The sequence below is a fragment of the Bradyrhizobium sp. 192 genome, assembly GCF_023100965.1.
In the GTDB taxonomy this organism is placed as follows: Bacteria; Pseudomonadota; Alphaproteobacteria; order Rhizobiales; family Xanthobacteraceae; genus Bradyrhizobium; species Bradyrhizobium symbiodeficiens.
In genome coordinates, this window is sequence record NZ_CP064690.1 from 6,827,731 (window position 1) to 6,941,572 (window position 113,842).

At 65.2% G+C, this 113,842-nt stretch carries 100 protein-coding genes, 2 other RNA genes and 3 pseudogenes (2 of these 105 running past the window's edge); 45 read left to right on the top strand and 60 right to left on the bottom strand.

Annotated elements, in window-relative coordinates:
- From IVB24_RS31970 to IVB24_RS31985, 4 genes are all read right to left on the bottom strand, one after another.
- A protein-coding gene (locus tag IVB24_RS31970) for a tripartite tricarboxylate transporter permease (RefSeq protein WP_094977417.1) crosses the window boundary here: on the bottom strand, positions 1–189 show its start. It extends 1,326 nt beyond the left edge of the window; only the first 189 of its 1,515 coding nucleotides appear in the window; the start codon lies at positions 187–189; its stop codon lies beyond the left edge, outside the window.
- A 7-nt stretch (positions 190–196) separates the two neighbouring features.
- Positions 197–958 carry a tripartite tricarboxylate transporter TctB family protein gene (locus IVB24_RS31975; protein ID WP_094977416.1) on the bottom strand — a complete coding sequence of 254 codons (762 nt, stop codon included), beginning with the start codon at positions 956–958 and terminating at the stop codon, positions 197–199.
- Between the two features lie 96 nt (positions 959–1,054).
- Positions 1,055–1,585, bottom strand: a complete 531-nt coding sequence (locus IVB24_RS31980) for a chromate transporter (protein ID WP_094977415.1) — start codon at positions 1,583–1,585, stop codon at positions 1,055–1,057.
- Positions 1,582–2,178: a chromate transporter gene (locus tag IVB24_RS31985; protein WP_247770390.1), complete on the bottom strand. Its 597-nt coding sequence runs from the start codon at positions 2,176–2,178 to the stop codon at positions 1,582–1,584. The genes IVB24_RS31980 and IVB24_RS31985 overlap by 4 nt, the downstream gene beginning before the upstream one ends.
- Before the next feature lie 95 nt (positions 2,179–2,273).
- Here IVB24_RS31985 and ssrA point away from each other — a divergent pair.
- From ssrA to IVB24_RS32020, 7 genes are all read left to right on the top strand, one after another.
- Positions 2,274–2,649, top strand: a transfer-messenger RNA (tmRNA) gene (gene ssrA, locus IVB24_RS31990).
- A 114-nt stretch (positions 2,650–2,763) separates the two neighbouring features.
- Entirely contained in the window at positions 2,764–3,282 is a 519-nt protein-coding gene (locus IVB24_RS31995) for a ClpXP protease specificity-enhancing factor SspB (RefSeq protein WP_094977413.1), read from the top strand.
- Between the two features lie 89 nt (positions 3,283–3,371).
- Entirely contained in the window at positions 3,372–4,805 is a 1,434-nt protein-coding gene (fumC, locus tag IVB24_RS32000; protein ID WP_094977847.1) for a class II fumarate hydratase, read from the top strand.
- A 282-nt stretch (positions 4,806–5,087) separates the two neighbouring features.
- A complete protein-coding gene (locus IVB24_RS32005) occupies positions 5,088–5,291 on the top strand; it encodes a DUF4169 family protein (protein ID WP_094977412.1) in 204 nt (67 codons plus the stop codon).
- Positions 5,288–5,539, top strand: coding sequence for a ribbon-helix-helix domain-containing protein (locus tag IVB24_RS32010; protein WP_063202285.1), 252 nt, complete (start codon positions 5,288–5,290; stop codon positions 5,537–5,539). The genes IVB24_RS32005 and IVB24_RS32010 overlap by 4 nt, the downstream gene beginning before the upstream one ends.
- Positions 5,540–5,653: 114 nt before the next feature.
- Entirely contained in the window at positions 5,654–5,929 is a 276-nt protein-coding gene (locus tag IVB24_RS32015) for a FeoA family protein (RefSeq protein WP_094977411.1), read from the top strand.
- Positions 5,930–5,966: 37 nt separating this feature from the next.
- Positions 5,967–7,835 (top strand): ferrous iron transporter B, encoded by a 1,869-nt coding sequence (locus IVB24_RS32020; protein WP_247770391.1) that lies wholly within the window; start codon positions 5,967–5,969, stop codon positions 7,833–7,835.
- A 173-nt stretch (positions 7,836–8,008) separates the two neighbouring features.
- Here the strand turns inward: IVB24_RS32020 and IVB24_RS32025 are convergent.
- Positions 8,009–8,176: pseudogene (locus IVB24_RS32025) on the bottom strand (DUF3551 domain-containing protein); the annotation flags it as partial.
- A gap of 30 nt (positions 8,177–8,206) precedes the next feature.
- Positions 8,207–8,521: a hypothetical protein gene (locus IVB24_RS32030; RefSeq protein WP_247770392.1), complete on the bottom strand. Its 315-nt coding sequence runs from the start codon at positions 8,519–8,521 to the stop codon at positions 8,207–8,209.
- Between the two features lie 174 nt (positions 8,522–8,695).
- On the opposite strand from IVB24_RS32030, the pseudogene IVB24_RS32035 reads away from it, so the two are divergent.
- Positions 8,696–9,318: pseudogene (locus IVB24_RS32035) on the top strand (helix-turn-helix domain-containing protein).
- A 91-nt stretch (positions 9,319–9,409) separates the two neighbouring features.
- Here IVB24_RS32035 and IVB24_RS32040 read toward each other — a convergent pair.
- The 6 genes from IVB24_RS32040 to soxC all read right to left on the bottom strand — a co-directional run bounded on the left by IVB24_RS32040 (position 9,410) and on the right by soxC (position 13,442).
- Positions 9,410–10,168 carry an outer membrane beta-barrel protein gene (locus IVB24_RS32040; RefSeq protein ID WP_140483562.1) on the bottom strand — a complete coding sequence of 253 codons (759 nt, stop codon included), beginning with the start codon at positions 10,166–10,168 and terminating at the stop codon, positions 9,410–9,412.
- Between the two features lie 161 nt (positions 10,169–10,329).
- The gene (locus tag IVB24_RS32045; protein WP_094977406.1) at positions 10,330–10,596 is read right to left on the bottom strand and encodes a hypothetical protein; all 267 of its coding nucleotides are present in this window, start codon (positions 10,594–10,596) and stop codon (positions 10,330–10,332) included.
- A gap of 212 nt (positions 10,597–10,808) precedes the next feature.
- On the bottom strand, positions 10,809–11,126 hold the full coding sequence (locus tag IVB24_RS32050) for a hypothetical protein (protein WP_140480823.1): 318 nt from the start codon (positions 11,124–11,126) through the stop codon (positions 10,809–10,811).
- 31 nt (positions 11,127–11,157) lie between these two features.
- A complete protein-coding gene (locus IVB24_RS32055; protein WP_247770393.1) occupies positions 11,158–11,628 on the bottom strand; it encodes a DUF302 domain-containing protein in 471 nt (156 codons plus the stop codon).
- A gap of 7 nt (positions 11,629–11,635) precedes the next feature.
- Positions 11,636–12,184, bottom strand: a complete 549-nt coding sequence (locus IVB24_RS32060) for a cytochrome c (protein ID WP_247770394.1) — start codon at positions 12,182–12,184, stop codon at positions 11,636–11,638.
- Positions 12,171–13,442 (bottom strand): sulfite dehydrogenase, encoded by a 1,272-nt coding sequence (gene soxC, locus IVB24_RS32065; protein ID WP_247770395.1) that lies wholly within the window; start codon positions 13,440–13,442, stop codon positions 12,171–12,173. Before soxC ends, IVB24_RS32060 begins: the two co-directional genes overlap by 14 nt.
- Positions 13,443–13,644: 202 nt before the next feature.
- Between soxC and IVB24_RS32070 the strand changes: the two genes are divergently transcribed.
- From IVB24_RS32070 to IVB24_RS32080, 3 genes are all read left to right on the top strand, one after another.
- A complete protein-coding gene (locus tag IVB24_RS32070; RefSeq protein WP_247770396.1) occupies positions 13,645–14,142 on the top strand; it encodes a GNAT family N-acetyltransferase in 498 nt (165 codons plus the stop codon).
- 180 nt (positions 14,143–14,322) lie between these two features.
- Positions 14,323–16,356, top strand: a complete 2,034-nt coding sequence (locus IVB24_RS32075; protein WP_247770397.1) for a GAF domain-containing protein — start codon at positions 14,323–14,325, stop codon at positions 16,354–16,356.
- An 82-nt stretch (positions 16,357–16,438) separates the two neighbouring features.
- The gene (locus IVB24_RS32080) at positions 16,439–16,750 is read left to right on the top strand and encodes a response regulator (RefSeq protein WP_247770398.1); all 312 of its coding nucleotides are present in this window, start codon (positions 16,439–16,441) and stop codon (positions 16,748–16,750) included.
- A 100-nt stretch (positions 16,751–16,850) separates the two neighbouring features.
- Here IVB24_RS32080 and IVB24_RS32085 read toward each other — a convergent pair whose 3' ends face one another.
- The 4 genes from IVB24_RS32085 to IVB24_RS32100 form a co-directional block, all read right to left on the bottom strand.
- Complete coding sequence (locus IVB24_RS32085) at positions 16,851–17,084, bottom strand: hypothetical protein (protein ID WP_247770399.1); 234 nt, start codon at positions 17,082–17,084, stop codon at positions 16,851–16,853.
- Positions 17,085–17,131: 47 nt separating this feature from the next.
- A complete protein-coding gene (locus IVB24_RS32090; protein ID WP_247770400.1) occupies positions 17,132–18,253 on the bottom strand; it encodes a DUF2336 domain-containing protein in 1,122 nt (373 codons plus the stop codon).
- A gap of 350 nt (positions 18,254–18,603) precedes the next feature.
- Positions 18,604–22,218, bottom strand: coding sequence for an AsmA-like C-terminal region-containing protein (locus IVB24_RS32095; RefSeq protein ID WP_247770401.1), 3,615 nt, complete (start codon positions 22,216–22,218; stop codon positions 18,604–18,606).
- A gap of 142 nt (positions 22,219–22,360) precedes the next feature.
- The gene (locus IVB24_RS32100; protein WP_247770402.1) at positions 22,361–23,593 is read right to left on the bottom strand and encodes a cytochrome P450; all 1,233 of its coding nucleotides are present in this window, start codon (positions 23,591–23,593) and stop codon (positions 22,361–22,363) included.
- A 131-nt stretch (positions 23,594–23,724) separates the two neighbouring features.
- Here IVB24_RS32100 and IVB24_RS32105 point away from each other — a divergent pair, with 131 nt between their 5' ends.
- Positions 23,725–24,351: a TetR/AcrR family transcriptional regulator gene (locus IVB24_RS32105; protein ID WP_094977394.1), complete on the top strand. Its 627-nt coding sequence runs from the start codon at positions 23,725–23,727 to the stop codon at positions 24,349–24,351.
- Between the two features lie 282 nt (positions 24,352–24,633).
- Positions 24,634–25,410, top strand: coding sequence for a catalase (locus IVB24_RS32110; protein WP_346771384.1), 777 nt, complete (start codon positions 24,634–24,636; stop codon positions 25,408–25,410).
- A 72-nt stretch (positions 25,411–25,482) separates the two neighbouring features.
- On the opposite strand, the gene IVB24_RS32115 is transcribed toward IVB24_RS32110, so the two are convergent.
- Entirely contained in the window at positions 25,483–26,415 is a 933-nt protein-coding gene (locus IVB24_RS32115; RefSeq protein WP_247770403.1) for an AraC family transcriptional regulator, read from the bottom strand.
- Positions 26,416–26,839: 424 nt separating this feature from the next.
- Here IVB24_RS32115 and IVB24_RS32120 point away from each other — a divergent pair, with 424 nt between their 5' ends.
- The 5 genes and pseudogenes from IVB24_RS32120 (at position 26,840) to IVB24_RS32140 (ending at position 30,797) form a co-directional block, all read left to right on the top strand.
- Positions 26,840–27,778 (top strand): AraC family transcriptional regulator, encoded by a 939-nt coding sequence (locus IVB24_RS32120; RefSeq protein ID WP_162308928.1) that lies wholly within the window; start codon positions 26,840–26,842, stop codon positions 27,776–27,778.
- A 13-nt stretch (positions 27,779–27,791) separates the two neighbouring features.
- A pseudogene (locus IVB24_RS32125) lies at positions 27,792–28,022 on the top strand (helix-turn-helix transcriptional regulator); the annotation flags it as partial.
- Between the two features lie 105 nt (positions 28,023–28,127).
- Positions 28,128–28,448 (top strand): hypothetical protein, encoded by a 321-nt coding sequence (locus IVB24_RS32130; RefSeq protein ID WP_244607459.1) that lies wholly within the window; start codon positions 28,128–28,130, stop codon positions 28,446–28,448.
- 110 nt (positions 28,449–28,558) lie between these two features.
- A complete protein-coding gene (locus IVB24_RS32135; protein ID WP_247770404.1) occupies positions 28,559–29,764 on the top strand; it encodes an FAD-dependent oxidoreductase in 1,206 nt (401 codons plus the stop codon).
- A gap of 79 nt (positions 29,765–29,843) precedes the next feature.
- Positions 29,844–30,797 (top strand): MBL fold metallo-hydrolase, encoded by a 954-nt coding sequence (locus IVB24_RS32140; protein WP_247770405.1) that lies wholly within the window; start codon positions 29,844–29,846, stop codon positions 30,795–30,797.
- 77 nt (positions 30,798–30,874) lie between these two features.
- Here IVB24_RS32140 and IVB24_RS32145 read toward each other — a convergent pair whose 3' ends face one another.
- From IVB24_RS32145 to IVB24_RS32155, 3 genes are all read right to left on the bottom strand, one after another.
- Complete coding sequence (locus IVB24_RS32145) at positions 30,875–33,457, bottom strand: EAL domain-containing protein (RefSeq protein ID WP_247770406.1); 2,583 nt, start codon at positions 33,455–33,457, stop codon at positions 30,875–30,877.
- A gap of 160 nt (positions 33,458–33,617) precedes the next feature.
- Complete coding sequence (locus IVB24_RS32150; RefSeq protein WP_247774220.1) at positions 33,618–34,919, bottom strand: MFS transporter; 1,302 nt, start codon at positions 34,917–34,919, stop codon at positions 33,618–33,620.
- Between the two features lie 102 nt (positions 34,920–35,021).
- The gene (locus IVB24_RS32155; protein ID WP_247770407.1) at positions 35,022–37,412 is read right to left on the bottom strand and encodes an EAL domain-containing protein; all 2,391 of its coding nucleotides are present in this window, start codon (positions 37,410–37,412) and stop codon (positions 35,022–35,024) included.
- 325 nt (positions 37,413–37,737) lie between these two features.
- Between IVB24_RS32155 and IVB24_RS32160 the strand changes: the two genes are divergently transcribed.
- A complete protein-coding gene (locus IVB24_RS32160) occupies positions 37,738–38,904 on the top strand; it encodes an ABC transporter substrate-binding protein (protein WP_094977386.1) in 1,167 nt (388 codons plus the stop codon).
- Between the two features lie 7 nt (positions 38,905–38,911).
- On the opposite strand, the gene IVB24_RS32165 is transcribed toward IVB24_RS32160, so the two are convergent.
- The 3 genes from IVB24_RS32165 to IVB24_RS32175 are packed head-to-tail and all read right to left on the bottom strand — an operon-like array spanning position 38,912 to position 42,794.
- The gene (locus IVB24_RS32165) at positions 38,912–39,889 is read right to left on the bottom strand and encodes an NAD(P)-dependent oxidoreductase (protein ID WP_247770408.1); all 978 of its coding nucleotides are present in this window, start codon (positions 39,887–39,889) and stop codon (positions 38,912–38,914) included.
- A gap of 12 nt (positions 39,890–39,901) precedes the next feature.
- Positions 39,902–41,755, bottom strand: a complete 1,854-nt coding sequence (locus tag IVB24_RS32170; protein ID WP_162308689.1) for a TRAP transporter large permease subunit — start codon at positions 41,753–41,755, stop codon at positions 39,902–39,904.
- 7 nt (positions 41,756–41,762) lie between these two features.
- Positions 41,763–42,794 carry a TRAP transporter substrate-binding protein gene (locus IVB24_RS32175; protein WP_094977383.1) on the bottom strand — a complete coding sequence of 344 codons (1,032 nt, stop codon included), beginning with the start codon at positions 42,792–42,794 and terminating at the stop codon, positions 41,763–41,765.
- Between the two features lie 423 nt (positions 42,795–43,217).
- Here IVB24_RS32175 and IVB24_RS32180 point away from each other — a divergent pair, with 423 nt between their 5' ends.
- Positions 43,218–44,696, top strand: coding sequence for a caspase family protein (locus tag IVB24_RS32180; protein ID WP_247770409.1), 1,479 nt, complete (start codon positions 43,218–43,220; stop codon positions 44,694–44,696).
- Positions 44,697–44,906: 210 nt separating this feature from the next.
- Entirely contained in the window at positions 44,907–46,562 is a 1,656-nt protein-coding gene (locus IVB24_RS32185; protein WP_247770410.1) for a SulP family inorganic anion transporter, read from the top strand.
- 6 nt (positions 46,563–46,568) lie between these two features.
- Here IVB24_RS32185 and IVB24_RS32190 read toward each other — a convergent pair whose 3' ends face one another.
- Both IVB24_RS32190 and IVB24_RS32195 read right to left on the bottom strand, forming a co-directional pair.
- Positions 46,569–46,931, bottom strand: a complete 363-nt coding sequence (locus IVB24_RS32190) for a hypothetical protein (protein ID WP_247770411.1) — start codon at positions 46,929–46,931, stop codon at positions 46,569–46,571.
- A gap of 51 nt (positions 46,932–46,982) precedes the next feature.
- Positions 46,983–48,407 carry an FAD-linked oxidase C-terminal domain-containing protein gene (locus tag IVB24_RS32195; protein ID WP_247770412.1) on the bottom strand — a complete coding sequence of 475 codons (1,425 nt, stop codon included), beginning with the start codon at positions 48,405–48,407 and terminating at the stop codon, positions 46,983–46,985.
- A gap of 83 nt (positions 48,408–48,490) precedes the next feature.
- Between IVB24_RS32195 and IVB24_RS32200 the strand changes: the two genes are divergently transcribed.
- Positions 48,491–48,997 (top strand): thioesterase family protein, encoded by a 507-nt coding sequence (locus IVB24_RS32200; RefSeq protein ID WP_247770413.1) that lies wholly within the window; start codon positions 48,491–48,493, stop codon positions 48,995–48,997.
- Positions 48,998–49,000: 3 nt separating this feature from the next.
- Here the strand turns inward: IVB24_RS32200 and IVB24_RS32205 are convergent, their stop codons facing one another.
- A complete protein-coding gene (locus tag IVB24_RS32205; RefSeq protein ID WP_018319670.1) occupies positions 49,001–49,174 on the bottom strand; it encodes a DUF1328 domain-containing protein in 174 nt (57 codons plus the stop codon).
- 237 nt (positions 49,175–49,411) lie between these two features.
- On the opposite strand from IVB24_RS32205, the gene IVB24_RS32210 reads away from it, so the two are divergent.
- The 9 genes from IVB24_RS32210 to IVB24_RS32250 all read left to right on the top strand — a co-directional run bounded on the left by IVB24_RS32210 (position 49,412) and on the right by IVB24_RS32250 (position 57,772).
- Positions 49,412–52,006, top strand: coding sequence for a UvrD-helicase domain-containing protein (locus IVB24_RS32210; protein ID WP_247770414.1), 2,595 nt, complete (start codon positions 49,412–49,414; stop codon positions 52,004–52,006).
- 8 nt (positions 52,007–52,014) lie between these two features.
- A complete protein-coding gene (locus IVB24_RS32215) occupies positions 52,015–52,302 on the top strand; it encodes a type II toxin-antitoxin system HicB family antitoxin (RefSeq protein ID WP_140480847.1) in 288 nt (95 codons plus the stop codon).
- A gap of 88 nt (positions 52,303–52,390) precedes the next feature.
- The gene (locus IVB24_RS32220; protein ID WP_247770415.1) at positions 52,391–52,807 is read left to right on the top strand and encodes a hypothetical protein; all 417 of its coding nucleotides are present in this window, start codon (positions 52,391–52,393) and stop codon (positions 52,805–52,807) included.
- Positions 52,807–53,472: an OmpA family protein gene (locus tag IVB24_RS32225; RefSeq protein WP_247770416.1), complete on the top strand. Its 666-nt coding sequence runs from the start codon at positions 52,807–52,809 to the stop codon at positions 53,470–53,472. The genes IVB24_RS32220 and IVB24_RS32225 overlap by 1 nt, the downstream gene beginning before the upstream one ends.
- A gap of 172 nt (positions 53,473–53,644) precedes the next feature.
- Positions 53,645–54,163 carry an Mpo1-like protein gene (locus IVB24_RS32230; protein WP_162308693.1) on the top strand — a complete coding sequence of 173 codons (519 nt, stop codon included), beginning with the start codon at positions 53,645–53,647 and terminating at the stop codon, positions 54,161–54,163.
- A 28-nt stretch (positions 54,164–54,191) separates the two neighbouring features.
- Positions 54,192–55,214, top strand: a complete 1,023-nt coding sequence (locus IVB24_RS32235; protein WP_247770417.1) for an NAD-dependent epimerase/dehydratase family protein — start codon at positions 54,192–54,194, stop codon at positions 55,212–55,214.
- 27 nt (positions 55,215–55,241) lie between these two features.
- Positions 55,242–55,868 (top strand): isoprenylcysteine carboxylmethyltransferase family protein, encoded by a 627-nt coding sequence (locus tag IVB24_RS32240; RefSeq protein ID WP_094977373.1) that lies wholly within the window; start codon positions 55,242–55,244, stop codon positions 55,866–55,868.
- Between the two features lie 246 nt (positions 55,869–56,114).
- Complete coding sequence (locus tag IVB24_RS32245) at positions 56,115–56,324, top strand: hypothetical protein (RefSeq protein ID WP_247770418.1); 210 nt, start codon at positions 56,115–56,117, stop codon at positions 56,322–56,324.
- 143 nt (positions 56,325–56,467) lie between these two features.
- The gene (locus IVB24_RS32250) at positions 56,468–57,772 is read left to right on the top strand and encodes a sorbosone dehydrogenase family protein (RefSeq protein WP_247770419.1); all 1,305 of its coding nucleotides are present in this window, start codon (positions 56,468–56,470) and stop codon (positions 57,770–57,772) included.
- Positions 57,773–57,776: 4 nt separating this feature from the next.
- On the opposite strand, the gene IVB24_RS32255 is transcribed toward IVB24_RS32250, so the two are convergent.
- Complete coding sequence (locus IVB24_RS32255; protein ID WP_247770420.1) at positions 57,777–58,601, bottom strand: aspartate dehydrogenase; 825 nt, start codon at positions 58,599–58,601, stop codon at positions 57,777–57,779.
- 125 nt (positions 58,602–58,726) lie between these two features.
- Here IVB24_RS32255 and IVB24_RS32260 point away from each other — a divergent pair, with 125 nt between their 5' ends.
- Positions 58,727–59,800, top strand: coding sequence for a tartrate dehydrogenase (locus tag IVB24_RS32260; RefSeq protein WP_247770421.1), 1,074 nt, complete (start codon positions 58,727–58,729; stop codon positions 59,798–59,800).
- 36 nt (positions 59,801–59,836) lie between these two features.
- Here IVB24_RS32260 and IVB24_RS32265 read toward each other — a convergent pair whose 3' ends face one another.
- Complete coding sequence (locus tag IVB24_RS32265) at positions 59,837–60,778, bottom strand: LysM peptidoglycan-binding domain-containing protein (protein ID WP_247770422.1); 942 nt, start codon at positions 60,776–60,778, stop codon at positions 59,837–59,839.
- 139 nt (positions 60,779–60,917) lie between these two features.
- Positions 60,918–61,535 (bottom strand): ABATE domain-containing protein, encoded by a 618-nt coding sequence (locus tag IVB24_RS32270; RefSeq protein ID WP_247770423.1) that lies wholly within the window; start codon positions 61,533–61,535, stop codon positions 60,918–60,920.
- A gap of 128 nt (positions 61,536–61,663) precedes the next feature.
- On the opposite strand from IVB24_RS32270, the gene IVB24_RS32275 reads away from it, so the two are divergent.
- A complete protein-coding gene (locus tag IVB24_RS32275; RefSeq protein ID WP_247770424.1) occupies positions 61,664–62,533 on the top strand; it encodes an alpha/beta hydrolase in 870 nt (289 codons plus the stop codon).
- Positions 62,534–62,597: 64 nt separating this feature from the next.
- Here the strand turns inward: IVB24_RS32275 and IVB24_RS32280 are convergent, their stop codons facing one another.
- Positions 62,598–63,317, bottom strand: a complete 720-nt coding sequence (locus IVB24_RS32280; protein ID WP_247770425.1) for a hypothetical protein — start codon at positions 63,315–63,317, stop codon at positions 62,598–62,600.
- Positions 63,318–63,607: 290 nt separating this feature from the next.
- On the opposite strand from IVB24_RS32280, the gene IVB24_RS32285 reads away from it, so the two are divergent.
- Both IVB24_RS32285 and IVB24_RS32290 read left to right on the top strand, forming a co-directional pair.
- The gene (locus IVB24_RS32285) at positions 63,608–64,531 is read left to right on the top strand and encodes an ABC transporter ATP-binding protein (protein ID WP_094977365.1); all 924 of its coding nucleotides are present in this window, start codon (positions 63,608–63,610) and stop codon (positions 64,529–64,531) included.
- Positions 64,528–65,289 carry an ABC transporter permease gene (locus tag IVB24_RS32290; RefSeq protein ID WP_094977364.1) on the top strand — a complete coding sequence of 254 codons (762 nt, stop codon included), beginning with the start codon at positions 64,528–64,530 and terminating at the stop codon, positions 65,287–65,289. Before IVB24_RS32285 ends, IVB24_RS32290 begins: the two co-directional genes overlap by 4 nt.
- A 16-nt stretch (positions 65,290–65,305) precedes the next feature.
- Here IVB24_RS32290 and IVB24_RS32295 read toward each other — a convergent pair whose 3' ends face one another.
- Entirely contained in the window at positions 65,306–65,632 is a 327-nt protein-coding gene (locus IVB24_RS32295) for a hypothetical protein (protein WP_247770426.1), read from the bottom strand.
- Between the two features lie 316 nt (positions 65,633–65,948).
- Here IVB24_RS32295 and IVB24_RS32300 point away from each other — a divergent pair, with 316 nt between their 5' ends.
- The gene (locus IVB24_RS32300) at positions 65,949–66,734 is read left to right on the top strand and encodes a L,D-transpeptidase (protein WP_247770427.1); all 786 of its coding nucleotides are present in this window, start codon (positions 65,949–65,951) and stop codon (positions 66,732–66,734) included.
- 25 nt (positions 66,735–66,759) lie between these two features.
- Here IVB24_RS32300 and IVB24_RS32305 read toward each other — a convergent pair whose 3' ends face one another.
- The gene (locus IVB24_RS32305) at positions 66,760–69,945 is read right to left on the bottom strand and encodes a CHAT domain-containing tetratricopeptide repeat protein (protein ID WP_247770428.1); all 3,186 of its coding nucleotides are present in this window, start codon (positions 69,943–69,945) and stop codon (positions 66,760–66,762) included.
- Positions 69,946–70,204: 259 nt separating this feature from the next.
- Between IVB24_RS32305 and IVB24_RS32310 the strand changes: the two genes are divergently transcribed.
- Positions 70,205–71,140: a glycerophosphodiester phosphodiesterase gene (locus IVB24_RS32310; protein WP_247770429.1), complete on the top strand. Its 936-nt coding sequence runs from the start codon at positions 70,205–70,207 to the stop codon at positions 71,138–71,140.
- 18 nt (positions 71,141–71,158) lie between these two features.
- Here IVB24_RS32310 and IVB24_RS32315 read toward each other — a convergent pair whose 3' ends face one another.
- On the bottom strand, positions 71,159–73,438 hold the full coding sequence (locus IVB24_RS32315) for a fused MFS/spermidine synthase (protein ID WP_247770430.1): 2,280 nt from the start codon (positions 73,436–73,438) through the stop codon (positions 71,159–71,161).
- Positions 73,439–73,653: 215 nt separating this feature from the next.
- On the opposite strand from IVB24_RS32315, the gene IVB24_RS32320 reads away from it, so the two are divergent.
- On the top strand, positions 73,654–75,264 hold the full coding sequence (locus IVB24_RS32320; RefSeq protein ID WP_247770431.1) for an NAD(P)/FAD-dependent oxidoreductase: 1,611 nt from the start codon (positions 73,654–73,656) through the stop codon (positions 75,262–75,264).
- 286 nt (positions 75,265–75,550) lie between these two features.
- On the opposite strand, the gene IVB24_RS32325 is transcribed toward IVB24_RS32320, so the two are convergent.
- The gene (locus tag IVB24_RS32325) at positions 75,551–75,715 is read right to left on the bottom strand and encodes a Flp family type IVb pilin (protein ID WP_162307686.1); all 165 of its coding nucleotides are present in this window, start codon (positions 75,713–75,715) and stop codon (positions 75,551–75,553) included.
- 154 nt (positions 75,716–75,869) lie between these two features.
- Here IVB24_RS32325 and IVB24_RS32330 point away from each other — a divergent pair, with 154 nt between their 5' ends.
- Entirely contained in the window at positions 75,870–76,757 is an 888-nt protein-coding gene (locus IVB24_RS32330) for a 50S ribosomal protein L11 methyltransferase (protein WP_140480863.1), read from the top strand.
- Positions 76,758–76,875: 118 nt separating this feature from the next.
- Here IVB24_RS32330 and IVB24_RS32335 read toward each other — a convergent pair whose 3' ends face one another.
- Positions 76,876–77,055 carry a hypothetical protein gene (locus tag IVB24_RS32335; protein ID WP_094977355.1) on the bottom strand — a complete coding sequence of 60 codons (180 nt, stop codon included), beginning with the start codon at positions 77,053–77,055 and terminating at the stop codon, positions 76,876–76,878.
- Positions 77,056–77,243: 188 nt separating this feature from the next.
- On the opposite strand from IVB24_RS32335, the gene IVB24_RS32340 reads away from it, so the two are divergent.
- Both IVB24_RS32340 and IVB24_RS32345 read left to right on the top strand, forming a co-directional pair.
- Positions 77,244–79,073 (top strand): aminopeptidase P family protein, encoded by a 1,830-nt coding sequence (locus tag IVB24_RS32340; RefSeq protein ID WP_247770432.1) that lies wholly within the window; start codon positions 77,244–77,246, stop codon positions 79,071–79,073.
- A 183-nt stretch (positions 79,074–79,256) separates the two neighbouring features.
- On the top strand, positions 79,257–80,531 hold the full coding sequence (locus tag IVB24_RS32345) for a multidrug effflux MFS transporter (RefSeq protein WP_247770433.1): 1,275 nt from the start codon (positions 79,257–79,259) through the stop codon (positions 80,529–80,531).
- A gap of 167 nt (positions 80,532–80,698) precedes the next feature.
- Here the strand turns inward: IVB24_RS32345 and ligA are convergent, their stop codons facing one another.
- From ligA to rsmH, 20 genes are all read right to left on the bottom strand, one after another.
- Positions 80,699–82,852 (bottom strand): NAD-dependent DNA ligase LigA, encoded by a 2,154-nt coding sequence (gene ligA, locus IVB24_RS32350; protein ID WP_247770434.1) that lies wholly within the window; start codon positions 82,850–82,852, stop codon positions 80,699–80,701.
- 127 nt (positions 82,853–82,979) lie between these two features.
- Complete coding sequence (gene recN / locus IVB24_RS32355) at positions 82,980–84,665, bottom strand: DNA repair protein RecN (RefSeq protein ID WP_247770435.1); 1,686 nt, start codon at positions 84,663–84,665, stop codon at positions 82,980–82,982.
- Positions 84,666–84,678: 13 nt separating this feature from the next.
- Positions 84,679–85,569 carry an outer membrane protein assembly factor BamD gene (locus tag IVB24_RS32360; RefSeq protein ID WP_094977351.1) on the bottom strand — a complete coding sequence of 297 codons (891 nt, stop codon included), beginning with the start codon at positions 85,567–85,569 and terminating at the stop codon, positions 84,679–84,681.
- A gap of 244 nt (positions 85,570–85,813) precedes the next feature.
- Positions 85,814–86,776 carry a UDP-3-O-acyl-N-acetylglucosamine deacetylase gene (gene lpxC / locus IVB24_RS32365; protein ID WP_247770436.1) on the bottom strand — a complete coding sequence of 321 codons (963 nt, stop codon included), beginning with the start codon at positions 86,774–86,776 and terminating at the stop codon, positions 85,814–85,816.
- A 361-nt stretch (positions 86,777–87,137) separates the two neighbouring features.
- Positions 87,138–88,931 carry a cell division protein FtsZ gene (gene ftsZ, locus IVB24_RS32370; RefSeq protein ID WP_094977349.1) on the bottom strand — a complete coding sequence of 598 codons (1,794 nt, stop codon included), beginning with the start codon at positions 88,929–88,931 and terminating at the stop codon, positions 87,138–87,140.
- Between the two features lie 87 nt (positions 88,932–89,018).
- The gene (gene ftsA / locus IVB24_RS32375; RefSeq protein WP_094977348.1) at positions 89,019–90,341 is read right to left on the bottom strand and encodes a cell division protein FtsA; all 1,323 of its coding nucleotides are present in this window, start codon (positions 90,339–90,341) and stop codon (positions 89,019–89,021) included.
- Complete coding sequence (locus tag IVB24_RS32380) at positions 90,338–91,354, bottom strand: cell division protein FtsQ/DivIB (RefSeq protein ID WP_247770437.1); 1,017 nt, start codon at positions 91,352–91,354, stop codon at positions 90,338–90,340. Before IVB24_RS32380 ends, ftsA begins: the two co-directional genes overlap by 4 nt.
- A 351-nt stretch (positions 91,355–91,705) precedes the next feature.
- Positions 91,706–92,692, bottom strand: coding sequence for a D-alanine--D-alanine ligase (locus IVB24_RS32385; RefSeq protein ID WP_166468385.1), 987 nt, complete (start codon positions 92,690–92,692; stop codon positions 91,706–91,708).
- A gap of 22 nt (positions 92,693–92,714) precedes the next feature.
- Positions 92,715–93,635: a UDP-N-acetylmuramate dehydrogenase gene (murB, locus tag IVB24_RS32390; RefSeq protein ID WP_247770438.1), complete on the bottom strand. Its 921-nt coding sequence runs from the start codon at positions 93,633–93,635 to the stop codon at positions 92,715–92,717.
- A 4-nt stretch (positions 93,636–93,639) separates the two neighbouring features.
- Entirely contained in the window at positions 93,640–95,043 is a 1,404-nt protein-coding gene (gene murC, locus IVB24_RS32395; protein ID WP_247770439.1) for a UDP-N-acetylmuramate--L-alanine ligase, read from the bottom strand.
- Between the two features lie 136 nt (positions 95,044–95,179).
- A complete protein-coding gene (gene murG / locus IVB24_RS32400) occupies positions 95,180–96,283 on the bottom strand; it encodes an undecaprenyldiphospho-muramoylpentapeptide beta-N-acetylglucosaminyltransferase (RefSeq protein ID WP_247774221.1) in 1,104 nt (367 codons plus the stop codon).
- Between the two features lie 181 nt (positions 96,284–96,464).
- On the bottom strand, positions 96,465–97,616 hold the full coding sequence (gene ftsW, locus IVB24_RS32405; protein WP_140480873.1) for a putative lipid II flippase FtsW: 1,152 nt from the start codon (positions 97,614–97,616) through the stop codon (positions 96,465–96,467).
- 206 nt (positions 97,617–97,822) lie between these two features.
- Positions 97,823–98,221, bottom strand: a complete 399-nt coding sequence (locus IVB24_RS32410) for a hypothetical protein (protein ID WP_247770440.1) — start codon at positions 98,219–98,221, stop codon at positions 97,823–97,825.
- Between the two features lie 2 nt (positions 98,222–98,223).
- Complete coding sequence (gene murD / locus IVB24_RS32415; protein WP_247770441.1) at positions 98,224–99,621, bottom strand: UDP-N-acetylmuramoyl-L-alanine--D-glutamate ligase; 1,398 nt, start codon at positions 99,619–99,621, stop codon at positions 98,224–98,226.
- Positions 99,622–99,628: 7 nt separating this feature from the next.
- Entirely contained in the window at positions 99,629–100,732 is a 1,104-nt protein-coding gene (gene mraY, locus IVB24_RS32420) for a phospho-N-acetylmuramoyl-pentapeptide-transferase (protein ID WP_094893878.1), read from the bottom strand.
- 89 nt (positions 100,733–100,821) lie between these two features.
- Positions 100,822–102,201 (bottom strand): UDP-N-acetylmuramoyl-tripeptide--D-alanyl-D-alanine ligase, encoded by a 1,380-nt coding sequence (gene murF, locus IVB24_RS32425; protein ID WP_247770442.1) that lies wholly within the window; start codon positions 102,199–102,201, stop codon positions 100,822–100,824.
- On the bottom strand, positions 102,198–103,655 hold the full coding sequence (locus IVB24_RS32430; protein ID WP_247770443.1) for a UDP-N-acetylmuramoyl-L-alanyl-D-glutamate--2,6-diaminopimelate ligase: 1,458 nt from the start codon (positions 103,653–103,655) through the stop codon (positions 102,198–102,200). Before IVB24_RS32430 ends, murF begins: the two co-directional genes overlap by 4 nt.
- Positions 103,656–103,735: 80 nt before the next feature.
- Positions 103,736–105,478, bottom strand: a complete 1,743-nt coding sequence (locus IVB24_RS32435) for a penicillin-binding protein 2 (protein WP_247770444.1) — start codon at positions 105,476–105,478, stop codon at positions 103,736–103,738.
- A complete protein-coding gene (locus IVB24_RS32440) occupies positions 105,475–105,867 on the bottom strand; it encodes a hypothetical protein (RefSeq protein WP_247770445.1) in 393 nt (130 codons plus the stop codon). The genes IVB24_RS32435 and IVB24_RS32440 overlap by 4 nt, the downstream gene beginning before the upstream one ends.
- A 3-nt stretch (positions 105,868–105,870) precedes the next feature.
- Positions 105,871–106,860 carry a 16S rRNA (cytosine(1402)-N(4))-methyltransferase RsmH gene (gene rsmH, locus IVB24_RS32445; protein WP_247770446.1) on the bottom strand — a complete coding sequence of 330 codons (990 nt, stop codon included), beginning with the start codon at positions 106,858–106,860 and terminating at the stop codon, positions 105,871–105,873.
- Between the two features lie 523 nt (positions 106,861–107,383).
- Here rsmH and IVB24_RS32450 point away from each other — a divergent pair.
- Positions 107,384–108,166, top strand: coding sequence for an N-acetylmuramoyl-L-alanine amidase (locus IVB24_RS32450; protein ID WP_247770447.1), 783 nt, complete (start codon positions 107,384–107,386; stop codon positions 108,164–108,166).
- Positions 108,167–108,206: 40 nt separating this feature from the next.
- Here IVB24_RS32450 and IVB24_RS32455 read toward each other — a convergent pair whose 3' ends face one another.
- Together IVB24_RS32455 and IVB24_RS32460 are read right to left on the bottom strand one after the other, a co-directional pair.
- Positions 108,207–109,439 (bottom strand): RNA polymerase sigma factor, encoded by a 1,233-nt coding sequence (locus tag IVB24_RS32455; RefSeq protein ID WP_247770448.1) that lies wholly within the window; start codon positions 109,437–109,439, stop codon positions 108,207–108,209.
- Between the two features lie 22 nt (positions 109,440–109,461).
- Complete coding sequence (locus IVB24_RS32460; RefSeq protein ID WP_094977842.1) at positions 109,462–109,815, bottom strand: YciI family protein; 354 nt, start codon at positions 109,813–109,815, stop codon at positions 109,462–109,464.
- Positions 109,816–109,965: 150 nt separating this feature from the next.
- Here IVB24_RS32460 and rnpB point away from each other — a divergent pair.
- Positions 109,966–110,392, top strand: an RNA gene (rnpB, locus tag IVB24_RS32465) — RNase P RNA component class A.
- Positions 110,393–110,466: 74 nt separating this feature from the next.
- On the opposite strand, the gene IVB24_RS32470 is transcribed toward rnpB, so the two are convergent.
- On the bottom strand, positions 110,467–110,901 hold the full coding sequence (locus IVB24_RS32470) for a DUF983 domain-containing protein (RefSeq protein ID WP_247770449.1): 435 nt from the start codon (positions 110,899–110,901) through the stop codon (positions 110,467–110,469).
- 77 nt (positions 110,902–110,978) lie between these two features.
- On the opposite strand from IVB24_RS32470, the gene IVB24_RS32475 reads away from it, so the two are divergent.
- A complete protein-coding gene (locus IVB24_RS32475; protein WP_162308699.1) occupies positions 110,979–112,349 on the top strand; it encodes a PLP-dependent aminotransferase family protein in 1,371 nt (456 codons plus the stop codon).
- Between the two features lie 10 nt (positions 112,350–112,359).
- Here IVB24_RS32475 and IVB24_RS32480 read toward each other — a convergent pair whose 3' ends face one another.
- Entirely contained in the window at positions 112,360–112,617 is a 258-nt protein-coding gene (locus IVB24_RS32480) for a hypothetical protein (protein WP_247770450.1), read from the bottom strand.
- A 234-nt stretch (positions 112,618–112,851) separates the two neighbouring features.
- On the opposite strand from IVB24_RS32480, the gene IVB24_RS32485 reads away from it, so the two are divergent.
- Positions 112,852–113,595, top strand: coding sequence for a sulfite exporter TauE/SafE family protein (locus IVB24_RS32485; protein WP_166468373.1), 744 nt, complete (start codon positions 112,852–112,854; stop codon positions 113,593–113,595).
- A 200-nt stretch (positions 113,596–113,795) separates the two neighbouring features.
- On the opposite strand, the gene IVB24_RS32490 is transcribed toward IVB24_RS32485, so the two are convergent.
- Positions 113,796–113,842, bottom strand: the 3' portion of a protein-coding gene (locus tag IVB24_RS32490; RefSeq protein ID WP_247770451.1) for an MATE family efflux transporter. It continues 1,360 nt past the right edge of the window; the window shows 47 of its 1,407 coding nt (coding positions 1,361–1,407); its start codon lies beyond the right edge, outside the window; its stop codon occupies positions 113,796–113,798.

Here is a 113,842-nt window from a genome sequence, read left to right on the forward strand (position 1 = left end):
CATGATCAGCGCGCCGACCGGCGGCAATCCGAACGTGATCGGAAGCAGCATTGCGACCGTGGCGATGGTGCCGATGCCCGGGAGCACGCCGACCAGCGTACCGACGAGGGCGCCGATCAGGCACATCAGGAGGTTGATCGGGGAAAACGCGACGGCGAAGCCGTGAGCGAGGTTGGCAAAGAGATCCATTACGCCCTCACTGGATCAGGAAACGCGGGAACATCGGCATCGGCAACCCGAGCACATATGGGAAAAGCACAGCACAACCGACCGTCAGGCAGGCGCCGACGATGGCCGCCTCCACCCAGCGCGTCTCATGCGATCCTGCCGCCGCAATCATGAAGCTGACGAAGGCTGAGACCACGACGCCGAGCGGTCGGATCGCCAGCGCGAAGAACAGGATCGCGGCCATCACGAACAGCGGCCCGCGCCATGAATAATGGGACATCCCCGGCCCATCGGTCAGAAGACCGGTCAGGGCAATAGCGGCGGACAAGACTACCAGCAACCCGCCGAACATCCGCGGTGCCGTGCCGGCACCAAAGGAGAAGCCGCGCATGCCCTGCAGATCGCTCGAAGCCCACAGCGCGAACAGCCCCAGCGCCATCAGGATGACCCCGCCGACATAGTCCTGAGCCGACCTGATGGTCATGAACAGCGTGACGATCGCCACCGCCAAGATCGGATAGGTGTAGATCAGCGCCAGAAGCACCTCGGATGACGCCTTCTTGCCGTCGCCGCTGGCCGCTCCGATCAACGCACCGGGCGCACCGGCAAGAAGCGCGGTGGCGTGGCTGATCACGACCGTGGCCGGGCCGCGGCCCGCGCCCCAACCGAAAATCGTTCCTATCGACCAGATGAATTCGAAAATCTGCGGCGCAATCGCCAGCAGACAGAAGCCGAGCGCCATCGATGTGTTTCGGGTGGCTGTCGCCGAGTGGCCCATCGTATCGGCCATGCATGTCTCCTCCGCGACCCTTAAGTCACGAGCACTGTTGTTCTAATCGGCTTGGAAGTTGTTCCCCTCGCCCGCTCCACTGCCTAGCCATTTTCATCACACAATGCCAGCAAAACCCAACACTCCGCCGGCGAGCAGGAGCCACAGTGGATTGATGCGCGAGACGGAGGCGACCACCGCAACCACTGCGGTCAGAAGCACTGCAGCAATCGTGCGATCGGTCGACTGGGCCAGGATCAGGGCACTCGCCGCCATCAATCCGATCGAGAGCGGAACCAGTGCAGCCTGAATCAGGCCGGGCCAGCGCGATTGGCTCGGCCGGTTCAGGAGCCGGCTGACGTAATAGGCAAGCAGCGCCGTCGGCAGGCACATCGCCAGCGTCGCCGCCAATGCGCCGGGGATGCCGGCGACGGCATAGCCGATTAACGTCACGATAAGCACGTTTGGACCTGGCGAGAGCTGCGCGATCGCATAGGCGTCGGTGAACTGTTTGTCGGTCATCCAGTGATGCACCTCGACCGCTATGCGGTGCATCTCGGGCACCGCCGCCGCGGCGCCGCCGACCGCGAACAGCGACATCAGTCCAAAGGTGGAGATCAGCGCCCAGATCGGATTCTCAGGCTTCATGCTGCTACTTTCCGCCGCAGGAAAAAAGTGGCGCCGATGCTGAGGGGAATCGCAACCAGCAGCACCGCCGGAAGCGGCAGGCGGAGCATGCCGATGGCGAGGAACACGCCGGCCATCAAGATCAGCGCGAGGGGATCCGTCCGCTTCAGCAGCGGCGTCGTCATGCGGAACACCACCGCAATCAAGAGCCCGACCGCGGCGCAAGAGATGCCGGCGAGGCTGCGGCGCAGCACGTCGAGGTCGCCGAAACGGGCGTAGGCCATCGCGAGCACCGTCATGATCAGGGTCGGCGGCAGCAACAGCCCGGCAAAGGCGGCAACCCCGCCGGCGATGCCGCGCAGGCGCGACCCGAACACCATCGACAGATTGACGATGTTGGGCCCGGGCAGGAAATGGCAGAGCGCAAAGGTCTCGTTGAACTCGTCCGCCGTCATCCAGCGATGCTGCTCGACGATGGCCCGCCGGGCAAACACCAGAACCCCGCCGAAACCGGCCAGCGACATTCTGGCAAAGGCCAGAAACAGCGCGAGCAGGCCGGGTGGAGCGGGGGCGAAATCCGGCTCTTGCACGGCCGGTGCTGAATCCGAGGACATGTCAGGAGCTTAGAACGAGGCTTGCACCGCGGCCAAGGTCAGGCTCGCGTCGGTTCGGAACCTATCCAAAGGGAACCGCACCGTGTGACTCGAAACCCCTGTTTTTCGAAACGTTTGCCCCCTATATTGGGAGTGCCGGTTCGCCGGCTATGGAAATAAACGGTCGTCGCAATAAACCATTCGGACCCGGGGGCGGTACCCGGCGCCTCCACCAAAGCCCACCGGTTTTCGGGCTTCAGCCTGCCGAAAGGCGGGTTTTGGCGGGGGCGAAATAGGATCGACGAGGGCGTAAAGGGCGAACTTTTTCCCGGTATTGTTCCGCCGTTATCGGGCTATGCAATAGTTGCCAACGACAACTTTGCTCCGGTTGCTCAGGCTGCGTAACGCAGTTTGAAAGACCATTCTGAAGTCCTAACGGGTTAAGCTCCGTTAGGCGGGGTTCGGAGGCACCTGGCAACAGAAGCCTCCACTTTACTCTTGATTTCTTCCTCGGCGGGGACTCCTGCTGACCCGTCAGGCGCGGTACTATCGCGGCTTGGCGAGTCGGATCGGCACGGTCCGGCTTCGGGATGCAACAGGACCACCATGGCGACCGATCATATCCGTTACGATGTGCTTGCCCGCGACGCGCTGCGCGGCGTGCTGCGGAAGGTGCTGACCGATGCCGCTGCCCAAGGCCTGCCGGGCGAGCATCATTTCTTCATCACCTTCGTGTCGAAGGCCGAGGGCGTGAAGCTGTCGTCTCGGCTGCTGGCGCAATATCCGGAAGAGATGACGATCATCCTGCAGCATCAATTCTGGGATCTGACCGTGCTTGAGGACCGCTTCGAGGTCGGGCTGTCCTTCGGCGGCATTCCGGAGCGGCTGATCGTGCCGTTCAGCGCCATCAAGAGCTTCCTCGATCCGTCCGTGAAGTTCGGCCTCCAGTTCGACACCTCCGATGTCGCCGAGGTCGCGCCGGAGAACTTGCCGGCCGCCCCTGCCCCTTCGGCCGTAGCTGTGCCCGCCGCCGCCACGGAAAAGGCCGAGACCCCGGAAGAGCCGACCCCGCCGAACCAGGGCGGCGCGGAAGTTGTGCGGCTCGATCGTTTCCGCAAGAAATGATCTAGGTTGGGCTTGAGCCCGTCGCACGCGGCCGAACTCCCTATATAGAGAAGCACATGAAAGAGCCGCGCGGCGTTTCGCGCGGCAGAATGGATGTGCTCATGGCCAAAGCCGCCCGCGCGAAGACCGCCCGCCCCGCCACCCGCATCGAGACCGACAGTTTCGGTCCCATCGAGGTCCCTGCCGACCGCTATTGGGGCGCGCAGACCGAACGCTCGCGCCAGAATTTCCGCATCGGCACCGATCGCATGCCGATCTCGCTCGTGCACGCGCTCGGCATCGTCAAGCTCGCGGCCGCGCAGTCCAACCTCGAGCTCGGCCTGCTCGACCAGCGACGCGCCAATGCCATCATCCGCGCCGCGCGCGAGGTGATCGACGGCAAACTCGACGACCATTTTCCGCTCGTGGTGTGGCAGACCGGCTCCGGCACGCAGAGCAACATGAACCTCAACGAGGTGATCGCCAACCGCGCCAACGAACTGCTCGGCGGCGAGCTCGGCGCCAAGAAGCCGGTGCATCCCAACGATCACGTCAACATGAGCCAGTCGTCAAACGATTCGTTTCCGACCGCGATGCACATCGCGGCCGCCAGCCGCATCACTGCCGATCTCGTACCGGCCCTCACCGAGCTCCTCCGCGCACTGCGAAAGAAGGAGAAGGCGTTTTCCAGGATCGTGAAGATCGGCCGCACCCATACCCAGGATGCGACGCCGCTGACGCTCGGCCAGGAATTCTCCGGCTATGCGGCGCAGGTCGAGAGCGGCATCGCCCGGCTCAAGGTTGCCGTGAAGGATCTTCACCCGCTGGCGCAGGGCGGCACCGCCGTCGGCACCGGCCTCAACTCCAAGCCGCGCTTTGCCAAGCTGTTCGCAAAGCACGTTGCCGCAATCACGAAGCTTCCCTTCACCAGCGCCGCCAACAAATTCGAGGCGCTGGCCTCGAACGATGCCTATGTGCTGGTGCACGGTGCCATCAATTCGGTCGCGACCGGCCTGTTCAAGATCGCCAACGACATTCGCCTCTTGGGATCAGGCCCGCGCTCAGGGCTGGGCGAGCTGATCCTGCCGGAGAACGAGCCGGGCTCCTCGATCATGCCGGGCAAGGTCAATCCGACCCAGTGCGAGGCGATGACCATGGTGTGCTGCCAGGTGTTCGGCAATCACACTGCGATCACGGTGGCCGGCAGCCAGGGCCATTTCGAGCTCAACGTCTACAAGCCCGTGCTCGCCTACAACATGCTGCACTCGATCCGCCTGATGGCGGATGCCGCGCGGTCCTTCACCGAGCATTGCGTCAGCGGCATCCGCGCCGACGAGAAGCGAATAAACGAGCTGATGCAGCGCTCGCTGATGCTGGTGACGGCGCTCGCCCCGAAGATCGGTTACGACAACGCCGCCAAGGTGGCCAAGACCGCCCATGCCAACGGCACCACGTTGAAGGAGGAGGCGCTGCGGCTCGGCTTCGTCTCGGCCGACGAGTTCGACCGCCTGGTGCGTCCCGAGAAGATGACCAGCCCGGGGTAAAACTCCGAATTCCGATAGCCCTCCGTAATGATACGGATCCTGGGCGCCCCAGAAATGTGCGGCTTTGGAGGCGGGATTTGATTACCGTCAATGTTCCGGCGGAACGGCGTGCTACGCAGGCCTTTCCGCCCCTCGACGAGGGTGAAATTCATCGTTTGATGGCCCGAGCGGCCGATTGACGAGGACAAGCGAATGGCGATCAAGTCCTGTGGGGCGCAACGCGGCACCCTGTTTCTGAATGTTTCATCCTGCCTGGAAAGGATCGGATGATGGAGACGCGGCATGGGGAACGTCATCAACCTGAATCGCTTCAGGAAGCGCGCCGAGCGGGAAGCCTCGGCGAAGCAGGCGGACGTCAACCGGACGAAGTTCGGCCGCACGAAGGCGGAACGGTCGTCGGAGGAGGCGCGCGCGGACAAGGCGAAGGCGCACCTGGACCAGCATCAGTTGGACCAGCATCAGATCGATCGCGAGGAGCAGCCATGAAGTCGCCCGTCGTGAAACGGTCGATCGTCGTCGCCGGGCACAAAACCAGCGTCAGCTTGGAAGAAGCGTTCTGGAACGGCATGAAAGAGATCTCCGGCCTGCGCAACATGACGTTGTCCGAGCTGGTCGGCGAGATCGACAACAACCGCCAACAGGGAAATCTGTCGTCGGCGATCCGTCTGTTCGTCCTGGACTACTTCAAGAGCCGGGCCATGGCCCCCCAGCCGGACAAGGTCCCGGCCCAGTAGCCGCCGGAGCGCCTTCGACGGCGCTCCGCCACCCGCACTTTATAATCGCTCTAAGGTGCGGTTTCATTGAGCACGCGCGCTTGACCTCAATGCCTTGCGTTGAAAATACAGGGCATGACCGACACCAATGACACGCGCCCGCATATGCCGCTGGGTCTGGCCCATCGCGGCTATACCGGCGTCATCCAGCATCTTTCAGCTCGCGATGCGGGCTCGGCGCTCTCCGACATCGAGCTCGAAAGCCGTCTGATCGAGCTCGGCTTCGTCGAGGGCGCCCGGGTCGAGATCCTGCACGAGGGACTGGTCGGGCGCGACCCGATCGCCGTGCGGGTCGACAGCATCACGATTGCGGTCCGCCGCCGCGAAGCCATGGCCATCATCGTCGCCTAGACAGCGACCGGACCTCTGATCCCGGACCAGTGATTCCATGGAATTACCCCTGCTGCATCTCGCCCTGGTGGGCACGCCGAACAGCGGCAAGACCTCGCTGTTCAATGCCCTGACCGGCAGCCGGCAGAAGGTCGCGAACTATCCCGGCGTCACCGTCGAGCGCAAGGAAGGCTTCTTCGTCACTCCCTTGGGACGCCAGGTCTCGCTGGTCGACCTGCCCGGCACTTATTCGCTGCGCGGCCGCAGCCCGGACGAGGAGATCACCCGCGACTTCGTGCTCGGCAAGGCCTCAGGCGAGAACGTGCCCGATCTCGTGCTGTGCGTGGCCGATTCGACCAATTTGCGCCTGACCATCCGCCTGCTGCTGGAGCTCAAGCGCACCGGGCGGCCGATGGTGCTCGTGCTCAACATGTTCGACATCGCCGCCCGCCGCGGCATCAGTGTCGACGTCGAGCGGCTCGCCAAGGAGCTCGGACTGCCCGTGGTCACCTCGATCGCGGTGCGCAAGGGCGGCACCGCCGACCTCCTGAAGCTGACCGACGATATCTCGGCTAAGCTCGGCGAGGCGGAGGCGAACAGCTGGCGCGCGCTCAGTGTCGCCGAGCTGCGCGCGACCCAGCGCGAGGCCGATCGCATCATCGCCGACTGCGTCAGCCTGCCGAGCCGTCCGGACACCTGGACCGCGCGGATCGACGGGATCGTGCTGCATCCGGTCGGGGGCCTCATCGTGCTCATGCTGATCCTGTTCGTGATGTTCCAGGCGGTGTTCGCCTGGGCGCAGCCGCTGATGGATCTGCTCAATTCGGGCTTCGATGCGCTCGGCGAGCTCGTTCACGCCACCCTGCCCGCCGGCCTGCTGCAGAGCTTCCTCCAGAACGGCGTGATCTCGGGCGTCGGCAGCGTCATCGTGTTCCTGCCGCAGATCATCATCATCTTCCTGTTCATCCTGCTGTTGGAAGATTTCGGCTACATGGCGCGCGCCGCGTTCCTGATGGACCGCATCATGGGCGGCGCCGGCCTGCACGGCCGCGCCTTCATTCCGCTGCTGTCGAGCTTTGCCTGCGCCATTCCCGGCATCATGGCGACGCGCGTGATCGACAACAAGCGCGACCGGCTGACGACGATCCTGATCGCGCCGCTGATGACCTGCTCGGCGCGCATTCCGGTCTACACGCTGATCATCTCCGCCTTCATTCCCGCAAAGGAAGTCTGGGGCTTCATCAATCTCCAGGGCCTCGTGATGTTCGGCCTCTACGCCACCGGCATCGCCAGCGCGCTCGCCGTCTCGTTTCTGATCAAGTTCTTCATGCTGCGCGACTATGCGCCGGCGCCGTTCATGCTGGAGCTGCCGGACTACAAGATGCCGCGGCTGAAATCGATCGCGATCGGCATCTATACCCGCGCCAAGATGTTCCTGGTGCGCGCCGGCACCACGATCTTCTCGATGATGGTGCTGATCTGGTTCCTCGCCTCGTTCCCGCAGCCGCCGGCGGGCGCCACCGAGCCGGCGATCGACTTCAGCCTCGCCGCGATCATCGGCAAGGCGCTCGAGCCGCTGCTCGCCCCGGTCGGCTTCAACTGGCAGATCGCGGTCGCGCTGATCCCGGGCATGGCGGCGCGCGAGGTCGCGGTCGCAGCACTCGGCACCGTCTATGCGATCGAAGGCGGCAAGGAAGCGGCCGAGCAGATCGGCCAGGTGCTGGCGACGAAATGGTCGCTCGCCACCGCGCTCTCGATGCTGGCCTGGTACATCTTCGCCCCGCAATGCGCCTCGACGCTGGCCGTGATCCGACGCGAGACCGGAAGCTGGACCTGGATGGCGGTGACGTTCACCTACATGCTGGTGCTGGCGTATGCGGCAAGTCTCGTGACGTATAACGTCGCGGTCGCGCTCGGCGCCGGCTAGCAGCTAACCAAAAAATGCGAAAACAACCCCATGCACAGTAGACGGGGTTTGTGAAATCAATGGCTTGCGCGGGAGAAAGTCAGCCGATTTACGGCTGCGTGCCAGTTGCACCGTCGGGCAAAACATTGGCACAATGCTATCCTCGAAGAACTGTCGGTGTTCGGCCAGACTCCCTAGCGCGGATAATACTGTCCCCGGCGGTCACGCTGATGAGCGAAGGCGGAGGTCGGATTGACGCCGCAATAGGCGTCGGTACCTGAGGCAGTTGCCCTGCACTGCTCCTAGGTCGCGAACTGGCAATTGCCGGGATCCCCCCAAATCCGACCCTGCAAGCAGTAACGAAGCAGCAGCGACCATAAGCCGTTTTGCATTCATATTGGCCTCCATAGGCTGGTGAGATCCGGCAGGCGGAGCATGGAAAGGCGCCGCGTCTCTGTGTTGCGCCAGATCAAGCCGCAGCCGCTGATCTCGCCATTCGCCATTCCATTTCCAATAACGTTGCGATGCGTCAGCCATGTTGAGCCAATCGAACCCGCATGAAGACTCGCAATGAACATCATGCGCGAAAGGCTGCGCTGAAACCTCTCTGACGGTTGTGCTGATTTTAATCTTGTTCGCCTTGCCCTCCCGACAATCAACCTGCTTTTTCCGTCGGTTGAGACAATGAACCTCAGGACGATGGCCATCGGCTTCCCTTTCGAATAGGCTCGATGCCGATGGAAGTGAAAAGGCGCGGCCTGATCTTCTCTCGAGGCGCGGCTTCGACAACTCGATCGCGACTGGATTGAGGAGTAATTCCAATGCTGACGCACTTGACCCCGACATCCCTGCCCCGCCCGCATTCCTTCAGCGAGTTCGGAATGACCGCTGAATCGAACCCATCGATCAATTTGAACGAATTCACCTACAGACGAGGCAGCGAGATCTACGGCGAGAAAGAGCCCGCCCAATACGTTTACCAGGTCCTGTCAGGCACGGTTCGAAGCTACAAGCTATTGTCCGACGGACGCCGGCAGATCGGCGCCTTTCATGTTCCCCGCGATATCTTCGGACTGGAGAACGGCGGCTTTCACCGCTTCACGACAGAAGCGGTGGTGGACACTGCTGTAAGATTGATCAAGCGCGAAAGCCTCGAGGCCATTGCGGAGAACGACGGCGCTTTGATCAAGAATCTGCTGTTCATGACCGCGACGAATCTCCAGCACGCGGAGGACCACATGCTTCTGCTCGGGCGCAAGACGTCGATGGAGCGGGTTGCCGCCTTCCTGTCGAAATGGACAGGCGGCTCACCGCCGCAGGCATTCTCGCGCTGCCGATGACCCGGCGCGACATTGCGGATTATCTCGGCTTGACGCTCGAGACAATCTCGCGATCGCTGTCGTATTTGCGCGAGCTGGGCGTCCTGCGCTTCATCGACAACAATCAGCGCCATGTCGTCATCATGGACAGAAGGCAACTCGTCGAGTTCGACCGGCAGACCTGACGTTGAACGCGCCGGACCTCCTCGCGTTCATTCGCCGATGAAAAAGGCCCCGGTCGATGCCGGGGCCTAAGTTCACCGGGAAGAGTCGAGGTCAGTAGCGAGCCGCGACCGGCGCCCCGTATCCGCCGAAACGGTAGTTCAACCGAAGCGTGACCAGGTCCACATCCTGGCTGACCCCGCTGCCGGTGAGGGTGACCCCTCCGGGCGTGACTACGCCTGCGTAGCCGAAATTGTCACGACCCATCCAGAGATGGTCATACTCGATGCCGAACGACCAGTTCGGCGTGAAGCTGTATTCCCAGCCGACACCCAGAGCACCGCCCCAGCGCGTGTGGCCTGCCGACGCCAGACCGACCCCGGTGACGTTGTTGAATACATCGAAGCGATTGCGCGTCACGGCAGCGCCGCCCTTCACGTAGAACAGCGAGGCGTTCCACGCCCAACCGAGTTGGGCCGTGAACAGCCCGATGCCGTCGATCTTGCCTGTGGTCGAGATCAATGGATCGATCAGGCTGACGCGCGTATTCTTGATTTCAGCCCAATCGCCCTGCGCTTCCAGGCCAAGCACAAACTGATTGGTCTGCCAGCGATAGCCGATCTGCCCGCCCACGAGGCCTCCGGAGCGATCGGCGCAACCGCCTGCGACTGTTCCGGCGGGGGTTACGAAATCGACGCAGCCATGGCTCTGCCCCCAGCCGCCGTTGGCGCCAATGTAGAAGCCGCTCCAGTTGTAGACCGCCGCGACCGGCGCCGGCGGCGGCATCGCTTTGACGGCCATGTCGGCCGCCATGGCCGGAGCCGTCATGCTCAGCGCCGCGAAGCCGATTGCAGCTATTGAAAACCTCTTCATCGTCTCATCCCCTCTTGCTTGTATATCGTCCGTCAGATGAGCGCTTATGCAGGCTGGCGTGCACAAGTTCCGCGAACATCCTGAAGTTTAGGCGCGAGGGGGCTTTCGGCCCGTAACAGAATGGCAACACTCAAGGGTGATCGCTGCGCACGGTAACGTGCTTAATCGCCATCCGGGGTTCCAGGCAATCCGGTGCCGTCCTGTCCCTCGGCAAGCCAATCGGCAATGCAGGATGCTGGAATGACCCGCCGGGGAAGGCGAGGATTGATCGTGCCAGCGAAGACAGCGAGGCCCTCATCGAGCTTTGCGCGCGCGAACAGCTTGGCCTCGGCCTCTGTCGCGAACGTCTTCGTCTCACGCGGGCTCCGCTGTTTCAAGAGCAGGCCGCGTTGTCGGACTTCAAAGGTGACGTACCAAGTCGAATTCATTACGCACACCAGGATGGCACCAGCCCTTACTGTGGCGTTGTGGTGCGACTGTCGTCCGTGTGCTTGACATAAATCAAGGCTGCTGCTTGAGCATATTTTGCGAACAGCTGACACGCAAATACCCGTAGTTCGGACCGACAAGCGGCCGGCCCGGCTGGCAAAACAGAAGCATGATGGGCTGGTCGATCTCCGTTGGCTGACCGCATGGCCTGCTAGCGCGCCTGGTCGCTTCCGTTTTCCGGATCGTGCTCCGGCTCCTGTATCAGCACCGCGGGTTCGTCGTAGCCCTTGCGGCTGCTGTAGAACACCAGCGCCATCAGGCCGACCCCGACCACCAGCGAGAACACGACACCCAGCACCAGCGCGGCATAGCCCGACGCAGGAACGCTGGTGTCGGTGCTGGTCCAGCCGAGATAGCCGAGGACGCACGCGGCGACGAGCATCGCGCACAACACCGCGATGACCAGCCATCTGGCGAGGTTGCTACCTTGCGACAAGGATGATGCCGGTTGTTCGTCAGTGCTGTTCATGAAGCCCTCCTCACGCAGCCGCCGCTCACGCTTACGGTGCGGTGGCCTTGGCCGCGATCGCATGCAGAGCGCCCGTCATCGCCGTGACGGCAGCCTTCGCCGGCTCGCCGACGCCATGACGCCCGGCGAGATAGGCGGGGTCGTTGTAAGACAGCCAGGTCACGCCTTGCTCGTCCTGCCAGACCAGCGCCTTTAGCGGCAGGTCGATGCCGACGGTTTGCGCCTGCTGCATCAAGGGCGTGCCGCCCTTGGCGTTGCCGAAGATGATGAGATCGGTCGGCCGCAGCGGCAGGCCGACCGCGGCGGCACCGGCCGCATGATCGACATGGGCGAACACGGTGAGGCCCTTGGCCTTCACTTCCGCCTCCAACCGTTTCATCGTGTCTTCGGGCCCGAAACTGCTCTTGATGGTGATGAGTCCGTCTGCGGCCATTGCCTGTGCCTCCCATGAACATGTCGCTGCGATCAGAACGAGGATCCTGATCAATATCGAAAGCTTCATCGCCCGCTCACTTCCTGCGGAACAGCTTGGCGGGATCGAATTCCGGTTGTGGAACGAAGCCGTCGCGATTGGGCATCCTGATTTTCGGCAGACTTTCCTTGTCCACCTTGCCGTCGGCTGGAACGATGCCGTTGAGGCTCAGGATGTAGGCGGTTACGGCATAGGTCTCGTCGGTGGTGAGCGAGCCCGGGGTCGGATAGGGCATCGCGCGATGGATGTAGTCGAACAAGGTTGTCGCATAGGGCCAGAAGCTGCCGACGGTCTTGACGGGCATGTTGGATGCGAGTGTGCCCTGCCCTCCGACGAGACGATCCTTGATGCCGCCCTGGCCGTTGTCGCCATGACAGGCCGCGCAATTGTCAGCGAAGACCTGCTTGCCCTGCACTGCCGTGCCGCTGCCGTCGGGCAGGCCCTTGCCGTCCGGGCCGACGTCGATGTCCCACAGCTTGATCTCGGCAGGCGTTGCCGGACGGCCGAAGTCGCGCGCCAACGCAGGTGCGGCGAGCAGGCCGAATGTGAGGATGCCTGCGAGAAACAGCTTGTCATGCGAGGACATTGCGAACCCTCCCGGCGTCATCGATGCTCCAGGTCTGCTGGGCGTTGTAGTGGAACAGGGCATTGGTCCCCATCGCTGCGATGAAGGTCTGCCGGTCCGGCTGGGTGTTGCCTTGCTCGTCGGTCGAGCGGCTGACAATCCTGGTCGGCTTGCCGTCCCAGTCCCAATCCATCTGGAAACGCACCTGCGCCTTGGACAATACCGGCTGAGCCAATTGCGCCTGCTTCCACGTCCGGGCGCCGTCGGTCGAGATCTCGACCTTGGCGATCTTCCCATGGCCGCTCCAGGCAAGGCCCGAGATGCGGTTATACCCTGGCTGTATCTGCATCGTGCCGGACGGTTGCGTGATGACCGAATTGGTCTCCATCCTCAGCTGGAATTGCCGTGCCTCGCCGTTCGCGAGCAGTTGCGTGTAGCGCGCCGTCTCCCAACGCGTCATCCAGGGCGCGTTGCCGAATTTGAGGCGGCGCAGCCACTTGATATTGAGGTTGCCCTCGAAGCCCGGCATCACCAGCCGCATCGGAAAGCCGTGCGCGGGTCGCAGCGGCTCGCCGTTCTGTCCATAGGCGACGAAGGCCTCATTCAAGATTTCGTCGGTGAGCGGAATGCTGCGATCGACGCCCGCGCCGTCGCCCCCTTCCGCCAGCATCCAGTTCGAGCCCTTGTCCTTGCTCACGAGGTCGATCAGGAATTTGAGCGGCACCCCGGTCCATTCGTTGGTGCTGACCAGTCCATGCGTGTTCTGCACAGTGAGGTCGGGATCCGCCTTTTTCCAGTTCTCCCATCCGTTGCCGGTGCATTCGATGAACACGATACGTGTGACCGTGGGCATCCGCTTCAGGTCTTCGAGGCTGAAGACCAGCGGCTTCTGCACCATGCCATGAACGAGCAGCCGGTGCTGCGCGGGATCGATGTCGGGCACGCCGGAATGGCTGCGCTCGTAATGCAGATCGGTCGGCGTGATATTGCCGACCAGCTTCTGGTGCGGCGTCTTGGAGTTGATGGCATCGCCGGGGTCGACGTTGCGCTTGCCCGGTGTGGCCTCGGGAATGCGGTCGATCTTGACGAAGCGGGATCGTTCGCTGTGCGCACTCAGATCAGCGCCGGGCGCGCGATCGGGAACGTCGGCCAGCGTTTCGGCTCCCGCAGCCTCGGTCGCAACCGCGCCAAGAATGCCCGCCGAGAGGCCTCCCACAAAGCCGCGGCGCGAAAGATTTGCAGCCCGCGGCAACACTTCGATTGGCGTTTTGGACGTCATGCAGTCTCCGTCGATGATCGTGTGCTTTTGAAATAACGGCCGCTTTCATGCTCTGACATTTACAGAACGCTGCGGAACTTGCTCGTTAGGTTGTGTTAGAAAGCATGAGGAGCATCGAGCGCACGACTGCGCGCTCGTTGATCCTTGGACAAAGCGCTGGCACGATGGCATCGTCAGCCGACCAAAAGCGACCGCCCCGTCCATGGATCACTTCACCACGAAGAGACTGACGGCCGAGAGGCTGAACGACAGCCACCTCGCCGATCTCGTCGCGCTACATCTCGATTCAGAGGTATCCCGCTATCTCGGCGGCGTGCGCACTCCAGAGGTCACGACGACCTATCTCGCGACCAACATGGCGCATTGGGATCAGCATGGTTTTGGGCTGTGGGTGCTGCGAACGAAAGACGGCGCCTTCGCCGGACGGGCCGGCATCCGGCATATCCTCGTGGACGGCATCGACGAGATCGAGGTTGCCTATGCCTTCAGGCGAGAGTTCTGGGGCCAGGGATTCGCGAGCGAGATCGCAATCGCGCTGACGGACATTGGGCTGTCGCACCACGAAGTGCCGTCCCTCATCGGCCTCGTCTACATCGCTAACGGCGCATCCCGCCGCGTGCTGGAGAAGGCGAACTACACCCTCGAGAAGAGCACCACGCGACACGGCAAGGACCTGGTGATCTACCGCATCAGACGGTGAAGATCGCAAAAGGCGCCCAGTTTTCAGCGATCGCCCTCACTGCAGATATTCATTCATGTTAATATCGACTTGGCAGCCAACAGGGCTGCAATATGGCATACAGGATTGCGCAGCCCATTCGTTCCAATGGAACTCCCCGCGCGGGCGCTGTTTGAGGCCTCCAGTGTCAGGAACGATAGTATGAACGTGAGTCCAGCCCGATCCCAGTCGGGGCAGGCAGATTGGGACGAGCGGGATCGGCTCGCTGCGCTCGATCGCTATGGAATTCTCGATACCCCGAGGGAAAGCGAGTTCGACGATATCGTCCGGTTGGCCGCGGATACTTTCGGCGCGCCGATCGCGGTGGTGAACCTGATCGCCAGCGGCCGGCAATGGTTCAAGGCAGAGGTTGGCATCGGCGCACGGGAACTTCCGCTCGATGTGTCGATCTGTGCGCATGCGATCCTGCAAAACGATACCATGGTGATTCCGGACACCCGGCTCGACGAGCGATTTATCCGCAATCCCCTCGTGACCTCCACGAATGGCCTTCGCTTCTATGCGGGCGCGCTGCTCAAGACCGAGCAAGGCCTGCCTCTCGGCACGCTTTGCGTGCTCGACCGGGAACCGCGCCCGCAAGGGATTACGGATCACCAAAGATTGACGTTGGAGGTGCTCGCACGCCTGGTGATGACCCAACTTGAAATGCGCCGCGTCATCGGCCTGCAGCATGCCCACGGGACACAACTCGAGGCCGAAATGCGGCAACGGCACAACGCCGAAACCGCGCGCCGCCTGGCTGACGACAGGTATCGCTCGTTGTTCAACTCTCTCGATGCCGGGTTCTGCATCGTCGAGGTCGCGTTCGATACATCGGGCGCCGCCACCGACTACCGGTTCCTCGAGATCAATCCGGCTTTCGTAAGACAGACGGGCCTGATCGACGCCGAAGGCAAATGGATGCGCGAGCTTGCGCCGAACCACGAGCAGCATTGGTTCGATGTCTACGGGCAGGTCGCGATTACCGGAGAAGCAGTTCGTTTCGAGAACCCCGCCAAGGCACTGAATGATCGCTGGTACGACGTCCACGCCTTCAGGGTAGGAGATGTGGATGCACATCTTGTCGCGATCCTGTTCAATGATATCACCGAGCGGCGCCGGAGCGAATTGCGGCGCAATGCGCTTCTGAGCCTCGGCGATCGGCTGCGGTCACGCGCCACCATCCCCGAGATCACAGGCGCCGCGGCCGAGATCGTCGGCCGGACGCTCGGTGCCATACGGGTCGGATTCTGCCGTGTCGATCCCGCGGGCGAATACGTCACCATCGAGAACGACTGGTGCGCCGAAGGTTACGACAGCCTCGCCGGGCGACATCGCGTATCTGACTATGGCGATCTGACCGCGGTCCTCACCGGCAACCAGCCGATCATCATCGGGGACGTGCTCGCGAGTTCCCTGCCGGGGCCGCGGCGAGATTGGCTGCTTCGTCTTGGCGTCAGGTCGCTGGCTATCATACCGAGGCGGGACCACGATGGCTCGACCGTGCTGTTCTTCGCACACGGCGCCGAGCCGCGAGACTGGGGTACCGAGGATCTCACATTCCTTCGCAACGCCGGCGATCGCATCGCGGCAAGCGTCGCACGCCTGGAAGCGGAAGCACTTCAAGCCGTCCTCAATCTCGAACTCAGTCATCGGATGAAGAATACACTGGCCATGGTCATGGCGATCGCGCGGCAAACCCTGCGATCGATCCCGGACCAGGCGCCGGTCGAGGCATTCAACGCAAGACTTCAGGCACTCTCGACGGCCCATATGACGCTGATGCAGCAACGTTGGTCCGAAGCCAAGATCTTCGACGTCGTAAAGAGCGTCCTCGGCACCATGGAGGGCATCGAGCGTTTCGACCTGGACGGGCCCGCCGTCAATCTGGGCGCGCGGGCGACCCTATCGATGTCTCTGCTGCTTCATGAGCTGTCGACCAACGCCATCAAGTATGGAGCACTTTCCGAGCCTGCGGGGCGCGTCGCCGTTTCCTGGACCGTCCTGGACGATCAATTGACCCTGAGCTGGCGCGAAATTGGCGGGCCCGCCGCGATCCCGCCGACGCGCAAAGGCTTCGGATCACGGCTCATCAATATGGGCCTCATCGGAACGGGAGGCGTCGAGCTTCGTTACCTGCCCACTGGGTTCGAAGCTGATTTCTCAGCCCCTCTGTCTCAGGTGCAACAACCATGAGACAGGAAGCCAACGCATGACATGCACCAATTCGAGGCCCCGGCCTCTTGTCCTGATCGTCGAAGACGAGCCGATCCTGCGAATGAACGCCGTCGACATGGTCGAAGAAGCAGGTTTTGGGGCGCTGGAAGCCGCCGATGCCACGGAAGCCGTCCAGATGTTGGAGGCGCATCTCGACATCACCATCGTCTTCTCCGACATCCAGATGCCTCGCGGCGTCGATGGCATGAAGCTCGCGGCTCTGATCCGCGACCGGTGGCCTCCGATCAATATCATTCTGACGTCAGGTCATTTCGACGTGGCCCATGTCGATCTGCCGGCACGCGGCATGTTCTTCGCCAAGCCCTACGACGAGAGACAGGTCGTTGCTGCAATGAGGAGGTTCGCCGCCTGAAGCGGCCAAGCGACCGGTCCGCCGCGCTTGGCCTGCGAGTCGCAAGGAATGCAGATCGGTGGTGAGCACGGCGCAGGAGCGCCCCGCCACCCACGAGTTCCTATCTGAAATAGCTCAGCACGAGATCGGTATCAGAACTGCCGGCCACCGTGCCGTTCAGCTCGGCGTCGATGACGCGACGGCAGGCGTCGATCGCGGCGTGGTCGCCGAGGTCGTTGGCGGCTTCCAGCACGAGCCAGGCGGCATCGACCGTGGCCCGCTCCGGAGCCGACCCGCTGGTCTCGGCGGTCAGGCTCTTGGTCTTGCGAACCGCGGTGCCGAATTGAGGCAACATTGCAAATACTCCCCTTTGAATTCCGGGACGATGCTCAGTGCACCTGTTCAGTGGACCTGAAGCTCGGGCTGACGGCCGCCTGAGGTGGAATCGGCGGCGGTCTTGCGCGACTGGTAGAACTTCAAGACGCTGCGCGAGGTCTCGATCTTGAGCCGGCCGAAATCGCGCTCGTTGTCGTGGAGCTCGCGCGCCGTGATCAGATGATCCTTGGCGCCGAGGAACAGCAGCGACATGGTCGTGTCCCAGGAGAAGTCGAGCGCCTTGCACAGCACCAGGATCATCTCGCGGTTGCGGTCCATCATCGCGCGCTCGATCACGTCGACCGGCAGCGCAGACAGCAGCGACAGGCCGATCTGTACCTCGTCGAAGCGGTGCTGGCGCGCATAGTTCGAAATCGAATCCTGGTTGAGATTGCCCTGGCGATATTGCGTCGTCACCACGCGCTTGGCGACGAAATAGCTGCGCGAGGACGGGCCGAACTTGGACTGAAGATCGCCGGTGACCTCGGTCACCGAGCTCTGGATCTGCGCCATCATTTCGGGCCGCTCGGTCTCGAGCCGGCGTCGGACGTCTTCCGACGCCTTCGAGATCAACTGCTGGAAGATGTGGCGCGGCACGTCCTTGCGCAGACCGAGCTGCTCGGCAAGGATCGAATCGCCCTCGGCGCGGCGGACCATGTGCAACAGGCCCGAACCGGAGAAGCGCGCGCCCTCGTTCCTGGCAACCGACGTCACGACCTCCTGATCGCCGCGCTTGACCAGCACGTCGGTGACGGCCTCGCCGATCGATTTGCGCTGGGCGATCGCGAGCAGATGCGACTGGCCCTTGGTCATGGCGCTCTCGACCAGCATCTTCTCGTCGAGACGATTGGAGTCGCGCAGCACGGGACCGGCGACCGCGATCTCGTCGTCGAACGCCAGCTTTTCGATGACGTTGAGCGGAGCTTGATCGCACCCCGACATCAACTCCGAAAGCTGCACCCGCGCGGCCACCTCGATCTCGTCGGCAAGCCGGCCGATCACCTCGCCGAACGTGCTGATTTCGTCGTCGCTGTAGCGGCCGGTGATCAGGATGTCGGTCGCATGCCACAACGCCTTCGCCCGGCTTTCGTCGCTGCCGCGCGCGATCGCGTCGTCCAGATCCTGTAGAAGCGTCTTCGCCCCGTTCATTTCGATAACCCCAGTTCTTGGCAGTTCTCTTGGCCAGCCGTCCCGCCGCTCGTGGCGCGACGCCGAATTCCTCTGGAAACCGAGACTAGGGAACAAACGCGAGAATCCAGTAAAGTCGGCAGATCAGTTTTGCCGGGCAAGATTCATTCAAATGCGAGGGAATGGGTTTACCGCGAGAGAAGAAGACGGTGCGCTCCCTCGCCCGCTTGCGGGAGAGGGCTGGGGAGAGGGTGTCTCCGCAACGGGCCCCCCTGGAGGAGAAAGCCCTCACCCGGCGCTTCGCGCCGACCTCTCCCGCAAGCGGGAGAGGTGAGCCAGCCTGCGGCTCGGTCCGAGCAAACCAATCAGCCCTACGGATTCTGCGGCGTCAGGACCAGCGGCGGCTTCGGCTTTGGCCTGGCGGGCGCAGGACCCGGAGCCGGTTTCACGTCGATGGCGGGCGGCAGCGGCGCAAGCTGTTGACTGGCAAGCGGCGGGCTTGGCGCTGCGGGCGCGGCTTGTGGGGCCTTCGGCGTCGGCGCGGCTTTCGGCTTCGGCGGCGCGCGGCGCGGATCCTGGCCGGGCAGCGGCACATTGACCGGCGCCTGCTCCGGAGCGGCATCAGGAGACACCAGCATCGGCAGCGCCGCGGTCGCCGGCGGCGGTTCGCCACGCTCGATGGCGTCGAGCCGGCGCGTCTCGCGGTCGATGGTGCGCACCGCCAGCCATGACGACAGCGGCGCGAGGTCGATGGTGCGATTGAGCCTGTCGGGAGGACCCGCCGCGAACAGCTGGATCTCCGGCGGGGCGCCGGAGAGCCCGGTCATGATCGGCGTCAGGCTGGCGCGGATGTCGGCCTGGTCGGCGGGAATGTCGTAGCCGCCGGAGACGATGGCGCGGGCGTTCTTCGCTTCCAGCGGCGTCGCGCCGACGCGCAAGCGTCCGTCGCGGATCGTGAACGGGATCTGCGCCGAGGCAACCGCGATCGGTGCGGCGGCGAGCGCGGGCTCGACGAGCTGGCGCAGGCGATTGTCGTCGGCGACCTGACCGCCGTCGCTGGCGCGGATGGCGATCTCGAAGGCGCGCGGATTGAGGCCGCCGATTTCCGCGGAGTCCAGCGTCACCGTACCGTTGCCGGCGAGCGCGCCGGTGAGCGCCGCGACGCTGCGGCCCTGGCTCGTCAGCGCCATCTGCACCGAGGCGCGCCCCTTAGGCAGCGCGAGAGCGCGATAGCGCAGCGCCGCCGCATCGACATTGTTCAGCTCGATGCGCGAGTTCAAGGTCAGGCCGTTGGCGCCGTTGCGTGCGTCGAAGCTCGCCGACATCTCGCCGCCACCGAGGCCGCCCTTCAGCGCGTCGAGCGCGAGCGACTGGCCGTCGCTCCGGATCGTGCCGCCGAACGGGCGCAGCTCGATGCCGCCGGGCAACATCCCGCGCAGCGCCTGGAAGGCGATGCGGCCGCGCCAACCGCTCAACAACCCAGCGCTCAGCGGCTCTCCGGACTCATGCCCGGCGGCGCCGATCGCCACCGCGAGCGCCGGCGCGAGATCGAGCGTATCGAGGCCGACTTCACCGTCGACGCTCTTCTCCGGATCCAGCATCACCGCCAGATGACCGCGCAAATGCGAGCCGGCCGCATTGCCGTCGAGATCGTCGAAAGTCAGGCGGTTGCCCGATAGCCCCACGCGGGAGGACAGGCTGACGACCTGCATCGATTTGTCGGCCGGGCTGGTCCCGAACAGCGGCGCCAGATTGGCGTTGCGCACGCGCAGGTTCACGCTGGCTTTCGGCCCCGACAATTCGACGCTGCCTTGCGCATCGGCATCCAGCCCGCCGCCGTTGAGCTTTGCATTCAATTGCAACGGTCGCCGCCATGCGCCGGTCAGCTTGCCTTCGAGTTGCGAAGCGCCCTCGCCTGCGGCCACCACGCGATCGAGCCCGAGCAGCGCCAGCAGCGCGCCGGCCTGCGGCGTCGACAGTTTCGTGTCCAGGATGAAGTCGCTGTTGCGCAATTTGTCGATATCGATGCCATTGACGGCCGCCGCCGGCATCTGCGCGGCCAGCGTCGCGGTCGCCTTGAGCTGCGGCGCGTCGAGATCGAGCACGGCGCGGGCATTGCTGCGATCGGCATGCTCGGCATTCCTGTCGAGGCTGAGATCGAGCTTGAGGCGGGTCGCGCCTGGCAACGACGGCATGGCATCGAAGCGGGCCCGCACCGCGGGCGCAAACGGCTCGATCAGAGCGGTGAGCTCGCGCAGCGAATTGGCCGAGGATTTCAGCGCGAGCTTGCCGGTGGCCTTGGTGCGGTCGAAGCTGCCGCTCGCCTCGGTGGTCACGCCGCTGGCCTGGCCGAAGCGCAGTTGCTCCAGCGACAGCGATGCGGGGCCGTAACCAAGCTTGGCCGCGAACGGCCGCAGCTCCTGGCCGGCGGAGATCGCGCGGCCGATATCGAGCGAGAGTTTTGCCTCTTCCGGCCACTCGCCCTGCGGCCCCGCGAGCGCGCGCACGAAGCTTGCGGCGGCATCGAGGTCGAGCCGGTCGGCCTTCAACTCGGCGTCGACCCGCGAACCCTTGCTCGCGCCTGTCTGCACGAAGGCGATGCGGCCCTCGACCGCGCCGCCTTCGATGTCGGCCTTCAGCCTGTCGATGGCGAGATGGTTGGCGGCGATGGTCACGTCGCCGGCGAGGCGCAGCGGCCGCGTGCTGCGGCGGGTGATCTCGCTGCGGCCCTGCAGCCAGGCCACCAGCGCGTCGGGATCGGAGGATTCGACGCTGAGACGGCCGCTGAAACTGTCGGCGCCCGGGGTTGCGCCGTTGAGCGAGAGCTGCGTCATGCCGGGCGCACGCAGCTCGAGCCGCTGGAAGGTCCAGGACCGTCCATCGGTCTGCAGCTCTGCCGTGATGTTCTGCAGCGGGCGGCCGCCGAGCATGATCTGGTCGGAGTTGAATTCGATCTGCGCCGGGATTGGCGCCTGCGGAATGGCAGCCAGCCCCGCGCGCAGCGCCGGCAGGATGCGGAGCGTCTCGGAATCATCCTTGCCCGCGAGCCTGTCGGCATCGACCTGGCGCGCCGACAGCACCGCGCGCAGCAGCGGCGAGGCGCCGAACCTGACATCGCCGACGCCGCCGAGCTTCAGCGCATTGTCTTCAGCGCCGAAGCTCGCGTCGATCTGCTCGAACTTCGCGCCGGCCGGGTCCGCCCTCAGCTTGGTCGTGAGCTTCCACGGCGTCGGACCTGCCTCGCCCGCCTTCTTGACCGCCGGCACGGCCAGCGTCAGCGCACCGTCGAATTTCGGCAGGCGATTGTCGAAGGCGAGCACGCCTTCGAGGTCGGCGAGGATGGCGCGCTCGCCGGGATCGATGTTGAGGTGAAGACGGGTGGCGCTGCCGTCGGCGCTCGGGCCGGAGGAGACGCGAAAGGGATAACGCACCCCATTGGCGGTGAAGCCGCCGTCGCCGCGCACCGAGCCCGCGAGCGAGCGGACGTCGCCGGAGAAGGCGATGTCGTTCAGCTCCAGCGTCGAGCGGCTGGCGGCATCGTGGAGCGCAATGCGGCCCGTGAGATTCAGCCGCTCGATGGCGAGCGAGGCCAGATTGAAGGTGCCGCTCGCGGTGGAGGGCAAGTCGACTCGTCCCCTCGCATCCAAGCCGAGATCGACCGCCATGCCGCCCACTGAAAGCTCGGTGGCGCGCCATTCGCCGCGCATCAGGGAGCTGAGGCTGAACTCGACGTCGAGCTTGTCGGCGCGCAGGCGGCCGAGATCGTTGTTGCCGCCGAAGGTGACCTGGCGCAGCCGCAGCGTCGGCGCCGGCAGCAGCCGCGCGTCGAGCTCGCCCGCGACTCGCACCGGCACGCCGATGATCTTGCCAGCCTCTGCCTCGAACTGGGGCCTGAACTGGTTCCAGTCGACATAGGAAGGCCCGATCAACGCGGCCAGCAGCGCAATGATGAAGGCAATCGCCAATCCGAGCAGCGTCGTCTGCACGGGTCTCCCCTCGGCCAAACCGGCACCCGGACCAAACCCTGGCCTTCGTGGACTTCAGGCGTGCCGGAACAGCCCCTTATATAGGGGGAAGTGTGGCGAAGTCACAGCGACTGTTGCGCGCGGAGGTTAACGCCGGAGCCGCCTACCAGCTCGCCGGCAGCCGCTTCAGGCCGCGCAGCACGAAGGTCGGCCGCCATTCCGGGTTTTCGATGTCGTCGATGCGCAGATCAGGCAGCCGCCGCAGCAGCGTGGCAATGGCGATCTCGGCCTCGATGCGCGCCAATTGGGCACCCAGGCAGAAATGGATGCCGCCGCCGAACGACAGCGGCTTCACATTCTGGCGGGTGACATCCAGCCGGTCGGGCCTGTCGGGATAGACCGCGGGATCGCGGTTGGCCGAGCCGAGCAGGCACAGCACGCTCTCGCCCTTGGGGATCCTCTTGCCGCCGAGATCCTCGATCTCCTCCAGCGCGACCCGGCCGGTCATCTGTACCGAGGAATCGTAGCGCAAAAACTCCTCGATCGCGCCTTCCATCAGCTCGGGGCGGACCTTGAGCAGCGCAAGCTGGTCCGGATTGCGGTGGAGCGCCAAAAGGCCGTTGCCGATCAGGTTCACCGTGGTCTCGTGGCCGGCGCCGAACAAGAGGATGATGTTGGCGGTCAGTTCCTCGTTGGTGAGCTTGTTGCCGTCCTCCTCGGCCTGCACCAGCTGGGTGGTGAGATCGTCCCCTGGGTTGCGGCGGCGCAGCTCGAACAGCTGCTGGAAATACATCTGCGCCATCAGGTTGCCCTCGTTGCCCTTCTTGATCTCCTCCGGAGTGAGGGGCACGGGGTCGAGCAGCCGCCCGCCGTCGCGCGAGCTCTTGTAGAAGACCTCGCGATGGTCCTCGGGGATCCCGAGCATCTCGCAGATGATGGTCACCGGCAGGCGGAAAGCGAAATCCTCGATCAGGTCCATGTGGCCGCGATCAATCACGGCATCGATGGCCTGGTCGACGATCGCCTGGATGCGCGGCCGCATGTCCTCGACCCGGCGCGCGGTGAACGCCTTCACGACGAGGCCGCGCAGGCGGGTATGGTCGGGCGGATCGGCTTGCAGCATCCAATGGCTCATGCTGCGGAACACCGGCTCGTCCATGATCTTCTCGCCATAGCGGCGCGTCGAGCGCTCGACGAAATCCTTGCCGAAGCGCTTGTCGCGCATCACGAGGCTGACGTCGGCGTGGCGACTGGTGACGAACTGGCCGAACGGCGTCACGTGGACCGGATCGATCGTGCGCAGCCGGTCATAGTGCGGATAGGGGTCGCGGATGAAGTCCGGCGAGAGCGGGTTGAACAGCGGTCCGCCGCCGGCGCCTTGCACGTGCTCGTTCATGGTGACCTCAGATCGGTTGCCGATGACACGAATACGCCGATCGCAGCCCGACTGCCCGGCGTAACCATCCCCAAGATTTATCAACTCGATACATTGTTGTATCGAGTTGCATTCTGCCCTAACCTCGTCCGATGTCAAGGGTGAGAACCAGGCCGACCAGGGACGACACGCGCGACAAATTGTTCGAGGCCGCCGCGCGCGTGTTCGAGCAGGACGGCATCGGCGGCGCCAGCATCGAGGCGATCGCAGCGGCGGCAGGCTTCACCCGCGGCGCGTTCTATTCGAACTTCAAGAGCAAGGACGAACTGATCATCGCGATGCTCGAGGACCATGTCGAGCAGTCGATCCGGCGTAACCTCGACATCCTCGCGCAGCACGACAATCTCGACGACTTCATCGCCGCGTTGAAGGCGATGGACCGCAGCCGGCAGGACCCGCTCGGCCGCGCACCGCTCTTACACATGGAGATGATCCTGTTCGTCGCACGCGCCGAGAAGCGCCGCCCCGAACTCGCCAAACGCCTGCGCGCGCGGCGCAAACTTGTTGCCGACATCGTCGAGGCGACGTTGAAGAGCAACGGCAGAGGCGACAAGCTGAACCCGCCCTGGATGGCCTCCATCGTGCTGGCGCTGGAAGACGGCTTCCGTCTGCACCGGCTGATCGATCCCGAGACGACGCCCGCGGACAGCTTTCTGCGGGCGATCACGGATTTGCGGCGGAGGACGGGGCTGGCGTCGGATGAGGGGGCGTCTTCATAGACGCGGCGGGCTCGAAGCAAGCCGGTCACGAGATTTGTCGCAGGATCTGGCAAGGCACGCCCACTTTGGGAAAGAAGCTCGATCCGCCCTGGGCCACAAACGAGCGCCATCGTTCGAACCCGGGGTTTCGTCCTGCCTCAGTTCCCCAGCGGCGCTGCAACGCCGACGTCTCTTGTCGATGCCCTGAAGGCGGCTGCCGGGCTTCCGTCAGGGGCGCGCGCGAGCTTTTCCTGGGGCCAATGCGTTCGCGGCACCTACGCCCCATCGTATCAGGCCAAGGAGATCACCAAATCCCGCAGCTTCACCAAGCCATCCCGGGTGCTAGCGCGGTTCGCGGCCGATGGCTGCGCCCCGAACGCCGTGGACATTGGCAGAAGCTCGCTGCGCGGCTTCAGCTTCCGGCTCGGCAGCGGGGATCAGCGCTCCGAGATCTTCACCCAGAGCGCCCCGGTTCATTTCGCCAGAACGCTCGACCAGATGCTGGCGTTCCTCCAGGCGCGCATGCCGGGACCGGACGGCAAGCCTGATACGGCGCAGGTCGAGGCATTCTCCGCCGCCAATCCCGAAACGCTGCGTCAGGCGAGCTATATTGCCGTGCATCCGCCGCCCGCGAGCCTTGCGTGCACGACCTATTGGGGCGTGCACGCCTTTCCAGCGACAAACGCAAAGGGCGAGACGCGGTTCATCAAATTCAAGGTCGCGCCGGTCGGCGAAGAAGGCAGGCCGCCCGCCGACGCGGCCAAAGCCGAGCCCACCGGTTTTCAGCGCGGCGAGCTCGAAGCCCGGATCGGGGCACGCGATGTCAGGTTCAGCGTGATGGCGCTGCTGGACCGGCCCGGCGACCCCGTGATGGACGTGACCAGCCGTTGGCCCGACGAGGATGCGCGCGAAGCGGTACGCCTCGGAACGATCGTGATAACGGGCACGGAATCCAACGAGGCGTGCGACGGGTCCGCGTTCAATCCGGCCAATCTCGCCGAAGGCATCGACCATCCGCCGGACGAGATGTTTGCAGCGCGCAGCGCCGCCTATGCCATCTCTCAGGCAGGGCGCCGTTGAGCCGAACAGCGGGCGGTCAGGCTCTTGGAAAGGCTCTTGGAAAGGCTCTTGGAGAGGCTCTTGGGCGCCCGATCACGTTTCGCTTTCCGGCAAGCCCTGCGCCTCGCGGCGCCACATTCCCGGGCTGACGCCGACGATCGAGGAAAATACCCGGGTGAAGTGGCTTTGATTGGCGAACCCCGCCGAGATCGCAATCTCCGCCAGCGACAGGTCGCGCACCGTCATCAATTGCTTGGCCGTGTCCACGCGCTGGCGCAGCAGCCATTGGTGCGGCGGCAGGCCGGTGGAGACGCGAAATGCACGCGAAAAATGACTGACGGAAAGATCGAACTCGGCTGCGACCTTGCCCAGTGAAAGCTTTCCGCGGAGATCGGATTCCAGCCGTTCGCAAGCCCGCTTGACCTGCCATGGAGCAAGGCCACCGCGCGCCGGCTCGGCGGCGCTCCGCAATCCGCCGTAGGTCGTCGCAACATGTGCGGTGAGCGCGAGCATCATGTGGTCGATGAAGAGCTGGTTGGCCTCATCAGGCTGGCGCAACGCCGACAGGAATGACGCGCCGAGATGGCGGATCGTCGTATCGTCATGGCCAACGCCGGGCTGATAGGCGAGTTCGCCGATCCGTGGCGCGCCGCCTTGCCTCGCCATGTCGTCCAAAGCCGAACGAGGCAGATAGAACAACAGGGAATGGAAGGGCTTGTCGATCACGTAGCGCGGATCGCGTTTCAGGTCGTACAGATATGTCGCGCCGGTCTGGATATCGCTCTTGATCACGCAGCGGCCGCGCTCCCAGCACTCGCAATCGGCGAAATCGCGAAATTTCAGGCCAACGAGATACGCGTCCTCCGAGGGCATCGAATCGGAAAGACGCGGCATGGGATGGTCATCCCGGGTTTCGGTGACGGCGAGCTCGGCGCTACGCAGCGAACGCGTGACCAGCGTTGGTGGCGCATCTTTCAGATGCAGAAACCGTTCAACTTTCTGCGCGAAGGCAGCTGCCTGTGCCATGGACGGATATCTCGGGCTTGGATCTCGTGTGAGAGGAGACTTGGGAGCGCGGCGCCATCGCCAAATCACGCCCGATTATCCGACATCGCCAAGCGACGGTCCAGACCAGCGCGTCGGAGCGATAGCCGTGTGACGGCCCGCCGCGCCTCTTGCCTCAGACTGTTTTTCACGAGCAATTTCAACGGGCTTGGACACATCTCGCGCGATCTTTGTTCAGTGCTCCGGCAGGCGCAACACCGGCTCATCGTGCATTTGTGAAAGCGCGCGCCGGCTTGGAGCAGGATCGGACAAAGCGTCACCGCTTCAGGAAATACGCTGATCCTTCGCAGTGCATAGAACACCCGCCGACTCGTACAAGTACGGACACTGATCGAAAGCTCGAGCTGATCAGGAGGACCACGCAATGACCGGGAGCACTGCACTCATGCGCAATCCCTCGCCCAAGGGCTTGCCACCCGCGCCGGGCTCACAGCCGGACGATCGCTCGAGTTCCGAGCGACGCGCCGATGCGGAGATGGCGCGCGTGCTCGGGACCGAACCACTTCGCATGGCATTGGAGTCCTCCGGTGCCGGGATCGCCCATTGGAAACATGATCCGTTGCACGACGTCGTCGAACCCATGAGCCACCACGTGATCATGGCCTACAACGGCGTGATGCAACGCATGGAGCGGCGGACGGGAAAATCGGTTGCGATCGGCACGTTTCGTCGCGGGGTCGTGATCATCATTCCAGAAGGATCAAGCTCCCGATGGGACATTCCGAAGCCTGTCGATGTGGTTCAACTGTATCTTCCCGATGCGACGTTGAAGCGCGTTGCTCGCGAAGCCGAGATCACGGGAGCGGACGATCTGCTGGAGCGGACGGCGCATCCCGACCCCATTACGTCCCGGCTGCTCCTGAGTGCGGCGGATACGCTGGGAGGCAATGAAGCCCTGGATGCGCTGTTCCGGCATCAACTGACAGATCTCCTGGCCACGCGCCTGCTGGTTGCGCACACGGGTTCTCCGACCCCGCTGCAGCCGACCATGGGCGGGCTATCGCCGAAGATCCTGCTCCGTGCGATCGAACGGTTGCGCTCGGACAGCGATGCGGACGTCTCGCTCGATGCGCTGGCCTCCGATGCCGGACTATCGCGCTTTCACTTCTGCCGCGCCTTCAAGGAAAGCACCGGGCTTTCCCCGCACTCCTGGCTACGCCAACACCGGCTCGAGCAGGCCATGAACATGCTGCGCGACGGCGACGAAACGGTCGTCTCGATCGCCGCGGCGCTGGGCTATTCGTCGCAGACGGCGTTCGCAGCAGCCTTCAGGAAGCTGACCGGTGAGACGCCGAGCGACTGGCGCAGGCGGCACGCGCGCTAACGAGCCTCGCCGATCCGGCCCCTCGCGCTACCATTTCTGTCGCACGCTCAAGGAAAGCACCGGGCGTTTGCCGCATGCGTAGCTGCGCCAGCACCGGCTCGAGCAAGCCGTGAAGATGCTGCGCGACCCCGACGTTTCGATCGTCTCGATCGCAGCCGCGCTTGGCTATTCCCCGCAGACGGCGTTCGCGGCCGCGTACAGCAAGCCGAGCGGCGAAAGCCCGAGCGGTCGGCCCAGGCCCTAAGCGTTGGCAGCAATCGCGCTGCAACCACGGCAATCGCTCTGGCGCAGCGGCAAATCCGATCCGCTAGATCATCACCATGCCCAGACCAATCGACGGAGACCGAAGATGACCTGGAAAAACTTCATCAGCCGGCGGTTGATCGGTTCGCGCCGCCGAAGCCTCGCGACCGCAACCTTGTACGGACTCTCGCTGGCCGTTCGCTTCACGTCGGCAACGGGCGAGGAGGTAGAGATTCCGGCGCACGCCATGCATCCGGTCTACCCGCTGGTGTTCATCATGACCCGGGATGGCTCCGGCCTTCCCTACCAGGACTGGGGCCCTGGGGCGACTCTGCCGGTCGTCTTTCGCCAAAGTTGGTTGCGCCAAGGTTGGTCACGCCAAGATTGGCCATCGGGTTCGCCGCTATCGCGCTGCGTTGCGCCTTAACACCGGCGATTCACCTCACCTCTTCGTGCCGTCACCGGATACTGCCCTGGAGCGGTGCAGCAGCTGCTCCCGCACAAATTTTCGAAACGCAGACATCAAGGAGTAGACACATGCGACTCGTCATCATCGGCGCCGGCTTTGCCGGCATGTACGCCGCCCTGTCCGCCGCCCGCCTGCGTGAGATCCGGGGCGTCTCGCCAGGCCAACTCGAGATCGCGCTGGTGGCCCCGGAGCCGACGCTCGTGGTTCGCCCGCGGCTCTATGAACGGAAGCCGGAGACCTTGACGGCGCCCCTGTTTGACATGCTCGAGGCCATCGACGTCAGCTATGTGCAAGGCAGCGCCGAAACGGTCGACACCAAATCCAAATTGGTGAAGATCGCCAACGCGAACGGCACGAAGAAGTCGCTCTCTTACGACCGCCTCGTCGTGACCACCGGCAGCCGGCTGTTTCGTCCGAACATTCCGGGTCTTGCCGAGCACGGCTTCAGTGTCGATTCGCTGGACGATGCGATCACGCTCGACAAGCACCTGCATGGTCTCGCCAAGCGACCGGCCACGACCGGGCGCGACACGGTCGTCGTCGCCGGCGGCGGTTTCACCGGCATCGAGGCGGCCACCGAAATGCCGGCGCGGCTTCGCGAAATCCTGGGCACCAGCGCAAAGACTCGCGTCATCATCGTCGAGCGCAACGATGCGATCGCGCCCGACATGGGCGCGGGCCCCCGGCCGGTCATCGAGGAAGCCCTGCGCAAGGTCGGCGTGGAGACACGGATCGGCGCCGGTGTCGCCTCGCTCTATGAATCCGGCGTCACGCTGTCGAGTGGCGAGCACATCGAAACCGAGACCGTGATCTGGGCGGCGGGGATTCGCGCCGCGCCGCTGACGGCGCAGATTCCCGCCGAGCGCGACAGTTTCGGCCGGTTGCTTGTCGACCGCTGCCTGCAGGTGACAGGCGTTCAGGGCGTCTTCGCGGCCGGCGATGCGGCGCGTGCCGCCTGCGACGACGAGGGCAATTACGCGTTGATGTCGTGCCAGCACGCCACGCGGATGGGCGCCTTCGCCGGCAACAATGCCGCGGCCGAGCTGCTCGGCCTCGCAACCAGGCCTTACCACCAGAAGACCTACGTCACCTGTCTCGACCTCGGCGAAGCCGGCGCGCTGTTCACGCGCGGCTGGGAGCGCAACGTCGAGATGGTCGGCGACGTCGCCAAGAAGACGAAGCGGGAGATCAACACGGTCTGGATCTACCCGCCGCGCGCCGAACGCGCCGCCGCGCTCGCGTCAGCCGATCCGGAACGCGTGACTGATCTCTAGACGCCTTGACCACACTTACCACCGAAGACGCGCGGTCTCTTGCAGAACCGCGTCAAGACAGAGCGAAGGAGCTTTCAAGATGAACCAGACGATCCGCAACACTGAGGAGACGAACATGAACCTGCACAACACCACACGCCCCGCCGGGGCCGGGCCCCAAGAGCTGGTTCCTTCGCGCTACGCGCTGAAGATCGGCGAGATCGACGTGATGGTGATCAGCGACGGCGTACTTATGCTGCCAGGCGCGATGCTGGCCCACAACGCCGACCCGGCCGTCCGCGCCGCGTGGCTGAAGGACATGTTCCTGCCGCCGGATGCGTTCGACTGGGCGCTGAACGTGGTGGTGGTGCGCAGCGGCGACCAGACCATCCTCGTCGACGCAGGACTGGGATCCGACCCGGACTTGCACTTGCCGCGCGCCGGCCAGTTGAGCAAGCGACTGGAAGCCGCGGGTATCGATCTTGCGTCCGTGACCGACGTGGTGCTGACGCACATGCACATGGACCACATTGGCGGGCTGCTCGTCGACGAGGTGAGGGATCGGCTGCGCCCGGACCTGCGCATCCACGTGGCGGCTGCCGAGGTCAAGTTCTGGGAGGCGCCCGATTTCTCCCACGTCTCGATGCCGCCTGGATTCCCGGACGCGCTTCGGGCGACCGCCAAGCGGTTCGCGAAAGAATATCACAACCAGCTGCGCACCTTCGAGGATGAGCACGAGGTGGCGCCGGGCGTGGTGGTCACGCGCACCGGCGGCCACACCCCCGGGCACAGCGTGGTCCGCCTGGCATCCGGCGACGATCGGCTGACATTCGCCGGCGATGCCGTGTTCACCGTCGGGTTCGACCACCCCGACTGGTACAACGGCTTCGAGCATGATCCCGAAGAGGCGGCCCGCGTCCGGGTCCGTCTTCTGCGGGAGCTGGCAGCGAACGGAGAGCTCCTCGTCGCCACTCACATGCCGTTCCCGTCGATCGGCCGGGTGGCGGTCGACGGCGACCACTTTCGCTGGGTGCCAGCGTTCTGGGACTACTGACCGCCCGTCGGGTTAGAGCCGAACCGGGGTGCGACTCACCGCATGAGTGGGGTCGCACCCTGCTTTCGACGCTGTCCCTACGCCGACCGCCTCACGCCATCACTCCCCACCGCGGCAACGTCCAGCCGCCCCAGCATCGCCCTCGCCTGCTCGGCGCAGTGCTCGATCAGCCAGCGCTCGAACGCGACGGGGGGAAGTGCGGGGGCGTAGAGGAAACCTTGTACGACGTCGCAGCCGAGTTCAGCCAGGGTGTTGCGCTGGCCCTCGGTTTCGACGCCTTCGGCGACCACGGTCATGCCGAGGCCCTGGCCGACGCGCACCACCGCGGTCGCGATTGCAACCGCGCCGGCGTCACGCTCGATGTCGCGCATGAAACTGCGGTCGATCTTCAATTCGCGGATCGGCAGATGCACAAGACGGCTGAGGCTGGAATAGCCGGTGCCGAAATCGTCGACCGAGAGGCCGACGCCGAGCTCGCGGATCGCGTTCATCGTCTCCAGCGCTGCAACGCTGTCCTGCATGAAGGCGCCTTCGGTGATTTCCAGCATCAAGGCGTCCGCCGGCAGATCGTATTCGGCGAGAATGTCCTTGAGCCGCGCGGCCAGCGTGGCGTTGCGGAAATTGATCGGCGACAGGTTCACCGACACGCTTGGAATGTCGAGGCCGGCGCGGCGCCAGCTCGCCATCTGCCGGCAGGCCTCGCGCACCGACCACAGGCCGATCTGTTCGATCAGGCCGCACTCCTCGGCGAGCGGGATGAATTTTGCCGGCGAGACGTCGCCGAGCAAGGCATCGTGCCAGCGCGCCAGCGCCTCGACGCCATGGATCGCGCCATCGCAGCTGCGGATCTGCGGCTGGTAGCTGAGGGTCAGCGTCCCTTCCGCGATGGCGCGGCGGAGCGCTGCGATCAAGGCCAGGCGCTGCTCGGTGAGCCCGTTCATCTCCGCGCTGAAGATGCGATGGGTCGAGCGCCCCGCCTGCTTGGCCATGTACATGGCGGCGTCGGCCTGCTGCATCAGCGTGTCGATGTCGGTGGCATGATCGGGATAGAGGCTGATGCCGATGCTGACCGACATCGGCATCGGCTTCGAGCCGATCCGCAAGGGTGCCGCGAGCGCATCGGTGATCCCGGACGCGACGCGATCGGCGGCCTCGGCGTTACGCTGCGGGAGCAGGATGACGAATTCGTCGCCACCGAGCCGTCCCAGCATGTCCTCGGGTCCGATCTGCTCGCGCAGGCGCTGGGCGAGCTGGATCAGCAGCTCGTCGCCGGCGGCGTGGCCGAGCGTGTCGTTGACGTCCTTGAAATGATCGACGTCGAGGAAGGCCAGCGCGACATGACTGCCGTGCGGGCAGGCATCGATCGCCGTCGTGATCAGGTTGCGCAGCTGCGCGCGGTTCGGCAGGCCGGTGAGAATGTCGTGGTAGGCGAGCCGCGCGATCTCGGCACGCGCTTCCTTGCGTTCAATCGCAAAGGCGCCGAGATTGACGCAGGCATCGACGATGCGCCGGTGCCATTTGCTCGGCGCGCGCGCTTCGCGAAAGTAAAAGGCGAAGGTCGCGATGACCCGGCCGTCCTTGGCCTTGATCGGCGTCGACCAGCAGGCGCGCAAGCCGATCGCGAGCGGCATTGCCTTGTAGGGCTGCCAGCGCGGATCAGTGTCGAGATCCTCGGCCAGAACTGGCTTGCCGTAGAAGGCGGCGGTGCCGCAGGAGCCGACATTGGGGCCGATAGCAATGCCGTCCAGCGCGCGGGAATAGTCCTCGGGAAGGCTGGGGCCGCCCAGCGGATGAACGAGACCGGCGGCATCGACGTGGAGCAGCGAGCAGACGACATCGGGCGCGATCTCCTCGACGCGACGGCACAGCCTGTCGGCGATTTCGGTGATCGCGACTTCGTCCGCGAGCGAACTCATGATGAGCTGCTGCAGCGACCGCAACTGCTTGGTCTCGGTGATGTCCTCGATCAGCGCGAAAATGTGCTTGACCCGGCCCTTCGTGTCGCGGAAGGCATCGATCCGGGCACAGACCCAGATCTCCTCGCCGTCCTTGTCGTAGGCCAACACTTCGGCCTCGCCGCGGCGGCCGCCATGCCTCAGGCGCCCGATGAGCTTAGCGATGGCCTTGCGATCGGTGTGCCGGCCGGCAATCAGCTCGCCTGCGCGACGGCCCTCGGCCTCCGCGTTGGTGTAGCCGAACAACGTCGTGAAAGCGGAATTGACGTAGACGATGTTCTGCTCGGTGTCGCTGATGATCACCGCCCGGTTGGTCTGGTCGGAGACGGCGTGGAGAAGTCCAATCCTGACGCGGCGCTCGGCCTCCCCGGTGACGTCGCGCGCAAACACGATGTAATGATCGGCGCCGCCGGTTTTCACGGAAGAGAGCGCGATAGCCGCCCTGATGCGGCTGCCGTCACGGCGCACGAGACTGATCTCGTCCCGGAGATCTGTCACCGGATCGGGCTGAAAGCCCTTGAGGGAGAGAATTTCAACATTGCGACCCAGCACGTCGGTGCGCGGCAGCTTCCAGATGCGCTCCGCGGCGGCGTTGAAATGCGTGATGCGATGCGCGTCGTCGACGATGACGACGCCATCGTCGGCGCGTTCGAGCGCGGCTCGAAGCACGTCCGGAATTTCAGTGAGACAATCCAAGGCGGACATCGTTTGACCCGGCAACATCGGGAAAATGCGGCAATCGGCCCGACGCTAACGCTCCGATGGTGTCCAAGACGTTTTCGCCGCCTGATGGCCTCGGGCCAAGACGCGACATGCTTAACGACCGGCAAAAAAACAACGACGGTATCTCGATGCGTGCTGAGTCTTAGTCCGTGCCGGTTTCCGTCTGGAGCTTGTGCAGACGGCCGGCCACCGCCCGCACCTTGCGCGGTGCCGCCTGCCAGATCGAGAGCGCCGAGAGGGCGCTCATGATCATCGCCACGGCGAAGGCAAGCGTGTAGTCGCCGGCGCGATCGTAGAGGAAGCCGGTCACCCACGGTCCGGCCCCACCGCCCGCCAGCGCCGCCAGCATGATCGTGCCGAAGATGCTGCCCTGATGCTTGCCCTGGAAAATCTCGAACACCACCGCGCCCATGATCGAGGTGAGGCCGTAGCCGAGCGCGCCTTGCGCGAACACCATCACGTAGACCAGCCACAGCGACGGCTGGAATTTCAGTACCATCAGCGCCGCAAAGCAGATCACAAAGCCGGCGCAACTGATCGCCCACACCCATTCCCGCCCGATCCGGTCGGAGACATGACCGAGCAGGATCTGACCGGGAATGCCGAGCAGGCTGACCATGCCGAGCGCCCACACCGCGACACCGGGACTGAAGCCGATGTCGAGCAGGAATTTGGTCTGGTGCACCTGGACGGCGTACCAGATGTACAGGCCGCAGAAATAGCCGAGCGCGATCCACCAGAATCGCGCGGTCGCGACGGCGCGTTTCAGCGTCCAGTCGGTTCCGACCCAGGTGGGATCGACGACGTTGGAGATCGGCGGGGCCGCGCCCGCGGCCGGGACGGCATCGCCGTCCGGCTCAAGGCCGATGTCCTGTGGCCGCTTGTGCAGCAGCAAATTGACCGGCGCCAGCACGACCAGGACGAGCAGGCCCATCGCGGTGCAGGCGGTGCGCCAGCCGGTCTGCTCGATCATGTGCTGCACCCATGGCAGCAACGTCACCGAGCCGATGCCGACACCGGCGAAAGCGATGCCGATGGCGAAGCCGCGCTTGCGGATGAACCAGTTCGGCAGGAACAGCGACTGGCCGGAATAGCCGAGACACACCGAGCCGGCGCCGACCATGACGCCGATGGTGACATAGAGATGCCAGGGCTCGCTGGTAAGCGGCGCAAGCAGCAACCCGCCGCCCATCAGCACCACGCCGAGCTCCATCACCGCGCGCGGGCCGGCGCGGTCCATCAGGCGGCCGATCAGCGGGCTGACGAAACCCGACACTACGAAACCGAAGGAGAACGCGCCCGCGGTGACGCCGCGTTCCCAGCCGAATTCTGAGATGATGGGAGGAAAGAACAGTGAAAAGGCGGTGCGCGCGTTGACGCCGATGGCCATGGTGACGAAGGTCACGGCGACCACGACCCAGCCGTAGAAGAACCGAAGCCGCATGTTTGTATGTTTCATCCCTGGACGGTCCTACCGACCATCCGGGAATGCCCGGGTCAAGCGAATTCCGCGCATGCTCGTCGGCCGAGATGCGCCAGGACGCGCTCAGGCGGCGTCGCGCCGTGAGGGTCTGACGGGCGCATCGAACAGGATCCGCTCGATCGGCTGCGGGCGGCCGAACAGATAGCCTTGCGCGAAATTGACGCCGAGCGCCTTCAGCCGCTCGAACTCCTCGCGGGTCTCGACGCCCTCGGCGGTCACCGACATGTCCAGCCCGCGCGCCAGCGTCACGATCGCGGAGATGATGGCGGAAGAGCGCGGCTGATGGGTGAGGTTGCGGATGAACGACTTGTCGATCTTGATCTTGTCGAACGGAAACGCCGTCAGATAGCTCAGCGAGGAATAGCCGGTGCCGAAATCGTCGAGCGCGAGCTCGATGCCGAGCTGCTTCAACCGCTGCATGAAAGCGTGGTTCTCGACCCCGCGCTCCAGCAGCACGGATTCCGTGATCTCGATCTCCAGCCGCTGCGGCGGCAGGCCGGAATCGGCGAGCGCCGCGCAGATCATCTCGAACAGCTCGGCCTCCTTGAACTGGATCGGCGACAGATTGACGGCGACTGCGAGATCCGATGGCCAGCCGGCCGCGTCCGCGCAGGCGCGCCGCAGCACGAATTCGCCGAGCGGAACGATCAGCCCGGTCTCTTCCGCAAGTGGAATGAACTGATCCGGCGGAATCAATCCGCGTGTCGGATGCCGCCAGCGCACCAGCGCCTCGAAGCCGCGCCGCGCGCCGCTCAGCGCGTCGACGAACGGCTGGTAATGCACCTCCAGCTGGCACTGCGCGATGGCGTCGCGCAGATCCCCCTCCAGCGTGTTGCGGGCCTCCAGCTCGGCCGACATCGCCTCGTCGTAAATGGTGAAACAGTTGCGGCCCACCGATTTCGAACGATAGAGCGCGAGGTCCGCCTTCTTCAGGAGTTGTTCCTGATCGCTGCCGTGATCCGGCGCGATGGCGATGCCGATGCTGGTGCCGATCTCGACGCGGTGACCGGGCAGCAGGAACGGTTCCGTCAAGAGCTTCGCGATCCGCGCCGCCAACTCGGTCGAGCAGGCGCGCTGGTCGGCACCCGCTTCCTGGATGACGGCAAACTCGTCGCCGCCGAGCCGCGCCAGCACGTCGTTGGCGCGCACGGCGGATTTCAGCCGTTGCGCCACCTGGCGCAGCAGCGCATCGCCGGCGCCGTGACCGAGGGAATCGTTGACGTTCTTGAAGCGGTCGAGGTCGAGCATCAGGATCGAGAACGGCAGGCCTCGCACGCTCAGCTGGCTGTTCATCTCGTCGAGCCGGGTGAGGAAGAAGGCGCGGTTCGGCAATCCGGTCAGGATGTCGGTCTGGGCGAGTTCGAGCACCCGCCGGTTGGCCAGCGACAGCCGGCGCGAATTGCGGCTCGCGAGCATGAGATAGGTCGACAGCGACAGCGTCAGCAGCAAGCCGACGATGAGCACCGCGCCCGCGCGATCATAAGTCGTCTCCAGCGGACCGCCGGCGGTCGGAACCGCCCGCACCTGCCAATCGGTATCACCGATCTTGAGACTGCCCGACCAGTGCAGCGCCCGCGCGACGTCCCGCATCGACTGCGGCGCCGTGGCCGCTGAGGAATAATCCGGCAGCGTCTGTTCCAGGCTGACGATCTGCGCCGTGAAGGGCGGGTAGACGTTCATGCTGACCGCGGGGCTTGCCCCGGTGGTGACGCGAATGGTCTGGATCAACAGCGGCAGGTCAAAGATGCCGACCACGAAGCCGGCCAGATTGCGACGCCGGTCCGCGACCGTCTCGCGCGACGTTCCCTTGGCGTAGACGGGAATGGCAACGAGGACATCGGGCAGCCGGCCTCCCTCTCTCGGCTCGAACAGGCGCGTGCGGATGGCTGCGACCTTGTCGTTGTCGCGCGCGCGCTCCAGCACCGCGCGGCGCTCCGGGACGGTGGCGTAATCCATGCCATAGACCGGCGATGTCTTCGGCTGGGTCGAGTAGAACACCGGAAAATATTCATCGCTCTGCGGCGCAGTCGCGAAGCTCTCGCCCTGGAGCGACTTGATGCGATAGCCGGACACGCCGTCCGTGATCGCCGCGGTCTCGTATTCGGCGCGCTCCCTGCGGTTGACGCGCGGCAGCCAGGCGATGCGCAGCATGCCGGGATGACGCTCGAACAGGCGTGCGCTGAAGGTCTCGAACTCGGCTCGGGAGACTTCGTCGTTGGTCGATTCGAACAACGTGCGCAGCGCGACGAGCCGGGAAATGTATTCGCCCATGCCGTTCTGCATGACGATCGCCTCGGTTTCGGCCGCGTTCTCGAACTCGATCCTGTTGACGCGATCTTCCCACCGCGCCACGGCGGCCGCGCCCGCGACCGAGAACAGAAGACCGACGCCGACGGCGACGAGCGCAGGGCGATAGAGCCCGAGCAGCGGCGCGGCACGCCACCATCCGGTCATCCCCCTCCGATCCTGATCGTTCCGATCGCGATCGCCCATCTTCAAGCGCCGTCCCCTGTCCGCGACGAACCGAACCTCTGGTTGAGGCACCGGCGCGGCTATCGGAACAAGACCGCGGTTAAGAACTGCACAATTTCGGAACCCGAGCATTCCGCAACGCGTGAATTAGTTAACGAAGTCTCCGAATGATCCGGCGTTGTGGAAACAAGTTGCCGGTTTTCCCCGGAGTCTTACGGACCGTCCGCGCGGCGCGGAGTTAGCGTCCTGTTCAGCCTCGCAGACCTATCGTTCCTGCAACCGCGTCCAGCATCCGGCAACCATTCTCATGACACGATCGCGATCCGCGGCATATGTCGCCTCGACCATCGCATTGCTGGCCGCAGCGATGCTCCCGGCGAGAGCCGACGAGGCCGGCGTCAGCGAGGATGCGATCCTGTTCGGCCAGGCCGCCGCGCTGGAGGGCCCCTCCTCCGCGCTCGGACAACGCATGCGACAAGGCATCGTCGCGGCATTCACCGAGATCAACGCCAAGGGCGGGGTCCACGGCCGCAAGCTCCAGCTCATCAGCCGCGATGACGGCTACGACCCCGACCGTTCGGTGGCGCAGACGCTGCACCTGATCGAGGACGACAAGGTGTTCGCGCTGATCGGCGCGGTGGGCACGCCGACCGCGATGGCGACAATTCCGATCACCAGCGCCAGGAACGTTCCGTTCATCGGCCCTTTCACCGGCGCCGAATTCCTGCGCGATCTCGAACTTCCAAACGTGGTCAACATCCGCGCGAGCTATGGTGCGGAGGCCGAGGCGTGGATCAAGCACCTCACCGACGATCGCCACTTCACCCGCATCGGCATCTTCTATCAGGACGATTCCTTCGGCCGCGACGGCCTGACCGGCGTCAAGCGCGCGCTCGCCAAGCGCGGCCTCGAGCTCGCCGCCGAAGGCACCTTCGAACGCAACACCCGCGCGGTCGCGGCCGCCTGGCGAATGATCAAGCGCGCCGAACCCGAAGCCATCGTGATGGTCGGGACCTATGGGCCCTCCGCCGAGTTCATCAAGCTCGCGCACCGCAGCGGCTTACATCCGACCTTTGTCAACATCTCCTTCGTCGGTGCCAATGCGCTCGCCAAGGAGCTCGGCCCCGAGGGCGAAGGCGTCATCGTTTCCCAGGTCGTGCCGTTTCCATGGGATCGCTCGCTCAAGCTCGTCGCCGACTATCAGGATGCGCAGAAGGCGTTCGATCCGACGCTGACACCGGACTTCGTGTCCTTGGAGGGCTATCTCTCCGGCCGCCTCGCGGCCGCAGCGCTGGAGAAAGCCGGGCCGAACCCGACGCGCGCAAACCTGCTCCGCACCATCAACGATGTCGGCCGCTTCGACATCAGCGGCAGCGTCGTCACCGTCGGCATGCGCATGATAGACACGCCGCCGAAGGTGTTTTTGACGGTGATCCAGAAGGACGGGACGTTCAGGGCGGTGGACCGGCTTTAGGGCCGCTTCACCGCCGCCTCGTCCAGCGGTCGGCGTTCACCGCTCCCGGCGGGACCTCGCCTTTGACGATCGCCTCGACCTGCCGCACGGTTTCCAGCGACTGATATTCGATCGCCTGCGGCGTCAGCCCGCCGACATGCGGCGTCGCAATGACGTTGGGAAGCTTCGCCAACTCGGGCGTCGGCATCTGATCGGGCGCGCGGCCGACATCCATCGCCGCGCCGGCGATACGACGCTCCAGCAGCGCGCGTGCCAGCGCCGCCTCATCAACGAGATTGCCGCGCGAGAGATTGAGGAAGACCGCATGCTTCTGCATGCGCGCCAGCGCCGCCTCGCCGATCAGATTCTCGGTCTGCTCGTTGGCGATCGCGAGGCAGACGACGTAGTCCGACGCAGCGAGCAGTTCGTCGAGAGCGACCTGCCTGATGGTGCCGTCGCCGACGATGGCGAAGGGATCGGAGACCAGCACCTCCATGCGCAGCACTTTTGCGACCTCAGCGAGATAGCGGCCGATGCTGCCGTAACCGATGATACCAATCTTGCTGCCGGCAAGCTGGCGGCCCATCCGAGCTTCCGGCTTGCGGCCGGCCTGGTAGTCCGCTGTCGCCCGCGAGACGCCGCGGGAGAGATCGACCATGAAGCCGAGTGCGAGCTCGGCGACGGCCTGCACGAAGCCGGGCCCGGCGCGGGTCACGAGCACGCCAGCCTCCGAGGCCGCTTCCACATCGACGTTGCGGATATCGACGGCACAGCGGACGAAGGCCCGCAGGCGCGGCAATTGCGCAAAGATCTCGCCGCGACCTTCCGTCATGCGGTCGGCGACGATGATGTCGGCATCCTGCGCAGCGCGCACGAGGCTGGCGGCGTCCAGAGTGGCGTCGCTCTCGTGCAGGATTACCTCGGCGGCCGCGCGCAGGCCGCTCAGGCTGCGATCGCCATAGTAATTGCCCTGCATCTCCGACGTGTGAGCGAGCAAAACCTTCACGACAAAACTCCTTCAGTAGCCGAATGCCCGCGGCAGCGCGGTCGAGAGCCATGGCACGAAGGCGATGACGAGCAGGCAGAGGAACAACAGGCCGAGATACCCCATGATCGGCTTCACCGTCTGCTCGATCGGCACATTGCCGATCAGGCAGGCGCCGTAGAGCCCGAGCCCGAGCGGCGGCGCGAACAGGCCGATGCCCATGGCGATGACCAGCACGACGCCGAAATGCAGGGGATCGACGCCGAGCTGCACCGCGACCGGCAACAGCAATGGCCCGAAGATGATCAGCGCGGCCGCACCCTCCAGCACTGAACCCATCACGATCAGCACGGCGATCGCAAGCAGAATGAAAAGCCAGACGCCTGACGTCTTCGACAAGCCCAGCATGAAATCGCCGACCGCATGCGGCACCTGCTGCAAGGTCAGCGTGAACGCGAGCGACTGCGCTGCGGCGACGATGAACAGCACCAGACCGGCGCGCGTCGCCGCCTGCACGAAGCTGTGTGTCGCCGATTTGAAGCTGAGCTCGCGGAACACCACGCTGCCGACGACGAGCGCGTAGGCCACCGCGAACGCCGAGATCTCGGTCGCGGTGGCAAAGCCGCTCTTGAAGCCGAAGAAGATCATGAAGATCAGGCCGAACGAGGCGATCGCTCCGCTCCACAGGCCCGAGACCGGCATCTGTGGCTCGACCTCCTCGACCTTGTCCGGCCGCTTGCCGAAGATGACGGACACGGCGATCAGCGCAGCCGCCATCAGCGCCGCCGGCAACAGGCCGGCGACGAACAGGCCGCCAATCGAAAGATTGGCCACAAAGCCGAGAATGATCAAATTGATGCAAGGCGGGATGGTCTCCGCCATCACCGCGGAGGCCGCGAGCAGCGCCACCGCGCCGCCAGGGTTCTGCTTCGAGCGGCGCGCCGCCGGGATCAGCACCGAGCCGACCGCGGCGACATCGGCCATCTTCGAGCCTGAGATGCCGGAGAATAGCACCATCGACGCGACCATCACGACGTTCAGCCCGCCGCGCATGCGCCCCACCCCGCGCTGCAGCAGCTCGATCAGCCGCACCGACATGCCGTTGGCTTCCATGAGATAGCCGACGAGGATGAAGAACGGGATCGCAAGCAGCACGAAATTGTCGATGCCGCGCGCCATCTGCTGGGCGAAGATGACGCCGGGCAGCGCGCCCTCGACCCAGATAAAGATGAGCGCGGCGAGCGCCAGCGCAAAGCCGATCGGCAATCCGCCGAACAGCGTCACGAAGAAGCCGACCAGCATCAGCGTGCCCGCCGACGGCACCGAGGACGGCGACAGATAATCCCAGGCGAGATAGAGGCCGGTGACGACGATGATCGCGATGAGCCCCCTGACGATATCGGGAAACGGCCGCGCGCAGAGATGGTCGATCGCGAACACCGTCATGAACAGCGCGCCGACGCCCATCGGATAGAAGGTCAGCTCCAACGGCAGGCCGGAGCCGGTGGTCTGCCCCGCGGTGAGCGAACCTAGCTTGATGGCGTTGTAGGCGACATAGCCCGCGATCAGCACCACCAGCAGCGCGCCGGCGGCATCGACCAGCGTGCGCAGACGCGCCGGCAGGAGGTCGCGAAAGAACGAGACGCCGACATTTTCGCCGCGCGCGAGCGCGCTCGCCGCTCCGAAGAAGGCCGAGCCGACCATCAGCCCGCGAGCGACGTCATCCGACCATTCGACCGGTGCGTTGAAAAAGAAGCGCAGCAGCACGGAAGCGCAGACCACCACGAGATCGGCGACGAGCAGGACGGCCGCGATCGCGTCGCTGAGGCGAAGCAGCAGGGTGATGCTCCCGTGGCGGCCGCCCGGGAGCGACACGGCGGCTGTCATCGTCATCTCAGGCTTGCGTTGCGCGGATGATGTCGATGACGGCCTTGGATTCCGGCCGTGCCTTGATGAAGTTTTCGGTCTGCGGCGCGACGCGCTTCCTGAACGCCTCGCGGTCGCATTCGGCCACCGTCACGCCCTTCTCGGTCAAAGCCGCCAGCGCCTCCTTCTCGACCGCAAGCCCATGGGCACGCGTGTCGGCTGCGGCTTTCTTCGCAGCATCGAGGAAGCCCTCGCGCAGCTTCGGATCCATGCGGTTGTAGGTCACGTCGCTGAAATAGATCGCGAGCGGCGAGAAATTATGCTGCGTCAGGGCGTAGAATTTCGCAGTCTCGAAGAATTTGCTGGCGAGGATCGTCGGCGGATCGTGCTCCAGACCGTCAAGCACGCCGGCCTGCAACGCTGTATAGATCTCGCCGAAGGCCAGCGGCGTCGCGGCAGCGCCCATCAAGCGCAGGCATTCGGTGATGACGGGATTGGGCAGCGTCCTGATCTTGAGGCCGGCGAGATCCTCCGGCGTCTTGACCGGCTTCTTCGCCAGCACGCTGCGCGAGCCGAAATTATACGCCCAGGCGATGATGCGGATGTTGCCACCCTTGAGCAGTGCATCCTCGATCGGCTTGGCCGCACCGGCGTCAAACGCCTTGGTCTGCTGCGGGAAGCTCGAGAACAGAAAGCCGAGATCGTAGGTGCCGACCAGCGGCACCAGATTGGCCGAGATCGACGAGCCCGACACCATGAGGTCGATGACGCCGAGCTTCACCGAATTGATGACGTCGATCTCCTGGCCGAGCTGGTTGTCGGGGAAGAACGCGATCTCGATCTGCTCGCCGAGCCCGTTGCCCTTCAAATTCTTGACGAGATTGTCGTAATAGACGCGGCCATTGGCGAATTTGGGATCGTTCGGCAGCGAGGAGGAACATTTCAGCTTCAGCGTCGCGGCTTCGGCACGGCCGATGATGGCGGGAGAGAGCACGAGTCCGGCGGTAACCGCCGCCGATGACTTGATGAACGCGCGACGGTTCACGGGCACGATGGTCATGGTGCGGTCTCTCCCACATTATTTTTGTTTGCCGCGGTCGTTGCCGTGGCCTGTTGCATGGACTGTATGGCCAAAGCGACGGCACAGGCAAGCGTAGGGCTTGCAGGCGCACAGCAGCGCGTCGGACGCGCAGCAGCCCGAGAAGCGCAGCTGAACGACGGCATTCCCCGAGGATTTGCGGTGAGGAGAGGTCTGACGCCCCGCCGCGCAATGTGGGCTGCCGCGCAGGGCCGCCATCAATCCAATGGGAGCATGGATCAATGCGCAATTGGCATGGATGCATCCACACCAATGCCCGCCGGCTCCGGCAAACACCTGCCCCATTTTGCCGCAGTGCAAGCGTGACCCAGCGCACAGACGGACGCATGGCGACCGCCTAAGAAAGCTGGCATCGTCGCGCCCATTGCCGATGGAGCTGACACCATGCGCCTTCCTGCCTTTTCCCGTTTGTTTCTTGCCTCCGGCCTTCTGGCCCTCACCCAATTGATGGCACCGACGGAGGCCTCGGCCGAAGCGCGGCTCGCGCTGGTGATCGGCCAATCCGCCTATCGCACCGTGCCGGAACTGCCCAACGCTGCCAACGACGCCAAGGGCATGACCGAGCTGCTCGGCAATGCGGGCTTCGCCGTCACCACGGCCTCCAATTTGGCACAGAACGAGATGCGCGCGGCGATCTCGGATTTCGCCGGCAAGGTCAGCGCCAGCGGCGCCGACACGGTGGCACTGGTGTTCTATGCCGGCCACGGCCTGCAGATCGACGGGGAGAACTATCTGGTGCCGGTCGATCTCGATCCCAAGCGCGAAGCCGACATTCCGCTGCAGGGCGTGCGGCTGAACGACATGCTCAACACGCTCGGCGCGCTGCCGACGCGGGCGCGCATCTTCATGCTCGACGCCTGCCGCAACAACCCGTTCCCGGCGCTGAGCGGCGCCGGCCATGGGCTTGCGATCGTCGACACCAAGGCCGGCGCGCAGGGCACCTTCATTTCCTATTCGACCTCGCCCGGCGCCGAAGCCGAGGATGGCAATGGCGTCGACAGCCCCTACACCGCGGCCGCGTTGACCGTCGCCAAGCAGCCCAATCTGCCGATCGAGGAGGTGTTCAAGCGCATCCGCGTCGCCGTCGCGCAATCGACCGACGGACGGCAGATCCCCTGGGAAAGCTCGTCGCTGACCACCGACTTCAAGTTCTTCGGCGAGAGCAGCGGCCAGCCTCCGTCCATTCCGGGCGCGGGTTCGATGGCCCTTGCCGGCGGCACGCGCAGCCTCGAGGACTGGCGCAAGGAGTTGCGCGGCAAACCGGCTCCCGTCGCTTATGAACTCGTCATCACCGACGACACCGTGCCGGCCTATCAAGCCTATGTCGAGCTGTACGCCCAGGACACCCGCACGCCGCGCCTGCGCACGGTACTGGAGCGGCGGCGCCAGATGCTGGCCTGGGAGCGCGCCACCGCGATCAACACCCGCGCCTCGTTCGAGGCCTATCTCGACAATTGGGATAACAGCGACCTCGCCGCGACCGCACGCCGGATGCTGCTGCGGGTGCAGAACCGCAATTATGGCGTGCCTGTCGCCGCCGCGACGACCCCGGTCGCGGTTGCGACGGCTCCGACCTGCCCGTGTTCGGCGCCGCCGGCGACGCCAGTCAACCCATCGGTCGCGCCCGTCATCAAGAAGCGCGTCGACGACACCCCGCCGAAGCGCAAGGTGGTCGAGACGCCTCCCAAAACGCGCCGGCCGCCGCCCGAGGAAGTGATCGTCTACGAGCGCGCCCCGCCGCCACCGCCGCCCGCAGCCGTGGGTGTCGGCATCGGGATTGGAATCGGCATGGGCCGCGGCGGCTACGGCGGTGGCGGCTACGGGGGACCGGCACGTGGCGACAATTACCGCAGCAGGTACTGAGGTATCCGCAACTCTCGCGCCCCGAACGCAGCGCAGTGCTCTTGCGGTGCGCTGCAGATCCGGGGTCCATGCGGCGATGTACTGCGCGGCATGATGGGTCCCGGCTCTGCGGAGCGGCACTTCGTGCCGCACCGCGTCCGGGACACGCATACTTCCAGAAATGCTGTAGTCTGATCGACTGACGCCAGCATTTCCGGGGATCTCACATCGATGCCGCACGCCAAGTACGCATGGCCGCTCTTCCGCTCGCTCGCATCCTATTCCCTGCCCGGCGACCTCATGGCGGGACTGACGCTGGCCGCGATTGCGATTCCCGAGCAGATGGCCACAGCTCGGCTCGGCGGCTTCGCGCCGCAGATCGGCTTCTTCGCATTCATGGCGGGTTCGCTCGGCTTCGCACTGCTCGGCGGCAACCGCTTCCTGTCCTGTGGCGCCGATTCCACGATCACGCCGATCTTCGCCGGCGGGCTCGCGGCGCTGGCCGCCGCCGGGACGCCTGAGTATCAGGCGCTTGCGATTGCGCTGGCGATGATGGTCGGCGCGATGATGCTGGCCGGCGGCGCCCTTCGCCTCGGCGTCATCGCAAACCTCTTATCGGTGCCGGTCATGGTGGGCTTCCTCGCCGGCATTTCCGTCCATATCATCGTCTCGCAATTGCCGGGCGTGCTCGGGCTGCAATCGCCGAGCGGGCCGACGCTCGATCGCATAGGATTGCTCGCAAGCGAGATCGGCCTCAGCAACCCATTCACGCTGTGCATCGGGTTCGGTGTGCTGGCCCTGATCCACGTCTTCGAGACGATCAGCGCGAAAATTCCGGGCGCACTGATCGGGCTCGTCGCCGCGACGCTGGCCACGATTGCGTTCGGCCTGGAGAGCAAGGGCGTCAACGTCGTCGGTAGTGTGCCGGGCACGCTGCCTCGGCCGACCTTTCCCGAACTGGCACCGGAGCTGTGGGTGCGCCTCGTGCCGCTCGCCTTCGTCATCACGGTCGTGGTGATGGTGCAGACCGCGGCGACGACGCAGTCGTTCCCGTCCAATCGCGACACACCCGCCGATGTCGACCGCGACTTCCTCGGCGCCGGCGCCGGCAGCGTGTTCGCTGGCCTGTTCGGCGCCTTTCCGGTCAATGCGAGCCCGCCGCGCACCGGCATCGTCGCCGAGACCGGAGGGCAATCGCAGCTCGCGGGCCTTGCCGCCGCGGCCATCGTGCTGATGCTGCTCGCATTCGGCACCGGACTGCTGCAACACGTGCCGGATGCGGCCCTGGGCGGCATCCTGCTGTTCGTGGCGCTACGCATCGTCCGCTTCAGGCAGATCGTGACGATCTACCGCCAGTCGTTCAGCGAATTCCTGCTGATCGTCGCCACCGCCGCGCTGATCATCGTGCTGCCGATCCAGCAGGGCGCGTTCCTCGGCATCGTGCTGTCGCTGCTGCACGGCATCTGGAGCACGACGCGCGCGCGGCTGGTCGAGTTCGAGCGCGTGCCCGGCACGACGATCTGGTGGCCGGCGCATCCGCACATCACCGGCGAGCGCGTCCAAGGCGTCGCCGTGATCGGACTGCAGGCGCCGCTGTCCTTCCTCAACGCGCCGGGTTTTCGCAGTGACGTGACCAAGGTGCTCACGACGACGCCGCAACTGCTGGTGTTGGAGGCGAGCGGCATGGTCGAGATCGACTTCACCGCCGCGCAGATCCTGCTGGATGTCTTCAAGGTGTGCGGCGAGCAAGGCGTCACGGTGGCGCTGGCACGACTGGAATCGGTGCGTGCGCAGGATGCGTTCGAGCGCTTCAGGCTGTTCGACGCCCTGCCCCGCGAGCACGTCTTCTATAGTGTGGAGGAGGCCGTGCGCAAGCTGGCGAAATAGCCGCCTTCATTGCGCCAACGTCGGGTGATCCCGATGGATCGTCTCACGAATCCAGCCGGCATGGATCGCGCGGAACAGGATCTGTGCAGTCTTGAGGTCGTTGGCCGTCATGCAGAGATCGACGATGCGGTGAACGGCATCGTCGCGCATCAGTCCATCCGAGATCTTCATGGCGACTCCCATCGCGACCTTGGCCGCGCGCTCGTAGCGCTCGCCCTCGCGCTTGTCGCCCTGCGCAGCATGTGTGGCGCTCGGAGCCGCGGCATCGCAGATCGCGCGAATGTGCTCGGCGGCATCGATGTCGCCGAGCGGTGCTTCGATCGCTTCGTCCCAGATTTCCCGTCGCGTCTTTCGCGCGAACCAGCGCATTGCCCGCTCCGTAGCCGATGGAGCGAGCATAAACGGCGCTCGGCCTGCGCGCTACGCCTCGGGCACGATCTTGCCGGGGTTGAAGATGTTGAGCGGATCGAGCGCCTTCTTCAGCGCCCGCATCGCATCGAGCGCCTCGGGGCCGAGCTCGGCCTCGAGATATTTCTGCTTGCCCTGGCCGATGCCGTGCTCGCCGGTGCAGGTGCCGTCCATCGCCTGCGCGCGCTCGACCAGGCGATGCATGAACTCCTCGCCGCGCGCCATCTCGGCGGCGTCGTTGGTGTCGCAGACCAGGGAGCAATGGAAATTGCCGTCGCCGACATGGCCGACGATCGGCGACAGCAGATTGAGGCGCTTGAGATCTTCCTCGGTCTCGCCGACGCAATCGGCGAGCCGCGAGATCGGCACGCAGACGTCGGTCGCGACCACGCCGATGCTGTCGCCGGGGCGGAGCGCCTTCACCGACCAATAGGCATCGTGCCGCGCCTGCCACAGCTTGGTGCGATCCTCCGGTTTGGTGGTCCAGGAGAAATCGCCGCCGCCGCAATCCCTGGCGATCTCGCCGAAGGCCTTGGACTGCTCGGCGACCTCGATCTCGCTGCCGTGGAATTCCATCAGCAGCAGCGGCGTCTCCGGCAGCGTCAGCTTCGAATAGGCATTGCAGGCCTTCACCTGAGCGGCATTGAGCAGCTCGATGCGCGCCACGGGAATGCCGGTCTGGATCGCCAGGATCACGGCCTGACAGGCCCCATGCACGGTCTCGAACGACACCGCGCCGGCGGCGATGGTCTCGGGAATGCCGCGGAGACGGATGGTCAGTTCCGAGATGATGCCGAGCGTGCCTTCGGCGCCGACGAACAGATGCGTCAGGTCGTAGCCCGCCGATGACTTCTTGGCGCGTGTGCCGGTCGTGATGATCTCGCCGTCGCCGCGCACCACTTTCAGCGCCAGCACGCTGTCGCGCATGGTGCCGTAGCGCACCGCGTTGGTGCCGGAGGCCCGGGTCGAGGCCATGCCGCCGAGCGAGGCATCGGCGCCGGGATCGATCGGGAAGAACAGGCCCTGGTCGCGCAGATGCTCGTTCAGCGCCTTGCGGGTGACGCCGGGCTGGATCACGCAGTCGAGGTCCTCGGCATGCACCGCGAGCACCTTGTTCATGTCGCGCAGGTCGATCGAGATACCGCCGGCAGGCGCGTTGACCTGGCCTTCGAGCGAGGTCCCGGTGCCGAAGGCAATGACGGGGACACGATTTTTGGCGCAAATCCTCACCACATCCTGGATGTCGGCGGTCTCCTGCGCCATCACCACGCCATCCGGCGGCTGGTTGGGGATCCAGGTGGTGGTATGGCCGTGCTGCTCACGGACGGCCTGCGAGGTGATGAGGCGGTTGCCGAAGCGTGCGGCAAGCTGCTCCAGCGCGCTCGCGAGGGCTTTCGGCTCCGGCCGCGGCGGATTATTGGTGATGGTCGTGCCCACGAATTCCTCCCGACAGAAGAACCGTGGCAAAGGACATAAAGCCGGTCAAGTCAAGCGACCGGACGCATAGCTGGAAGGAAACGATGCCCGAGACCGCCGCCTCAGCGCCCAAGGCCGAACCGTTCCGCGCCTCGATCATGCAGATCGAGCCGCACTGGATCGACTATAACGGCCATCTCAACATGGCCTATTACAACGTGATGTTCGACCGCGCGATCGACCAGCTCTGGAGCGAACTCGGCATCGGACCGACCTACATGAAGGAGCGCGGCGGTTCGACCTTCACCGCCGAATGCCATGTGCGGTATTTGCGCGAAATTCACCTCGGCGATCCCGTGCAGATTCTGGTCTGGCTGCTGGAGGCCGACGACAAGCGGCTGCACACGTTCGAAGAGATGCGGCACGCGACTGAGGGCTGGCTGTCGGCGACGTCCGAGAACATGTCGCTGCACATGGACATGAACGCGCGGCGCGTTGCGCCGTTTCCGCCGGATATCAGCGAGCGCATCGCTGCAGTCACCAAGGCCCACAACGCGGTGCCGCGGCCCGAGGGCATCGGCCGCAACGTGGCGATGCCCTCGAAACGGTAAGCGCTAGACCCTGTTGCGGCCGCGGGCCAGTCCGACCACGGCCGAGACCAGGAACAGAACGACCGCGATGAAGAAGATGATCTTGGCAATCTCGATCGAAGCGCCGGCGATGCCGCCGAAGCCCAGGATGCCGGCGATCAATGCGATAACCAGAAATGTCACAACCCAGCCAAGCATGGTGAAACCCTCGTCTTGATGTTTGTCTGCATCTGGCGCGGCTGGCCGCACCACCTGCCCAGACAATCTCGACGCGGGAACAATGGTTCCGGCCAGCACAGCGCGGAAATTCGCAAGGACCCCAGGAACAAATTGGCTCGCCGTGCACGTGGAAAACCTCGTTCCGCGATCCCATATAGGCACCAATCCCTGTTAGAAGGCTCCCTTCCGCCACCCCGCGGTGCCATCGTGGGGCCAATGATTCGCATGACCGAGCCGAGCAAAATCACCAGCGTCCCCGACCACCAGCCTGCAGCCGGCGGCATTGCCGCGCGTGCGCGCGCCTCGGTGGGCCCGAAATATCTGTCCGGGCTCAATCCGGAGCAACGCGAGGCTGTGGAGACGCTGGACGGCCCGGTCCTGGTGCTGGCCGGCGCCGGCACCGGCAAGACCCGCGTGCTGACGACGCGGATCGCCCATATCCTGAGCCAGGGCCGCGCCCGCCCCGCCGAGATCCTGTCGGTGACCTTCACCAACAAGGCCGCGCGCGAGATGAAGCACCGGCTCGGCCAGATGCTCGGCCATGCCGTCGAGGGCATGCCGTGGCTCGGCACCTTCCACTCCATCGGCGGCCGTATCCTGCGGACCCATGCCGAGCTGGCGCAGCTCAAGTCGAACTTCACCGTGCTGGACACCGACGACCAGGTGCGGCTGCTGAAGCAGCTGCTGCAGGCCGACAATATCGACGACAAGCGCTGGCCGGCACGCATGCTCGCCGGCCTGATCGACGGCTGGAAGAACCGCGGCCTGACGCCGTCGCAGGTGCCGGCCGGAGAAGCTGCCGTGTTCGCGAACGGCAAGGGCGGCAAGCTCTATGCGAGCTATCAGGAGCGGCTGAAGATTTTGAACGCCGCCGATTTCGGCGATCTGCTGCTCGAGGACATCCGCATCTTCCGCGAGCACCCGGATATTCTGCGGCAGTACCAGCAGCGCTTCAAATTCATCCTGGTCGACGAATATCAGGACACCAACGTCGCGCAATATCTGTGGCTGCGGCTGCTGTCGCAGGCGCCCTCTTCCACCTCTCCCCGTCTGCGGGGAGAGGTCGCATCGCAGGGCGATGCGGGTGAGGGGGACTCTCCGCAAGCTGAACTCGTGGAAGCAGCCCCTCACCCCAACCCTCCCGCCGCAAAGGACGGGGAGAGGGAGAAGGGCCACGTCAAAAACATCTGCTGCGTCGGCGACGACGACCAGTCGATCTATGGCTGGCGCGGCGCCGAGGTCGACAACATCCTGCGCTTCGACCATGACTTCCCCGGCGCCAAGGTCATTCGCCTCGAACGCAACTACCGCTCGACCGGCCACATCCTCGCCGCCGCCTCGCATCTGATCGCGCACAATGAAGGCCGGCTCGGCAAGACGCTGCGCACCGAGGACCAGGACGGCGAGAAGGTCACGGTCACCGGCTGCTGGGATTCGAAAGAGGAAGCGCGCGGCATCGGCGAGGAGATCGAGCAGATCCAGCGCCAGGGCGACAAGCTCAACGAGATCGCCATTCTCGTGCGCGCATCCTATCAGATGCGCGAATTCGAAGAACGCTTCGTCACGCTCGACCTGCCCTATCGCGTCATCGGCGGCCCGCGCTTCTATGAGCGCGCCGAAATCCGCGACGCGCTGGCGTATCTGCGCGTCATCAACTCGCCGGCCGACGATCTCGCCTTCGAGCGCATCGTCAACGTGCCCAAGCGGGGACTTGGCGATGCCACCGTGCAGATGCTGCACGACCACGCCCGCAAGCGCCGCATTCCCTTGTTCGAAGCGGCGCGCGCCGTGATCGAAACCGACGAACTGAAGCCGAAAGCGCGCGGAAGTCTGCGCGAGGTCATCGCCCAGTTCGACCGCTGGCGCGCCCAGCGCGAGGTCACGACGCATACGGATCTTGCCGAAATCGTGCTCGACGAGAGCGGCTATACCGAGATGTGGCAGAAGGACCGTTCGGCGGATGCCGCCGGCCGGCTGGAGAACCTCAAAGAACTCGTGCGGTCGATGGAGGAGTTCGAGAATTTGCAAGGATTCCTCGAGCACATCTCGCTGGTGATGGACCGCGACGGCGGCGCCGACGAGGACGCGGTGTCACTGATGACGCTGCATTCGGCGAAGGGACTCGAATTCCACAACGTGTTCCTGCCCGGCTGGGAGGAAGGCCTGTTCCCGAGCCAGCGGACGTTGGACGATCAGGGTCGTGCCGGGCTGGAAGAAGAGCGCCGCCTCGGCCATGTCGGTCTGACCCGGGCCCGCCGCCGCGCCAAAATCTATTTCGCGACCAACCGCATGATTCACGGCACTTGGACGACCACGATTCCGTCGCGCTTCCTCGACGAATTGCCGGCGGCCAATGTCGAGATCACCGAATCCAAGGGCGGCTCGGCCTGGGGCGGCACCGGCGGCTACGGCGCCTCGCGCTTCGACGACATGGAGGCGTTCGGCTCCACCTATTCGACGCCGGGCTGGCAGCGCGCCCAAGCCAACCGGGAGGCCAACCGCAACCGGGGCGGCGGCCGCAACGGCGGCGGCGGCGGCTTCGAGGAAGAGGCCGCGACGTTCTCATCCTCCTCGTCATCGGGCCCCGACTTCGGCAGCTTCTCCTCGCGCCGCCGCGGTCCGCTGACGATCGAGGGCGAGCTGGTCGCCAAATCGACCGGCACGACCTCGGACTTCTCGCTGTCCGACCGCGTCTTCCACCAGAAATTCGGTTACGGCCACGTCACCAAGATCGACGGCAACAAGCTCACGATCCACTTCGACAAGGCCGGCGAGAAGAAGGTCGTGGACAGTTTCGTGCAGCGGGCGTGAGCCACGATATGGCTCTGTACGTTGCCATCATCGAGGACACCGATCCCGACGCCGTCAGCCTGTGGTTTCCCGACCTGCCCGGCTGCATTTCCGGCGGCGACGATGTCGAGGAGGCCCTGGAGAGTGCACCCGAGGCGCTCGCGTTCTATGCGCAGGAGCTGATGGCGGACGGCCGGCAGCTTCCCCCACCGCGCACGCTGGACGAGCTCAAGGCCGACCCTGAGTTCACCGACGACCTCGGGAGACACACGGTCGCCCTGATCGAATGGCCGCCCCGCGAAGACGCCGCGGAGTGAGGACTGTTCGCCGCACTGGCCGGACTCTCGACAGTTCTCGCTCGAACGCCCCTTGACCACCGCGAACTTCCACGTATCAGATGCGCCCATGGTCCGGGGCTCCATCACACTGATCTTGCTGGCATTGGGGATGCCGTCGCTTGCGGCGGCGGAGACCATGAGCTTTGGCGATTCGATCGGGCTGCTGGCCAAAAGCTGCGGCGCGGAAATCGTCGCCAATTGCCGCGGCGTCAACCCGGATTCGACCCGCTTGAAGGAGTGCCTGTCGCGCAACCGCGACGTGCTGTCCCAGCAGTGCGCGAGCGACTATCTCGGCGCGTTCGACGCCATCCAGAAGCGCGTCGCCGCGCGCGTCACGGTGGCGAACGCCTGCCAGCGCGAGATCGTCAAGATCTGCGGCGGCTCGACCAAGGAGACCAGCAAGTCGGTCCCCTGCCTGGTCTCGACGCCCAAGGGCATCAGCAACAATTGCCTGAAGGCCGTCGACGACGCGGGGTATCGCTGATGCGCGCGAGCAGGCTCTTCATTGCCGGAACTGCGGTCGTGCTCGGCCTTGCTTTGATCACGCGCGCGGCCGGCGCCCAGACGGCGGCGCCGACCCGCGACGACATCGTCGGCAAGCTCAACCATTTCGAAGAAGCCACGGAGGTCGACCTTCCCGCGCTGAAGCAGCAGGTGATGGAGCGCGCCAAGACCAGGATCAAGAACGATCCGGGTCCGGTGAACCGGCCGCTGGTCGCGCCTGACCTCGCCAAGCTGCCCGCCTTCAACGCGCAGATCCAGTTCGATGCCGACACGCCGATCATCCAGCCGGCCTCCTACCAGACCGTCGGCCGCATCGCGGACGCGCTGGTTCATTCCTCGCTGCTGCCCTACACGTTCCTGATCGTCGGCCACGTCGAATCCAACTCGAAGACGCGGGAGGCCAATGCGATCCTGAGCCAGCGGCGCGCCGACGCGATCCGCGACGTGCTGGTGAACACGTTCAAGATCTCGACCAAGCGGCTGCATCCGATCGGCCTCGGCGAGGAGCAGTTTCTCGACCGGGCCAAGCCGACCGCGGCCGTCAACGGCCAGTTGCAAATCCTGACCTATGCCAAGGTGCCCGAGGACGCACCTGCGCGTCCGGCTACGGCACCTGCGGCGAAAAAGCCCGCCAAGAAGCGCTGAGCGCACGCAGCTTTTGCATCTGCGGGAACCCTTTGAAGTCCCTATCGTTTTGCACCCTGTCCGGGGCGCACAAATACGGTTTCGCGCGACAAATGCGCCGGTTTGTGCACCGCCCGGTCCAGTGCTATAGCCACTGTTCGCCCTTCCCGACCCCGTGCTGCATGAGACCGAAATGGGTGGCTATTTCCAGCGCCAACTTGCCGTTTACGTCGAGTACCATCGCGACCCCCGGAACACGGCGATGCATGTGGTCGGCATTCTGCTGTTGTTCACCGGCGCCGTGATGCCGCTGACGCTGGTCAAGCTTCCACTGTTCGGTTTCGACGTCAGCCTCGCGGTGATCTTGGCCTTGCCGGTTCTGGTCTATTGGCTGCTGCTCGATGTGGCGCTCGGAATCGGCATTCTGGCGGTCTCCATCGTGCTGTTTTCGGTTGGGACGACCATTGCGGCGCAAGTCAGCACCGCGACGATGTGGGCGATTTTCGCCGCGCTGGTGGTGCTCGGCCTCGCCGCGCAGACCATCGGCCACAAGGTTTTCGAGGGCCGCGAAGCCTCGTTGTTCACTTTTCCTTCGCACCTTTTGCTCGGACCGATGTTCGTGATGGCAAAATTATTCATTGCACTGGGCTTCCGTCGCGACCTTGCCGCGATTCTGGCGCCTCTTCCGGCCAATTCCCTTTCAACCCGATAGCTCTAGAAGCGAAACAGCAACCTTCTGCATGGCTCTCGTCCTTGTTACCGGTGGCAGCGGCTTCATCGGACATCATCTCGTCGAAGCGCTCCGCGCCCGTGGGCAGCGGGTGCGCGTACTCGACGTCCGCGCGCCGGCCGCAGATGTCGAACACGTGCACGGCTCGGTGCTGGATGGCGCAGCGGTCGACGCTGCGATCGCCGGCGTAGACCAAGTGTATCACCTTGCCGGCCTGCCCGGCATGTGGGTCGCCAACAAGCAGGACTTTCACGACGTCAATTTCCGCGGCACCGAGATGGTGCTCGCAGCCGCGATGAAGCGCGGCGTGTCGCGCTTCTTGCACTGCTCGACGGAATCGATCCTGTTCCCCTATACCGACCTCAAGGACGTTGCCGCCGAAGAGGCGCTGCAGCCGGCCGACGCGATGCCGGGTGCCTATACGCGGTCGAAGTCGTTCGCCGAGCATCACGCCGCGAAAGCGGCGGCCAGCGGCTTTCCGCTCGTGATCGGCACGCCGACCATGCCGATCGGCGCGGCCGACCACAATCTGACGCCGCCGACGGCGATGCTGTGGTACTTCCTCCAGAAGAAGGTGCAGCCGCATCTCAACTTCCTGGTCAACCTCGTCGACGTCCGCGACGTGGCCATGGGCCTCGTGCTGACCATGGAGCGAGGCCGCCTCGGCCAGCGCTACATCCTCGGCGGCGACTGCGTCCCGCTCGGCAACATCCTGCGGATGATGTCGGCGATGAGCGGCCGCCGGCAGTATCCGATCGTCGTACCCGGCAGAATCGCCGAACTCTCCGCGATCATGCTGGAATACATCTCCGATCACGTCACGCGCCGGCCGCCCAACGGCACCGCCGAGGGCGTGCGCATCGCGCTCGCCGCCAGCGACCTCTCGATCAGCAAGGCGCGCACCGAGCTCGGCTATTCGCCGCGTCCGATCGAGCCCGTGCTGCGCGAAACCATCACCCATCTGCTCGCCCGCAACGGCCAGCAGCCCTCCGGCGCCCTCGAGCATCACGCGCTCTCCTCGCGCGCGAGCTAGAGCCGCCGCCCAACGCAAAGAACCTTCATGTCCTTCGATTTCAGCAAGCTTCTCTCCGTCGCCTGGGGTGGCTGGACCACGGCCTGGCCGACCGAAGTGCTGGCCTTGCTCTGGCTCGCCTTTCTCGCCAGTTGGGTCGGCGCTTCGTTTTGGCAAGGCCAGACCAAGAAGCAGGTCATGACGCTGGAGTCGCAGCGCTTTCGCTTGCCGATCCTGGTCGGAGGCATCCTGTACACGCCGTGGGTCGCGGAGATACTGGGCTGGAAGCCGCTCTGGGTGCTCGGCAACACTGGCATCGCCATTGCCGCGGTCCTCTCGGCTGCCGGCATTGCCTTCGCCTGGTGGGGCCGGCTGCATCTGGGAAAATTCTGGTCCGACGCCATCACCCAGAAGGAAGACCACCGTGTCATCGACACCGGTCCCTACGGCATCGTCCGTCACCCGATCTACACCGGCTTGATCTTCGGCATGCTCGTCACCGGCATAGCCATCGGCCTCGTAACGACGATCCTCGGCGCGATCTTGATCTCGCTCGGCATGTGGCAAAAGGGCCGGATGGAAGAGGTGTTTCTGTCGAAGGAGCTCGGCGAAGACTCGTACGGCGCCTATTGCCGCCGCGTGCCGATGATCATCCCGTTCCTGTCGCCGCGGTGAAGGCTTAACAGCTCGCGTCACTCTCGTGTGCCGGACAGCGCCGCAGCGTGCAACGCTGCTGCGCTGAGCCGGGATCCAGATAGCGACGCAGTGCGCAGTGAGAAGGGCCCCGGCTCTGCAGCGCCCCGCGAAAGGCGCGCTGCGCTGCGTCCGGGGCACAAGCGCAGGATCTGACGCACCAAGGAACCGCCCTCCCCCAAGCCCGTTACCCCTCGACAGCTGCCACCCGTCGCAGAGCATCGAGCCATGTCGGACGCCTACGATTATTTCCGCGAGCACGCGATCGCCGCCGTCCGCAAGGCGCGGGCGCTGCCGCGCGGTCGGCCGAAGCAAAAGCAGCGCACGGTGGCGCGGGTCTATCATCTGCTGTCCAAGGAGGCCGCGCTGGCTCCGAACATTCAGCACCTCGATGATTTTCGCGTGGCACGGCAGCTGGAGCGGCAGATCCGAGGCTGATCTCCGGGCAACGGCTATCGACGTTCGTCCCATGCAAAATCGATCGGCTGCCATTCCACGGGAATAGGCCCGGCCGGCGCCCCACACAGGTTGACGTCTGCCCCGTCAGCCAGTTGGATGCGCGCGCAAACAGGGGCCCTCTCATGACCTTCTCCAGCATCTTTGCGCAGTTCGTTGCGCTTCTCGGCGGCATCGCGCTGCAATGGCGGAAGCTGTCGGGCACCGTGCCTGCGCCGGCCTGGGGAGACAAACCCGCCATTCCCGAGGCGAAGCCGCAAGGCGCGATCCCGACTTTGAAGATGCCGACGGCGCGCGGCTGGAGCGAGGGCCAGAAGCCGACCGTCGCGCCCGGGCTCAAGGTCAACGCGTTCGCGACTGGGCTCGACCATCCGCGCTGGATCGAGGTGCTGCCCAATGGCGACGTGCTGATCGCGGAAGCGACGCAGATCGCGGGCAAACCGCGCAGCGTGTTTCACTATGCGATGCAGGCGACGATGCGGCGCGCCGCGGCGCTCGGCGTGTCCGCCGACCGCATCACGCTGCTGCGCGACAAGGACGGCGACGGCGTCGCCGAAGTTCGCGGCGCCTTCATGGAAAATCTCAGCCAGCCGTTCGGCATGGCGCTGATCGACGACACCTTCTATGTCGGCAACACCGACGGCGTGATGGCCTTTCCTTACGTCGCCAACGCCGACCGCATCACCGCGCCGGGCAAGCGCCTCACCAATTTCAAGCCGAGCGGGCACTGGACCCGCAGCCTGCTCGCAAGCCCCGACGGCAAGAAGCTCTATGCCGGCGTCGGCTCGCTCAGCAACATCGCCGAGATGGGCATGGAGGTCGAGGAAGGCCGCGCCGCGGTCTACGAGCTCGACCTCGTTGCCGGCACGCACCGCATTTTCGGCGCGGGCCTGCGCAACCCGGTCGGGCTAGCGTGGGAACCGAATACGGGTGTGCTCTGGACCGTCGTCAACGAGCGCGACGGGCTCGGCGACGAGACGCCGCCGGACTATCTCACCTCGGTGCGCGACGGCGGCTTCTACGGCTGGCCCTATTGCTACTGGGGCAAGACGGTGGACGACCGCGTGCCGCAGGATCCTGCGATGGTCGCCAGGGCGATACAACCGGACTACGCGCTCGGCGGCCACACCGCCTCGCTCGGCCTGTGCTGGATGCCCGCGGGCACGCTGCCGGGTTTCCCCGACGGCATGGTCATCGGCCAGCACGGCTCGTGGAATCGCAGCACGCTATCCGGCTACAAGCTGGTGTTCATCCCGTTCGAGAACGGCAAGCCATCCGGCCCCGGTCGCGACATCCTGTCGGGCTTCCTGTCCCTGGACGAGAAGGAATCCCACGGCCGCCCGGTCGGCGTCGTGATCGGTCCCGACAAGAAATCACTGCTGATGGCCGACGACGTCGGCAACGTGATCTGGCGGGTGACGGGCGCGTAGAACTTCACGTCCCGACGCAGAGCGTGGCGCGTTGCTTGCGCAGCAGCGCGATCACCGACAGCGCCGTGATCAGCCCGGTCTTGGGATTCTCGGACGGGATGTTCTCGATGCCCATCGAGAACCGCGCCGAATCCGCCTCGACTTCGATGCGGTGAACGTTGCGTGTCACGGTCGGGTCGGCCCAGACCTGGATCTGGGTGCGGTCGGGCCCGATGCCCGCCAGCGACAGCGCAACGGCGACATTGACGTTCGCCGGAAAGCCCTTGGCCGCTTCCCGCGCGCTGCCCTCGAACAGTTTGAGCGGCTCGCGCAGATTGTCGATGTCGATGTTGTTCTGCACGATGAAGGGCGCGCCCTTCAGTCCGTCGATCGGCTTGCGCGTCACCATCTTCACGGAATGAATAGTGCCGATTGCCGCGGCGTTGACGGCATCCAACCCGATCAGCGCGCCGGTCGGCACGATGATGCGGCCGCCATTGGCGCGGGCGAGATCGACGAGATCGAAATTATCGAGCAGCCCGCCGACGCTGACGACGACCGCGGCCTTGCCGCGCTTCACCACAGGCTCGACGATCGCGCGCAGATGATGGCTCGGCGCGCATTCGACCACGATATCGGCGACCTCGCCGAGCTGATCGATCGGCAGGATCTTCGGCGGATGACGCAAACCGCCGATGAAGGCCTGATGCTTGGCGGGATCGCGCACGGCCACGGCGGACAACGTCAGCCCCTCGATGCCCTGATCGAGCGCGGTCGCGATCTTGGTGCCGATCGAGCCCAGGCCTGCGATGGCAACCCGCAACTCGTGGGAGGCTTTCTGTCCGGTCATCGCATCCTGCTTTCTCGCTGGGATTGATGTCATAGCGCATCATTTTCTGTATAAGCCAGCGTGAATTGCTTCGCCTCGCCAACCCCATCTGGGCGCGCCGCGGCCTGGTCCCATGGAGATTTCCTATGCGCACCCATTCGATCGCAGCCATTCCCGCCGACGGCATCGGCCCCGAGGTGATCTCGGCCGGCGTCCGGGTACTGGAGGCTCTCGCAAAACGCAGCGGCGATCTCGCCTTCAACTTCAGGACGTTCGACTGGGGCTCGGACTATTACAAGAAGCACGGCGCGATGATGCCGGCCGACGGTCTCGCTGAGCTGAAGAAGTTCGACGCGATCTATTTCGGCGCGGTCGGCGCGCCCGATGTGCCCGACCACATCACGCTGTGGGGCCTGCGCCTGCCGATCTGCCAGGGCTTCGATCAATACGCCAATGTGCGCCCGACCAAGATTTTGCCGGGCGTCTCCTCGCCGCTGCGCAATGTCGGCGTCGGCGATCTCGACTGGGTGATCGTACGCGAGAATTCGGAAGGCGAGTATGCCGGCATGGGCGGCCGCGCGCACAGGGGCCTGCCGGAAGAGGTCGGCACCGAGGTCGCGATCTTCACCCGCGTCGGCGTCACCCGCATCATGCGCTATGCGTTCCAGCTCGCGCAGTCGCGTCCACGCAAATTCCTGACCGTGGTGACCAAATCGAACGCGCAGCGTCATGGCATGGTGATGTGGGACGAGATCGCCGCCGAGGTCGCCGGTGAATTTCCCGACGTGACCTGGGACAAGATGCTGGTCGACGCCATGACGGTGCGGATGACGCTGCATCCGAAGAGCCTCGACACCATCGTGGCGACCAATCTCCATGCCGACATCCTCTCCGACCTCGCTGGCGCACTTGCGGGGAGTCTGGGCGTGGCGCCGACCGGCAACATCGATCCGCAGCGCCGCTTCCCCTCGATGTTCGAGCCGATCCACGGCTCGGCTTTCGACATCACCGGCAAGGGAATCGCAAATCCGGTCGCGACGTTCTGGACCGGCGCGCAGATGCTCGAGCATCTCGGCGAGAAGGATGCGGCCTCGAGGCTGATGGCGGCGGTCGAGCGTGTCTGCGCGGCGGGCGTGCTGACGCCGGATGTCGGCGGCAAGGCGACGACGAAGGAAGTGACGGATGCGGTGATCGACGCGATCAACGGGTCGAACGTGTAGCGATCCTTTTCCCCGCTTGCGGAAGAGGCGAAGAGCCTACTTCCGCTTCGCCGGAGCCGGCGGCGGTATCGCCATCGCGGATGCAGGCTCGGGCGGCGTCAGGTGGCGCGGGACGATGATGGTCTGGCCCGGGGTAAGCTGCGCGTTCTCTGCAAGCGAGTTGCTCTGCGCAAGCGTCCACAGCGGCACGCGATTGGCGGCTGCGATGCTCTCCATGGTGTCGCCGGGGCGCACCGGCACCCGCACGCCGCTATCCCACAATTCAACCAGCGTATCCGCGGGCACCAGATAGCGCAGCGGCACGGCACCGGACTGGGTCTGTGGCGGAATGCGCGGCAGTTGCGTCACCATCTCGACGATCTGGCGATGGATGTCGTCGGACTTCTCGATGTTGATGTGCGAGACGCGGCTGTTTTCCTTGAGGTCGTAGCTCGCATAATGGCCGCGAAAGCCGGGGACCGCGACGACGTCGCCGCCGCCGAGCACGCTGTCGGACAGGAAGATGTTGATGAAGCGCTCGACATTGAGCGGCACGTCGCCGGTCGCATGCGCAGGGTCGATGGCGATGACGAGGCTGATCGGGATGTGCTCCTTTTCCGCCATCTCGGAGATGATGATCGAGCACAGCCCGCCCATGGAGTGGCCGATCAGCACGATCGGCGCCGCCTTCTCCTTGTAGCTGGCGATGACGCGGTTGCCGATGAACCGGCACAGGGTGAATTCATAGACATCGGCGGAAAAGCCGGCCTGTGTCAGCTTCTCGCTGAGCCGGTCCATGCCGGTCGAGAAGATCGGCCCCATGGCGCCGCGGAACAGGTAGATTTTGGGCGGCGGCAATGGCTCGAAGGGCGGAGGCGGCGGCGCGGTGGGGACGGCCGCAGTCGACTTCGATTTGGCGGGTGAGGCAACGGCCATGCCGGTGCTCAGGGCTAGCAGCACGACAGCTGCCAGCGCGACGAGGCGCCTCGGATCAATCATCAGTCCAGTAGTCCCACCACGGAAGGCAGAGGCCTCCCCCGGGGCTTAGTGACCACCGATTTGGCGGATTTTGGGGCGCACGAACCGGACACGCGCACATCAAAGCCCCGTGATCTCACACAAGCACGCTCCCGACCCGTCACTGCCTGGTCCTGAGCCGGATGCGATGCGCGGCCTGCTTTGCGCGATTGCCGCAGACCGCCATGATGCACCACCGCCGTGCGCGCCTGCGGGTGTGGTCGGCGAACAGCATCGTGCAGTTATGGCCCTCGCATGCCTTCACGTCGGAAAAGTCCTCGTCGCAGACGAATTTCGCCATTGCCTCACCGATAGGCAGCAGCAGGGAGTCTGGTGATCGCCAGCGTCGCTTCGTTCGCAGCGCGAGAACGCCGCCATCGTCCGGCCCGGGCTCGATCCAACTGAACTTTTCGTCGCGCTCGAGCAAACTGTTCAGCGGACCGAGTTCGCGCCGTGCATCCGCCGTCAGCGGCCGGCCTGCATGCTTGCGCACGAAGCCGCGAAACCACTCACGCAAGGCGCGAGCCTGATCGGCGACCCTGTCGAGCTCGCCCGGCTTCGCGCGCGCCTTCAGGGCGTCCAGTTCCTCCGCCGGCACCAGCTTCGCCTGGGCCAGCCAGTCGATCAAACCATCGCCGTCGTCGAGCCAGTCGACGGGCATATCGACCGGCGTCGCCACCGAGTTGAGGAAATCGAGGCCGAGCGAGTCGGCGATGAACATCGCGGGCGGTCTGTCCATTGGCGGTCCTTGGCCTGCTGAAAGAGGCAGGCCAACAAGTAACCTGTAAAATTGCGATTGACAAGTTACTCCACGGAGGCGTAACCATCAAGATGTCATTCGTAAGGTTACACCCCATGGAGAAGGACATGACGCCGACCACCTATCGCACCGCCGATGTCGATGGCTTCAAGATGTTCTATCGCGAGGCCGGTCCCAAAGGTGCGCCAAAGCTTCTTTTGCTGCACGGCTTCCCGAGCGCCGGCCACATGTTCCGCGACCTGATCCCGCTTCTCGTCGACAAATTCCATCTAGTCGCGCCCGACCTGCCCGGCTTTGGCCAGTCCGACATGCCCGCGCACGAGACCTTCAATTACACCTTCGACAACGTCGCACGCGTGATCGAGCGCTTCACGGAAATCATCGGCTTCGATCGCTTTGCGGTCTACGTCTTCGACTATGGCGCGCCGACCGGCCTCCGGCTCGCGCTGCGTCACCCCGAGCGTATCACCGCCATCATCTCCCAGAACGGCAATGCCTACGAAGATGGCCTGAGCGACGGCTGGTCTCCGATCAAGGCCTATTGGCAGGACCCCACGCCCGCCAATCGCGACGCGCTGCGCGCCCTTCTCACGCCGGAGGCGACACGTTGGCAGTACACGCATGGCGTCGCTGACGCCGCCACGGTGTCGCCGGACGGCCAGAACCTGGACAACTTCTATTTGGCTCGACCGGGTTCTGACGAGGTGCAGCTCGACCTGTTCGGCGACTACAAGAGCAACGTCGCGCTCTATCCCGCCTTCCAGGACTATTTCCGCGCCCACCAGCCGCCGCTCCTGGCGGTCTGGGGCAAGAACGATCCGTTCTTCATCCCGCCCGGCGCCGAGGCGTTCAAGCGCGACAATCCCAACGCCGTGGTGCAGTTCTTCGACACCGGCCATTTCGCGCTGGAAACGCACGCGCGGGAGATCGCGGAGAGCATTCGCGCATTCCTCACGACACGATTGGGAGCGCATTGATCCGCACTCCATCTTCGCGCTCGCCACGAGCAGTTTGCGCGACGTGTCCGTCGCGCAAACAAGCTTAGTTCCTGGCGGGCGCCGACGCTGCCGCCGAGCGGGCCTGCCGCGGAGCGCCTTGTTCGGCGATCGGCAGCGCGGGAGCGCGGGAGCGCATGATCGCGGCATCGATCTCCGCGATGACGCGGCGCTGGATCGCCTCGTTCTTGTCGATCGAGATGTGGCCGACGCCGGTGCCGCGCACGTCGACATTGTCGAGTTTGCCGCGGAAGCCGTTTGCGGCGCGCACCGGCTCGCCGGGACCGTCGCCGATAAAGATGTTGATGTAACGTTCCGCGCCGGTCGAGAGCTTGGTCTTGAACACCGAGTCGAGGCCGATCGCGAGCTTCACAGGCACGCCCAGCTGGTTGAGCTTGGCAATCATGTCGGGCAGCGCGGTCGCACCGGAGGAATGCCCGACCAGGACGATGGTCTTGAGCCGGCCGGCCCTGTAGGCGGCAGCGGCTTCGTCGGCAAGCGAGGACCAGGAAACGAAGTTGGCGACGGTTACCGGGATGCCCTGCGCCTGAAGCCGGGCGCCGATCGTGTCGAGCCCGAGCGAGAAGATGTTGAGCACGCCGCGGAGAAGATAGACATGGGTAGTCGCTACCTGAGCCTGGCTCGGGGCGGCCCGGGCCGTGGTCGGGCTGATGGCAACAGCTGACAGCAGGAGCAGACCCACCGCCCATACACGGAGGGCGGACAACTGGCTGGCGCCGGCGGTGTGACGGCCGTTCGGTCTCATCGGTGTTTTCCCTGGGGACATACGCTTTGCGATTGGCCGGAATCGTAGCCACGGCCCGCTCGCAGACGCAACAAAGAGCCGCGTGAACGGCAATCTTAGCCACAGCCCGTGACCATCGCGCAACACCTGCCCGAAACCCGCCACCGAAGCGCCTGTTTTGAGACCATTTCTCTCGCGCCAATTGCGGCCCGGCAAAGGCATTCCTATCTCAGGGCTCCGCTGACCGCGCCTTCCCGGCAGGTTCCAGCTTCCCCTCCCCAGCCTTACCCCCCTCAGCCTTACGGCCATCCATGTCCTCCATCATTTCCGTCGCCAATCTGTCGAAGACCTATGGGTCCGGCTTCAAGGCGCTCAAGAACGTCAATCTCGACATCAAGCGCGGCGAGATTTTTGCGCTGCTCGGCCCCAATGGCGCCGGCAAGACCACGCTGATCTCGATCATCTGCGGCATCGCCAATCCCAGCGAAGGCCAGGTTTTGGTCGGTGGCGAGAACATCCAGACCTCCTACCGCAAGGCGCGCTCGCTGATCGGCCTGGTGCCGCAGGAATTGCATACCGACGCCTTCGAGAGCGTGTGGGCGACGGTGAGCTTCTCCCGCGGCCTGTTCGGCAAGCCGAAGAACCCCGGTCATATCGAGAAGGTGCTGAAGGACCTCTCGCTCTGGGACAAGAAGGACAACAAGATCATCACGCTCTCCGGCGGCATGAAGCGCCGCGTGATGATTGCCAAGGCGCTGTCGCACGAGCCGCAGATCCTGTTCCTGGACGAGCCCACCGCCGGCGTCGACGTCGAGCTGCGCAAGGGCATGTGGGAGGTGGTGCGCACGCTGCAGCAATCCGGCGTCACCATCATCCTCACCACGCATTACATCGAGGAAGCCGAGGAGATGGCCGATCGCATCGGCATCATCAACAAGGGTGAGATCGTGCTGATCGAGGACAAGGCGAGCTTGATGCAGAAGCTCGGCAAGAAGCGGCTGACGCTGCATCTGCAGGGCAAGCTGGACGCGCTGCCGGAGAGCCTCGGCCACTATGAGCTCGAGCTCTGCGACAACGGGGCGACGCTGGTCTACGACTACGACACCAAGGGGGAGCGCACCGGCATCACCAGCCTGCTCAGCGACCTCCGCAACGCTAACATCCGCTTCAACGATCTCGACACGACGCAATCGTCGCTCGAGGACATCTTCGTCGACCTCGTGAGGACGCCATGAACCATCGCGCTGTCCGCGCCATCTATCTGTTCGAAATGGCGCGCACCTGGCGCACGCTGCTGCAAAGCATCGTCTCGCCGGTGGTCTCGACCTCGCTCTATTTCGTAGTGTTCGGCGCTGCGATCGGCTCGCGCATCAGCCAGGTCGAGGGCGTCAGCTATGGCACCTTTATCGTGCCGGGCCTGATCATGCTCTCGGTGCTGACCCAGAGCATCGCCAACGCCTCGTTCGGCATCTACTTCCCGAAATTCACCGGCACCATCTACGAGATCCTGTCGGCGCCGATCTCCTATGTCGAGATCGTGCTGGGCTATGTCGGCGCCGCCGCGACCAAGTCGATCATCCTGGGTCTGATCATCCTGGCGACCGCCGGCCTTTTCGTGCCGCTGCACATCCACCATCCGGTCTGGATGTTGGCCTTCCTGGTGCTGACGGCGGTGACGTTCAGCCTGTTCGGTTTCATCATCGGCATATGGGCCGACGGCTTCGAAAAGCTGCAGATGATCCCGATGCTGGTGGTGACGCCGCTGACCTTCCTCGGCGGCAGCTTCTATTCCATCGACATGCTGCCGCCCACCTGGCGCACGGTGGCGCTGCTCAACCCGGTCGTCTATCTGATCTCCGGCTTCCGCTGGAGTTTCTACGAGATTGCGGACGTCAGCATGTCCGTCAGCATCGGCATGACGCTGGCGTTCCTGGTGATCTGTCTCGTCGTGATCTGGTGGATTTTCCGGACCGGGTATCGACTGAAGAATTGAGCCGTCGTTCCGGGGCTCACCGATAACAATGGAAGCGGTGGTAGCCGTCGTAATAGCCGCGGCAGCGGTGACGGTAATGACGGTGGGGAATGCCCAGCACACCCTCGACCGCGCCAACGGCACCGCCGACACCGGCACCGACGACGCCTCCGACCGCACCGCCCACGGGGCCGCCAATCCGGTTGCCCTCGTGAGAGCCTTCCTGAGCACCGCGGATGATGCCCTGGGCATGGCCGGCCTGCGGCAGCACCGACAGCGCGAGCAGGATGGCGGCGGCTGCGAACGCCAGGCGGACGAGCAAACCGGCCGGCGACGGCGCGGCGGCGATACGTACTTTGTTCATATTCGATCCCAAAGGCTGAAATGGCGGCGAGCGCCGCCTGTCGAGGCAGGGATCATCAACGCACCGGACGGCGGAATGGTTGCGTCTTTGTGACGAATTGTCGACGTCGTGAACGGGTCGCCGCTCGCGAAAATGTCAGCGCCGCTGCGCGCTGAGGGGGACAAAGCGGCCTTGCTTAGATCAGGCATCACGTTAACGATGGGCGGGCAGGCCGCTGGAACGAAAGCCGGATTGCAGGCATATTGCACGCCGGGGACGGAGAGCCGCGGCGCCTAGCGTGAACAGGCCGGAGGCCAGGATTCAAATGCGTTTCCAGATGCGTTCATTTTTCATCGCTTTCACCTCCCTGATGCTTTTGAGCGCAGGCAGCGCGCAGGCCAAGGTCGAGATCACCGTCGACAAGGACAATCAGCAGATGACCGTCGCGGTCGATGGCGTCGCGCGGTATCACTGGCCGGTATCGACCGGCATCCCCTCGCGCGAGACACCGAACGGCTCCTTCCGCACCTTCCGCATGGAAGAGGATCACTACTCCAAGGAATTCGACGACGCACCAATGCCGCACGCGATCTTCTTCACTAAGGTCGGCCACGCCATCCATGGCACGGACTCGGTCGGCCGTCTCGGCTCGCCGGCGTCCCATGGCTGCGTGCGGCTGTCGCGCCAGAACGCCTCGACGCTCTATGCGCTGGTACAGCAGCAAGGCGTGCTCAACACCACGGTGACGCTGACCGGCTCGGCGCAGGTGGCGCTGGCGCGCAATCCGCGCGGCCGCACCAACAATGCAATCGCCCGCGCGCCGCAGCAGCCTGTCGAAGAGCAGTACGCGACGACCGGCGATCCCGTGAACCTGACGCCGCCGCAGCAGCCCGCCCGTCGCTACATGCCGCAGGACGACAATTACATCTATCCCGCCGACGGCAGCGACACCGGCGCCCGCTATCCGGCGCCGCGCCCGATCACGCGGCCCTATGGCGCGCAGGCCTATCAGCAATTGCCGCAGCCAACCTACGACCAGGGCTACGGCCAGCAGGGCACCTACTACTATCAGCCGCAGCCGCGGCAGGTTTACCAGCCGCGCGGCTATTACTACCAGAACTGACGCAATCTGAATCTGAGGGGCGCCGTCAGCCGCCCTCGCCCACCAGCACGAACGGCGCCCACACGGCAGGATCGGCGTTGCGGGACGACGACCGGTCGGCAATCAAGGCCTTCATCGACCGGCGCAACGCTTCGGCGCGGCCGATGCCGGGATGCGCGGCGAGCTCCGAGAAGGCCCCCGTGGTCAGCCGCACGGCTGCATCTGAATCGACCGGCCAATGCGAGACAAGAAGCGCTCGCGCGCCGGCATAGAAGAACGCGCGCGCAAGGCCCGACAGGCCCTCGGCGCCAGGCTTGTCGCCGGCTGCCGTGTTGCAGGCCGAAAGCACCGCCCAGTCGGCATCCAGTTTGAGTTTTGCGATGCGGCTTGCCGTGAGCAGACCGTCATCGTCGCTGGTCGGCTTGTCCGGCAGCGTCAGCACGAGCGCAGGCTCGCTGAGACCGCTGACCTCGCCGGCGACGAGGCCGTGGGTGGCAAAATCGACGACACGGTATTGATCGAGCGGCAGAGCGCTCACGCTGGTTACGGTTGCGGCTGAGCCGAGCTTGACGTCGTCCTGCGGCGAGGCGCCGAGCGCACGCGCCACGGCCTGGAGCTCGCCCGAGGTTTCCGGCAGCGAAGGCAGCCCTGTGCGCAGGCGCTCGATATCGACGGAAGTACCGTCATAGTAGCTCTCGTACGGCTGCACGTTGCGTCCCGCGCGCTTGTCGCTCGAACGTCGCAACACCGGATCGCCAAATCCGATGAACGGTTTTTGCGCGCGTGAGTCCCTGGCAAAGCTGCGCAGCGCGCGCAGGCTCGGCACCGATGGTAGCACCGTGATGGCGCGCTCATTGAGCAGCCACGCCGCCTGCCGAAAGCGGTCGGCAGACGCCGTGTCGGGCTGCTTCGTCACCAGCACATGAAACGGCAGGCTGGTGAGCGCACCGGCCGGGACGACCAGCAGTTTTGGCTTGCCGGTGATGTCGGCCGATATCGGGCCGAACAGCACATTGTAGAGTTCGAAGGACGCATCGAGGTCGAATGACGATTGGGCTGCCTCGGGATTGGCGAGCCCGAGCCGGAGATGGGCAACACGATCGCCGATCTCGCGGCTGCCGAGCGCGATCTGACGCAGCGCGCTTGCCTCACGCGTCACCGCCAAGGCGTAGGTCCTGTCACCGCGCACGATGAACGCCACCAGAGCCTCGTCGGGCTTCAGCAGCCCCTGCGTTTGCGCGATGGACAGCGGTTGCGGATTGGACAATTCAGCATAGGCCGGAAAGCTGCGGTCGAGCTGGGCCGAGACGTCTTCGAGCGATTTTCGCGTTTGAGCGGTCTGCGCGCGCAGGTTGGCGATCAGTGCGTCGTTGCGCTTGCCGTCCGCCTGCCCGAGCTCGGACGTCACGCGCTTTTCGAGCGTTTCGAGGCTCGCTTTCAGATCCTGCTGCCGCCTCACCAGTCCGGCGATCGCGTCATTGCCGGCGCCGAACCGGGCCGCCATCTGCGACAGCGCCGCACCCGCGCTGGTCTCGTGCGCGCGCTGAGCGGCGCCGAAGGCTTCGTCCTTCGCGGCATTGTCCGGCTTGCCGTCGGAGACGCGCCAGATCGCATCGATCAGCCAGGGATCGAGCTCGGGAAAACGGACGAACTGCGTATTCTTCTCTGCGTTCAGCGCGGCGGCAGCGAGTCGCAGCCGCGCGAGGGCATCCGGCCACTTGCCCTCGCGGCGATCGGCGTCGGCCAGGTTGATCATCGTGGCGATGGAATCGCGATGCCGGGGCCCGAGCCGGGCCTGCGCGATCGCAAGGGCGCGGTCGAGCCGGCCGCGTGCCTCGGTCATGTTGCCGGTCCTGAGGTCGAGCAGCGCGACGGCCCGCAGGTCCTTGACGAGTTGCGGATGCGTGGCACCGAGTACGCGCTCGTCGATCTCGAGGCAACGCAGCAGAAGCCGTCTCGCCTCATCGACCTGGCCAGCGTCCATCAGGGCTTGCCCGAGCGAACCGGCGGCAAGCGCGGTCGGGCCGCTGCCTTCACCGAACTTGCGCTCAATGACGGCGAGCGAGCGGCGGTAGAGACCGAGGGCCTGTTCGTTACGCCCGAGGTCCGAATAGCTGTTGGCCAGATTGTTCAGCGCGCGGCCGACATCCGGGCTATCGGCGCCAAAGGACTTTTCATAGATCGCGAGCACCCGCTCCTGCAGACCGGCCGCTGCCTCGTGCTTGCCCTGCGCTGAAAAGGCGTTGGCGAGATTGTTCAGCCCGATAGCCGTGGTCGGATGGTTCGGACCGTAGATGCGCTCGTAGGCCTGCAGCGTCTGCTGATAGAGTTTCTCCGCCTCCGCATAACGCGCCTCGTGCTCAAGCACGGTTGCGAGGTTGCCGGTGCTGGCCGCGACGTTCGGATGGGTCTCGCCGCGTCGCGCCCGCGTGATCGCGAGCGAGCGCCGCATCGACGCCTCCGCCTCGGCCAGACGGCCGGCATCCAGATAGAGGTTGCCGAGATCGTTGAGTATCTTGTCGTAGTTCATCGTTGTCTCGGCGTCTCTGCCAAAACTGAGATCGAGCAGGTCAAGCCCTTGTTTCAGCATGCGCTCGCCGTCGTCGAAGCGACCGAGCAGGCCGTAGGCGTCTCCGAGATCGTCCAGCGCGGAGGCGACGTCGACGGGCGGCGCGTTGGCGGCTTGCAGGGCGATGAGTGCCCGCTCGAAATAGCCGGTGGCCTCCGCAAGATTCTCCTTGTCGCGCGCGAGCCCGCCGAGCGCCGACAGCGTCCCGGCGAGCCTACCGTCATTGGCGCCGAAAGCGCTGGTGCCGAGCGCGAGCGCCCGCTCGGCGACCGTGGTCGCCTCTGTCCGGCGCTCGAGCATGCCGAGCGATCCGACCAGGATGTTCGAGGTCCGCAGCGTGGAGACGACGTCGTTGTTACGCAGCTTGATGCCGAGCGCCGCGTTGAGCTTCTCGATCGCTTCCGGGAAACGGCCGAGATTGTGCAGATACATGCCTTCGTTGTGGAGCACCCCGGCATAATTCATATTGTCGGCGCCCTGCCGGCGGCGCACCAGGATTTCAAGCTTCTGGGCCGCGGCCAGCCCCTCGGCCCAGCGGCCGGCCTGCGTGGCCGCGTTCATCTGCACGACCAACGAATCGAAATCATTGCCGCGCTGGGCGAAGGCCGGTCCGGACAACAGAGCCACAACCAGACATGCGACAAACAAGCGGGCGCGGTTCATGCGAAAATCCCGTCACGCGCGTCAAATGGCAATTTCAGCGGGCCAGGAGCATGAGTACATACCCACCGGCCGGACGCAACCCAGGCCGGAGCCTGGAGTTTCAACAAGCGGCAAGCCTATAGAATTGGCGCTGGGCGCAAAATGCGTTTGAATGCCCAGCTTTCCACCGACCTTGTTTCCACTGACCTTTGGGACTGTGATGACATCACGCGCCGTGACAATTCTGACCGTGTTGTCATTTCTCATCGCGAGAGAGGCCATGGCATATGACCCGGTTTTCGATATCGAGGCGCATCGCGGCGGACGGGCGCTGCTGCCCGAGAATACCCTGCCGGCCTTTGCCAACGCGCTGACGATGGGCGTGGACACGCTGGAGCTCGACGTCGGGGTGACCGCCGACGGCGAGGTCGTCGTATCGCATGAACGCGGTCTCAATCCCGATCTCGCGCGGGATGTGCGTGGCGCCTATGTGCCGCCGCCCGGGCCCCCTTTCGTGACGCTCAAGCTGGCTGATGTCAGGAGCTATGACGTCGGCCAGATCCGGCCGGACAGTTCTTATGCGAAGCAATTCCCCGATCAGCACACCATACCGGGGACACGCATTCCCACGCTGAAGGAATTGTTTGCGCTGGTGCGTAAGTCCGGCAACACGCGCGTGCGTTTCAACATCGAGACCAAGATCGATCCGAACCATCCGGACGAGACGCTCGATCCGCAAGTCTTCGTCGCAAAATTGCTCGGGTTGATCGAAGCCGAGGGATTTTCAAACCGCGTCTTGATCCAGTCGTTCGACTGGCGGGCCCTGTTGCTGGTCCAGCAACAGGCACCCAAAATTCCGACCGTGTACCTGACGCTGCAGCGAGGCTCGGGCCAGACAGTCGCGCTGGACAAGCCCACCAACTGGACGGCGGGCTTCAGCCCGGCCGATCACGGCGGCTCGCTGCCGCGGACGATCAAGGCGGCGGGCGGTGCGATCTGGTCGCCCTATTTCGGAGACGTGACCGCGGCACTCATCGCGGAAGCCCACGAGCTCGGCTTGCGCGTCGTGGTGTGGACGGTCAACAAGCGCGAAGACATGGCGCGGATGATGGAGCTCCGCGTCGACGGGATCATTTCCGACCGGCCCGACCTGCTGCGCGAGGTTGCCGGCGAGAAGGGCATCACGCTGCCGGCGGGGACGCCGGTCGCGCCGTAACTCCAGTCTCGTGCCGCCCTACTCCCCATTCTTCAAACGCCGGTACAAAGCGCCAAGGATGTTGGAATAGTCGTCGGTCCAGACCCGCACCCTGTCGTCGGCTTCGGTCTGCTCCCAGACCTTGGAGGATGCGAGCCTGCCGACATCGGTCTCCTCGCGCGCGGAGATGACGACGTCGGTCGAGAAGATGTAATCGCCATCGCGCCCGGAATCCTCGTTGAAGACCCAGCTCTTGAGATCGTTGGCGTCGGCAATGCCGACCACGACGGTCTCGAGATCGAGATGCCGGTTGGAGACGTGCATCACCACGGCACCGTGCGGAGCCAGCTTGTCCTTGTAGATCTTCATCGCCTCTTCGGTGGCGAGATGGATCGGGATCGCATCCGACGAATAGGCATCGACGATGATGAGGTCGTAGGCGCCGTCGGGCTCCTTTGCGAAGGTGAGGCGCGCATCGCCGATCACCGGCTTCATGTCCGGCAGGCAGCTCGATATGTAGCGGAAATTCCTGGGGTCACGCGCGGCATCCACCATCAATTGGTCGATCTCGAAGAATTTCCAGTCCTCGCCGGGTTCGGCGGCGCAGGCGAGCGTACCCGATCCAACGCCGATCGCGGCGACCTTGAGCGGCGAGCCCTTGCGCTCGCGGATCGCGCTGACGGCCTGACCGATGCCGCCGTCCTTTTGATAATAGGTGATCGGCTCGGGCCGGCCGGTGACCGGCGTGCCGTCACTGTTGCGGAAGCGTTCGGCGCCGTGAATGGTGGTGCCGTGCATCAGCACGTGGAAATAGCCGCCTGGCGTCACCACGATCTTGTGCACGCCGAAGAAGCTGCGCACCGTCGTGACCCGGCCCTCGTCCGCCGGATAGACCCGAATCAACGCCAGCGCGAGCGCGACGGTGGCGAAGATCTTCCAGCGACCGGCATTGAGCGACAATGCGAGCAGCGCAGCGAGCACGCCCACGGCGCCGGCGACCCAGACGCGGTGATCCTCCAGCCAGGTCGAGGGGCTGCCAGTGGTATAGGACGGCGCAACCAGCGCCACCGCGAGCGCGGCGAGCACCAGCCAATACCATTTGACGACACCTGCGAGACGCTCGTTCGCGGACGGCCGGCACAGCGCGGCAAACGCGATCAGGATCGGGTATTCGGCGATCCACGAGAAGGTGAAGGGAGCAACGAGGCCGGCAAAGAGACCGCCGACCATGCCGCCGAACGACAGCGCGACGTAGAAACCGGTGAGATATCTGGCCGCCGGCCGGGTCCGCGCCAGTTCGCCGTGACAGGCCATGGCGATGATGAAGAAGCATAATTGGTGACCACCGAGTGTCAGCAGCAAATTCTGCTCGCCGCCGAACGCGAGCAGGACGATGACGCCCGCGATCGCGACCGGCTGCAGCATCAGCATCCATTTGTGCGGCAGCAGCGGCCGCGACTGGAACACCACGACCCAGGTGAGCAGATACAGCGACAGCGGCAGCACCCAGAGCAGCGGCGCTGCTGCGACGTCGGTCGAGATGTGCGCGGTGACCGCGATGAGAAGTCCCGAGGGCACCGCGGCAAGGAAGATCCAGCGCAGCCGCGTCACGATATCAGGCGCCGGCGCATTGGCGTCCTCGGTCCGCGCGTCGACCATTGCGAGCTTCGGCGAGCGCAACAACAGCACGCCGCAGGCGGCGATCAGGAGGATCAACAGGCCATAGAAGCCGGTCCAGAGCCGGTTCTGCGCATGCAGCGTGAACATCGGCTCAAGCAGGAACGGATAGGACAACAGCGCGAGAAAGCTGCCGATGTTGGAGGAGGCATAGAGGAAATAGGGGTCGTGTCCGGCGGGATGACCGGTGCGGACGAACCAGGCCTGCAGCAGCGGATTGTTGGCGGCGAGCGCGAAGAACGGCAGGCCGATCGAAACCACGAACAGACCGAGCAACCAGAACGCATAGCCCGACGCCGGCGGCTCGCCATAGGCGGAGGCAATACCGAGCGGAAGCGTCACGAAGGCAGCGATCAGCAGCACCAGATGCACCGCGATCGGAACGATGCGGTTCCTCGCCTGCATCAACAGATGGGCATAGGCGTAGCCTGCCAGCAATAGCGACTGGAAGAACACCATCGCCACCGACCACACTGCCGGCGAGCCGCCGAGCCGCGGCAGCACCATCTTCGTGAACAGCGGCTGCACCGAGAACAGCAGCAGCGCGCTGACGAAGATCGCGGCGGTGTAGACCGTCAGCACCAGCCGGTTGCGCGTCGAGGACGGCTGCTCCGTGGCGGCGGGTTGCACGATCGAATCCATGGAAGCTCCGGCTCAAAACCCGGCGGGCGCCGGATGCGCGCAATGGAGCACAAGGCGTCTGAACGGGCAATAAAGGGCGTCGTGATGTTGCAGCGAGGATTGCTTGATATAGAGATGTGGTTCCAGGCCATGCGAAGCATCGAACCCGGACCCTCGAGATTCCGGGTTCTCGCTTCGCGAGCCCCGGAGAGACAGCACACTGGGCCTTGCATTTCATGACCGAAACCGACGTCCTCATCATCGGCGCTGGCCATAACGGCCTCACCTGTGCCGCCTATCTCGCGAGCGCGGGCCTGCGCGTGCGGGTGGTCGAGCGCCGCAAGGTGGTCGGCGGGGCCGCGGTCACGGAGGAGTTTCACCCGGGTTTCCGCAATTCGGTCGCGGCCTATACCGTGAGTTTGCTCAATCCGCAGGTGGTCCGCGACCTCGGCCTCGCGGAACAGGGCCTGCGGATCGTCGAACGGCGCGCCCAGAATTTTCTGCCCGCAACCGACGGCAGCTATCTCCTCACCGGCGAGGGACGGACGAAAGCATCCGTCGCGCGGCTGAGCGCGCATGACGCAGCCGCGCTCGACGGGTTTTCGCGCGAGCTGGAAGACATCGCCGACGTGCTCAGGCAATTCGTGCTGCGCGCGCCGCCGAATCTCGTCGACGGCTTTGGCGCAGCGGCGTTGCGCGAAGGCGTCAACGCCTGGAAGAGCGCCAACATCCTGCGTGGCCTCACGCTGGAACAGAGCCGCAGCCTGCTCGATCTCTTCACCCGCTCCGCCGGCGAGATGCTGGACGAACGCTTCGAGCATGATCTGGTCAAGGCGCTGTTCGGCTTCGATGCCATCGTCGGCAACTATGCCAGCCCTTACGCCGCCGGCTCGGCCTACGTGATGCTGCATCACGCCTTCGGCGAGGTGAACGGCAAGAAGGGCGTCTGGGGCCACGCCATCGGCGGCATGGGCGCGATCACGCAGGCGATGGCGCGCGCGGCACGCGACCGCGGCGTCGTGATCGAAACCGATGCCGGCGTCCGCGAGGTCATCGTCGAGCGCGACCGCGCCGTCGGCGTCGTGCTGGAGAACGGCACGGCCATCCGCGCCAAATATGTCGCGGCCAATGTCAATCCAAAGCTGCTCTACACGCGGCTGGTCGCAGCCGACGCTCTTCCTGCGGACTTCCTCGCCCGCATCCGGCACTGGAAGAACGGCTCCGGCACCTTCCGGATGAACGTTGCGCTGGATCGCCTGCCCTCGTTCACGGCGCTGCCGGGCGAGGGCGATCATCTCAGCTCCGGCATCATCCTGGCGCCAAGCCTCGGCTACATGGACCGCGCCTGGCTCGATGCGCGGGCGCAGGGCTGGAGCCGGGAGCCGGTCGTCGAGATGCTGATCCCCTCGACGCTCGACGACACGCTGGCCCCAGCTGGAAAGCACGTCGCCAGCCTGTTCTGCCAGCACGTCGCGCCGGAGCTTCCCGACGGACGATCGTGGGATGACCATCGCGACGAAGTCGCCGATCTCATGATCGCGACGGTGGACAGATACGCGCCGGGTTTTGCGGCGAGCGTGCTGGGCCGCCAGATCCTGTCCCCGCTCGACCTCGAACGGCAGTTCGGGCTGCTGGGAGGCGACATCTTCCATGGCGCGCTGACCTTGAACCAGCTGTTCTCGGCGCGCCCGATGCTGGGCCATGCCGATTATCGCGGACCGCTCAGGGGCCTCTACCATTGCGGCTCCGGCGCCCATCCCGGCGGCGGCGTCACCGGCGCTCCCGGCCATAACGCCGCGCAGGCGATCTTGAGGGATCACCGGTCGCTGTTCAAAACGCGTGGATAGGTCTGTGGATGAGCTGTGGACTGGCTGTTGAGTGGCCTGTGGTCAGACCGAGGATATGTGGGCCAGAACGTCGGGACCGAACTTGGGGAAAGCCGGTGGAAAATCGGCAGGACAATCGCTGGAAAAGCGGGTGGATGGCGTCCCGGCAAGCGATGGACAATTTGTGAAATCGACCGGGAACGGTCGCCCCAGAACGACCTCGCCCGCCAGGGGAAAACCCCTCGCGGGCGGTGATCAGGAATAGCCTTTGAAGAAAACAGCCCCCGCTGGGAAATGGAGGCGGAAATTACTTCAAGGAGGTGCTAATCGACGTGAACTTGTCGTTCAGGGTGACGCCCAGGCTGTTCACCACGGTGATGATCGCCAAAGCGATCCCTGCGGCAATCAGGCCGTACTCGATCGCGGTTGCACCGGACTCGTCCGACCAGAACTTTTGAACCATGCGCTTCAAGACTCGCCTCCGTTACAATTCCAAGCTGTGTTGGTTGGTTTCAACATCCGAAAATGTACGAGACACAACCTACAGCCCGGTTAATCCGGGAACCGCAACTTATGCGGAAAATTGGCGACGAAAGTTCCAAAAATTGAACTCAACGGAACCCTGAATGCAGCCTTCTCCTACTCATCGCGCCAGCTTTTCGATCGGCAGCGAGGCCGACGCGAGGCGCGTCGTCGACGTGCTCACCGAGGTGTTTTTCGACGGTGATGCGGCGGTTGCCGCCTTCGAACGGCCTGACGGACCATGGGACGTCACGCTCCATTTTGCGGATGCGCCGGACCAAGCCTGGCTGCGCGAACTCGTTGTAAATTCGGCGGGAAATGAGATCGCCGCGACGCTCGCCTTCGACATCATCGAGGCCAAGGACTGGGTCAAGGCCAGCCTGGAAGATCTCGTCCCGGTCCCGGCCGGGCGCTTCGTTGTGCACGGTAGCCATGACCGCGACCGTGTGGCGCCGAACAAGCTCGCGATCGAGATCGAGGCGGCGCTCGCCTTCGGCACCGGGCACCACGGAACCACGCGTGGCTGTTTACTGCTGCTTGACCATGTCCTGAAGAGTTCCCGACCGCGGAACCTGCTCGACCTCGGCACCGGAACCGGCGTCCTTGGCATCGCGGCGGCGAAAGCGCTGCATCGCGCGGTGCTCGCCTCCGACATCGACCCGCCGTCGGTGCGGGTGGCGGCCGAGAACGCGGTGCTGAACGAGGTCGGCAACCAGGTCCGGGTGATCCGCGCCACCGGCTTCGCCGCGCCGGATTTCGGAAAGGCCGGCCCGTTCGACTTGGTGCTGGCTAATATCCTCGCCAACCCGCTCAGGCAGTTGGCGGGCCCGATGGCGCGGCATCTCGCGCCCGGCGCACGCGTCATCCTCTCCGGCCTGTTGACGCACCAGGCCCCCGCCGTGATCGCCGCCTATCGCGCCCGCGGCCTCGTGCCGGTGAAGCATCTGCGGATCGAGGGGTGGAGCAGCCTGTTGCTGCGGAAGATGGGGTGAGCGAGGTGTCGTAGGGTGGGCAAAGCGAAAGCGTGCCCACCATGTTCATCTGCAATCGCGGATCGATGGTGGGCACGGCGCTTCGCCTTTGTCCACCCTTACGAGATCATCAATGCCGCTACTCCGCTGCCTTCTCGTCCCGCTGCGGTGTGCGTTCGCCCCGCAAGGCGCGCCTCGCGCGGCGCTCTGCGATACGCTCGATCATCTGGCTGATGACGCCGCGCGGCTTCTCCGGCGCCGCCGCAGTCGGAGCGCGGCGCACCGGGGGCGTAATCTTCTCAAACGTGAACGCTGGCATCGTGTGTCCCCTCGCCGTTGAGATGAACCACCTGCTCGAATTTCTCTGTTATCGGGACGAAGCGCAACTGCTGCATCCTTTACTCCACTCAATTCGAATGGAACTTATTCAAGCACAGTCTGTGCCAGATGCGACCTCAAATGCGTCTACATTGCGGACCGGTCGCCATGATCCTAAAGTAGTCCACCATGTTCGAAGCACACTTCCAGACATTCGAGGAGCCGGAGGCCGGCGTCGCATTGACGGCGCGGCTGGCCGCACTTCGCGAAGAACTCGCCCGTCGCAAGCTGACCGGCTTCGTGATCCCGCGCGCCGATCAGCAGCAGAACGAATATGTGCCGCCGTCGGAAGAACGGCTGGCCTGGCTGACCGGTTTCACGGGCTCGGCGGGCCTCGCGGTGGTGCTGATCCAGGAGGCCGCATTGTTCGTCGACGGCCGCTACACGCTTCAGGCCGCCAAGCAGGTCGATGCCAAGGCCTGGGCCGTGGAATCCCTGATCGACCCACCGCCGGAGAGCTGGGTGTCGGCGCATCTGAAAGCGGGCGACCGCCTCGGATTCGATCCATGGCTGCACACTTTTGCGGCAGCCGAGCGCCTGTCCGCCGCCTGCGCCAAGGCCGGCGCCGAGTTGGTCGCCGTCGAAAGCAATCCCATCGACGCAGTCTGGCAGGACCGCCCGCAGCCGCCGTTCGCCCCCGTCGCCGTACACAGCCTGCAGAATGCCGGCGTCACTGAAACCGAGAAGCTGACGCAGATCAGGGCCGAAATCGGCAAGCTCGGCGCCGACGCGCTGGTGCTGTCGGACAGCCACGCGGTGGCCTGGACCTTCAACATCCGCGGCGCCGACGTCGCCCATACTCCGCTGCCGCTGTCTTACGCGCTGGTGCCGAAGGGGGGACGGCCGACCATCTTCATCGACCACCGCAAACTCTCCAATCTGACGCGCGACCATCTCGAGCAGTCCGCCGACGTGCGCGAGCCCGATGCGATGGCGCCGACACTGATGGCGCTCGCCAAGGGCGGCAGATCGATTGCACTCGACAGTGCCACCGCGGCCGACGCGCTCAGCCGGTTGATCGCGGGCGCCGGCGGCAAGCCGGTGCGCGGCAGCGATCCGATCGCGCTGCTCAAGGCGGTCAAGAACGCGACCGAGATCAAGGGCACGAAGACCGCCCATGTGCGTGACGCCGTGGCGCTGGCGCGCTTCCTCGCCTTCATCGACCGAGAGGCCGCGAGCGGCAAGCTCACAGAGATCGACGCGGTCGAGGCGCTGGAGACATTCCGCCGTGATACCGGCGCCTTGAAGGACGTCTCGTTCCCGACAATCTCCGGCGCTGGCCCGAACGGCGCCATCGTGCACTATCGCGTCACCCGCAAGAGCAACCGGCGGATCGCGCCCGGCGACCTCCTGTTGATCGATTCCGGCGCGCAATACGAAGACGGCACTACGGACGTCACCCGGACCATGGCGGTGGGCGAGCCGACCGACGAGATGCGCGACCGCTTCACCCGCGTGCTGCGCGGCCATATCGCGATCGCGCGCGCCGTCTTTCCGGACGGCGCCACGGGCGCGCAGCTCGACACGCTGGCGCGGCAATATCTCTGGGCCGCCGGCGTCGATTTCGAGCACGGCACCGGTCACGGCGTCGGCAGCTATCTCTCGGTGCACGAGGGGCCGGCACGGATCTCGAAGCTCGGGACCACGCCGCTGAAGCGCGGCATGATCCTCTCCAACGAGCCTGGCTACTACAAGACCGACGGTTTCGGCATCCGCATCGAGAACCTCGAACTGGTGGTCGCCGCCGACATCCAGGGCGCCGAGAAGCCGATGAACGCGTTCGAGACGCTGACCTTGGCGCCGATCGACCGCCGGCTGATCGATGTCGCGATGCTGGGCCGCGACGAGCTGGACTGGCTCGATGCCTACCATGCACGCGTCCGCGCCGAGGTGCGGCCGGCGCTGGATGAGGCGACGCAGGCCTGGCTCGATCAGGCCACCGCGGAGCTGAAGCGGTAAGGTCGCCCCGCCGCAACGCGCACGCAAGGCGTGTTCGGGGAGGGCGCGGCGTACTGGATGCCACGCCTCCGCGGATGCCCTCATCATAACCGTCCCAAAATCCGTATAGCCGCATTCCGAAACGCCGATATCCGTCTTGCGCGAGCGCGCTACAGTCGATTCGAATTCGAAAGACGGACCCGCATGCACGGCATCATCAGCAAGCCGCCGAAAGGCGCGAGCGACCTCGCAACGTCGCGCGGGGTGCTGCTGCTGCTTGTCGTCATGACCGGGATCGCCCCGATCTCGTTGTACATTTTGGTTCCGGCGCTGCCGGTGCTCGCGACCAATTTCGGCAGCGACATCTCGATCGCGCAGATGACGGTGTCGCTCTACATGGTCGGCATCGCGCTGTCGCAGCTCATCATGGGACCGCTGTCGGACCGGTTCGGGCGGCGTCCGGTGCTGCTCGGAGGGCTGGCGCTGATGGTCGTGGCGAGCGTCGGCTGCATCTTCGCCGAGACCCTGCCGCAATTGATTGCCGCACGCTTTTTCCAGGCGCTCGGCGGCGCCTCCGGCATGGTGATCAGCCGCGCCATCATTCGCGACATTTACGAGCGCGACCGCGTCGCCTCCATGATCAGCCTCGTGGTCGCGGCGCTGATGATCGGCCAGATGGTGTCGCCACTCACCGGCGGTCTGATCGAGACGGCGTTCGGCTGGCGCGCGATCTTCTACGCCGTCACGGTCGCTGCGATCGTCGTCGCCGTCGGCATCGCCATCGCGCTGCCGGAGACACGGCGCAGCCGCGCCGTGGGCAGCGGCTTCCGTGGCGACGTCGGCATCCTGATCAAGAGCCGCGCCTTCGTCGGCTATGTGATGTGCCAGGTGCTGGCCTCGCAGATCATCTTCACCTTCGCAGGCGGCGGCCCCTACATCGTGGTGACGCAGATGGGCCGGACCACCGCCGAATACGGTGCCTGGTTCGCGACCACCGGCTTCGCCTACCTCGTCGGCAATCTGCTTTGCGTACGTTTCGCGCCGCGGCATTCGCTGGAAAAGCTGATCTGGTTCGGGCTCGCCCTGCAACTCTGCGGCAGCCTCCTGAATCTGATGTGGAGCTTCACCGGCTGGAACGAAGCGCCCGCCTGGCTGTTCGGCACGCAGATGATCGTGATGGTCGGCAATGCCTTCGTGATGGCGAATTCCGCGGCCGGCGCGATCAGCATCCGCCCCGAAGCCGCGGGAGCGGCGTCGGGCGCCATGGGCTTTCTGCAACAGGGGATCGGCGCGCTGATGTCGCAATTCGGCGCCTATCTCGGCGGCCACTCAGCCACGACGTTGCCGCTGACCTCGGCCGTCGTTGCCATCTCGCTGCTCTGTGCCTGCATGATGATCTTCGTCGTCCCCCGCCGCGAAGTGGTGGTGAGCGAGACGCTGATCGAGCGGGCCGAGGAGGAAGAGGGCGGGATGATGTAGCTGTCGCTGGACGCGAGGGCCATCGCGACATACTCGATGTCATCCGCCGCGAAGGCGGGGGATCCAGTACGCCGCGGCTTCTCCGTATCTCGCGCTGTCTCTGGAATACTGGATTCCCCGCCTTCGCGGGGAATGACAACGGAATGAGAGGCGCGAGCGCGAGTCCCTCACTCTCCGATCAGCTTCAGCCACTCGTCTTCCGTCAGCACCTTGACGCCGTGCTTGTTGGCTTCCGCGAGCTTCGAGCCCGCGCCGGGGCCGGCGACGACGAGATCGGTCTTCTTCGACACCGAGCCCGAGACCTTTGCGCCCAGCCGTTCGGCCGTCGCCTTCGCCTCGTCGCGCGTCATCTTTTCCAGCGAGCCCGTGAACACCACGGTCTTGCCGGCGACGGCCGAATTGCTCTTCGGCTTCTCGGCGTCGACGATCTCGACCTCCCTGGTCAGCCGCTCGACGATGCCGCGATTGTGGCTCTCGCCGAAATAATCGGCGATGCTCTTGATCACGGTGTCGCCGATCTGGTCGAGCGCGTCCATCTCCGCCATCGCCTCCTCGTCGCCCTTGGCGACCTTGAGGCAGGCGTCGTGGAAGGCGCCCCAGGAGCCGTAGCCGCGCGCCAGCGCCAGCGCCGTGGTCTCGCCGACATGACGCATGCCGAGCGCATAGATGAAGCGCTCCAGCGCGATCTTGCGCCGGCCCTCGATGGCGCCGAAAAGGTTGCGCACCGAGGTCGCGCCGTAGCCCTCGACCTCTTCGAGCTTCAGCTTCGCGTTGCGCTTCTCCAGCGTGAAGATGTCGGCGGGCTCCTTGACCCATCCCTGGTCGAAGAAATACTGCAGCTGCTTCTCCCCGAGACCGTCGATGTCGAAGGCGCGGCGCGACACGAACAGCTTGAGATGCTCGATCTTCTGATAGGGGCAGGCGAACTCGCCGGTGCAGCGGGCGCGGGATTCCTCTTCGCCGGCGGCGGTCTCGCCGCGCACGACGTCGGTGTGCAGCGGGCACGGGCACTTCTTCGGGAAGTGATATTCCCTGGCGCTCTTCGGCCGCTTGTCGAGGACGACGTCGACCACCTGCGGGATGACGTCGCCGGCGCGCTGGATCACGACGGTATCGCCGATCCTGATGTCCCGCCCCTCTCGCAGCACCTCGCCCTTGTTGCCGATGCCCTTGATGTAATCCTCGTTGTGCAGCGTGACGTTCTGCACGATCACGCCGCCGACGCCGACCGGCTCCAGCTTGCCGACGGGCGTGAACGAGCCGGTACGGCCGACCTGGATCTCGATGTCGCGCAGCACCGTCATGGCCCGCTCGGCCGGGAATTTATGCGCGATCGCCCAGCGCGGCGTGCGCGAGACGAAGCCGAGACGCTCCTGCCAGTCGATGCGATCGACCTTGTAAACGACGCCGTCGATGTCGTAATCGAGCTCGGCGCGCTCTTCCTCGATGCTCTGATGGAACGCGATCAGCTCCTCGACGGAGTGGCATAGCTTGGTAAGCGGATTGGTCTTGAAGCCGCAGCGCTCGAACCAGCCGATCATGCCGCTCTGCGTCGCTGCCGGCATCGCGCTCATCTCGCCCCAGGCATAGGCGAAGAAGCCGAGGGGACGCGAGGCGGTGATGGTCGGATCCTTCTGCCGCAGCGAGCCGGCGGCCGAATTGCGCGGATTGGCGAAGATGGTGTCACCGGCTGCCTTCTGCCGCTCGTTGAGCGCGAGAAACGCCTTCTTGGTCATGTAGACCTCGCCGCGCACCTCGCAGATGTCGGGGATGTTCCGCCCCTCCAGTTTCTGCGGCACGTCCTCGAGGGTGCGGATGTTGGCGGTGACATCCTCGCCGACCGCACCGTCCCCGCGCGTCGCCGCGGTCACCAGCTCACCGCCCTCGTAGCGCAGCGACATCGAGAGGCCATCGATCTTCGGCTCGGCGGAAAAATCGACCTTGTCGTCGTCGAGCTTCAGGAAGCGCATGATGCGGCCGACGAAGTCGCGCACGTCCTCTTCCGCAAAGGCGTTGTCGAGCGACAGCATCGGAACGGAATGCCCGACTTTCCTGAAGCGGCCTGACGGCGCCGCGCCGACCTTCTGTGAGGGCGAGTCCGCGCTGACGAATTCAGGAAAGCGCTTCTCGATGGCGTTGAAGCGCTGGCGCAGCGCGTCGTACTCCGCGTCGGTGACGGTGGGCGCGTCCTCCTGATAGTAGCGCTCGTTATGTCCCTCGATCTCGAGCGCCAGCCGCATGTGCTCGACCTTGGCCTGGGCCTTGGTGAGGTCGGCGACGTCGCGAAGCGGTGTTGCTTTGGATTTTGCTGCTCTGGCCATGATGCTTGGATACGACGGAGCGGGCGGAAGGGTAAAGGCAGGTTGGGCTGTTTGTTCCCCGGATGCTGTCAGCACGAGGCGGCATTGTGGGTCCCGGCTCGCGCTGCGCGCATCCGGGACACGAAACCTAGCTCGCCGCCTTGAGCAGCCGGTCCGCGGCTGCCCTCGCCTCCGCCGTGATTTCGGCTCCGGCCAGCATGCGGGCGATTTCCTCGCGGCGGTGGTCGGCGGCCAATGCATTGACGCGGGTGGCGACGCGCTTGCCCTTGTCGAGGGCGTCCTTGGAGATCAGCAAATGCAGGTCGGCGCGGGCGGCAACCTGCGGGGCGTGGGTCACGGCCATCACCTGCACCTTGCCGGCAAGCCGCGCCAGGCGCCCGCCGATGGCATCGGCGACCGCACCGCCCACGCCGGTGTCGATCTCGTCGAACACCAGCGTCGGCGCCGAGCCGCGGTCGGACAGCACCACCTTGAGCGCCAGCAGGAAGCGCGACAGTTCGCCGCCGGAGGCGACCTTCATCATCGGTCCTGGCTTGGTGCCCGGATTGGTCTGCACCCAGAACTCGACGCGGTCAAAGCCTTGCGGGCCTGGCGTCGCCTCGTCGGTCGCGACCTGGGTCATGAACTTGGCGCGTTCGAGCTTGAGCGGCGCCAGCTCGGCGTTGACCGCCTTGTTGAGCTTCTCGGCCGATTTCTGCCGCGCCAGCGACAGCTTCTTGGCGGCGGCGGCATAGCGGCCATCTGCCTCGATCGCGGCCTGCTCCAGCTTCTTCAGCCGCGAGGCGCCGGCATCTATCAGCACGACGTCGGCGGCGTATTTCGCGGCCAGCGCGGCGAGCCCGTCGACCGGCGTCGAATATTTGCGCGAGGCTGCGCGAAGTGCGAACAGGCGCTCCTCGATGCGTTCGAGCTCGGCCGGATCGAAATCGGTCGCGGCGAGTGCCGCCTGGAGATGCTGGTCGGCCTCCTCCAGCGCGTTGATCGCCGCGTCGATCGCCTTCACGGCGGGCTCGACCAGCGCCGGCGAATTGACGCCACGGCGTTCCAGCCGGCGTACGGCCGCCGACAGCGTCGAGACCGGCGAATGGTGGCCACCGACAGCCTCCTGCGCCTCGCGCAAATCGGAGGCGATCTTCTCGCCCTGCATCATGGTGGTGCGGCGGTTGGCCAGCGAGGTCTCCTCGCCGTCCTTGGGCGCGAGCTGCTTCAGCTCGGCGGAGGCGTGACGCAGATAGTCGGCCTCGCGCGCGGCGCGCTCCATGCCGGCGCGATGCTCCTCCAGCGCAGTATTGGCGTTGCGGCGTGCGTCCCAGAGCGTTTCGACCGCGGCGACATCCTTCTCCAGGCTGGCGAACGCGTCGAGCAGGCGGCGGTGGGTGGCGGCGTCGACCAGCGCGCGCTCGTCATGCTGGCCGTGGATCTCGACCAGGGCGGCGCCGACCGCCTTCAGCGTCTGCACGCTGATCGATTGGTCGTTGATGAAGGCCCGGGTGCGGCCGTCGGCGAGCTGCACGCGGCGGAGAATCATCTCGCAAGACTCTTCGACACTCGTGCCGTCCAGGCCGTTCCCGGCAAGGATTTTCGTCGCGGGGTGATTCTTGGGGACATCGAACACGGCAGTGACCTGCCCCTGCTCCGCGCCGTGGCGCACGAGGCCCGCATCGCCGCGGCCACCGAGTGCCAGCGCAAAGGCATCGAGCAGGATGGATTTGCCCGCACCGGTCTCGCCGGTCAAAACCACGAGGCCGGTGGCGAATTCGATATCGAGCCGTTCGATCAGGACGATGTCGCGGATCGATAGACGCGCCAGCATGGAACCAAATTTCCTAGCCGAGGCCCATCTTCTTGAAGGTCTTGCTGATCCAGGACCCCTGATTCTCGCTCGGCTCGAGACCGCCGGATTTTACAAGATTATAGGCGTCCTTGTACCAGCGGCTGTCAGGAAAATTGTGCCCAAGCACGGCCGCCGCGGTCTGCGCCTCGCCGACGATGCCGATCGCCATGTAGGCCTCGGTCAGCCGGAACAGCGCCTCCTCGACGTGGCGGGTGGTCTGGTACTGCGTGACGACGGTCTTGTAGCGGTTGATCGCCGCCGTGTAGTCGCGCTTCTGCGCGTAATAGCGGCCGGTATTCATTTCCTTGCCGGCAAGCTGGTCGCGCGCGCCCTCGATCTTGGCCTTGGCGGACGTCGCGTATTCCGAGTTCGGATATTTGCGCACCACCTCTTCCAGCGCGGCGATCGCCTTCTCGGTGCGGGCCTGGTCGCGGCTGACGTCCGGGATCTGGTCGTAATGGGAGGCCGCGATCAGATATTGCGCATAGGCTGCATCCGGGCTGCCGGGATGCAGCGTGACGTAACGCGTGGCGGCGCCGATGCAGCCGTCATAGTCGCCGCCCTGGTAGGACGCATAGGCGGACATCAGCAGCGATTTTCGGGCCCAGTCGGAATAAGGATGCTGGCGGTCGACCTCTTCGAACTTCTTGTTCGCCGCCTTCATGTCCTTCTTCTCGTTCATGAGGTACAGGCCCTCATTGTAGATCTTGTCAGCGGGCTCCTCGACGAAGGTGTCGTCCTTGGCGGTGAACTTGTCCCAGAGCGAGCCGGTGCCGCAGCCGGCCAGCGGCAGCGCGAGTATGATGAAGGTGGCGGCGTGAAGCAGCCCACGCGCTCGCGACGAGACCGAGAAATATCCGCGCGTCATACGCTGTGCCGACATGAATTGAAGCCCTGACGCCCTGTGATGCGGTGCCGCCGGCCCATGAACCCCGTCATGGGCGCGAAATGAAACCGTGGTGCCTGCCATGCGACCACGCCGGTGTATCCGAAAAGCGATCTTTAACCAAACGGATAGGCAGGCATTTCGCCCGGATTAAGGCGAACTTGCCGCAATGCTAGCCAATCATGGTTACCAGGGGTTTCCGGGACAAGCCGCTGCGTGAGGTCCGCGGCAATAGCTCTGTTCAGGACACGTCCGGCCCGTAAGCCGCAGCGATCCGGCCGCCGACGATACCGCGACCGACTTCGCCCACGGGACGCGTGGTACGACGAGCCGCCTCGCCCTCGACCACCCGCCAGGCGGTACGATCGGCAAGCAGCGCGGTCAGGACAGCATGGTTGAGCTTGTGGCCGCCACGCACCGAGCGATAGGCGCCAAGCAGCGGCAGGCCGGCCAGGGCGAGGTCGCCGATCACGTCCAGCACCTTGTGGCGGGCGCATTCATCGGCGTAGCGCAGGCCCTCGGTGTTGAGCAGCCGCTCGTCGTCGAACACGACGGTGTTGTCGAAGGAGGCGCCGAGGGCATAGCCCGCGCTCCAGAGCCGAGCGACGTCGCACATCAGACCGAAGGTCCGGGCCCGGCCGACTTCGCGGCGGAAACGCTCCGGATTGAGGTCGAAGGTGTAAGCCTGCTGGCCGATGACGGAATTGGTGAAATCGATCTCGACCTCGACGCAGAACCCGTTGGCGTAGGGCCTGATCTCGCCGAAGGAGTCGCCGATCTTGACCGAGATCGGCTTCAAAACCTGAATGAAGCGGCGCTGTGCCGGCTGGGTCACGATGCCGGCCTGGTCGATCGCCGCAATGAAGGCCGCGGCGCTGCCGTCCATGATCGGCACTTCGGGACCGTCGATTTCGATCGTGGCGTTGTCAACACCCATGCCCCGCAGTGCAGCAAGCACGTGCTCGGCTGTGGACACCAGCGGACCGTTGCGATCGCCGAGGACGGTGGCGAAATCGGTCGCGATCACCTGCTCGGCGGTCGCCTGAACTTCGCGATCACTTCCCTCGAGGCCGGTGCGGACAAAAACAAAACCCGCGTCGACTGGCGCAGGCCCAAGGGTGAGAGTGACGGGAAGACCGGAATGAACGCCCACGCCTGCCACGGAGGCTTGCGCACGAAGCGTTGTTTGCCGGCTAAATTTCATCAGGAACCCGCCCCACTACGACCCACTGCGACTTATACTCGACCCACTTGGCCGGCCACTGCCGACGCTCGCGAATCCGTATCCCCAAGTCACGGCAAACCATAGTCACTGCCTCAAACAGCGCCAACTCACGCTTTTTTACCGATTGTTACCCCAAACCTGCCGTATTCGCGCCAAGGCTTAACCAAATTACGCCGCGGTTTTGGTCGCTTCCGGCAGTTTGACTGAACACCCAGACACGTAATTAATGATTTAAAATCAGTTGCTTGAATGCGCAATCCGGATATGCGCGGGATAAAAGGAAAGGTCCCGGCAAGCTTGCTGCCGGGACCTTTTTTCGTCTGCCTTATTGTAACAATCCTCAGGTCGCCTGCCGCCGCAGGAAGGCCGGGATATCAAGATGGTCGTCGCCCTGTGGCGCCGGCGCAACAGGCGCGGGACGGCCATGCATATCCAGCCCCTGCGGTGCGGGGCGGCGGGCATACTCTGATACCGGGTCGCTCGATGCGATCTGCTGCGCCACGGTCTTCTGCTGCCGGCGCTCGGGCAGCGGTGGCATCGCAGGACCGGCGGTGCGGGCTGCGACCGGCGGCTCGCTCTCCTCATCACGACGGCCGAGACCGACGTTGGCAAGGCGCTGCAGCAGCGACAGGCGGCTCTTCTGCGGGGTCTCGTCTTCGACCTCGCCGCGGGCCTGGCGAATTTCGGCCTGGGCAGGCATCGGCAGCTCCTCGAGGCGCGGCATCCGCGGTGCACGGACCGGCGCACGCTCGGCCTGCGGCGGGATGAAGTTTTCCGGCGTCATCGGCTCCTGCATCGCGACCGGGGCCATGTCGGGCTCCGGAAACAGCGTCGGCTTCTGCGCGATCGGGCGCACAGTGACGTCGCCATAGGTCTGCATCGGCGCCGGAACCTGCGGGACATCCGCAACGGCGGCAGCGATGGCGGCGAGCGCGGCGCGCTCGACATTCGGACGGGGCGCCATCGGCGCGGTTGCGACCGCGCCGGGAACCTGGCCTTCCAGCTTCTGGGCGCGCTCAGCCATACGCTGATTGTCGGCACGGAGCCGCGCGGTCAGGTCGGCAAGACGGCTCTCGGCGGCGACGGCCGGAGCTGCGGGAGCCTGCTGCGCCTGCGGCGCCGCGTTCGCAACCGGAGCACTGGTGGCCTGGCTGTTGCGGGCGATCGCGGCCTGCTCGATGCCGGTGGCAACGACGGAAACGCGGATCAGGCCGTCGAGCGCTTCGTCGAAGGTGGCGCCGACGATGATGTTGGCGTCCTGGTCGACCTCCTCGCGGATGCGGGTTGCGGCTTCGTCAACCTCGAACAGCGTGAGGTCCTTGCCGCCGGTGATGGAGATGAGAAGACCCTTGGCGCCCTTCATCGAGCTGTCGTCGATCAGCGGGTTGGCGATCGCGGCTTCAGCGGCGGTCAGTGCGCGCTTGTCGCCGGAAGCCTCGCCTGTGCCCATCATCGCCTTGCCCATCTCCTTCATCACCGCTCTCACGTCGGCGAAGTCGAGGTTGATCAGACCTTCCTTGACCATCAGGTCGGTGATGCAGGCAACGCCGGAATAGAGCACCTGGTCGGCCATCGCGAATGCGTCGGCGAAGGTGGTCTTCTCGTTGGCGACCCGGAACAGGTTCTGGTTCGGGATGATCAGGAGCGTATCCACGACCTTGTGCAGCTCGGCGATGCCGGCCTCGGCCGTACGCATGCGGCGGGCGCCCTCGAAATGGAACGGCTTGGTCACGACGCCGACGGTAAGGATGCCCATGTCGCGCGCGATCCGCGCGATGACGGGAGCAGCACCCGTGCCGGTGCCGCCGCCCATGCCGGCGGTGACGAACACCATGTTTGCACCGGAGAGATGGTCGCGCAGCTCGTCCATCACCTCTTCCGCCGCGGTGGCGCCGACGTTCGGCTGCGAACCTGCGCCGAGGCCTTGCGTGACCACCGTGCCCATCTGCACGATGCGCTGCGCCTTCGACATCGTCAGCGCCTGCGCGTCGGTGTTGGCGACCACGAAGTCGACGCCCTGGAGGCCCGCCGTGATCATGTTGTTGACGGCGTTGCCACCGGCGCCGCCGACGCCGAACACGGTGATCCGGGGCTTCAACTCGTGAATATCAGGAACGTTGATGCTGATGGTCATGTTTGCCTCTCGATCACGTGCGCGTGGGTTCGCCCCGGCCGGCGGCCGCGGGAGTTGGTGAAAGTCGGTAATTGCGGAAATGAGTCATCAGAAGCCCTCGCGTAGCCATCGTCCGACCTTTCCGAAATAACCGCCGGTCCCTGTCTTGACCTGCTGCCGCGTGTGCCGCGGTTCGACATGTTCGTGGTGAACATATTGCGGGTAGACGAGAAGGCCGGCCGGCACCGCGAACGCGGCGTTCTTCGCCTCGTTGGGCAGCCGGCCGAAGCCGAGCGGACGTCCGACCCGGACGGGCCGGCCGAGAATCTGGCTGCCGAGCTCGGCGAGGCCTGTCAGCTGCGAGGCGCCCCCCGAGAGCACGACGCGGCCGTTGGGCTCTGAGGCGAAGGGCGAATCCTTCAGCTTGTCCCGAACCATTTCGAAGACTTCCTCGGCACGGTGCTTGACGATGTTGGCGATGGTGGCGCGGGAGACGATCTGCGGCAGATCCTGCTCGTCACCGGCTGTCGGCACAGACATCAGCTCACGCGAGTCCGATCCGCCGGTGATGACGGTCCCGTATAACGTCTTGATTCGCTCGGCATCGGCAATGGTCGCGGAGAGTCCGCGCGCGAGATCCATCGTGATGTGTTGCCCGCCGACCGCAAAACCCGCCGCATGAACGAAACGGCCGCCGGAATAAACGGCAATCGTCGTGGTGCCGGCGCCCATCTCGACGACGGCAGCGCCCAGATCGGCCTCGTCGTCGGTCAGCACCGACAATCCGGCGACATAGGGGCTCGCCGCCATGGCTTCGACATTGATGTGGCAACGTTCCACCGCCAGCATCAGGTTCCGCGCCACGGTGGCGTCGCAGGTGACGACGTTCATGTCGACGCCGAACTGATGGGCAACCATGCCGCGTGGGTCGCGGATGCCCTTGACGCCATCGAGCGTGTAGCCGACCGGCAGCGCATGCAGCACGGTACGGCCTTCGCCGGTGGCGTGACGCATGCCGGTGGAGGTGACGCGGCTGACATCGGCCTGCGTCACGGCGCCACCACGGATGTCGGCGGCGGCCTCGACCAGCTGGCCGGAAAGCCGGCCGCCGGAGACCGAGAGCAGCGCGGACTCGACCCGCACCTTGGCCATTTTTTCCGCGAGCGCGACGGCCTGGCGAACCGCCTGCTCGCATTCGCCGAGATCGATCACCGCGCCGGCCTTCATGCCGCGCGACTGGATCTGGCTGTAGCCGATCAATTCCACCGCATGGGTGCGGCCGCGCAGCGCCTCGCTCGGCGGCGACGGCTTCAGCCGCGCGATCATGCAGGCGATCTTGCTGGTGCCGATGTCGAGGCAGGCGACGAGACCGCCGCGCTTGTGCGGCATCGGGCGCGTCTTCGGCGTCTGGGTGCGATCGAGACCGGTCATGCGGAATCCCCGGCCTTCTTTTTCTTCTTGTCCTTGAACAGCTCCTCGCGCGCCTTGGCGGCGTCCTCGGACAGCTGCACCACCAGGCGATCGGGCAGGCGCATGTCGACGGCGACGATGTCGCGCGAGAACAGCCTGTCCTCCTTGTCGAGCTTGGACAGCATCGCCAGCGCGTTGCCGACGTCCTGTTCCGGCAGACGGATGTCGAGACCGTCCTTGAGCCTCAGGTTCCAGCGGCGCTCGCCGACGAAGATCGCGGCCTTGGTGATCGAATTGACCTGCGGATAACGCGCCAGCAGAGCGAGGAAATCGCGGGCCTGGGTGTCGGCGCCCTTGCCGACCACGAGCGGCAGCGACAGGAAGCGCCGAGACACATAGGGCTCGAGCACGGCGCCGTCATCGGCGATGACAGAGAGCCGGCCGGCTTCCTGCCACAGCGCGAACGCCTTGCGCTCGGTGAGCTCGATCATCAGCTGGCCCGGATAGAGCTTCAGCACGGTCGCATCGGCGATCCACGGATTGGCCTTGAGCTTGTCGCGCACGCCGTCGGCATCGAGGAACAGCAGCGAGGAACGGCCGCTGACGCCGCCGATCGCCAGGATCTCGTCCTGGCTGAGCTGCTTGCGGCCGTTGATCACGACGGAGGTGATCCGGAAGCCGGCGGAATTGGCCAGCGCGTTGCGGGCATCGCTGACCGCGGCGATGAAATCCTGGAGATGGCCGCCCTTGACGATGCCGAAACCGCAGCTTCCGATCAGCAGCAGCACGGTCATTGTGATCCCGACCCGGCGCGGCAGATAGCGCTCGATCACCGCGACCACGCGCGGCGGCGGCTCGCGCTCGACGAGGGCCTTGGCCTTGATCTTGTCCTTGGCGGCCGCGCGCCTCTCGTCACGCCTGTCCTGCAGCCACTCGCGCAGAAGCACGACCGCTCCGACAGCGGCCGCCTTCAGGTCAGCTTGGGGCCTCAGCGATCTGAAAAGCGACCGGGTGAGGCTTCCTGCTCCATCCATTGCACGAGCTCGTCAACAGTTTGCCCGCGACATCGCGCGGGTCCTGGCGAACATGACGTCTCGGTCTTGCCGGGCCGGGTGCTGGTCTTCAGCAGAAGAAGCCTCTCCCCATCAAAGCGTGCGCTGGAGGTGGCATCACACCCACAACAGCCCACGCGCCGGCAGTCAAAACGCCATATGCGCCGCCAGCGTTAACCTTCGGACGTCCTGGTAAACAAAAGGTAAAGTTCGTTAACGCGGAATGCTTTTTGCCCCGCCATGTGAGGCATTTATGCCGCGATGTCCGGCATTTTACCGGTTTTGGACCCCAAAGTGGGCCGTTTCGCCCGTTTGGCCGTTAACCAGTCCTAACTATTTTCGCACGCCCCGCCCGGCGAGCTCGACCAGGCCCCGCAGGAAGTCGACGAACTCGATGCCCTCGGCTTTCAGCGCCTTGGGGTAGAGCGAGGACTTGGTCAGCCCGGGCAGCGTGTTGGTCTCGAGATAAACGAGGCCCCTGTCCGAGACGATGAAGTCCGACCGGGAATAGCCGGTGCAGGACATCGCGCGGTGCGCCAGCATCGCCTGCGCCTTCAGCGCGGCGGTGATCTCGGGTGAAAAGCGCCCGGGGCAGATCTCCTGGGTCGACTTCAGGAGATATTTTGCGGCGTAGTCGAAATTGCCCTCACCCGGAATGATCTCGATCGGCGGCAGCGAGATGATCGAACCATCGGTACGCTCCAGCACGCCGCAGGTCGCCTCGACGCCGGCGATATAGGGCTCGATCACATACTCTTCGTGCTTGGCCGCGTTGCGGACGGCGACGAGATCCTGCTTGGCATTGACGAAGATCAGGCCGTAACTCGAGCCGTCCCTGGCCGGCTTTGCGATCAGCCTGCCGTATTCGGCGAAGGCCTCGTCGATGTTGTCGAGCGCAATGTTTGCCGGCGGCGTCACCCCGCCGAGCGCGGCGAAATGCTTGGCCGCGATCTTGTCGAAGGCCAGATGCGAGGACGCCGAACCCGAGCCGGTGAAGGGTACGCCGCGCGCTTCGCACATCACCTGCAATTCGCCGTTCTCGGCGCGCCCGCCATGCAGGCCGAGCACCAGCACCCGATCCTCGGCCCTGGCCTGATCGAGCGCCTGCTCCAGCGGGATGCCTGATGTTCCGGGCTTGAACTCGTCCTCGAAGGGGCGGGCATGTTCGAGCAGTTGCTTCGACTGAACGGCGTGCACCTTGTCCTCGACGTCCCACCACCACAGATCGGCCTCGGGCAACGCCTGATGCAGGGCCTGGGCCGAGGCGACCGAAACCAGACGCTCGCGGTTGGTGCCGCCGAAGAGGATGGTGATGCGCATGTTCTCTCGTCGCCTGTCCAGGTTAACCGGGAATTCCGATCCGCTTGATTTCCCAGTGTAGCTCAATTCCGGAGTTCGCCTTCACGCGTTCACGCACGGTCTCGCCGAGCGTCTCGATGTCGCGCGCGGTGGCATCGCCAGTGTTAATGAGGAAATTGCAGTGCATCTCGGAAACCTGCGCGCCGCCAACGCGCATACCGCGGCAGCCGGCGGCGTCGACCAGCTTCCAGGCGGAATGGCCGGGCGGATTCTTGAAGGTCGAGCCGCCGGTCTTTTCGCGGATCGGCTGCGCGGTTTCGCGGTGGGTCTGCACCTCCGCCATGCGCGCGCGGATCGCCTCCGTGTCCCTGATCTCGCCGCGAAAGCGCGCGGAAGTGAAGATGATGGAGGGATCGACGCCGCTGTTGCGGTAGACGAATTTCATATCGGCGTTGGAGAAGATTTGCTTCGTGCCGTCGCGCCCGACGCCGCGCGCCTCGATCAGCACGTCCTTGGTCTCCCCGCCATTGGCGCCCGCATTCATCCGCAATGCGCCGCCGATGGTGCCGGGAATGCCGAAGTAGAATTCGAGCCCGCCGATATTGGCGGATGCAGCCACTTCCGCCACGCGCTTGTCGAGCGCGGCAGCGCCGGCGGTGACGACATCGCCGCTCGCGCTCGCCTCGCCGAAGGCGCGCGGCGCCAGGCGGATCACGACGCCCGCAATGCCGCCCACTCGCACGATCAGGTTGGAGCCGACGCCGACGACATAGACGGGAATGTCGGGCGCAAGATGCGCGAGGAAGTAAGCGAGATCGTCCTCGTCCGCCGGCGTGAACAGCACCTGCGCAGGACCACCGACGCGAAACCAGGTCAGTTCGGCGAGCGACTGGTTGGCGAGCAGGCGGCCACGAAGGTCCGGCATCGCGGCTTTGAGATCGGGCGTGATGTCGGGGAATCCCACTGCCCTACCCCAGCGCCTTCAATTCGTCCGGCAGCGCATACGCCCATTGCGTGATGTTACCCGCGCCCAGGCACACGACGAGATCGCCGGACTTCGTCAATCCCTTGACGATGCCCGCGAGCTCCGTCGCGCCCGGCAACGGGACAACCTCGCGATGGCCATGGGCGCGCAGGCCCGTCACGAAATGGTCGCGGTCAATGCCCTCGATCGGCGCTTCGCCCGCGGCATAGACGTCGGCGACGATGACCGCATCGGCGTCGTTGAAGCAGGTGCAGAATTCCTCGAACAGCGATTGCAGGCGGGTGTAGCGATGCGGCTGCACCACGGCAATCACCTTGCCGGTGTAGGAATCGCGCGCCGCCTTGAGCACCGCTGCGATCTCGACGGGGTGATGACCGTAATCGTCGATCACGGTGACGCCGTTCCATTCGCCGGTCTTGGTGAAGCGGCGCTTGACGCCGCCGAAGCCGGCGATCGCCTTGCGGATCGCGTCGTCGGAGACGCCGAGCTCGCGCGCGACCGCGATCGCCGCCGTCGCGTTGGAGGCGTTGTGGCGGCCCGGCATCGGCAGCATGAGATCGGCGATCTCGTGCACGGCACCGGTCTTGCGATCGCGGAACGCGACTTTGAACTTGGAGCCACCGCCCATCGGGGTGAGATCGACGAGCCGCACATCGGCCTGCGGATTTTCGCCGTAAGTGATGATACGGCGATCCTCGATCCTGCCGACGAGACTCTGCACGACCGGGTGATCGATGCACATCACGGCGAAGCCGTAGAACGGCAAATTCTCGACGAAATGGCGGAAGGCGTCCTGCACGGCCTCGAAGGTCTTGAAATGATCGAGATGCTCGGGATCGACATTGGTGACGATCGCGACATCGGTCGGCAGCTTCAGGAACGTGCCGTCGCTCTCGTCGGCTTCGACCACCATCCAATCGCCGGCCCCGAGGCGGGCGTTGGAGCCGTAGGCATTGATGATGCCGCCGTTGATCACCGTAGGATCGAGCCCGCCGGCATCGAGCAGCGTTGCAACCATCGTGGTCGTCGTGGTCTTGCCGTGGGTGCCGGCAATCGCGACGCAGCTCTTCAGCCGCATCAGCTCGGCCAGCATCTCGGCGCGGCGCACCACGGGGATGCGCCGTTCGCGCGCCGCCATCAGTTCCGGATTGTCGCGTTTGATCGCGGTGGAGACCACGACGACCTCGGCGCCGTCGACATTCTCGGCCTTGTGGCCGACCGACACCTTGGCGCCCTTCTTGCGGAGGCGGTCGAGATTGTAATTGTCGGAGGCGTCCGAGCCCTGCACGGCATAGCCGAGATTGACCAGCACCTCGGCGATGCCGCTCATGCCGATCCCGCCGATCCCGACGAAGTGGATGGGTCCGATCTCGCGCGGCAGTCTCATGGCTTATCCCGTGGTTCCGTCGTCATGGCCGGGCTTGTCCCGGCCACACGAATCCCAAGCTACTTCATGCAAGACGTGGATGGCCGGAACAAGCCCGGCCATGACGGCAAAAATACGAAAATCGGTCCGCTTCGGCTCAGATTCCCGCGACTTTGGCCACGAGATCAGCCAGCCGGTCGGCGGCGTCGAGCCGACCTGCCCCCTTCGCGGCTGCGGCCATGGCGGCGAGGCGCGCGGGCTCGACGGCGAAGGCGGAAATTTCGGAGGCCAGCCGGTCGGAGCTGAACTCGGTCTGCGGGATGCGGATCGCGCCGTCGACCTTGACCAGCACACCGGCATTGGCGAACTGGTCCTGGTCGATCGAGCCGGGCAGCGGCACCAGGATCGAGGGCCGGCCGATCGCCGCGAGCTCGGCGACAGTGCCGGCGCCGGAGCGCGATACCACGAGATGGTTGGAGGCGAGCCGCGCCGGCAAATCGGTGAAGAACGGCGCCAGCTCCACCTTGATCTTGAGCCTGTCGTAGACCGCACGCACGCGCGCCGTGTCCTCGTCGCGAACCTGCTGGGTGAGGATCAGACGGCTCCACAGCGCAGGCTCGAGCCGCTCGATCGCGCCCGGCACGATGTCGGCCATGATGCGCGCGCCCTGGCTTCCGCCAACGACGAGCAGGCGCAGCGGACCGTTCACCTCGGGCGCGGCATATGGCACGGCAGCCGCGGCGAGTACCGCCGGGCGCATCGGTGTGCCGACCGTCGTTGTCTTTCCAGAAAGTGCGGGATCGCGATCGAGCACGCCGGGCAAGGACGTCGCGATGGCGCGCACGCGGCTCGACAGGAACCGGTTGGCGCGGCCGAGCACGGCATTGGCGTCGTGGATGATGCCGGGCACGCCGGCGAATTTGGCCGCGACCAGCGGCGGTAGGGTCGGATAGCCGCCAAAGCCGACGACGGCGACGGGCTTCAACCGCTTGATCAGCTTATAGGCCGAGAGCGTACCGGCGGCGAGCGTGAGGCCGGCATAGGCGAGCTGGAGCGGATTGCGGCCCCGCGCGGTCTCGCTCGCGACGACGTCGATCATATCCTTGGTGAACAGCCCGCTATAGCGCAGCGCGCGCTCATCCGTAACGAGGCGGACGCGAAAGCCGCGCCGGATCAGCTCGACGCCGAGTGCCTCAGCCGGAAACAAATGCCCGCCGGTGCCGCCCGCGGCGAGAAGAATCAGGGGGGGAGTGTCCATAATTGTCCTTTTACAGGGCTCCTGTCGTCAATGCGAGCCGGCTACACCGTGCTTGTGCCCCGGGCGCAGCGCAGTACGTCGCACTTCGCGGCGTGGTGCGCTGCTGAACCGGGGCTCATCATTGCGGCATTCTGGGTCCCGGCTCTGCGCTCCGCTTCGCGGAGCTTGTCCGGGACACGCGCGGCTAGGCGTAACTCCGCATCGCGTCGGCATGGCCGCTGGCCTCGACCTCGGTGCGCGGGCGCAGCCGTGTCAGCGCGAGCATCATACCGACGCCATAGGCGAGCGACACGATCGAGGAGCCACCATAGGAGATGAACGGTAGCGTCATGCCCTTGGCGGGGATCAACTGGAGGTTGACCGACATGTTGATCGCGGCCTGCACCCCGAACAGGATCGCAAGGCCCGAGGCCGCAAAGCGTGAGAACATGTCCTCAGTGGCATAAGCGCGCGACAGCGTGCGGATCACGACGAAGGCGAACAGCGCCAGCATCGCCAGGCACAGGATGATGCCGAACTCTTCGGCGGCGACCGCAAACACGAAGTCGGTGTGGCTGTCAGGCAGGCTGCGCTTGGCAATGCCCTCGCCCGGCCCGAGGCCGAACCAGCCGCCGTTGTAGAAGGCCTCCATGGCGGTATCGACCTGGAAGGTGTCGCCCGAGGCCGGGTTCATGAAGCGCTTGATGCGTCCCGCCACGTGCGGGACGAACAGATAAGCGCTGAACAGGCCGGCCGCGCCGAGACCTGCGAGCCCAAATACCCAGATCATGCGCATGCCTGCGATGAAGAACAGCGAGCCCCACACCATCAGGATCAGCATGGTCTGGCCGAAGTCCGGCTCCATCACAAGCAGCGCGACCAGCATCAGCAGCAGCACCAGCGCCATCGTGGTCGCCGGCATCTCCGGCCGCTTGGTCGATTCCGCGAACAGCCAGGCGGCGATGACGACGAAGGACGGTTTTGCGATCTCGGAAGCCTGGATGTTGACGCCGAGCAGCGTGATCCAGCGCCGCGAGCCCTTCACTTCAGGACCGATCGCGAGCGTCAGCACGATCAGGATGATGCTCGCCGCAAAGATGATCAGGGCCGAGCGGCGGATCGCGCGCGGCGACAGGAAGGAGACTCCGAGCAGCACCAGGCACGAGGGGAGCAGGAACATCACGTGGCGGTTGAAGAAGTGGAAGGGATCGAGCCCGATCCGGGTCGCAACCGGCGGGCTCGCCGCGAGCGACAAAATCACCCCGGTCAGCATCAGCGCCAGGATGGCGCCCATCAGCGGCTTGTCGACGGTCCACCACCACTCGGAAAAGGGGGTACGTTCTTCACGGGAGAGCATGGGCGACCGCTTTCGGATAGAGGTCCGTTCATTGGTCGCCGAGGTTGGTTACCGCTGGGTTAATAGCTTGTTCAAGTTTCGAAGAGTCTCGTGCCCCGGACGCAGCGCAGCGCCCTTTGCGGTGCGCTGCGTCCGGGGCCCAGCAGCTTCCGGGGCCCCGGCTCTGCGCAGCAGCGTTGCACGCTGCGCGTCCGGGACACGAGAACCTATTCGTAGCTGATCGTGACATCCCCAACGCGTGCGTCGCGCTTGTAGACTTGGTCTGGCCCGGGAATGAAACCGATCCTGACCGCCCGCTCGCTACTCCAGACGACGACGGGATCGAGGTGCCCGCGCACGCTGAGAAAGGTCGGCGTGCTCTCAGGCGAAAACGTCCGGCCGCGCGCCACGATGCTGGCTTGCGTGCTGTCGGGTACCGCCGCTCCGCACGACTTCCAGACCACGACGACCAACTGGCTACCGTTTGGCGAGGCGAAGGCGCGCTGTCGAACGACGCGGCATGCACCGGATTGGTGCATGACGCTGTCGATGAGGACGACGCCGAGGAAACCGATCGGAACAGCAAGAGCAGCGACGGCAATTCCAATCCAGCGTCGCCGCGACATTCTCACACCACCGGCTTCACGCCCGGCAGCGCCTGCACCAGCTCGCGGAACTTGGTGCCGCGGATTTCGAAGTTGCGGTATTGGTCGAAGGAGGCGCAGGCCGGCGACAACAGCACAACTGCGTCGGTCAGGCCCGAGGCTTCCGCATCGCGCGCGGCATGCTCGACGGCGACGTCGAGGGTTTGGCTGATCTCATGCGCCACCGTGCCGAGCGTTCCCGAAAACTCCTGCGCGGCCTCGCCGATCAGATAGGCTTTCCGGATGCGCGGGAAGAAGCCGGTCAGGCCAGTGATGCCGCCGGCCTTCGGCTTGCCACCGACGATCCAGAAGATGTCGGCAAAGGACGACAGCGCATGCGCGGTAGCGTCGGCGTTGGTGCCCTTGGAATCGTTGACGAACAGCACGTTGCCGCGGCGGCCGACCTGCTCCATGCGGTGGGCAAGGCCCGGAAAGCTGCGCAGGCCGTTCTGCAGCACATCGAGGCCGATGCCGAGCGCGAGTGCAGCTGCGGCGGCGCAGGCCGCGTTCTGCGCGTTGTGCTGGCCGCGCAGCGAACCGATGCCGCCGAGCGCTGCAATATCGTTGCGGGCGCCGCCCGAGGTGCGCACGATATTGCCGTGCTCGACATGGATGCCTGACGCGAGCGGGTTCTTGACGGAGATGCGCACCACGGTCTTGCCGGCGCGGTCGAGCCGGTCGGCGATGTCGCGGCAAAAGCCGTCGTCGACGCCGACGATCGCGGTGCCGCCGTCCTGCACGCCGGCAACCAGGCGCTCCTTCACCGCGGCATAGTGCTCAATGGTGCCGTGGCGATCGATGTGGTCCTCGCTGACGTTCAGCAGAATGCCGACGGAGGGATCTAGCGAAGGCGTGAGGTCGATCTGGTAGGACGACATCTCGATGACGTGGACGCGGCCCATGCGCGGCGGCTCCAGCGACAGGATCGCGGTGCCGATATTGCCGCCCATCTGGGTATTGTAGCCCGCGAACCTGGTCAGATGCGCGATCAGCGCCGTCGTGGTCGATTTGCCGTTAGTGCCGGTGATGGCGACGAACGGCGCGTTCGGTGCGTGGCGGCGGCGCTCACGGCAGAACAGCTCGATGTCGCCGATCACCTCGACGCCTGCCTCGCGCGCCTTCAGCACGCTCCAGTGCGGCACCGGATGGGTGAGCGGCACGCCGGGCGCGAGCACGAGGGCTGCAAAATTCGTCCAGGACACATTGCGCAGATCGGCGGTGATGAAGCCGGCCTGCGCGGCCTTGGCGACATTCTCCGCATTGTCGTCCGCGGCGATCACCTCGGCACCACCGGCCTTCAGCGCGTGACAGGAGGCAAGCCCCGAGCCGCCGAGGCCGAACACCGCGACGGTCTTGCCGGCAAAGGACGTGACGGGAATCATCGAGGGATCACCGCAGCTTCAGCGTGGACAGGCCGGCGAGGGCCAGCATCACCGAGATGATCCAGAAGCGGATCACGATCTGCGGCTCGGTCCAGCCGAGCTGCTCGAAATGGTGGTGGATCGGCGCCATCCGGAAGATCCGCTTGCCGGTGAGCTTGAACGATACCACCTGCACGATGACGGAAACCGCCTCCAGCACGAACAGGCCGCCGATCACCGCGAGCACGATCTCGTGCTTCACCGCGACCGCGATGGCGCCCAGCATGCCGCCGAGCGCGAGCGAGCCGGTGTCGCCCATGAAGATCGAGGCCGGCGGCGCGTTGAACCAGAGGAAGCCGAGGCCGGCGCCCAACAGCGCGCCGCAGAGCACCGCGAGCTCGCCGGTGCCGGCGACATATTTGATCTGCAGGTATTCGGCGAACACCGCGTTGCCGGCGAGATAGGCGATCATCGCGAAGCTCGCGGTCGCGATCATCACGGGAACGATGGCGAGGCCGTCGAGACCGTCGGTGAGGTTCACCGCGTTGCCGGAGCCGACGATGACGAAGGCGCCGAAGATGACGAAGAACCAGCCGAAATGCAGCACGGTGTCCTTCAGGAAGGGAATCGTCAGCGCGGTCGATGCGGGATCGCGGTTCAACCGCACCAGAGCGTAGCACGCCACCAGCGCTATCGCCGCCTCGATCAGCAGGCGCAGCTTGCTGCCGAAGCCGGTCGTGGTCTGCTTGGTCACTTTGAGGTAGTCGTCATAGAAGCCGACGAAGCCGAAGCCGAGCGTCACCGCCAGCACGATCCAGACATAGGGATTGAGCGGATTGGCCCACAGCACCGTGCCGACCGTGAGGCCGGACAGGATCATCAGCCCGCCCATCGTGGGCGTGCCCTTCTTGGCGAGATGCGATTGCGGACCGTCGGCCCGGATCGGCTGGCCCTTGCCCTGGCGGATGCGTAAGTGATCAATGATCCAGGGCCCGAACAGGAACACGAACAGCGCGCCGGTGACGACGGCGCCACCGGTGCGGAAGGTGATGTAGCGGAACACGTTCAAGAAGGTGCGAACGGCACCGAGGCCCGAAAATGTGTTGGAAAGGTCGATCAGCCAGTAAAACATTCAGACGGGTCCTATCGCGCGACCTCTGGGAAACCGGACGGCAGCGCGCCGCAAAGGGTGGGATTCGGGAACGGCGCCTTCCAAGCAGTTTACGCCTTTGCCTGCAAGGCGGCCATCAGGCCCGGCACAAACTTGTTGACCCAGAACATCTTCTTGCTGCCCTTGACAACTACGACGTCGCCTGCCTTCAGCAGGTTCGCGACCTCACTCGGCTTCAGCGTGGCGGGATCGTCGTGCCAGCCGAGACCCTTGCCGGCCGGGAGCACGTCATAGAGGTGGCGCATCAGAGGGCCGACGCAGTAGACGCCGTCGATCCCGTCGAGATGCCCGGTGAGGCCGGTGTGATAGTCCGGCGCGTCATCGCCCAGCTCCAGCATGTCGCCGAGCACCGCAATGCGGCGGCCGCCGCTCATATGACGCGCCTGCAGGCTTTGCAGGGCAGCGGCCACGCTGGCCGGATTGCCGTTGAAGCTGTCGTCGATGACGGTGATACCGCCGATCGCCTGCTCGACCCCGCGGCCGGTCATGATGCCGACCCGCTCGAGCTTGATTGCGAGCGTCGATGCATCGAGGTTCGCCGCACGGACGGCGGCAAGCGCCGCCAGCGCATTCTGCACGCGGTGCGGCGCGCCCGGCGTCAGGCTGAAGGCGATCTGCTTCTTGCCGATCATGGCCACGACCTGCCAGCTCTCGCCATGCGGCGCGTGCGTGACCTCGTGCACCTCGGCATGCTCGCCGAAGCGCACCACCTTGCCCTTCCATTCGGATGCCTTCAGCCCGGCTGGCAGCACCAGCACGCCATGCTCGGGCAGGCCGAGCGCGATCGACACCTTCTCGCGGCGGATGGCTTCGAGCGAGCCGAGCTTTTCCAGATGCACGGGCTGGACGTTGACGACGAGCGCGACCGTGGGCCGGGTCAATTCGCTCAGCCGCGCGATCTCGCCCTTCTGGTTCATGCCCATCTCGACGACCCAGAGGCTGGCATCCGGCCGCGCATTGCACAGCGTCAGCGGCACGCCCCAGAAATTGTTGAAGCTGGACGGGCTCGCATAGGCGTTCGGATAGGCCGCCAGGAATTCCTTGGTGCTGGTCTTGCCCGCGCTGCCGGTGAGCCCGATCACCGGTCCGTGGAAGCGGGCGCGGGCGGCGCGGGCGAGGCCCCAGAGGCCGTCGATCAGCGTGTCCTTGACGACGATCTGCGGAATCCGGATGCCCGCGATCTCGTGCGGCACGATCATCGCGACCGCGCCCGAGGCTTCCGCTATGTCCGCGAACTCCCAGCCGTCGCGCGCGCTGGCGAAGGCCGAGACGAAGCCGCCGCTCGGCGTGCCGCTCAGCGCCACGAACAGGCTGCCCGGTTTCACCAGGCGGCTGTCCTGGGTGACGAAATCGATCGGGGTGTCCGGGAACGTCCCCTCCGCGCCCAGCGCGCGCGCCACTTCGGCAACCGTCCATATCGGCGCGCTCATGCAACCCCCGACGCTAATGCGGCGGCGACCGCCTCGTGATCACTGAACGACAGAACCTCTCCGCCGACGATCTGCCCGGTCTCGTGTCCCTTGCCGGCGACGAGCAGTGCATCGCCTTCCTGAAGTTCCCCGATCGCGGTTCGGATTGCCGCGGCACGGTCGCCGATCTCGCGGGCGCCCTTTGCGGTTGCGAGGATTTCGGCGCGAATGGTTTCGGGCTTCTCGCTGCGCGGATTGTCGTCGGTGATGATGACGCGATCGGCGTTCTCGGCCGCGATCTCGCCCATGATCGGACGCTTGCCGGCATCGCGGTCGCCACCGGCGCCAAACACGACGACCAGCTTTCGTTTCGCGTAGGGCCGGAGTGCCTGCAGCGCCTTCGCGAGCGCATCGGGCTTGTGCGCATAGTCGACGAAGATCGGCGCGCCGTTGCGCTCGCCGACGCGCTCGAGCCGGCCCTTGGCGCCTTCGAGATGTTCGAGGCTCGCAAACACGTTGGCCGCATCGCTGCCGGTGCCGATCGCAAGGCCGGCCGACACCAGCGCGTTCTCGATCTGGAACTCGCCGACCAGCGGCAGCCGGACGGCGTAGGCCCTGTCGCGATGTACGAGCGAAAGCTCTTGCGAGAAGCCTGAGACCTCGGCATTGACGAGGCAGATGCCTTCGCCTGCCCCGTCGCCGTGACGGCCGACCGCCATCACGTGCAGGCCGCGCCTGGTTGCGGCATCGATCGCCTCCGCCGAGCAGTCATGATCGGCCGAGATCACTGCCGCGCCGCCCGGGGGCACGAGCTCGCGGAACAGGCGGAGTTTCGCCGCAAGATAATGCGCGACGGTCGGATGATAATCCATGTGGTCGCGCGAGAGATTGGTGAAGCCGCCGGCGGAGACGCGCACGCCGTCGAGGCGATACTGATCGAGCCCGTGCGACGATGCTTCGAAGGCGAGATGGGTCACCCCGTCGCGCGCGATCTCATCCAACTGTCGATGCAGTGCGATCGGATCCGGCGTCGTCAGTGAGCCATAGACTGTACGTTTGGGCGAGACGAGGCCGATGGTGCCGATGCTGGCGGAGGCATGGCCCAGCCGCTCCCAGATCTGACGCGTAAACGCCGCGACCGAGGTCTTGCCGCTGGTGCCGGTCACCGCGGTGATGGTCGCCGGCTGCGACGGGAAGAATCTCGCCGCGGCGAGCGCCAGCGCGCGGCGCGGATTGGCGACGGTGATGAACGGCACCTTGCTGCCGGTCGGCGCATGGTCACCGACGACAGCCACGGCGCCTGCGGCCACCGCGGCATCGATGAAGCGCGCCCCGTCGGTCTTGCTGCCCGCGAGTGCGAAGAAGAGATCGCCGGCCTTGACCACGCGGCTGTCGAGCGCAAGGCCCGTCGCCTCGAGCGCCGCAATTGCGGGCTCGATCGCGGCGTCATGGCCTAAGAGGTCGCGCAGCTTCATGGACTTCCAGTCGCCGTACCGGAGAGCCGAATTTCGAGGGAAATCCCCGACTCAGCAGCGGCTACGGCCCACCCGATTGATTACTGGGTTGTCCTGGATGCTGCAAGAATAAGGCGGTCCGCAGGCGGCAGGTCGAACCGCGGCTCGATGCCCAGAAGCGGCGCGATCCGCTCGATCACCTTGCCGCCGGTCGGCACCGCGTTCCAGCCGGACGTGATGAAACCATGCGTTTCGGGCAGCGCCTGCGGCTCGTCCAGCATGATCAGGACGTGATATTTCGGATCATCACAGGGCAGAATCGCGGTGAACGAATTGAGCACGCGCTTCTTGGCGTAGCGGCCGTTGATGACCTTCTCGGACGTGCCTGTCTTGCCGCCGACGTAATAACCCTTGACGTCTGCGGTCTTGGCAGTACCGATCTCGGCGTTGAGCCGCATGAGATACCGCATCTTGTCGCTGGTGTCCGTTCTGACGACCCGCTTGGCCAATGCTGCGGCTTCTTCCGGCGTGCGCTTCATGAAGGTCGGCGGAATCAGATAGCCGCCGTTCACCAGCGCGTTGATGCCCATCACGGCTTGCAGCGGCGCCACGGACAGTCCCTGGCCGAACGCGGCGGTGACGGTGTTGAGCTCGCTCCAGCGCCGCGGGATCAGCGGCGCCGCGCTCTCCGGCAGCTCGGTGCGAAGACGCGTCAGCTGACCCATCTTGGCCAGGAACGCCTTGTGAGCCTCCACGCCCTGCCCCAGCGCGATCCGCGCCGCGCCGATGTTGGACGAGTAGGTGAACACTTCCTTGGTGTTGATGAAGCGTCCGAGCGGATGGCTGTCGTGGATGGTAAACTTGCCGTAGTGCAGATTTCCGCGCGCGTCCCACATCGTGTTCAGGTTGATCTTGCCGGAATCGAGCGCCATCGCCAGCGTGAACGCCTTGAAGGTCGAGCCCATCTCGTAGACGCCGGTGGTCAGGCGATTGATGCGGTCGGGGTCGTGCGCTTCCTTGGGATTATTGGGATCAAAATCGGGAAGCGAGACCATGGCCACGATCTCACCGGTCTTGACGTTGGAGACGATGCCGGACGCCGCCTTGGCGTGGAACTTCTCCTTGGCCTTCAGCAACTCGTCGCGCAGCGCGTGCTCGACACGCAGATCGACCGAGAGCTCGATCGGCTTTTGCAGCCGGTCTGTCGCAAAGCCCGCGCGGTGGAGATCGGCGAGACCTTGATTGTCGAGCCACTTCTCGATGCCGGCGATGCCCTGGTTGTCGATGTTGACGAGACCGATGAGGTGGGCAACCTCGTTGCCGGTCGGATAGACGCGCTTGTTCTCGCGCAGGAAGCCGATGCCGGGAATGCCGAGCTTGTGGATGGCCTGCTGCTGCTGCGCCGTGACCTCGCGCTTGAGCCAGACAAAGCCTTTGCGCGTCCTCAGGCGCTCGCGCACCTCGGCCTCGTCGAGGTCGGGCACGGTCGCCGTGAGAAGCTCGATCGCCTCGTCCTTGTCGATGATGCGGCGCGGCTCGCCGAACAGGCTCGCCGCCTTGACGTCGGTCGCAAGGATGGCGCCGTTGCGGTCGACAATGTCGGGCCGTGCTGTCGCCACCACTTCCTGCGCCGCGGCGCGGCGTGCGCCGTGCGCATCGGCGCCGATCGCGAACATCACGAGCCGGCCGCCGATCAGGACGTAGACCGAGGCGAAGGCGAGCATGACGAGACCGACGCGCGCGCGCGCCTTCGCGGCGCGGTCGACGTTGCGCCCGTAGAGCAGGCTGCGGATCAGCCGCTGCCGCCAGGGTTCCGCAGGTTTGACCGGAGTCGCAGCGCTCATTGCTTGTCCTCGGGCTGAGGCACGGAGCCCGTCACATTGTCAGGATCGCTCGCGGCTTCGATGGTGTTGAGCATCGCCCCAATCGGGTCGGGCTCGCCCGGCCGGAACATCCGCGGCGGACGCTCCGGCAGATTCTTCAGCGAGTCATATTGCGTGCCGCTGACCGGCTTGAGCTGCAGATGCCGGTCGGACAGCCCTTGCAGGCGCAGCGGCGCATCGAGCTTGGCCCATTCGGATCGCAGCGAAGCGATCGCGTCGCGCTGTTCGCGGATCTCCGCATGCAGCCGCAACACCTTCTCGGTGCGCGCCGTGGAGTCCATCTTGATCCGGTAGACATAGGCCGCCGCGAAGATGAGCGCGCCGATGACGAAGAGGTGGATGATGCGCATGCGCTAGCCGCCCCTCATCACGTCGGAGAGTCTTGGCCAGGAAGATGGTTCGCCATCGTCATGCGCGGGCGCCGAGGTGCGCTCGGCCGCGCGAAGCTTTGCGGAGCGCGCGCGCGGGTTATGCGCGACCTCGTCGTCGCCGGCGACCACAGGCCGCCGCGTGAGAAGCTGGAAGCTCGGCGGAACTTGAGCCACCTCCGGCAGATGCCGCGAGCCGCCGCCGGTCTTCGAACGCTCGGAGAGGAAATTCTTGACGATGCGGTCTTCCAGCGAATGGAACGAGACCACGACGAGGCGGCCGCCGGGCTTGAGCACGCGCTCGGCCGCAGCGAGCGCGGCCTGAAGTTCGTCGAGCTCTTCGTTGACGAAGATGCGCAGGGCCTGGAACGTCCGCGTCGCCGGATGAATGTCGCCGGGCTTCGAGCGCACCACCCTGCCGATGAGGTCGGCGAGCGCGCGCGTGGTCGTGAACGGGGTCTCCTGACGGTCCGCGACGATGGCGCGGGCGACGCGGCGCGAATGCCGTTCCTCGCCAAGGAGATAGATGATGTCGGCCAGATCACCTTCGGAGGCACGCGCGATCACGTCGGCGGCGGTCGGCCCCGCCTGCCCCATCCGCATGTCGAGCGGGCCGTCGAGGCGGAACGAGAAACCGCGGCCGGCCTGGTCGAGCTGCATCGAGGACACCCCGACATCCATCACGACGCCGTCCACGGCGTCCACGCCTTGCGCGGCGCAGACCTCGGCAAGATTGGAGAATCGGTCCTCGACCAGCGTCAGCCGGCCCGCGGAACGTTCGACCAGTTCGGCGCCTGCAGCGATAGCAGTGCGGTCGCGGTCAATGGCGATAAGCCGGGTTCCCGGCACGTCGAGAATGGCGCGGCTGTAGCCGCCGGCGCCGAAGGTGGCGTCGACATAGATACCGCCCGCGCGTGGGGCGAGGTGGTCGACGGCTTCGCGACCGAGAACGGGGATATGCGGAACCGAGCTCATGCGCCACGCCTGCCGACGGTCCCTGACGTCCAAGCGAGATCGGGGACGAACAAGCCCATAACGCCTCGAATCATTCCGCGTCGCGGCGGTTCCACGACAATGCCCCAGTCCAGTATGGTTACCGAGCCCGATCGTCCCGGACCGCAAACCGAGTGTTCCCAGCGGAATTTGTCGGGCAGCCATTGGATTTCGAGCCAAAATACGCTTTGGCCGCCTCCGGACGCGGGTCGGCTCTTCATCCCTCAGTAACGACCCTTAGCGTTAAGAAAGCGTTGCTCGGCTGCTCACAAGTCGAAAAGCTGATGAGGCGGTGATGCTTCATCCACACAGTGCGCCAAAATGCATCCGTTAACCGCGCCGCGCGATTGCGCACGGTGGAGGGTAAAGGAATAGTAAAGAGAAGGGCTTGGCCCACTCTCCGTCCCACCTTGGTTTGTCTATGCCGCCGTCCGGTTCGTCCACACCGTCTGGTTCTGATTCGAAGCGTCAACGCGTTCTCCCGGTTCCCAAGGCCGCGGCGAGCATGAGGGCGTTCGAGCCGGATTCCTCGATCGTGTCCGACGTCATCCCCTCGCCGAACTATGGTGAGCGCAACAAGGCGCGGCAGCCCGATATGATCGTACTGCACTACACCGGCATGCCCGATGTCGAGGGCGCGCTGGCGCGGCTGTGCACGGCAGGGACCGAAGTCTCGGCGCATTACGTCGTGCTGGAGGACGGCCGCATCGTGCAATGCGTGTCGGAGGCCAGGCGCGCCTGGCACGCTGGCGTCTCGTCCTGGGCCGGCGAGGACGACATCAACTCCTGCTCTATCGGCGTCGAGATCATCAATCGCGGCCATGACTGGGGCTATCCGGAATATCCGCTGCGCCAGATCGCCGCCGTGATCGCGCTGTGCCGCGGCATCATGCTTCGCCGCAAGGTGCCGGCCCACCGGGTGCTCGGCCATTCCGACGTCGCGCCCGCGCGCAAGAAGGACCCCGGCGAAAAGTTTCCGTGGCACTCGCTGGCCAATTCCGGCGTCGGTCACTGGGTGACGCCGGCCCCGGTCGTGCGCGGCGAGACCCTGATGCTCGGCACCATCAGCGACGAGGTGCTGAGCCTGCAGCAGGCGCTCGCCCGATACGGCTACGGCGTGCCGCTGACCGGCAAATACGATGCCGCGACCATGGAAGTCGTCACCGCGTTCCAGCGCCATTTCCGCCCTGCGCGGCTCGACGGTGTCGCCGACCACTCGACGCTGTCGACATTGCAGGCGCTGCTGGCGAGCTTGCCGGCAGAGGGCACGGCCGTCGCGTCGAAGTGACGGCGATGGCCGCGCAGTCCGCTCCGGGGCACGGGAGGCCCTACCCCATCTCTCTCACCCGCCGCGCATACAGCCGCCGCAATGGCTCGAGCTGAGTCGCCGCGGTCGCAGCCTGATACGCCGCGCGCGCTTCATCCTTGCGCCCGATTCGCCGCAGCAGATCGGCGCGCACAGCGGGCAAGAGCTCATAGCCGCGCAGCCCGCCTCGGGCGCTGATCGCATCGACGAGATCGAGCGCACGTGCCGGCCCGTCGACCATCGACACGGCAGCAGCGTGGTTGAGCTCGATCACCGGAGAGGGAGCGATGCGCAGCAACACCTCGTAGAGCCCGGTGATCTGCCGCCAGTCGGTCTGCTCAAAGCTCGGCGCACGCGCATGCAGCGCGGCGATCGCAGCCTGCACGGCATAAGGCTGTGGCCGTCCGGGTACGCGCAGCGCATCCTCGACCAGACGCAGGCCCTCCTCGATCTGCGAACGATCCCACAGCGTGCGGTCCTGCTCCTCGAGCAATACGATATCGCCGGCTGATGTCTCGCGTCCGGCGCGGCGCGCATCATGCAGCAACATCAGGGCCAGCAAACCCTTGATGCCGCCGCGGTCCGGCATCAGCCGATCAAGCAAACGGCCGAGGCGGATGGCCTCAATCGCAAGATCTGGTCGCATCAGATCCGCGCCCCCGGTCGCGACATAGCCCTCGGTGAAGACCAGATAGATCACCGCGAGCACGCCATCGAGCCGCGGCGCCAGCGCGTCGCGCTCGGGCACCTCGTAGGGGATGCCGGCGAGCCTGATCTTCTGCTTCGCACGGACCAGCCGCTGCGCCATCGCTTCCTCGCCGACGAGAAAAGCGCGCGCGACCTGGACGGTCGACAGTCCGCAGACCGTGCGCAGCGTCAGCGCGACCTGAACCTCGGCTGCGAAGGCAGGATGGCAACAGGTGAAGATCAGCCGCAGCATGTCGTCGTCGAGCATTGCCGGCGGCTCGTCGACTGCTTGCGCGTTGAGCTCGATCTCGTGCAGGAGCGCCTGCTGCTTGCCGCGGAAAACGGCTTGGCGCCTGACGCGATCGATCGCCTTGTTCCTGGCGACATTGACCAGCCAGGCGCGTGGATTGTCCGGGACCTCGCACGCCGCCCAGCGTTCCAGCGCGACGGCAAAAGCATCCTGAAGCGCGTCCTCGGCCAGATCGAAATCGCCGACGAGGCGGATCAGCGTGGCCAGCGCCCGCCCCGCCTCGTCGCGGAAGATCTTGTCGATCTCGGAAGGGGTCATGCGTCGATGCGCGGGCCAGCCGTCACTTGTCGTAGACCCAGATCGGCCGTACCTCGATCGAGCCGATCCTCGCGCTCGGAATCCGCGCCGCGATCTCGATCGCGGCGTTCAGATCCTTGGCCTCGATCAGATAGTAGCCACCGAGCTGCTCGCGGGTCTCCGCAAACGGCCCGTCGGTCGTCAGCGTCTTGCCGTCGCGCACGCGTACCGTCGTCGCGGTCGTGGTCGGCCGCAGCCGATCGCCGGCCTTGAAATTGCCGCTCTGGATGATGCCTTGGGTAAAGGTTTGGTATTCGGCCATCAGCTTCTGGGCCGTGGCGGCGTCGTTCTTCGCGTATTCCACCTCGTTCTGGTAGATCATCAGCAGATATTGCATCGCTTCACTCCTGTTGCTCGGCTGTGTCGCCGACATCCAGTCGAACGGGGCACGCAGCAAACGACATCTTCAGGATAAATTATTTCGGGCGGATCGTGGGTCGCGATATCGGCTTGACGAAACCGTCACAAATGCCTCATGCGTTGTCCGTCAGTCGGCCGGACGGCCGCTCCGGCAGGTGCCGAAAGGCCGCCGGGGAGGAAAGTCCGGGCTCCCTTGACATACGGTGCCGGATAACGTCCGGCGGGGGTGACCCCAGGGAAAGTGCCACAGAGAACGAACCGCTTCGCGTCGCCTCCGGGCTTCGCGGAGTAAGGGTGAAAAGGTGCGGTAAGAGCGCACCGCGGGTCCGGCAACGGAGCCGGCATGGCAAACCCCACCGGGAGCAAAACCGAATAGGGACGGCGTAGCGGGCTGTTCGCGCAAGCGATAACGCCGCGGGGCGATGTCAGGCCCGCCGTCCGGGTAGGTTGCTTGAGGCCATGTGCAAACATGGTCCCAGAGGAATGGCCGTCGCGTATCGTTCGCGCAAGCGGACGGTGCCTTACAGAACCCGGCTTACAGGCCGGCTGATATCTTGCAACGAGGGGTTCGATGCCGACCGCATCGAACCCCTCACCATTTTCAGCAACGCCTCAACGTCGTCGCGCCTCAGGCGGCACGCGTGTCCGCTTTCACCAGCACGGGCGCGAGCTCGGCGGCCTTGCGCCGCTGCTTGCTCACCTCGAAACCGTGCATGCCGATCTGCCATTGCAGCCCGACGATCGCACCCTTGGTCGGCTGCAGCAGCGCGAGCGAAGCGAACAGCGTCACCGGCAACCACACCGCCAATTGCAGCCAGACCGCCGGCGCATACGCGGTCTCGACCGCGAGGATCGCCGGCACCACGAGATGGCCGACCACGACAATCACGAGATAGGCGGGAAAGTCGTCGGCGCGCTGGTGGAACAGATCCTCGCCGCAATGGTCACAAGCGCCCGCGACCTTCAGGAAACGGCCGAACAGATGACCCTCGCCGCAGTTCGGGCACTTGCCCCGGAAACCGCGCCACATTGCCTTCGCCAGAGAGATCGAACCGGTTGCCATGACAGCACCTTCCTTTTCACTGGTCCATACAATAATATCTTGCATCCATACATTCAAAGGATTTGGAGCTAAATTGCATGGATTGGACCCCGACAATCTCGGAGCTATCAGGGCCGCGCTATCAGCGCATCGTCGAGGCCATGGAAGCCGACATCGGCGCCGGCCGGCTGGTGCGCGGCCAGCAATTGCCGACGCAGCGCGCGCTGGCAAAGGCGCTCGGCGTCGACCTCACCACGGTGACGCGCGCCTACACCGAGGCGCGGCGACGCGGCATCATGGAAGCGCGCGTCGGCCAGGGATCGTTCGTGTCGGAGACCAGCGCGCGCCGCGCGGTCGACCTGCCGCATCCGGTCGCGATCGACCTGTCGATGAACGTGCCGCCGCATCCGCTGGAGGCGCAGCTCGACGAACGCATCATCGCCGGCATGGAGGCCCTGCGCGCGCAATCGGGCCTGACCGCCTTCCTGAATTACCAGCCGCCCGGTGGCAGTGCCCATGAGCGCGAGGTCGCGGCGCGCTGGATGCGCATCCGCGTGCCGCACGCACATGCCGACAGGCTCGTGATCTTTCCCGGGGCGCAGACCATCCTGTTTAACCTGCTCGCGCACCTTGCTTGGCCCGGCGACGTCGTGCTGACCGAAGCTCTCACCTTTCCCGGCATCAAGGCAGCCGCCGCGCAGCTCGGCGTCAAACTCGTGAGCGTCGCCATGGATGACGGCGGCATCCTGCCCGACGCGCTGGCGAAAGCGTGCCGCACGCACAATCCGAAGGCCGTCTATCTCATTCCGACGCTGCACAATCCGACCACGGCGACGCTGTCGGCCGAGCGGCGCAATGCGATTGCAAAGATCGTCCGCGATGCCGACACGGTGCTGATCGAGGATGACGCCTACGGCCTGCTCGACCGTGCGGCCTCGCCGATCGCGAATCTCATTCCGGAGCGGACTTATCTCGCAACCACGTTGTCAAAATGCATCGCACCTGCGCTGCGCGTTGCATATCTCGTGACGCCCGACAACGCCGCGCAGCAGGACATGCGGACCTGCCTGCAGGCGACCGTGCAGATGCCGGCGCCGTTGATGGTCGCGCTGGTGACGCACTGGATCGAGACCGGCATTGCCGATCGCATCATCACGGCCATCCGCAATGAGGCTGTCGGCCGCCAGCAGCTCGCCCAGCGCGCCCTGAAGGGATTTCAGTTTCTGGCAAAGCCCGCCGCGCATCATCTCTGGCTGCGACTGCCTGAGAACCGGCCCGACGTCGCAGGATATCTCTTGCGCAATGGCCTCGCAGTCGTCGCCGGCGATGCCTTCACCGTCGACGGAACGCCGCCGAACGCGGCACGCGTCTCACTTGGTGCCGCGCGCAACAGGGCCGAATTGACCGAAGCGCTGCGCATCCTGGTCGGCGCGCTGCACAGGCCCGCCGACACCAGGCAGATCGTCTAGCTAGTGAAACCTAATGATGACGGCGATGGCGCGGGCGGACGACGGGCGTCGCACCTGATGGAAAGGCCGCATAGGCCTCGCTCGGCGCCCCCGTCTCACCGCGGGCTGCGCGCCCCGCCGGCGTAAGCTGGCCGCCATTGAGCACGTCGCGATCGGGATGGGCGGCCTGATAGGCCGCAGGTTCGGAAAACTGCGCCTGCGCCATGGTCGGCATCAAGGAAGCCGCCGACAGTAGCGCGGCCGCAACGGCAATCTTCGTACGGGTCATCGTCCTTCTCCGTCCTCTGGTTCCGGACAAGCGAGCGCATCAAATGGCGTTGGCATGCCCCCCGATTGAAGTACGGCCATCATGTAGGCGCGTCTTCCGCGAACGCCCGTCCCTGATTGGTCCCAGGATCACGCTTGCGTGCGGTTTTGAAATTGACCTTCACGGCCGAAGCCGTGCTATGCGGGCAGTGGCGATCAACCGTTCGGGATCGCCCATTGCTGCAGGGATAATCGGTTGGAAACGTCCACTTACGCGTTGCTGCTGTTCGGTGCATTGGCCGGTGGCTTCGTCTCGGGCCTCGCCGGTTTCGGCACGGCGCTGATGGCGCTCGGGATCTGGCTCTACGTGCTGCCGCCCTCGCTCGCGGTGCCGCTGGTGCTGATCTGCTCGGTGATCGCGCAGACTTCGACGCTGCCGTCGATGTGGAAGAGTTTTGATCTTTCGCTGGTATGGCCGTTCCTGATCGGGGGATTGATCGGCGTGCCGCTCGGCACCATGCTGATCGCCTCGGCCGATCCAAAAGTGTTCAAGCTGAGCGTCGGCATTTTAATTCTGGTCTTCTCGAGCGCGCTCTATCTGAACAAGAGACCGCTCGCGATCAAGTTCGGCGGCCGCCTCGCCGACGGCGCGATCGGCTTTGCCGGCGGTATTCTCGGCGGCCTCGCCGGGTTGTCCGGGCCGCTGCCGATTCTCTGGGCCAATATCCGCGGCTGGAACAAGCATGAGCGGCGCGGCATCTTCCAGCTCTTCAACTTCACGGTGCTCTCGGCCGCGCTGGTGATGCAGACCGTGTCCGGCATCGTGGAGCTCAAGGTGATCTGGCTCGCAGCCGTTGCCTTTCCGGGCACGCTGATCGGCGCCTGGGCCGGCGCGCGCGTTTATCACGCGCTGAACGACAAGCATTTTGGCGACGTCGTGCTCGGCCTGCTGTTCCTCTCCGGTCTCACCCTGGTCTGGAACAGCATCGGCGCGATCTGATCGCATGGTTTGCGGCCACGAGCATCAGATTTTGGGTTCGTGCGCTTAAGGCGCTGCTGCGCGACGAGCGGACCGAGTTCACCACCATTTGGCGGCATCTCAAACCGGGCGATATCGCCTGCGACGTCGGCGCCAACAAGGACAGCAACCACCACCGCCCGGCACGTTAGCCGGAGCAGCCAGGATGAAACAAGCTACCGTTACGCAGGCTCGCGGGCGAGAGGTGCAACGGCTTCGGCGCTCTCCT

What these genes read in the sequence shown, in the direction of transcription:
- IVB24_RS32205 (WP_018319670.1), bottom strand. Translation starts at nt 49,174, where the DNA reads ATGCTTGGCTGGGTTGTGACATTTCTGGTTATCGCATTGATCGCCGGC.
- IVB24_RS32380 (WP_247770437.1), bottom strand. Translation starts at nt 91,354, where the DNA reads ATGGATGGAGCAGGAAGCCTCACCCGGTCGCTTTTCAGATCGCTGAGG.
- IVB24_RS32050 (WP_140480823.1), bottom strand. Translation starts at nt 11,126, where the DNA reads ATGAACAGCACTGACGAACAACCGGCATCATCCTTGTCGCAAGGTAGC.
- IVB24_RS31985 (WP_247770390.1), bottom strand. Translation starts at nt 2,178, where the DNA reads ATGTCCTCGGATTCAGCACCGGCCGTGCAAGAGCCGGATTTCGCCCCC.
- IVB24_RS32220 (WP_247770415.1), top strand. Translation starts at nt 52,391, where the DNA reads ATGGTCCGGGGCTCCATCACACTGATCTTGCTGGCATTGGGGATGCCG.
- murF (WP_247770442.1), bottom strand. Translation starts at nt 102,201, where the DNA reads ATGAGCGCGCCGATATGGACGGTTGCCGAAGTGGCGCGCGCGCTGGGC.
- IVB24_RS32245 (WP_247770418.1), top strand. Translation starts at nt 56,115, where the DNA reads ATGTCGGACGCCTACGATTATTTCCGCGAGCACGCGATCGCCGCCGTC.
- IVB24_RS32100 (WP_247770402.1), bottom strand. Translation starts at nt 23,593, where the DNA reads ATGAACGAGCACGTGCAAGGCGCCGGCGGCGGACCGCTGTTCAACCCG.
- IVB24_RS32480 (WP_247770450.1), bottom strand. Translation starts at nt 112,617, where the DNA reads ATGACCCGTACGAAGATTGCCGTTGCGGCCGCGCTACTGTCGGCGGCT.
- IVB24_RS32150 (WP_247774220.1), bottom strand. Translation starts at nt 34,919, where the DNA reads ATGCGGCTTCGGTTCTTCTACGGCTGGGTCGTGGTCGCCGTGACCTTC.
- IVB24_RS32015 (WP_094977411.1), top strand. Translation starts at nt 5,654, where the DNA reads ATGACCGACACCAATGACACGCGCCCGCATATGCCGCTGGGTCTGGCC.
- IVB24_RS32450 (WP_247770447.1), top strand. Translation starts at nt 107,384, where the DNA reads ATGAGGGCGTTCGAGCCGGATTCCTCGATCGTGTCCGACGTCATCCCC.
- recN (WP_247770435.1), bottom strand. Translation starts at nt 84,665, where the DNA reads ATGCTGGCGCGTCTATCGATCCGCGACATCGTCCTGATCGAACGGCTC.
- murC (WP_247770439.1), bottom strand. Translation starts at nt 95,043, where the DNA reads ATGAGACTGCCGCGCGAGATCGGACCCATCCACTTCGTCGGGATCGGC.
- IVB24_RS32135 (WP_247770404.1), top strand. Translation starts at nt 28,559, where the DNA reads ATGCGACTCGTCATCATCGGCGCCGGCTTTGCCGGCATGTACGCCGCC.
- ftsZ (WP_094977349.1), bottom strand. Translation starts at nt 88,931, where the DNA reads ATGACCATCAGCATCAACGTTCCTGATATTCACGAGTTGAAGCCCCGG.
- IVB24_RS32120 (WP_162308928.1), top strand. Translation starts at nt 26,840, where the DNA reads ATGCGCAATCCCTCGCCCAAGGGCTTGCCACCCGCGCCGGGCTCACAG.
- IVB24_RS31975 (WP_094977416.1), bottom strand. Translation starts at nt 958, where the DNA reads ATGGCCGATACGATGGGCCACTCGGCGACAGCCACCCGAAACACATCG.
- IVB24_RS32430 (WP_247770443.1), bottom strand. Translation starts at nt 103,655, where the DNA reads ATGAAGCTGCGCGACCTCTTAGGCCATGACGCCGCGATCGAGCCCGCA.
- IVB24_RS32180 (WP_247770409.1), top strand. Translation starts at nt 43,218, where the DNA reads ATGCGCCTTCCTGCCTTTTCCCGTTTGTTTCTTGCCTCCGGCCTTCTG.
- IVB24_RS32290 (WP_094977364.1), top strand. Translation starts at nt 64,528, where the DNA reads ATGAACCATCGCGCTGTCCGCGCCATCTATCTGTTCGAAATGGCGCGC.
- IVB24_RS31980 (WP_094977415.1), bottom strand. Translation starts at nt 1,585, where the DNA reads ATGAAGCCTGAGAATCCGATCTGGGCGCTGATCTCCACCTTTGGACTG.
- IVB24_RS32045 (WP_094977406.1), bottom strand. Translation starts at nt 10,596, where the DNA reads ATGAATTCGACTTGGTACGTCACCTTTGAAGTCCGACAACGCGGCCTG.
- IVB24_RS32345 (WP_247770433.1), top strand. Translation starts at nt 79,257, where the DNA reads ATGCACGGCATCATCAGCAAGCCGCCGAAAGGCGCGAGCGACCTCGCA.
- IVB24_RS32255 (WP_247770420.1), bottom strand. Translation starts at nt 58,601, where the DNA reads ATGACCGGACAGAAAGCCTCCCACGAGTTGCGGGTTGCCATCGCAGGC.
- lpxC (WP_247770436.1), bottom strand. Translation starts at nt 86,776, where the DNA reads ATGAAATTTAGCCGGCAAACAACGCTTCGTGCGCAAGCCTCCGTGGCA.
- IVB24_RS32105 (WP_094977394.1), top strand. Translation starts at nt 23,725, where the DNA reads ATGTCAAGGGTGAGAACCAGGCCGACCAGGGACGACACGCGCGACAAA.
- IVB24_RS32285 (WP_094977365.1), top strand. Translation starts at nt 63,608, where the DNA reads ATGTCCTCCATCATTTCCGTCGCCAATCTGTCGAAGACCTATGGGTCC.
- mraY (WP_094893878.1), bottom strand. Translation starts at nt 100,732, where the DNA reads ATGTTTTACTGGCTGATCGACCTTTCCAACACATTTTCGGGCCTCGGT.
- IVB24_RS32300 (WP_247770427.1), top strand. Translation starts at nt 65,949, where the DNA reads ATGCGTTCATTTTTCATCGCTTTCACCTCCCTGATGCTTTTGAGCGCA.
- IVB24_RS32225 (WP_247770416.1), top strand. Translation starts at nt 52,807, where the DNA reads ATGCGCGCGAGCAGGCTCTTCATTGCCGGAACTGCGGTCGTGCTCGGC.
- rsmH (WP_247770446.1), bottom strand. Translation starts at nt 106,860, where the DNA reads ATGAGCTCGGTTCCGCATATCCCCGTTCTCGGTCGCGAAGCCGTCGAC.
- IVB24_RS32080 (WP_247770398.1), top strand. Translation starts at nt 16,439, where the DNA reads ATGAACGCCGTCGACATGGTCGAAGAAGCAGGTTTTGGGGCGCTGGAA.
- soxC (WP_247770395.1), bottom strand. Translation starts at nt 13,442, where the DNA reads ATGACGTCCAAAACGCCAATCGAAGTGTTGCCGCGGGCTGCAAATCTT.
- IVB24_RS32140 (WP_247770405.1), top strand. Translation starts at nt 29,844, where the DNA reads ATGAACCAGACGATCCGCAACACTGAGGAGACGAACATGAACCTGCAC.
- IVB24_RS32340 (WP_247770432.1), top strand. Translation starts at nt 77,244, where the DNA reads ATGTTCGAAGCACACTTCCAGACATTCGAGGAGCCGGAGGCCGGCGTC.
- IVB24_RS32020 (WP_247770391.1), top strand. Translation starts at nt 5,967, where the DNA reads ATGGAATTACCCCTGCTGCATCTCGCCCTGGTGGGCACGCCGAACAGC.
- IVB24_RS32475 (WP_162308699.1), top strand. Translation starts at nt 110,979, where the DNA reads ATGGATTGGACCCCGACAATCTCGGAGCTATCAGGGCCGCGCTATCAG.
- IVB24_RS32295 (WP_247770426.1), bottom strand. Translation starts at nt 65,632, where the DNA reads ATGAACAAAGTACGTATCGCCGCCGCGCCGTCGCCGGCCGGTTTGCTC.
- IVB24_RS32145 (WP_247770406.1), bottom strand. Translation starts at nt 33,457, where the DNA reads ATGTCCGCCTTGGATTGTCTCACTGAAATTCCGGACGTGCTTCGAGCC.
- IVB24_RS32085 (WP_247770399.1), bottom strand. Translation starts at nt 17,084, where the DNA reads ATGTTGCCTCAATTCGGCACCGCGGTTCGCAAGACCAAGAGCCTGACC.
- IVB24_RS32040 (WP_140483562.1), bottom strand. Translation starts at nt 10,168, where the DNA reads ATGAAGAGGTTTTCAATAGCTGCAATCGGCTTCGCGGCGCTGAGCATG.
- IVB24_RS32435 (WP_247770444.1), bottom strand. Translation starts at nt 105,478, where the DNA reads ATGAGCGCTGCGACTCCGGTCAAACCTGCGGAACCCTGGCGGCAGCGG.
- IVB24_RS32170 (WP_162308689.1), bottom strand. Translation starts at nt 41,755, where the DNA reads ATGACAGCCGCCGTGTCGCTCCCGGGCGGCCGCCACGGGAGCATCACC.
- IVB24_RS32230 (WP_162308693.1), top strand. Translation starts at nt 53,645, where the DNA reads ATGGGTGGCTATTTCCAGCGCCAACTTGCCGTTTACGTCGAGTACCAT.
- IVB24_RS32315 (WP_247770430.1), bottom strand. Translation starts at nt 73,438, where the DNA reads ATGGATTCGATCGTGCAACCCGCCGCCACGGAGCAGCCGTCCTCGACG.
- IVB24_RS32115 (WP_247770403.1), bottom strand. Translation starts at nt 26,415, where the DNA reads ATGGCACAGGCAGCTGCCTTCGCGCAGAAAGTTGAACGGTTTCTGCAT.
- IVB24_RS31995 (WP_094977413.1), top strand. Translation starts at nt 2,764, where the DNA reads ATGGCGACCGATCATATCCGTTACGATGTGCTTGCCCGCGACGCGCTG.
- IVB24_RS32460 (WP_094977842.1), bottom strand. Translation starts at nt 109,815, where the DNA reads ATGCAATATCTGCTGATGATCTACCAGAACGAGGTGGAATACGCGAAG.
- IVB24_RS32190 (WP_247770411.1), bottom strand. Translation starts at nt 46,931, where the DNA reads ATGCGCTGGTTCGCGCGAAAGACGCGACGGGAAATCTGGGACGAAGCG.
- IVB24_RS32270 (WP_247770423.1), bottom strand. Translation starts at nt 61,535, where the DNA reads ATGGACAGACCGCCCGCGATGTTCATCGCCGACTCGCTCGGCCTCGAT.
- IVB24_RS32260 (WP_247770421.1), top strand. Translation starts at nt 58,727, where the DNA reads ATGCGCACCCATTCGATCGCAGCCATTCCCGCCGACGGCATCGGCCCC.
- IVB24_RS32210 (WP_247770414.1), top strand. Translation starts at nt 49,412, where the DNA reads ATGATTCGCATGACCGAGCCGAGCAAAATCACCAGCGTCCCCGACCAC.
- IVB24_RS32265 (WP_247770422.1), bottom strand. Translation starts at nt 60,778, where the DNA reads ATGATTGATCCGAGGCGCCTCGTCGCGCTGGCAGCTGTCGTGCTGCTA.
- IVB24_RS32335 (WP_094977355.1), bottom strand. Translation starts at nt 77,055, where the DNA reads ATGCCAGCGTTCACGTTTGAGAAGATTACGCCCCCGGTGCGCCGCGCT.
- IVB24_RS32280 (WP_247770425.1), bottom strand. Translation starts at nt 63,317, where the DNA reads ATGAGACCGAACGGCCGTCACACCGCCGGCGCCAGCCAGTTGTCCGCC.
- IVB24_RS32075 (WP_247770397.1), top strand. Translation starts at nt 14,323, where the DNA reads ATGAACGTGAGTCCAGCCCGATCCCAGTCGGGGCAGGCAGATTGGGAC.
- IVB24_RS32455 (WP_247770448.1), bottom strand. Translation starts at nt 109,439, where the DNA reads ATGACCCCTTCCGAGATCGACAAGATCTTCCGCGACGAGGCGGGGCGG.
- IVB24_RS32360 (WP_094977351.1), bottom strand. Translation starts at nt 85,569, where the DNA reads ATGTCGGCACAGCGTATGACGCGCGGATATTTCTCGGTCTCGTCGCGA.
- IVB24_RS32175 (WP_094977383.1), bottom strand. Translation starts at nt 42,794, where the DNA reads ATGACCATCGTGCCCGTGAACCGTCGCGCGTTCATCAAGTCATCGGCG.
- murD (WP_247770441.1), bottom strand. Translation starts at nt 99,621, where the DNA reads ATGATTCCCGTCACGTCCTTTGCCGGCAAGACCGTCGCGGTGTTCGGC.
- fumC (WP_094977847.1), top strand. Translation starts at nt 3,372, where the DNA reads ATGGATGTGCTCATGGCCAAAGCCGCCCGCGCGAAGACCGCCCGCCCC.
- IVB24_RS32160 (WP_094977386.1), top strand. Translation starts at nt 37,738, where the DNA reads ATGACACGATCGCGATCCGCGGCATATGTCGCCTCGACCATCGCATTG.
- IVB24_RS32235 (WP_247770417.1), top strand. Translation starts at nt 54,192, where the DNA reads ATGGCTCTCGTCCTTGTTACCGGTGGCAGCGGCTTCATCGGACATCAT.
- IVB24_RS32215 (WP_140480847.1), top strand. Translation starts at nt 52,015, where the DNA reads ATGGCTCTGTACGTTGCCATCATCGAGGACACCGATCCCGACGCCGTC.
- IVB24_RS32030 (WP_247770392.1), bottom strand. Translation starts at nt 8,521, where the DNA reads ATGGCCATCGTCCTGAGGTTCATTGTCTCAACCGACGGAAAAAGCAGG.
- IVB24_RS32275 (WP_247770424.1), top strand. Translation starts at nt 61,664, where the DNA reads ATGACGCCGACCACCTATCGCACCGCCGATGTCGATGGCTTCAAGATG.
- IVB24_RS32470 (WP_247770449.1), bottom strand. Translation starts at nt 110,901, where the DNA reads ATGGCAACCGGTTCGATCTCTCTGGCGAAGGCAATGTGGCGCGGTTTC.
- IVB24_RS32130 (WP_244607459.1), top strand. Translation starts at nt 28,128, where the DNA reads ATGACCTGGAAAAACTTCATCAGCCGGCGGTTGATCGGTTCGCGCCGC.
- IVB24_RS32200 (WP_247770413.1), top strand. Translation starts at nt 48,491, where the DNA reads ATGCCCGAGACCGCCGCCTCAGCGCCCAAGGCCGAACCGTTCCGCGCC.
- IVB24_RS32070 (WP_247770396.1), top strand. Translation starts at nt 13,645, where the DNA reads ATGGATCACTTCACCACGAAGAGACTGACGGCCGAGAGGCTGAACGAC.
- IVB24_RS32005 (WP_094977412.1), top strand. Translation starts at nt 5,088, where the DNA reads ATGGGGAACGTCATCAACCTGAATCGCTTCAGGAAGCGCGCCGAGCGG.
- IVB24_RS32240 (WP_094977373.1), top strand. Translation starts at nt 55,242, where the DNA reads ATGTCCTTCGATTTCAGCAAGCTTCTCTCCGTCGCCTGGGGTGGCTGG.
- ftsW (WP_140480873.1), bottom strand. Translation starts at nt 97,616, where the DNA reads ATGCTCTCCCGTGAAGAACGTACCCCCTTTTCCGAGTGGTGGTGGACC.
- IVB24_RS32310 (WP_247770429.1), top strand. Translation starts at nt 70,205, where the DNA reads ATGGCATATGACCCGGTTTTCGATATCGAGGCGCATCGCGGCGGACGG.
- IVB24_RS32385 (WP_166468385.1), bottom strand. Translation starts at nt 92,692, where the DNA reads ATGCGCATCACCATCCTCTTCGGCGGCACCAACCGCGAGCGTCTGGTT.
- IVB24_RS32305 (WP_247770428.1), bottom strand. Translation starts at nt 69,945, where the DNA reads ATGAACCGCGCCCGCTTGTTTGTCGCATGTCTGGTTGTGGCTCTGTTG.
- IVB24_RS32090 (WP_247770400.1), bottom strand. Translation starts at nt 18,253, where the DNA reads ATGAACGGGGCGAAGACGCTTCTACAGGATCTGGACGACGCGATCGCG.
- IVB24_RS32060 (WP_247770394.1), bottom strand. Translation starts at nt 12,184, where the DNA reads ATGTCCTCGCATGACAAGCTGTTTCTCGCAGGCATCCTCACATTCGGC.
- IVB24_RS32185 (WP_247770410.1), top strand. Translation starts at nt 44,907, where the DNA reads ATGCCGCACGCCAAGTACGCATGGCCGCTCTTCCGCTCGCTCGCATCC.
- IVB24_RS32250 (WP_247770419.1), top strand. Translation starts at nt 56,468, where the DNA reads ATGACCTTCTCCAGCATCTTTGCGCAGTTCGTTGCGCTTCTCGGCGGC.
- IVB24_RS32055 (WP_247770393.1), bottom strand. Translation starts at nt 11,628, where the DNA reads ATGAAGCTTTCGATATTGATCAGGATCCTCGTTCTGATCGCAGCGACA.
- IVB24_RS32010 (WP_063202285.1), top strand. Translation starts at nt 5,288, where the DNA reads ATGAAGTCGCCCGTCGTGAAACGGTCGATCGTCGTCGCCGGGCACAAA.
- ftsA (WP_094977348.1), bottom strand. Translation starts at nt 90,341, where the DNA reads ATGACCGGTCTCGATCGCACCCAGACGCCGAAGACGCGCCCGATGCCG.
- IVB24_RS32320 (WP_247770431.1), top strand. Translation starts at nt 73,654, where the DNA reads ATGACCGAAACCGACGTCCTCATCATCGGCGCTGGCCATAACGGCCTC.
- ligA (WP_247770434.1), bottom strand. Translation starts at nt 82,852, where the DNA reads ATGGCCAGAGCAGCAAAATCCAAAGCAACACCGCTTCGCGACGTCGCC.
- IVB24_RS32440 (WP_247770445.1), bottom strand. Translation starts at nt 105,867, where the DNA reads ATGCGCATCATCCACCTCTTCGTCATCGGCGCGCTCATCTTCGCGGCG.
- IVB24_RS32410 (WP_247770440.1), bottom strand. Translation starts at nt 98,221, where the DNA reads ATGTCGCGGCGACGCTGGATTGGAATTGCCGTCGCTGCTCTTGCTGTT.
- IVB24_RS32155 (WP_247770407.1), bottom strand. Translation starts at nt 37,412, where the DNA reads ATGACCGGATGGTGGCGTGCCGCGCCGCTGCTCGGGCTCTATCGCCCT.
- IVB24_RS32330 (WP_140480863.1), top strand. Translation starts at nt 75,870, where the DNA reads ATGCAGCCTTCTCCTACTCATCGCGCCAGCTTTTCGATCGGCAGCGAG.